Source organism: Acidovorax sp. LjRoot38, from assembly GCF_964252975.1.
Classification (GTDB): domain Bacteria; phylum Pseudomonadota; class Gammaproteobacteria; order Burkholderiales; family Burkholderiaceae_C; genus Acidovorax; species Acidovorax facilis.
The window spans coordinates 56,813-170,856 of record NZ_CAXUPT020000002.1 but is presented as its reverse complement, the minus strand read 5'-3'; the positions used below and the strand labels follow the sequence as shown (position 1 = coordinate 170,856).

Sequence of the window (114,044 nt, the reverse complement as noted above, 5' to 3'; positions counted from 1 at the left end):
GTGGACCGCGCCATGCAGATCTTCGGTGCCATGGGCCTGTCGCCCGACACGCCGCTGGCGGCGTTCTGGACCTGGGGCCGCGCGCTGCGGCTGATGGATGGGCCCGACGAGGTGCACCTGCGCACCGTGGCGCGGCACGAGCTGCGTCAGGCGCGCGAGCAGCTCGGCACCTTGGCTGCCTACTTCACCACCCCGGAGCAGATGCGCGCGCCGCCACGGCTGAGTGCCTGAGCACCTGCACCGGCCAGGCTGCGGGAGTCAGGAGGACGCGGCCGAGGCCCGCGCGGCGCGCGGGCCGGAGGGCGCCACCACAACGCGGTTGCGCCCCAGCGACTTGGCGGTGTACAGCGCCTGGTCGGCGCGCTCCAGCGTCTGCTCCACCATGTCGCCGGGCAGGTGCAGTGCCAGGCCAGCCGATACCGTCATGCGCAGCACGCCGGCAGCGTGCGGAATCTCCATCGCGGCCACGGCCTGGCGCACGCGCTCCAGCAGGTCGCGGGCATCGTCCATCTGGGTGTCGGACAGCAGCAGCACAAACTCTTCGCCACCCCAGCGGGCCAGCACATCGGTGTCGCGCACGCTGGCCCGCACGATGCCCGCAAAGGCCTGCAGCGCCCGGTCGCCCGTGGCGTGGCCATGGGTGTCGTTGACGCGCTTGAAGTGGTCAATGTCCAGCTGGGCCAGCAGCAGGGGGCGGCCGTTGCGCAGGTTGCGGCGGCGTTCCAGCTCCATCAGGTCCTGCATGGCGCGGCGGTTGGGCAGGGCGGTCAGCTCGTCGCGGGTGGCCAGATCGCGGTTGACGGCGAGCGCCTGGGCCAGCGCCTCGCGCTGCTCCTGCAGCCGCGCGCGGATGCGCTGGATGCGCAGGTTCAGCGCAATGCTGCCCCCCAGCACGATCAGCACCATGAGCGCATAGGCGGTATCCAGGTAGCCAAACGGGCTGGCGTTAAAACGCGTGGTGGCCGCCACCGCACAGCCGAAGGCCAGCAGTGCATACACGCCGATGCCGATCACCTCGGCCACGGTCAGGCCAAAGGTGCCAAAGAACAGGATCATGGCCAGCACCGCGGGCACCACGCCCCGCGCGTCGCCCGCCAGCACATAAGCCACGGCGCCGCTGGTGATGGTCCAGACCATCTGGGGCACGGTGAGTGAGGGGTCGCTGAGCCGCGCGGTCTCGCCCGAACGGATGAACGCGGTCATCACCACCATCCCGCCGACCGAGATGGCGGCCCACCATTGCACGGCAACGGCGTTCACTGCGCTGCTCGCCGTTGCCACCATCAGCATGACGCCCGCACTGCTGGTCATGAGCACCAGCGCGAGCAACGCCATGGCCACCAGCGTGCGCCGCCGACGGTCGGTGGAGAGAACCACATCCCGAACGCGTTGCCAGCGGGAAGGTGTGCGCAAGGTGGGTGCTCCTGCCAGGGCGGTCGGGGGGCGTGTGGATGGATGGGGCTGCGCTGCGGCGTGCAACGGGGCCTGGCCGTGCGGTTTTCATTCTAGGAGGGTCATCGCCCGGCGTACAGCCCTGCCCAGGCGCGGCCTGGGGTTTCGCCGAAGGGCCCTGACCCCGTTAAGGATGTCCTGCATAACCCTCGCGAGTCGGTGGTAGTGCGGATCGGGATGGGGCGCAAGGCGTCTTTTGGCAGCCAATAGCCGGGCTATTGGCAAGAAAAGCAACGCAGCGGACCGCCCGAGACCGCGCTATCACAGACCGCAGGGAGTTATGCAGGTCATCCTTAAAGAAGGGTGAGTGCCGCCAAGGCGGCCAGCGGTGCGGTCTCGGCGCGCAGCACACGGGGGCCCAGCGTGACCGGGGCAAAGCTGTGTTGCAGTGCCAGGTCTTCCTCGGTGCTGGAGAGCCCGCCTTCGGGGCCGGAGAGAAACACCACGGGCCCGGCCTGGCCCGCCGCCGTGTGCAGCGGCGCCGTGCCCGCGCGCAGCGACAGCAGCAGGCGCTGCACGGTGGTGGCCTGGGCCTGGGCGCGCACCCAGCCTGCCAGGTCCACGGCGTTGTGCACCACGGGCACGCGGTTGCGGCCGCACTGCTCGCAGGCGGCCACGGCCACGGCCTGCCAGTGGGCGATTTTTTTCTCGGCCCGCTCGCCTTTGAGCTTGAGCACGCTGCGCTCGGCCACCAGGGGCGTGATGCTCGCCACGCCCAGCTCGGTGGCTTTCTCCACCAGCCAGTCCATGCGTTCGTTGGCGGTGATACCGGCCAGCAGGTGCACGGCGCGCGGGGCTTCTCGTTCGGTGACATGGTGGGCGCCCACCACCACGCGCACATCGCTGCGGCCCATCTTCAGTACGGTGGCGTCGAATTCGCCGCCCGGGTCGCCCTCGGCTTGCCCGCCGTGGAACAGCGTGATGGTGTCGCCCGGCTGCAGGCGCAGCACCTGCACGTGGCGCGCAGCGCCGGGGGGAAGGTCTAGCTCGGCACCGGGGGCCAGAAGGGCCGGGCAATGGAAACGGGGCATTTGCTACTTAATTTATAGCTGCTTGCGCTTGATAGATAAGCGCTAGAGCCTAATTTTATTCTGTTTTACTGCGTGCGCCCAGTCGCGCCGCTACATCCGGCCGTAGGCAAAGCCCACCACCGGCTCGGTACCTTCGATCTGGTCGAGCATCTTGAGCAGCGGCCCCAGCTGCCGGTAGCGGTTGGCCGTGGCGCGGATGTAGGCCATGAAACGCGGCGCATCAGCCAGATACTTGGGCTTGCCGTCGCGCAGGGTCAGGCGCGCAAAGATGCCGGCGACCTTGAGGTGGCGCTGCAGGCCCATCCATTCCACCGCACGGTAGAACTCGCCGAAGTCATCGCCCCAGCCGCTGGCGCTGCGGGCCCCCAGCAGTCCGGCCTTGCGCGCCTTCTCCCAGTAACGCACCGTAATGTCGATGACAAATTCCTCTTCCCAGCTGATGAACGCATCGCGCAGCAGGCTGGCAATGTCGTAGGTGATAGGGCCGTAGACGGCGTCCTGGAAGTCCAGCACCCCCAGGGGCGTGCCCTGTTCGGTGGGGGCCATCAGGTTCCGGGTCATGAAATCGCGGTGCACATAGACCTGGGGGGCGGCCAGATTGTGGGCCACGATGGCATCGAAGGCGCTGGCCAGCGTGGCCTGCTGCTTGTCGTCCAGCGTGACGCTGCGGTGCCTGGCCAGGTACCAGTCGGGGAACAGCGCCAGTTCGCGGCGCAGCAGCGCCTCGTCATAGGCCGGCAGCACGCCGGGCTGGGAGGCTTTTTGCCAGTCCAGCAGCACATCGGTGGCCTGCTGGTACCAGGCGTAGGCGTCCTGCGGCTTTTCGGGGTTCAGCAGCTCGATCAGCGTCTGGTGGCCCAGGTCGGACAGCAGCATGAAGCCGGTCGGTTCATCGAACTCAAGGATCTCGGGCACGTTCAAACCGGCGGCGGCCATCAGGCCCTGCACCTGCACGAAGGGCTTGCAGTTTTCCTTGTCGGGCGGTGCGTCCATCACGATGCGGCTGGCACCCGTGGTGCTGTCGATGCGCAGGTAACGGCGGAAGCTGGCATCGGCAGAGGCGGGGCGCAGCGTGGCGGGCAGTAGCTGGTGCGGGCTCACCAGGGGCGCCAGCCAGGCCTCGAAGGCTGTCTGGCGGGCCGCGTCGGGCCAGGCGACGGTGGAAGTTGCGGGGGTTGCCACGGCCGTGCCCGGGGGCGGGCAGGCGGGAGAAGGGGAAGATGGGTGGCTCATGGATAATCCGATTTTACAAACCCGCTCCCCCCAGGCTCTGAGGTGGGCGGGTTCCTCCTTCTTTGATCCGCCCCTGCCCACCGCCCCACGTGCCACGCTGCAAGCCCCCCACCGTGCAGACATCCTCCCTCCGGCCCCGGCCCGCCAAGGCGAAGCCCGAGCGGCTGCGCGCTCCCGTACCCCGGGCCCTGGCTTATGGCGTGGCGCTGGCCTGGTGCGGTCTGCCGCTCTCCGTGCTGGCGCAGGCGTCTGACGCCGCCCCGCCTGCCAGCGCCTGGGATGCGCCCCCTGCGCTGCGCACCTCGCCCCTGCTTCAGGAAAAGATTCCCGAGGCGGTCCGGCCCCAGCTCCCCGTTTTTGTGACGGGGGACCGGATCAGCGGCCAGACCGACCTGAACGCCGTCATCGAAGGCAATGCCGAATTGCGCCGGGGCGACACCGTGATCCGTGCCGACCGCCTGGACTACAACGTGCCCGAAGACCTGGCCAAGGCCAACGGCAAGGTGCGCATCAACCGCGCGGGCAACGTGTACGAAGGCACGGCGCTGGAGCTGCGGGTGGATGCCTTTGAGGGTTTCTTCAGCGACGCCCGCTACCAATTTTTGGCCACCCAGGCGCACGGCGATGCCACGCGCGTGGATTTCATCGACCGCGACCGTGCCGTGGTGCACAACGCCACCTACACCACCTGCGAGCGCGGCAATGAAGAAAGCTGGCAGCCCGACTGGGTGCTGCGCGCCGCCACCATTCGCATCGACAACGAGGAAGAGGTCGGCACCGCCGAAGACGCGGTGCTGGAGTTCAAGGGCGTCTCTGTGCTGCCCATTCCGTACATCACCTTCCCGCTGTCGGACAAGCGCAAGTCCGGCCTGCTGCCGCCCACCATCGGGCTGGACAGCCGCGACGGGGTGGCGTACATCCAGCCCTACTACTGGAACATCGCACCCAACCGCGACGCCACGCTGCGCGCGGCACTCATGACCAAGCGCGGCGCCAACCTGGGGGGCGAGTTCCGCTACTTGGAGCCCACTTACACCGGCCAGATCAGTGCCGATGTGATGCCCACCGACCGCCTGCGCGACCGCATGCGCTGGAGTTTTTCGGGCCAGCACCAGGGCGGCTTTGACACGCCGATGGGCGGGCTGGGGCTCAATCTGAACGTCAACCGCGTGAGCGACGACAACTACTGGCGCGACTTTGGCCGGGCTTCCGACCTGCTGCGCCAGCGCCTGCTGCCGGGCGACGCCACGCTGTCGTGGGCGCGCAATGACATGTCCGCCAGTGTGCGCACCCTCAAGTGGCAGACCTTGCAGGACGTGACCTCGCCCATCGTGCCGCCGTATGACCGGCTGCCCCAGTTGCAGTGGCGCTATGCACCGTCGCAGCTGGGTGGCGGGCTCGATGCCAGCGTGGAGCTGGACACCACCCGCTTCCAGGCCGCCCGCGAGCTGACAGGCCAGCCCAATGCCAACCGCAGCTATGCGATGGCGCAGATCAGCCGGCCTTTTCTGGCGCCCGGTGGCTTCGTGACCCCGCGCCTGCAATTGCACGCCACGCAGTACCAGTTTGACTCGGCGCTGTCCAACGGGCAGCGTTCAGCCAACCGCACTCTGCCCACCTTCAGCCTGGACAGCGGGCTGGTGTTCGAACGCGATGCCGCCTACTTTGGCCGCGCCTTTTTGCAGACGCTGGAGCCGCGCGCGTTCTACACCTACACGCCTTACCGTGACCAGAGCATGCTGCCCGTGTACGACACGGCGGCCAATGATTTCAACTTCGCCACCATCTACACCGAGAACGCTTTCGGGGGTAACGACCGGCTGGCCGACAACAACCTGCTCACCTTGGGCGTGACCACCCGGCTGCTGGACCCGAACACGGGCGCCGAGGCCGCACGCTTTGGCATTGCCCAGCGGCTGCGGTTCTCGGACCAGAAGGTCACCTTGCCCGGCGGTACCCCCGTGAGCGAGCGCCTGTCAGACCTGCTGCTGGGCGCGGGTATCAGCTGGACGCCCGAGTGGGGCTTTGACTCCACCGTGCAGTACAACCCCAAGACGGGGCGCTCCATCCGCTCGACCATCGGCGCGCGCTACAGCCCCGGCAATTACCGCACCGTGAGCGCGGCCTACCGCCTGCAGCGTGGCACCAGCGAGCAGATCGACATCGGCTGGCAGTGGCCGCTGAACGACCTGTGGGGCGACAAGGGCAAAGACCTGGGCGCAGGCCGTGGCCAGGGCGGCGGGCGCTGGTACAGCGTAGGCCGCCTGAACTACAGCCTGCAGGACCGCAAGCTGGTGGACACCGTGGTCGGCCTGGAGTACGACAGCTGCTGCTGGATTGGCCGTGTGGTGCTGGAGCGCCTGCAAAGCAGCGTGACCACCTCCAACACCCGCCTGCTGTTCCAGATCGAGTTCGTCGGCTTCTCGCGCCTGAGCCTGGGCTCCAGCCCCCTGGACACCTTCAAGCAGAATGTGCCGCGTTACCAGAACCTGCGCGAGCAGGTCACAACGCCCAGCCGTTTCAGCAACTACGACTAACGCCCAACGCTCCTACGCTTAACGCCATGAATCACCGTGTCATTGCACTGGCCATTGCCACCCTGGCTTCCCTGCTCTCCCAGGGCGCCCTGGCCCAAGGACTGCGCCCTTCCGGCGCACCGTCGGGCAAAGGGCTGACGGCGCGCCCGGCGGCCGCACCATCGATCACGCTGCCTGCAGAAACGGCGAGTGGCAGCAGCAGCTCGGCACCCCGGCAGGCGGATTTCATTGTCGCCGTGGTCAATTCCGAGCCCGTGACCAACAACGAGGTCCGCGCGCGCCTGGCCCGCGCCGAAGCCCAGCTGGCCCAGCAAGGGGGTGCCATGCCGCCCCGGGAGCTGCTGGCGCGCGAGGTGCTGGAGCGCATCATCCTGGAGCGCGCACAGCTGCAGCAAGCCAAGGAATCGGGCCTCAAGGTGGATGACTACGCCGTGTCGCAGGCCGAACAGGGCGTGGCCCGCCAGAACAACATGTCGGTCGATGACCTCTACCGCCGCCTGGCGCGGGACGGCATGGGCAAGGAGCGCTTCCGCGAGGAATTGCGCAACCAGTTGCTGCTGCAGCGCCTGCGCGAGCGCGAGGTGGAGGCGCGCGTGAAAGTCACCGACCTGGACATCGACCAGTACCTGCGCGAGCAGCAAAAGGGCAACGACGTCGCTTCGATGGAGATCAACCTGGGCCATGTGCTGGTGCTGGTGCCCGAGAACGCGAGCCCCGTGCAGGTGGCGGAGCGCCAGGCACGCGCCCAGCGCGCGGCCGACAAGGTGCGCGCGGGGGAAGACTTTGCGGCCGTGGCCCGCGAGTTTTCGGATGCGCCCGAGGGACAGCGCGCGGGCGGCCAACTGGGCCTGCGCCCGGCCGACCGGTATCCCGAGCTGTTTGTGAACTCTACGCTGGGCCTGCCCGTGGGCAGCATCGTCGGGCCCGTGCGCTCGCCAGCGGGCTTCCACGTGCTCAAGGTGATCGAGCGTGTCACGGCTGGTGTGCCCACCACGGTGGTGCAAAACCATGCCCGCCACATCCTGCTGCGCACGGGGCCGCAACTTTCCGAAAGCGCCGCCGCCGCTCGCCTGGCCGACTACCGCCGCCGTGTGCAGATGGGGCAGGCCGATTTTGCGGCGCTGGCCCGTGAGCACTCGCAGGACGGTAGCTCCAAGGAAGGTGGCGACCTGGGCTGGGCCACCCCCGGCCGCTATGTGCCTGAGTTCGAGCAGGCCCTGAACGCCCTCAAGCCCGGCGACATCAGCGAACCCGTGGTTTCGCGTTTCGGCGTGCACCTGATCCAGCTGCTGGAGCGCCGCGAGGCCAAGCTCACCCAGCGCGAGCAGCGCGACATGGCGCGCGACACCGTGCGCGAGAAGAAACTGGACGAGGCCTACGCCACCTGGGCGCAGGAGCTGCGCGGACGCGCGTATGTCGAATACCGCGACCCACCGCAATGACCGACCGATGATCAGACAGGTAAGCACGCGTTGAAACACATCCCCCGCAAGCGCTTCGGACAGCATTTTCTGTCCGACAAGGGCATCATCGAAGATATCGTGCAGGCCATTGCGCCCCAGCCAGGCCAGCCCATGGTTGAGATCGGTCCGGGCCTCGCGGCGCTGACCCAGCCCCTGGTCGAGCGCTTGGGGCGCCTCACGGTCATCGAGCTGGACCGCGATCTGGCCTTGCGCCTGCGGCTGCACGGCCAGCTGGAAGTGATCGAGTCCGACGTGCTCAAGGTGGACTTCACCGCGCTGGCACTGGCCATGCGCGAGAAAGCCGCGTTGCCCAGCCTCAAGCTGCGCGTGGTGGGCAACCTGCCCTACAACATCTCTACGCCCATCCTGTTTCACCTGCTGGACCATGTGCAGGTGATTGAAGACCAGCACTTCATGCTGCAAAAGGAAGTGATCGACCGCATGGTGGCCAAGCCCGCCACCAGCGACTATGGGCGCCTGTCAGTCATGCTGCAGTGGCGCTACGCCATGGAAAACGTGCTGTTCGTGCCGCCTGAGAGCTTTGACCCACCCCCACGCGTGGACAGCGCCGTGGTCCGCATGGTGCCGCACGCAGAGCCTGCGCCTTTGTCGGTGCCCCTGCTGGAAGAACTGGTGCAGGTCGCCTTCAGCCAGCGCCGCAAGCTGCTGCGCCACACCCTGGGCCGCTGGCTCGAAGCGCGCCAGTTCGCCGGCACCTTCGACACCCAGCGCCGCGCCGAGGAAGTGCCGGTGAGCGAGTTTGTCGCTCTGGCGCAGGAATGCTCATAAATCAATAGCTGCTAGCGCTTGATGCATAAGCGCTAGTGCCTGATTTGGCTGCAAAGCGTCAACAACTGGCGCGCCCCAGGCGAGAGATGCCAAGCAAGGGCCGCCCCGCAGCGAGGGCATCGTCCACCTTCCCGAATTGCGCAGCAATTCGAGAGAAGGGGGAAGGCGCAAAGCGCCTCAGGGGGATGTCTCTGTTACGCCGCGCTCAGCCAGTAACCCGCGTTGAAAGGGCTGCTCATGCGCAGCGCCATCGGGGAGACATCGACAAGCTTGTCGGTCGGCATTTTTTCGGCGGAATCCGTGCCGATTTCAATGCCCTCGACACCTTGTTGGGTGCCGGTAGCCTCGTTCGCCCGTTCTGCTTGGCTGGTGGATGCAGAACGGGCTACAGAAAAGAATAGAAACACCGGAACGGTATCTTGCGGTCGCCCCAGTAGTCGGCGGCGTCGCGGAAGATATCGAGCAGTTGTTCACGCGCTTCCTTGTCGAACTTGCCCGTGGCGGGGATCTGCTCCAGCACCACTATGAAACCAGGCTGCGGGCCCGATTTATGCAAGGGATCCGTCATGCAGTCGTACAACGCATCAAAGTTCTTGCCGAAGTGCGACGGGAAGGTGAATTGCCCGGCAATCAGGTCCAGCACATCCTGCTTGGACTGCGCATGGGCCAGGTTGGCGTACAAGAAATGGTGACCCATGGAGGTGGCCGCATCCTGCAGGTCCTGCACGCGGAAAGCGCGAATGGACTGCACGATGTTGGTGCGCACGCCACGCAGTGGCGTTTCCAGGTCTTTACGAAGTGGCGTCTGCATCTCCGCTACTCTTTCTTTTTAAAGTCCACAAACTTCTGGCATTTCGCAGGGCTGCGGGATGCAGCCTGCGGGTGGGGGATTCAAGGGGGCGCGCTTACCGCTGCCAGCGTATCTCTGGCCTGCGTGCAGCGCAACGGGGGTCACTCGACGATCTCGCGAAAACTGGCGTAGTGATCGCTGGTGTAGTAGCAGGCGTCCGGAACCCGGGGCTTGCCGCCACACACAATGCGCCGGGCTCCCCGGTTGCGCGATCCTGGTGTTCTGACGGTGTACTCACGGTAGTAGCCCCGCTTGTGGGCGGGCAACAGCCGCTCGCGATTGCCAAAAACTGTTCCGTCCTTGTCATACGGAAAGGGCCCTCCTTCACGGATCAGCGCATACGTCGCCCGCCCTTGGGGCGGCAACTCGGCCAATGCGATAGGGGGGATGGAGCCGTCGGTGGACGGGGAGTTCCGGGCATGCCCCGCTACCGGGGACAACACGAACGCAACACCCAAAACACACAAAAACCCTGCTTTGCGCGCCCGGGTGGCTACAGCCTTCAGCATCAACGAACCTTTCAGAAACTACGGGTTAACCCGAAATTTCGAGCCGCTAGTGTCGCTCAACGGCCCCCAAAAAGCAAGCGTCTGCACAAAGATTGGGCAGACGCTGAAGGGAAAAACAAGCTCTTTAAGTTAGCGCTTGCTATCAATTTTTGGCTTATCTTGACACGTTGGCATCGGCCACGGTAAGTGCTGTCATGTTCACAATGCGGCGCACGGTGGCGCTGGGCGTCAGGATGTGGACCGGCTTGGCCGCGCCCAGCAGCACGGGGCCGATGGCGATGCCGCCGCCTGCGGCGGTCTTGAGCAGGTTGTAGGCGATGTTGGCTGCGTCGATGTTGGGGAACACCAGCAGGTTGGCGTCACCCGTCAGTTCGCTGCTGGGCATGAGGGCCGCACGGGCCTTGCCGTCCAGCGCCACGTCGCCATGCATTTCACCGTCCACTTCCAGCCAGGGGGCTTGCTGGCGCAGCAGTTCGAGCGTCTGGCGCATTTTGACGGCGCTGGGGTGGTTGCTGGTGCCGAAGTTGGAGTGAGACAGCAGCGCGGCCTTGGGCTTGACGCCAAAGCGCATCATTTCCTCGGCAGCCAGGGCGGTGATCTCGGCCAGCTCCTGGGGGGTCGGGTCGTAGTTGACGTGGGTGTCCACCAGGAACACCTGGCGCCCGGGCAGCATGAGTCCGTTCATGCAGGCGTATACCGGCACATCCTGCGCCGTGCTGTCGGCGCCGCCCGCGTGTTTGCCGATCACCTGGTCGATATAGAGCAGGTGGTTGGCCGTGGTGCCCCAGGTGCCGCAGATCAGGCCGTCCACCTCGCCCTTGTGCAGCATCATGGCGCCGATGAGCGTGAGGCGCCGGCGCATTTCGATCTTGGCGACCTGCTGGGTGATGCCCTTGCGCTCGGTCATGCGGTGGTAGGTCTGCCAGAAGTCGCGGTAGCGGTGGTCGAAGTCGGTGTTGACCACGTCGTAGTCCACGCCTTCTTTCAGGCGCAGGCCAAACTTTTCGATGCGCTGGGCAATGATGGCGGGGCGGCCGATCAGCGTGGGGCGGGCCACCTTCTCGTCCACCACGATCTGCGCGGCGCGCAGCACGCGTTCTTCCTCACCCTCGGCGTAGGCCACGCGCTTTTTGGCGGCGGTGCGTGCTGCGTCGAAGATGGGTTTCATCGTCGTGCCGGAGGCATAGACAAAGGTCTGCAGCCGGTCGCGGTATGCGTCCATGTCGGCGATGGGGCGCTGGGCTACGCCGCTGTCCATGGCGGCCTGGGCCACGGCCGGCGCAATTTTCATCATCAGGCGCGGGTCGAACGGCTTGGGAATCAGGTATTCGGGGCCGAACGACAGCTTCTCGCCCACATAGGCGGCGGCCACCACTTCGCTCTGCTCGGCCTGGGCCAGCTCGGCAATCGCGTGGACGGCGGCAATCTCCATCTCATCGGTGATGGTGGTGGCGCCGCAGTCCAGCGCGCCACGGAAGATGTACGGGAAGCACAGGACGTTGTTGACCTGGTTCGGGTAGTCCGAACGCCCCGTGGCCATGATGATGTCGCTGCGCACGCTGTGCGCCAGCTCGGGCGTGATTTCGGGGTTGGGGTTGGCCAGCGCGAAGATCACCGGGCGCTCGGCCATGGTGGCCACCATCTCGGGCTTGAGCACATTGCCCGCCGACAGGCCCAGGAACACGTCCGCGCCCACCATCACCTCGGCCAGCTTGCGCGCGTCGGTCTTTTGCATGAACTGGCGCTTGTCGTCGTCCATCAGCTCTTCACGGCCTTCATAGACCACGCCTGCCAGGTCGGTGACGAACACGTTCTTGCGCTGCACGCCCACCTTGAGCAGCAGGTTCAGGCAGGCCAGCGCCGCTGCACCCGCGCCGCTGGTGACCAGCTTCACCTCCTCGATCTTCTTGCCCGCCACCTTCAGCGCATTCACGATGGCGGCCGCCACCGTGATGGCCGTGCCGTGCTGGTCGTCGTGGAAGACCGGGATCTTCATGCGCTTGCGCAGCTCGCGCTCCACGTAGAAGCAGTCGGGGGCCTTGATGTCTTCGAGGTTGATGGCGCCGAAGGTCGGCTCCAGCGCGGCGATCACTTCCACCAGCTTCTGGGGGTCTTTTTCGTCGATCTCGATGTCGAACACATCCACGCCGGCGAATTTCTTGAACAGAACGCCCTTGCCTTCCATCACCGGCTTGGAGGCCAGCGCACCGATGTCGCCCAGGCCCAGCACGGCGGTGCCGTTGGTGATGACAGCCACCAGGTTGCCGCGCGAGGTGTAGCGGAAGGCATTGGCCGGGTCCTTGACGATTTCTTCGCAAGGTGCGGCCACACCGGGCGAGTAGGCCAGCGCCAGGTCATGCTGGTTGACCATCTGCTTGGTGGCGGCAATGGCGATCTTACCGGGCTTGGGAAACTCGTGGTACTCGAGAGCGGCACGGCGCAACTGGGCGCGCTTGTCGGAATCGTTGTTGTTCTGGGCCGTGGTGTTTTCGGGCATTCAATTGTCTCCAGCTTGGGGTGTCAATGCCACGCCGGTTCAAGCAGGTCCGGCGCAGGTTGTCAGCTTTCGTAAGGGTGGGCGATTGTAGGCCGCGTTCGGTAAAAACCCTAGTAAGCGAATCTGCTTACATGGGAAATTCAGCTTTGCCGTCTGGGTTGGAATGCGGCGGATCGCTCCAGCGCGAGGTGCAACCCTTATGCAACCGCTGCCGAAGTGGTCTGGACCTCCGCTTCGAGCCCGTCCAGCCTGGGCTTCAAGCTGCTAAACCGTGGGCTTCACCACAATCGTTCCTAGCCAGGGCTGTTTTGCAGTCAGCGCAGTCCATGGCCGAGATACGGAAAAAAGACCGCTGAAATGGACTGCAGCGGTCCTTCTGTCATCGACGGTTTCCAGTTCGTTTCCAGCTCCAGCGGGCAACAGATCGAAGCGGGCGCTATCGTTAGCGGTGCTTCCCATGGGGGCAAGCTGTTAGCCAAACAGCGCCTCATAGCGGGCGATGTTCGGCGAGCGCGTATCCGGCATGCTCGGCACCAGCATCCACTGCACACTTCCCAATTGCGGGTGGCTCAGGGTGTACGTTGCCTGAGAAAGCCTTGGAACATCTGGTCCATGAAATAGCAGTGTGAACGGTGTCCGAAATTGCTCTGGCAAATGGCCGCGCGCCCGTTCGGTAGCTTCTACCAAAACCAGCTCCACAGGGCCATGCTCTGTCAGTGCGACGAAGGGACTGCCCACCAGGGTGTTGACGGATTCAAAAGTGGTGCTCATCGATGGCGTGTGTTGAGGGATCACAAAAGGGTTGGATACAGGCCATTGAGTTGCCAGAATGGGCTGGTATCCACGACCCACTCAACATCCTACAGCCGAGAATCCACTGTGTATTTGCTATCTGAACCATTCGCCCTGCGTGAGAGGGCCGACGACGATCAGCCTTTTCTGCTGGAACTCTATCTATCTACCCGCGATGACCTCCAGCAGGCCATCCCCGACCTCGCGATGCTCCAGCAGTTGATAGCCATGCAGTTCAATGCACAGGAGACCGGCTACCGCCACCAGTTCCCCTTGGCCCGCCAGTTGGTACTGCTGCGTTCCGGCCAGCCAATAGGGCGCATGGTGGTAGACGCCTCACCCGAACAATTGCGTCTGGTGGATATCGCCATTGCGCCGCCAGCTCGCCGCAGCGGCGCTGCAATGGCTGCGTTGGCTGCGCTGCAGCGCCATGCAGCAGCGCAGGGCCTGCCACTGTGTCTGGCGGTAGGGCGATACAACGGTCCAGCGCAGTGTCTGTATCAAAAATGCGGATTCACTTCCGTGACCGAAGACGATCTGTTCGTACAGATGATCTGGAGAAGCACTTCGCAGTGAGACCTGCCAGCGCAATCGCCCCGTTGTTGAAGCCATCTTCGACGGGGGAAATGAAGTGTGCCTGACCGCGTAGCGCTTGCAGGCAACGCCATCCGTGGGGCGGTTCCTGCATCCACAACGGGGACACACTGCAAGTAGATCACGGTGCCGGGGGCCGCAGAACAAGCTGCGGCGCTTGCTGGCCACCTGGCTGCAGACAATCCATGCCCCAGACCAGGTGCCCCAGCGTAGTTATGCGACAGCCGCATAGCTGCCCACGCCGCACGCAGCGCTGCTTGCGCGAGACCGTCCAACGATCTCAGTTGCGCGATGGGAAGATGCCTTCCATGCAAATGATGTAGTTGAGGCCCAGATACGGCTGCATGTTGGACACCATGGCTGTGGTCGTCACGGGGGCGGCCAACGGCTGGCCGCCGGTATTGGCGCCCACCGTCACCGCACCTGTACCACCAATGGCGGTGCTGACGCCGCCCAGGTTGACAGGACCCGTTGCGGTCGGTGAGTAGATGGACGCGCTGCTCGGGCCACTCGGCGATGCGCTGAGGAAAGAGCCATTGGCGGGAGTCGTGCTGGTGCCCGTGGTGCCCGTGGACGCCTGCAAATGCGTTGTGCCCGTGAGCCCTGCGGGGTCGAAGGTGGCCGGGTGCGTGTGCGGTGGCAGATTCGAGGCATTGAGTGTCACCGTCACCGAGCCCGTGCCAATCACAGTGTTGTTGTTGGTACCCGCCTTCTCGCCTTGTGCAATGGGGGTCAATCCTGGTCCAGGGGCTTGTGATCCGACGGGGACCCTGCCTCGCAAATCCGGCAGGCCGAAGGTGTTCACGCCATCCCCCCCGTACGTGGTTCCCAGCAAGGCGAACATGGCTGAGTTTTGCTGAATAGGAACCGTCTGTCCGTTGCAGAACGCCCAGCCGCGCGGCGCGTAGTTGAAACCGACCGGCATGATCATCCCCATAAATGCGTCCATGAGTTCTCCTCCATTAGTGAGTGATAGGCTCAGGAATACTATGACGGCAACACGGGAGCGGTCAACGAAAATGCTGCAAGAGGCATTTCACACACGCGAACGCACTCCCCGGCCCGTCACCCCATCGGAGGGACTTTGAACAGGCCCTGAGCGTGCGCGGCGCTCTATCGGCTGCTCGGAAAGCTGAACACCGCGCCCTCGCGCACACCGGCGCTGGGCCAGCGCTGGGTGATGGTCTTGCGCTTGGTGTAGAAGCGCACGGCGTCGGGGCCGTAGGCGTGCAGGTCGCCAAACAACGAACGCTTCCAGCCGCCGAACGAGTGGTAAGCCACCGGCACGGGCAGGGGCACGTTCACGCCCACCATGCCCACCTGGATGTGGTCGGTGAAGTAGCGGGCGGCCTCGCCGTCGCGCGTGAAGATGCAGGTGCCGTTGCCGTATTCGTGGTCGTTGATGAGCTGCATGGCTTCCTGCAGCGTATTCACGCGCACCACACCGAGCACGGGGCCGAAGATCTCTTCCTGGTAGATCTTCATGCCGGGCTTGACGTTGTCGAACAGGCACGCGCCCAGGAAGTAGCCTTCCTCATGGCCCGCAACCTTCACGCCGCGGCCATCGACCACCAGCGTGGCACCCTCTGCCACACCCTGGTCGACATAGCCCTTCACCTTCTCGAAGTGCGGCTTGGTCACCAGCGGGCCCATGTCGTTGCTGTTGTCGGTGCCGGGGCCGACCTTCATCTTGGCGATCTCGGTCTTCAGGCCCGCGATCACGGCGTCACCCACGGCGTCGCCCACGGCCACCAGCAGCGGGATGGCCATGCAGCGCTCGCCGCACGATCCGTAGGCCGCGCCCATCAAGGCACTCACGGCGTTGTCCACGTCCGCGTCGGGCATGAGCACCGCGTGGTTCTTGGCGCCGCCCAGGGCCTGCACGCGCTTGCCGTGTTTGCCGCCTTCGCTGTAGATGTATTCGGCAATCGGCGTGGAGCCGACAAAGCTCACGGCCTTCACGCGCGGGTCCTGCAGCAGCGTATCGACGGCCAGCTTGTCGCCGTTGACCACGTTCAGCACGCCGGGCGGCAGGCCCGCTTCCAGCGCCAGCTGGGCGATGAACAGCGTGGAGGATGGATCGCGCTCGGAGGGCTTGAGCACAAAGGTGTTGCCACACGCCACGGCCATGGGCCACATCCACAGCGGCACCATGGCCGGGAAGTTGAAGGGTGTGATGCCTGCGGTGACGCCCAGCGCCTGGAACTCACTCCACGAGTCGATGCTGGGGCCCACGTTGCGGCTGTGCTCGCCCTTGAGCAGCTCGGGCGCGTAGCTGGCGTATTCCACATTTTCGATGCCGCGCTGCAGCTCGCCATGTGCATCGGCCAGCACCTTGCCGTGTTCGGCGGTGATCAGGGCGGCGATCTTGTCGGCGTTTTCTTCGAGCAGGACTTTCAGCTTGCTCATCACACGGGCGCGTTTCAGGGGCGGCGTGTTGCGCCAGGCCGGGAAGGCGGCTTCGGCCGAAGCAATGGCGGCCTCCACAGTAGCCTTGCTGGCCAGCGCCACGCTGGTGGTCGACTGGCCCGTGGCGGGGTTGAACACCGGCTGCGTGCGCGCCGTGTCCGCAACGATCTTGCCGTCGATCAGGTGGCCGACGGTGGTGGTGACGTTCTTGTCGTGGTTCATGGCAAAAATATGGGTAAAAAGTGCTGCTAGCGCTTATCTAGAAAGCGCTAGCAGCTATTGAATCAGGAGTATTCCCGCTGGCGGATGAAACGGCGCGCGCCAGGCCAGCGGCCGCCGTGCAAGGGCCGGGGGTGTGTCATCACGCCGTTTCAGCCAGGGCATCGCCCAGTGCGTTGATCAGGCGGTCGATTTCGGCCTTCTCGCTGATGAAGGGCGGCGCCAGCTGGATGGTGTCGCCACCGTAGCGCACATAAAAGCCCTTCTTCCAGCAGTTCATCGCAATTTCATAGGGGCGGCGGGCCGGCTCGCCCGGCAGCGCGGCAATGGTGAAGCCAGCAGCCAGCCCAAAGTTGCGGATGTCAGCCACATGCTTGGCGCCCTTCAAGCTGTGCACGGCTTGCTCGAAGTACGGCGCCAGCGCGTTCACGCGTCCGATCATGTCTTCCTTCTGCAGGATGTCGAGCGCCGCAATGCCCGCCGCGCAGGCCACAGGGTGGGCCGAGTACGTGTAGCCGTGCGCGAACTCCAGCATGTACTCCGGGCCGCCCGCCGCCATGAAGGTGTCGTAGATTTCCTTGGTGGCCACCACGCCGCCCAGCGGTTGCGCGCCATTGGTCACCTGCTTGGCAAAGTTCAGGATGTCGGGCGTCACGCCGAAGGCTTCGGCCCCGGTCCAGGCGCCGCTGCGGCCAAAGCCGCTGATCACTTCATCAAAAATCAGCAGGATGTTGTTCTGCGTGCAGATCTCGCGCAGGCGCTGCAGGTAGCCCACGGGCGGGATCACCACGCCGGCCGAGCCCGAGAAAGGTTCCACGATCACGGCGGCAATGTTCGATGCGTCGTGCAGCGCAATCACGTCCAGCAGGCGGTCGGCCAGCTCTTTGCCGGTAGGCGGCATGCCTTTGTGGAACGAGCCAGCGGGCGGCTGGGTGTGGGGCAGGTGGTCGGCTTCGATGCCCTGGCCGAACATCTTGCGGTTGGCAACAATGCCGCCCACCGAGATGCCACCGAAGTTCACGCCGTGGTAGCCCTTTTCGCGGCCGATCAGGCGGGTTTTGCTCGCCTGGCCCTTGTTGCGCCAGTAAGCGCGCGCCATCTTCAGCGAGGTGTCGGCCGACTCGGAGCCCGAGCCGGTGAAGAACACATAGTCCAGGCCCGCAGGCGTCAGTTCCTTGACCCGGTTGGCCAGCTCGAACGACAGGGGGTGGCCGAACTGGAAGGCGGGCGCGTAGTCCAGCTTCATCGCCTGCTTGCCAATGGCCTCGGCGATCTCGCGGCGACCATGGCCCAGGCCCGCACACCACAGGCCCGAGAGGCCATCAAAAATCTTGCGACCGTCCGCGTCGGTGTAGTAGGCGCCGCTGCCCTCCACGATCATGCGCGGGTTGGCCTTGAACTGACGGTTGGCCGTGTAGGGCATCCAGTGCGCGTCCAGCCATTCGGCGTCCATGCGGGGGCCTTCGGCACCAGCGGCGGGTTTTTCGATGTTGACGAAGCTCATGGGGTTCTCCAGTGCAAAGGCGGCGACAAAAGGCGGGCAACCCCAGCGGTCTGGGGCTTGACGTAGGGCATTGTTGCGCTGCCTGTTAATCTCTCCAATACTCCAATATCAATGTTTACTTGACGGTTTATGCAAGTAAAAACACCTCCACCCCACCCTTCCCCCAAACACCGCGCCGTACTGGGCCAGCTCAGCGACATGGACCTGCGCCTCTTGCAGGTCTTCAAGAGCGTGGTCGAGTGCGGCGGCATGTCGGCCGCCGAACTGGAGCTGAACATCGGCACCAGCACCGTCAGCCGCCACATGAAAGACCTGGAAACCCGCCTGGGCCTCACCTTGTGCCGCCGGGGCCGGGCCGGTTTTGCCCTCACGGCCGAGGGGCAGCGCGTGTACGACGAGACCCTGCGCCTGCTGTCGGCCGTGGACGCCTTTCGCAGCAGCATCGACGACATCCACCGCCGCATGGGCGGGCGGCTGGAGGTGGCGGTGTTCGACAAGACCGCCAGCAACCCGGCCGCGCACATCGGCGATGCGATTGCGCTCTTTGCCAGCCAAGCGCCCGAAGTCAGCCTACAGATGCACGTGGCGTCCATCCCGGCCATCGAGCGCGGGCTGATCGACGGCAGCTTCCACGTTGGCATCATCCCGGCGCACCGCACGTCGCAAAGCCTGGTCTATGCCGACCTGTTCGCCGAAACCATGCTGCTGTACTGCGGCGCGCGCCACCCGCTGTACGGCACCGACCATGCTGCGCTCACCTGGGAATCCCTGCGCGCCTACCAGTTTGCGGGCCTGGGCTACCACTCGCCCAACATGGAGCTGAGCCACAGCACCCGCCTGCCGCGCAAGGCCACCGGGTTCGACCAGGAGTCGATTGCCACGCTGATCCTCTCAGGCCGCTACCTGGGTTTTCTGCCCGACCACTACGCCGAAGGCTTCGAGCGCCAGGGGCTCATGCAGGCCGTTCTGCCCGCGCAGTTCCACTACCGCTGCCAGTTTGTGAGCGTGCTGCGCAAGTCGCCGCAACCGCCGAGGGCGGCGCAGGCGTTTGCACAATGCCTACTGGAGGCCCATGGTTGATGACTTGCCCGCAGCGCGGCGCAGGCAGACAATGCCAACTCTTTGGCGCTTTTGAGCGGGACACACCATGGCAACCATTTCTTCGATTGGCAGTTCCGGCCTGCAGGCCGCGCAGTTGCGGCTGGATGCCTCGGCCAACAACGTGGCCAACATGAACACCCCCAACTACCGCCGCCAGGTGGTGGCGCAGGAAGAGGCCGCCGACAGCGCTGGCGTGCGCGCCACCGTGCAGCGCCAGCAAGAGGCCGAGGGCGTGGCGCTGGAGAAGGAGGCGGTCGAGCAGATGTCGGCCACCTACGCCTTCAAGGCCAATCTGCAGACCATCAAGGCACAAGACGAAATGATGGGTTCGCTGCTGGACGTAAAGGCCTGAGTCGTTTCTCCCGCGCTCCCCACAATGCCCCGCCAGCCGGGGCATTGTTGTTTTCAGCGCCAGCGCTTGAGTGGCCTCGGGCGACATCAGCTGGCTACAGCCAGCCCGGCCAGCCGGTGAACGAGCCAGCGTTGAAAGGCCAAGCCGGTAGCGGTGCGGCTGCGCAAGGGAATGCTGTACATGGGGGCTCCTTCGTACGGGTGGTTCAGACGTTGGTTCAAACGGCCTGCAAGGCGGCTGGGCTGGGTGCCTGTCTGGCGTCGTCAGCGCCGCGCCGAGCAGCCCGGTCCCACGCCTTTTCATGGAAGAAGAACGCGACCGCCTGCACCGTGGGCTCCAGCAGGCTCAGCGTGAGCGAGGCCCATAGGTTGCCCGTGACGGCATAGGCCACCAGGGCGGCCACGCAGATGTGGATCACGTAGTAGCTGCCAGTTTTCATCAGCATGGTTTTGTTCTGGCGGGCAGCGCGGCGGATGTGGGACATGGCGGACTCCTTTTCACTTCTTCATCAGGGCCTGCGGTGGTGTGCAGGGATGTTGAAATGGTAGTAATTCTCAATAGCGTTGGCTAATTGATCATCACTAAGCTGGAGATAGCCACTATCAAGCGGCCATGCATCCCGGTCGGGCGGCGCCATGCCAACCAAACTGGTTCAGCGCGTGAACCAGTTCACCGATGGGGCTCAAAAAAAGCCGCTCCGCGCCATGCCCCCGTTGCTATGATGGCCGCTCTTTTCAACCCCCCTTTTGCTTTGGGAGCACACATGGCCCTCATGGACTTCATCAAGAAACAGTTCATTGACATCATTCAATGGACCGAAGAGGGGGACGGCACGCTGGCCTGGCGCTTCCCCATGGCGGGCATGGAAATCCAGAACGGCGGCACGCTGGTGGTGCGCGAGTCGCAGATGGCCATCTTCGTGAACGAAGGCCAGGTGGCCGACGTGTTTGGTCCCGGCACCTACAAGCTCACCACGCAGACGCTGCCGGTGCTCACGTACCTGAAGAACTGGGACAAGCTCTTCGAGTCCCCCTTCAAGAGCGATGTGTACTTCTTCAGCACGCGCCAGCAGATCGACCAGAAGTGGGGCACGCCCCAGCCCATCACGATCCGCGACAAGGACTTCGGCGCCGTGCGCCTGCGCGCGTTCGGCAACTACGCCTTCCGCATTGCCGACCCCAAGGCTTTCCACACCGAAATCTCGGGCACGCGCGAGTCGTATCCCGTGGCCGACCTGGAAGGCCAGCTGCGCGGCCTGGTGCTGCAGAACATCAGCAACGCCATTGCGGGCAGCGGCCTGCCGTTCCTCGACCTGGCGGCCAACCAGGTGAAGTTTGCGGAGGCGATGGTCAAGGAACTGGCGCCCATCTTTGCCAAGCTGGGCATCTTGATCGAATCTCTCACGGTGCAGAACGTCTCGCTGCCCGAAGAGCTGCAAAAGATCCTCGACCAGAAGATCGGCATGGGCATGGTCGGCAACGACATGGCCAAGTTCATGCAGTACCAGACCGCGCAGGCGATCCCGAAGTTCGCTGAAGCCAGTGGCGGTGGTGGCGGCATTGCGGGCGATGCGATGGGCCTGGGCGCGGGTGTGGCGCTGGGCCAGGTGCTGGCGCAGAACCTGCAGCAGGGCCTGCAGACCCCGGTGGCACCCGCTGCTGCTGCGGCAGCGCAGGCCGCTGCGGCCCCGGTGGGCGTCAAGCCCGAAGAGGTCATGGCAACGCTGGAGAAGCTGGGCGAACTCAAGTCCAAGGGCATCCTCACGCAGGAAGAGTTCGACGCCAAGAAGGCTGAGCTGCTCAAGAAGCTGGTCTGAACCCGGTTGCTATCATAAATATAGCTGCTTGCGCTGGAGGGATAAGCGCTAGAGGCCAAAAAGGCCTCAAAGCCGTGTAGCGCGGCGCAGGCAGCAGCCCCACGATGGCCACCGACCCCACACAGCGTTACTACCGCGCGCCCTGCCCGGGCTGCGGCGCGCCGGTTGAATTCCGCAGCGCGCAGTCCACGCACGCCGTCTGCGGCTACTGCCAGAGCACCGTTGTGCGCAGCGGCGACGTGCTCACGCGCCTGGGCAAGATGGCCGAGCTGTTCGACGACCACAGCCCCCTGCAGCTCATGGCCAGCGGGCGCATCCAGCTCGACGGCAAGGATGTGCCCTTCACCCTGGTGGGTCGCCTGCAATACAAAGGCGATGCAGGGGTCTGGACCGAATGGGCCGCCTTCCTGAACGATGGCACGTTGGCGACGCTGGGCGAGGACAACGGTGCCTATGTCTTCACGCGCCCCATCGACCCCGGCCGCGAAATGCCTGCGCCCGAGCGCTTTCGCATCGGCACCACCACCGCCATCAACGGCAAGCCCTACAGCGTGGCCTACACCGGCCAGGCATCGCTGATCTCCGCCCAGGGCGAACTGCCCAAGCTGCCCCCGCTGGGCCAGCCCTTTGGCATGGTCGAGCTGCGCAGCGCCGACGGTGAAGTGGTCAGCATCGACTACGGCCACACCCCGCCCAACGTGGAGCGCGGCAAGTCGGTACTGCTGGAAGACCTGCAGCTCCAGGGCCTCAAGGACGAATCCGCCAAGGACGAAAAAGGCCGCCAGTTCAACTGCCCGCACTGCGGCGCGCCCGTGCAGGTGAAGCTGGCGGGCACCAAAAGCATCACCTGCGGTTCCTGCGCCAGCATCATCAGCCTCGATAGCGGCGTGGGCGGCGAACTGCGCTCGGCCGAGCAGGACGAGCCCGTGCAGCCCCTCATTCCGCTGGGCAGCAAGGGCCAGCTGCAGGGTGTGCACTGGCAGGTGGTGGGTTTTCAGCACCGCATGGGCGTGGAGCCGGGCGACGACGAGCACTTTGGCTGGAGCGAATACCTGCTCTACAACCAGAAGCGCGGGTTTGCCTTCCTGGTCGATTCCGAAGAAGGCTGGAGCATGGTGCGCCCCACCACCGGTGCGCCGCAGCTCTCGTCCAACGGCCGCACCGCCACCTACATGGGCACCAAGTACGAGCTCAAGTACACCTACGAGGCCGAAACCACCTACGTGCTGGGCGAGTTCTACTGGCAGGTCACGCGGGGCCAGAAAACCAGCAACCGCGACTTTGCGAGCGCGAAGGGCCTGCTGTCGCTGGAGCAGACGCCGAACGAAGTCACCTGGTCCGCCGGTGACAAGCTGGCCAGCGACACCGTGGCCAAGGCCTTCAAGCTCGAAGACAAGGCCGATGTACTGCAGCGCGACGACCCTGGCCCCTTCACCGCCAAGTCGGGCCTGGGCTGCGGCACCATCATCCTGATTGCGATCATCATCATCATCCTGCTGATCATCCTGAGCAATTGTTCGGGGTCGTCGGGCAGCGGCTACCGCAGCTCGGGCGGCTCGTTCGGCGGATACTCGTCCGGCGGAAGCCACAAGTAGGCGGGCGCTCCAAGGCGCCTGCCTGCAGACAGATCCATGAGCCCCGTCTTCACCACCCCACCACCCCCCACACACCACCGTTTCAAGGAGTTCACACCATGATGGGAATCGAATGGCTCCGGCCCGCAGCCTTCCTCGGGTCCATGCTGTACGCGCTGATTGGCGTGGTCATTTTCTGGCTGTGTTTTGTCATCGTGGACAAGATCACGCCCTACGACCTGTGGCGCGAGATCGTCGAGAAACAAAACAAGGCCCTGGCCATGGTGGTGGCGGCGATGTGCCTGGGGATCAGCATCATCGTGGCGGCGGCCATTCACTGACGCACCTTGCCTGAAACGGCGCGCGCCCCTGCGGCGCGCCGGTACCTGCCTTGCAATCCGACCTGACTTCTCCTGCCTCGCCGTCCGAGGCACCGGGCGCCACCGCCGGCCCCCGCCCCATCGAAATCGCCCTGCTCATCAGCGTGTTCGTAGTGGCCGCCTGCGGCCTGCTGTACGAGCTGGCTGCGGGCGCGCTGGCGTCGTATGTGCTGGGCGATTCGGTGCTGCAGTTTTCCACCATCATCGGCACCTACCTGTTTGCCATGGGCGTGGGCTCGTGGCTGTCGCGGTACTTCGAGCGGCAACTGCCCGCGCACTTCTTGCGCATCGAATTGCTGGTGGCGCTGATTGGCGGAGCCTTGCCAGCCACGCTGTTCCTGGCCAATGCGTACACGCCCGGCGCTTTCCGGTTTCTGCTGTACGGCATGGTGTTGATGGTGGGCACGCTGGTGGGGCTGGAGATTCCGCTGGTGATGCGCATCTTGAAGCGCAACGTGGCGCTCAAGGACCTGGTCTCGCAGGTGCTCACGTTTGACTACCTGGGCGCGCTGGCGGTGTCGATGGCGTTTCCGCTGCTCTTGGTGCCGCACCTCGGGCTCATCCGCACGGGGCTGCTGTTTGGCGTGATGAATGCGGCCGTCGCATTGTGGGCGGTGTGGCTGTTTCGGCACGAGTTGCGGCGCCTGAAGGCGCACCTGGCGGCCTGCGTGATGGTGCTGGGCATCTTGCTGGCCGCGCTGGCGGGGGCCGAGCAGATCACCAGCGTGGCCGAAGACAAGTTCTACCAGGACCGCATCGTCTTCAGCACTGCGTCGCCCTACCAGCGCATCGTGGTCACACAGGGCCGCCTGGGGCACCGGCTGTACCTCAACGGCAACCTGCAGTTTGCGCAGGCCGACGAATACCGTTACCACGAGGCGCTGGTGCATCCCGCCATGGCCGCCCATGGCGCGCCCAAGAAGGTCGCGGTGCTGGGCGGCGGCGACGGCATGGCCGTGCGCGAGATCCTCAAGTACCCCTCGGTGGAATCCGTGACGCTGGTGGAGCTGGACCCGGCCATGACGAAGATCTTCAGCGAGAACCCACGCCTTGCGCAGCTCAACGGCCACGCGCTGCAGAACCCCAAGGTGAAGATCGTCAACACCGATGCATTTGGCTGGCTGCAGGATGGGTCGGACACGTTTGATGTCATCGTGGTGGACTTTCCCGATCCCACCAATTTCTCCATCGGCAAGCTCTACACCAACAGCTTTTACGCGCTGCTGGACAAGCGCCTGGCCGCCAGCGGCTACGCGGTGGTGCAGACCACCTCCCCGCTGGTCGCGCGCAAAAGCTACTGGACGGTGGCGCAGACCATCGAATCCATCGGCCTGCAGACGGCGCCCTACCACGCGCATGTGCCCAGCTTTGGCGAATGGGGTTTCATCATCGCCAGCCGCAGGCCCTGGCGCCTGCCGGAGGCACTGCCAGCCGATTTGCGGTTCTTGGGTGCCGACACGCTGCCGCTGTTGTTCGACTTTCCGCTCGACATGGCGCGCGTGCCGGCCGAGGTGAACCGGCTGTCGAACCAGGCGCTGGTGCACACGTACGAACGCGAATGGGGAAAACATTGAGAAGCCCCCCTGAGCCGCTTCGCGCCATCCCCCCGCTCTCGCAGCGCTGCGCGCAGCGGGCAGGGGGACGCCCCCAGCGCGGCGGGGCGGCCCGTGCGCGGGGGCCGCTGGTCTGGGCCGCGCCGGTCGCAAGCGGCGCAGGCGTTGCGTACACCCGGAGACACTGACGCCATGCAACGTCGCCATTTCCTAGCCACCGCCGCCGCCTCGACTGCCGCCGCAGTGCTCCTGCCGGGTTGCGACAAGGCCCCTCGCGTCTTGGAAGGCGGCTTCACCGGCATCGACATGGCGCGTGGCCACCAGCTGCGCGACCTGCTCAAGACCGGCACCTTGCCCGCCCCCAGCGTAGTCCGCCGTGCCCAGGTCATCATCGCGGGCGGTGGCGTGGCGGGGCTCGCTGCGGCGCGGTCGCTGCGGCTGGCGGGGGTGGAGGACTTTGCGCTGCTGGAGCTGGAAGACGGTGCTGGCGGCAACAGCCGGGGCGGGGCCGTGAGCGGCATTGCCTGCCCGCTGGGCGCGCACTACCTGCCCGTGCCCGGCGACGATGCGCGCGAGGTGCAGGATCTGCTGGAAGAGCTGGGCCTGCGCCGCCGCGTGGCTGGCCGCTGGCAGTACGACGAACGCCACCTGTGCCACAGCCCGCAGGAGCGCCTGTTTTTTGACGGCGAGTGGCAAGAAGGCCTGCTGCCCGTGCACGGTGTTAGCGAAGCCACGCTGGCGCAATACCGCCGCTTTGCACAGGCGGTGGAGCGAGAGGCGAAGGCCGCGCGGTTTTCCATGCCTGCGCTCAAGCTGTTGGGGCCAAAAAATCCTCTAGCGCCCGCCCATCAAGCGCTGGATGCCATGACTTTCAGTGTTTGGCTGGCGCAAGAGGGCCTGGATGACGAGCACCTGCTCTGGTACCTGAACTACTGCTGCCGCGACGACTACGGCGCGGGCGTCGCGCGCGTGTCGGCCTGGGCGGGCATCCACTACTTTGCCAGCCGCCACGGCTTTCACGCGCCCGGCGAGTTGGTGGATGAGGCGCGCGAAAGCGTGCTCACCTGGCCCGAAGGCAATGGCTGGATCACCCAGCGCCTGGCCGAACCGCTTGCCAACACTGTGAATGGGGGCGGCCAGCTGCGCACCGCCACCAGTGTGCTGCGCATCACCGAAACCCGCCACGGCGTGGAGGTGGACGCCTTCAACCATGCCACCGACAGCGTGGAGCGGTGGCAGGCGCCGCGCTGCGTCGTGGCGCTGCCCGTGTTCGTGGCGGCGCGGGTGGTGCACAACCCGCCCGCTTTTTTGACCGGCGCAGCGCAGCGCCTGCAGTCGGCCCCCTGGCTGGTGGCCAACATCCACATCGACAGCCCGCTCACCGACCGCCCCGGCGCTGCCCCCGCGTGGGACAACGTGCTCTACGCCGACCCCACCGCCGGTGGCCTGGGGTACGTGAACGCTGGGCACCAGCGGCTGGACACGGGCGCCGCGCTGGCCGGGCCCACCGTGCTCACCTACTACCAGGCGCTGGGCGATGTGCAGGGCGGCCGCCAGCAGCTGGCCACCCAGCCCTGGCAACCGTGGGCCGAGGCCGCGCTGGCCACCCTGGCCGTGCCCCACCCCGACCTGCGCCAGCGCGCCACACGCGTGGACATCACGCGCTACGGCCACGCCATGGCCATCCCGGTGCCGGGTACGCAGCAGTTTTTAAGCCAAATTGGCCTCCAGCGTTTATCAGGTAAGCGCAAACAGCTATCAAATGGTGAGCAATCGCCCTGGATTCCCACCCCCACCACGGCGCGGCTCGCGTTTGCGCACAGCGACTGGTCGGGCTATTCGGTGTTTGAAGAGGCCTTCACGCGCGGGCACGGTGCCGGGCTGGTGGCGGCAGGCTGAACCCCGATGGCGGGCCCCGAAGTGCACATCGACGTGGCGCGGCAGCAGCTCCACCTGATGCTGGACGGGGCCATCCTGCGCACCTACCCGGTATCCACCGCCCTGAACGGCGTGGGCGAACACAACGGCAGCGGCTGCACTCCCCGCGGTCTGCACCGCGTGCGCGCCAAGGTGGGCGCGGGCTGTGCGCCTGGCACGGTCTTTGTGGGGCGGCGCGCCACGGGCGAGGTGTATGCCCCCGAGCTGGCTGCAGCACACCCTGGCCGCGACTGGATCCTGAGCCGTATCCTCTGGCTCACCGGCTGTGAGCCCGGCGTGAACCGGGGCGGCGCGGTGGACACGCTGCGCCGCTTCATCTACCTGCACGGCTGCCCCGATGGCCTGCCCATGGGCGTACCCGCCTCGCACGGCTGCGTGCGCATGACCAACGCCGATGTGATCGACCTGTTTGACCGGGTGGCCGTGGGCACGCGGGTGTGTATCCACAGCACCCAGACCCCCAGGCTCATGGAGGGCGCAGCACCATGACGGACAAGGCCCACCCCGGCAGCCCGCCGCCTTCGCTCGACCGGCGCTTTCTCGTGTTCCTGGGCCCCTTGGTGCTCACCAACATCCTGCAGGCGCTCACCGGCACGGTGAACCACATCTACGTGGGACGGCTGCTGGGTGCGGGCTCGCTGGCGGCGGTGGCCTCGTTCATGCCGCTGTTCCTGCTGCTCAGCGCCTTCATCTTCGGGCTGGGCAATGGGTCGTCCATCCTGGTGGGCCAGGCCTTTGGCGCGCGCAACCACGCGCGGCTGCATGCCGTGGCGGGCACCACGCTGTGCGCCGGGGTGCTGCTGGGCCTGGTGCTGGCCGCCCTGGGGCTGTTGGCCGTGCGGCCTCTGATGCTGCTGCTGGGCACGCCGGCCGACGTGCTGCCCCAGGCGGTGGCCTATGCGCGGGGGATGATGGTGCTGTTCCCCGTGCTGTTCACCTCCATGCTCACGGCGGCGCTGCTGCGTGGCACGGGCGACACCGTCACGCCGCTGCGCGCGCTGGTGGTGTCGCTGTCGGTCACGCTGGTGTGCGCGCCGCTGTTCATCCGGGGCGTGCCTGCCCTCGGGCTGCCTGCGCTGGGCATCCTGGGTGGCGTGGCCGCGCTGCTGCTGGCCACGCTGTGCTCGCTGGGCTACACGGCCTGGCACCTGCGGCGCCGCGCGCATGTGCTGGCCCCCACGCGGGCGCTGGCCGCGCATCTGCGGCTGGACGCTGCCTTGCTGCGCACCCTGGTGCGGCTGGGCGTGCCCACGGGCCTGTTCTTCATCACCGGCTCGCTGGCCGACCTGGGCCTGCTCAGCCTGGTCAACGCGCATGGCTCGGCAGCCACGGCGGCGTGGGGGGCAGCCAGCCAGGTGATGTCGTATGTGCTGTTCCCGGCGATGGCCGTGGCCATTGCGTCGTCGGTGTTTGCGGCGCAGGCCATTGGTGGGGGCCACGGGCAGCAGCTGGCGGCCGTCACGCGCACCGGCATGCGCATGAACCTGCTCCTCACCGGCGGCCTGGCCCTGCTGATGTTTGGCGCTGCGCCCTGGGTGGTGGGCCTGTTTGTGGCCGACGCCCGCGTGATCGACATCGCCGCACGCGTGCTTCCCATCACGGTGTGGGGCGCGGTGTTTTTTGGATGGGCCAGCGTGTATTCCAGTGTGATGCGTGCCAGCGGCACGGTGCTGGCACCCACGCTCATTTCACTGGGGTGCCTGGCCTGCCTCATCGTGCCGCTGGGCTGGCTGCTGGGGCGCCAGTTTGGGCTGGTGGCCACCTGGGTGGCCTACCCTGCCACGTACCTGTGCGCCCTGGTGCTGCAGGGGCTGTATTTCCACGGGGTATGGCGGCGCCAGGCATTGCAGCGGCTGGTGTGATGCGCCAGCAATTTGCACCAAAAAATGGACCTGTCGCTTATCCATCAAGCGCAATGAGCTATGAAAATAATAGCGTGTTGCGCACAACCGTCGCCTGCGTTTCAGCCGCGCCGCATGTCCAGCCACAGACCCGCACACAGCGCCACGCCCACCGCAAACAGCATCCAGGTCCGCGAAACCGCGTAGGGGTAGAACATGAGCGCCACGCCCCACCAGCGGGTGCGTGGCTGCTGCGCTCTTTTGCCGTGCCAGTAAGCCGCCATGCCGATCAGGCCAAACACGATGGCGCCTGCGATGTAGGCGGGGCTGGGCAGTTCCAGTCCGAGGGATTGCAATGCAGAAAGGGTGTCCATAGGGAATAGGGGCTGTCCAGCGTTGTGGGTGGGGAATGGTGGGGGAGCGCAAGGCGAGTGTGACTCTCGACCCTGGCAAAAGGTCCGTGTCCATTGGCTGCATGCCGGGGCATATCCTGGTGCCTGCCTTTCATGGTGGCGTCACAAGGGCGCGGCATCGTGCGGGTTTTGGCTTTATTCCCCATGAACATGTTCCGACTCTCCTTCATCGCCGCCAGTGCAGCCCTGCTGTGCGCCGCCTCTTCTGCAGCCCTGGCCCAGCAGGCCTACCCCGCCACGCTGACCGGCCACGCGGTGCTGCCCGCCCTGACGATGATTGCCGCCCCCAAGGACGCGCCACACGACCTGCAGGTGGCGGGCAAGTTCACCACACCCCGCCGGGTGGACGCCGTGGGCAGCGTGATGGGCCAGTCGGGCGGCCGCGACACCGGCGTGTCGCTGCCGTTCCAGGGCCAGCCCATCCAGGGCCACTCGGGCATCAAGCGCATGGCCGATGGGTCGTTCTGGATCCTGACCGACAACGGCGCGGGCTCCAAGGCCAACTCGCCCGACTTCATGCTGCACCTGAGCCACTACACCGTGGATTTCAAAAGCGGCCAGTTCAATCGCCACAAGACCATCTTCCTGCACGACCCGGACAAGAAGATCCCGTTTCGCATCACGCACGAAGGCACCGACAAGCGCTACCTGACCGGTGCCGACTTCGACCCCGAGAGCTTCCAGTTCGCCGGTGGCGCGCTGTGGATTGGCGATGAGTTCGGCCCTTTCCTCATCAAGGCCGACCTGAATGGCAAGGTGCTCGGCGTTTTCGAGACCCAGGTGGACGGCAAGACCGTGCGATCGCCCGATGCGCCCGGCGTGCTCATGCCCGGCGCGCCTGATGCCAAGCCCACTGCGTTTGTGGTCAAGCGCTCCAAGGGCTACGAAGGCATGGCCGCCAGCAAGGATGGCAGCAAGCTCTACGCCCTGCTGGAAGGCGCGCTGTGGAACGACGACGCCAAGGCGTATGAAAACGTTGGCGGCAAGCAGTACCTGCGCGTGCTGGAGTTCGACGTGAAGACCGAGCAATGGACGGGCCGCCACTGGAAGTACGTGCTGGAGGCCAACCACCACGCGATTGGCGACTTCAACATGATCGACGGCACGACCGGTTTGATCATCGAGCGCGACAACGGCGAAGGCACGGCCGACAAGGCCTGCCCCGAAGGCCAGAAGCGCACGGATTGCTTCCACGACCTGGCCAAGTTCAAGCGCGTCTACAAGGTGGAGATGAGCGACGCCAACGTGGGCGGCGAGATCCGCAAGGTGGGCTACATCGACCTCATGAACATCCAGGACCCGCAGCGCCTGGCCAAGAAGCCGCTGAACAACGGTGTGTTGACCTTCCCGTTCTTCACCATCGAGAACGTGGACATCGTGGACGGCACGCACATCGTGGTGGGCAACGACAACAACCTGCCCTTCAGCAGCAGCCGCGATCCGAACAAGGCGGATGACAACGAGCTGGTGCTGCTGGAGGTGGGCGGGCTACTGCAAGCCAAGTAACCCGGCGCCAGCGCGCGGTGGGGGCCGGGTGGCAAAATTCCCGGTTCCCCTTCCAACGCTCCACAAGCCGCGCCACCATGTTCACAGGCATCGTCCAAGCCACGGCAGGCATTGCCGCCATCCACGACCGCGCAGGGCTGCGCACGTTCACGCTCGATTTCCCCGAGGGCTTCTGCCAGGACCTGGCCATTGGCGCCAGCGTGGCCACCGACGGCGTGTGCCTCACGGTCACCGAGATCCTGTCGCCCACGCGGGCCAACTTCGACGTGATGCTGCAGAGCCTGAACATCACCACGCTGGGCAGCTACGGCCAGGGCGACCGCGTGAACGTGGAGCGCGCGGCCAAGGACGGTGCCGAGATTGGCGGCCACCCGCTGTCGGGCCATGTGGACTTCACCGGCACGCTCATCGAGCGGCGCGAGTTCGACAACAACCTGGTGTGGCGCGTGGCCGTGCCCGAGGCGTTTCGCCGCTACATCTTTGCCAAGGGCTACATCGCCATCCACGGGGCCAGCCTGACGGTGGCCGAGGTGAACCGGCAGGAGGGCTGGTTCGAGATCTGGATGATTCCCGAAACACGCCGTGCCACGGTGTTTGAAGCCAAGAAGGTAGGCGACCGCCTGAATATCGAGATCGAGCGCAGCACCCAGGTCGTGGTGGACACCGTCCGCGAGGCCGTGCAGGAAAGCCTGGGCCGCCTGCAACCGGTGCTGGAGGCGTTGTTGAAAGAAAAGGGCTTGTCGCTCGACGACTTCGTGCAGGCGCCCGTGCTGCCGCACTGATTGAACCAAGCTCACTCATGTCCGTGGTGGTGCGCCCGCTGGCGCTGAGCGATCTGGCCGACCTGCTGGCCGTGCAGCTGGCCTGCTATGGCGAGGGGTTTGTGGAAAGTGGCGAGGTGTTTGCCCGCCGCCTCGCCAGCCCCGCCAATTGCTCGGTGGTGCTGGAGCGCGGCGGCACGGTGTGCGCCTACCTGGCGGCCTACCGCAGCGTGCGCGGCAAGGTCACCCCGCTGCACGGCGACTTTGAGGCCGTGGCCCTACACGACACGCTGTACCTGCACGACATGGCCGTGCTCCCTGCCCATGCGGGGCAAGGCCTGGCCCACGCGTTGCTGCAGCCCCTGTGGGCGCAGGCCCGTGCAGAAGGGCTGCGGCACAGCGCGCTGGTCTCGGTGCAGGGCTCGCAGGCCTACTGGGAGCGGCAGGGCTACGCGCTGCACCCCTTGCCGGACGCCGCCCAGCAGGCCCGCCTGGCCAGCTACGGCGAAGGCGCTGTGTACATGGCGCGCACGCTGTAGGCTTGGCGTCACCGCCCCTCGTCATAATGCGCGCCATGCCCCACCGCTGGAAACCCAACGTCACCGTGGCCGCCCTCATTGAGCGCGATGGCCGCTTTCTGCTGGTCGAGGAAGAAACCACCGACGGCCTCAAGCTCAACAACCCTGCCGGCCACCTGGACCCGGGCGAATCGCCCATCCAGGCCTGCGCCCGCGAGGTGCTGGAAGAAACCGCGCACGACTTCGAGCCCACGGCGCTGATCGGCGTGTACCTCAACCGCTTCACCAAGACGCGCACGGGCGACGACATCACCTACATGCGCTTTGCGTTTGCGGGCTCGCTGGGCACGCACCACGACTGGCGCACGCTCGACACCGGCATCGTGCGCACGCTGTGGCTCACGGCCGATGAGATCCGCGCCTGCCCCGAGCGCCATCGCAGCCCCCTGCTGCTGCGCTGCCTGGAGGACTACCTGGCGGGCCAGCGGTTTCCGCTGACGCTGGTGCACACCGACATTTCGGTGACCGAACCTTCTGCGCAATAGCGCCGAGGCACCACGCAAAAAAGTTTTTGGACTGCATGTAACCCGCAGCGTGCGGGGGACGAATTACCAGGCAGAGAGCGCGGCACGGTGCAGCGCGATCTAACCACCTGATTACTCATCCCTTAACGCCTACGGAGTTACCCGCCATGCTGTCCACGAACACCAAGACCACTGCATCTTTCGCCCTGTCTGCCGCGCTGCTGGCACTGGCATCCAGCAGCTTTGCAGCCGACGCGCCCAAGGGCTCCAAAGGCGCCGCCATCGGCGCCAACGACAAGGTGCACTGCTACAACGTGCACGACTGCAAGGGCAATAGCGACTGCTCCACGGCCGAGCACAGCTGCAAGGGCCAGAACGCTTGCAAGGGTCACGGCTTCAAGGCCAAGACCGCGGCCCAGTGCCTGATGGAGAAGGGCACCATCGGCGACATCAAGGGATAAGGCAACAAGCCCCCCTGAGGCGCTGCGCGCCATCCCCCCAGGGGGACACCGCCAGCGCGGCGGGGCGGCCCTTGCGCGGCGGTGCTGGCATCAGGGCGTGCCAGTCTCGGCGATCATGCCCAGTGCCCGCACTTTGATACCTTGATTTCGCCATGGCACATGACCTCATCGCTACGCGCGGCACAGGCTTTGGCCTGGGACTGCGCACGCAGCACTACGCCGATTTCCTCGCGCGCAAGCAGCCGCTCGACTGGCTGGAAATCATCACCGACAACTACCTCATCGACGGTGGAAAACCTCTGGCGGTGATCGATGCCATCCGGCGCGACTACCCCGTGGCCATGCATGGCGTGGCGATGTCCATCGGTGCGTCGCAGGGTGTGGATGTGCCTTATCTGCAGCGCGTGAAGGCGCTGGCTGACCGCATCGAGCCGCTGTGGGTGTCCGACCACCTGTGCTGGACGGGCCCTGGCCCCGAGCAGTTGCACGACCTGTACCCGCTGCCCTACACCGACGAATCTGCACGGCATGTGATCGCACAGATCCGTCGCGCACAGGATGTGCTCGGACGCAGGCTGGTGCTGGAGAACGTGTCGAGCTATATCCGCTACCGGCATGACAGCGCGAGCGAGTGGCAGTTTCTGGCTCACATTGCGCAAGAGGCCGACTGCCTGTTGCTGGTGGATGTGAACAACATCTACGTGAGCAGCGTGAACCATGGATTCGACCCACTGACCTATCTGCATGCCCTGCCCGCGCACCGGGTGCAGCAAATTCACCTGGCTGGGCACAGCGACAACGGCGACCACATCATCGACACGCACGACCACCCGGTGGCGCAGCCGGTGTGGGACCTGTACGCACAGGCCTGCCAGCGTTTTGGCGCTGTGGCCGCGATGATCGAGCGCGACGACCACATCCCGCCGCTGGCCGAGCTGCTGGATGAAATGGCCATCGCCCGGCGCGTTGCCGCGGAGCATGTGGCCCCACCCGAGCCTGTCGCGATCACCTCCATCACCCTGGCCCCCACGGCAGACCTGACTGGGTTGGCTGCGGTGCAGCGCCACTTTGCCGACCGCGTGCTGGCGAATGCGCTGCCGCCCGAAATGCCCGAAGACCTCATCACAGGTCGCCTGCCCATCTACCACCATGCCTACCGCGCCCGGCTGGCCGAGGTGCTGGCCGACACCTATGCCAAGACTTGCCTCTACATGGGGTCAGACACCTTCGAGGCCCATGCGCGCGACTACGCCGTGGCCCATCCGCCGCGCACGCGCAGCCTGAACCGCTATGGCGAAGGCCTGGTGGGCACGCTGCGCGCGGCGTACCCCGACAACCCTGAGCTGCATGAACTGGCCCAGCTCGACTGGGATCTGCGCACCCGCTTTGACAGTGCCGATATGCCGACCTTGGAGACTGCAGCAGCTCAGGCGTCGGACACCTGGACCACCCGCCCTGGTGTACTGCACCCCAGCGCCTTGCTGCGCGCGATCATGACGAACGTTGTGGGGGTGTGGAACGCCATCCATACCGACGACGACGTGCCCGAGGCCGTGGCCCTGCCTGCACCGGCCACGCTGCTGGTCTGGCGCAAAGGCCACCAGCCGCACTTTCGCACGCTCGACGCGGCCGAGGCCGCCTGGGTGCAAGCGCTGCACGCCGGTGCCTCGGTGCACGACGCCTGCGCGGCGCTGCTGGGCAGCGGCCTGTGGCAAGGCGACCCCACCGTGCTCGGCGGCTGGCTTGCGCAGTTGCTGAATGATGGGCTGGTGCGAGCGGATGGGCCAGTTGAAGGCGATGTTCCAACGTACTGATGGCTTGCCCACATGCGCACGAGGTCGGGGATATGTTTCGCCCATTCCGCACGGATGGGGAGTGGGCACTATTGATCCACGGAGATCTTGTGGGTCTTCACGATGTTCTTGTAAAAACCGATGCGCTGCTGAATCTCCTTGCGAAACTCTGCGGGCTTCACGGTATCAGGCAGCATAGCGCCGCGGTCATTCCATGCCCTTTGCGTTTGCGGATCACGCAACACGGTACGCATCGCTTCGTAGAGCTGCGCAACGATGGATTCCGGCGTTTTTGCAGGTGCGGCAAGACCTGTCCAGGAAGTCAGGTTCAGCTCCGGCAACTTCAGCTCGTCGAAGGTCGGGACATCCGGCAGCTGGGGAGCGCGGATTGGCGATGCCACCGCCAGCGCGCGCAGGCGACCGTTCTGAGCCATGCTGAGGTTGGAGGACAGGTTGTTCCAGGTCATGTGCACCTGGCCCGCCTGCAGGTCGGTCAGCGCGGGGCCAGCGCCCCTGTATGGGATGTGGGTGATGGACAGCCCCAGCTTGGCCTTGAGCAGCTCCATGCTCAGGTACGCCAGCGAGCCATTGCCCGAGGAGGCGTAGTTCAGCTTGCCTGGGTTCTCCTTCACGTATTTCACGAACTCGGCGAAGTTCTTCACGGGCAGGCCGGGGGTGATCAAGAGCACATTGGCCAGGCGATCAATCAGCGTGATGGGGGCAAAGTCATTGACCGCGTCGTAGGGCAGGCTGGGCGACAGGGCGGGGTTGATCACATGCGTGGTCTGCGAGGTGACGATCAGCGTGTAGCCATCGGGCTGGGCCTTGGCCACCTGCGTGGTGCCGATGGTGCCGCCAGCGCCCCCTTTGTTTTCCACAATCACGGGCTGCCCCAGCACTCGGCCCAGCCTGTCGGCTATCGCCCGGCCGGAGTTGTCTACGGCGCCTCCGGGCGGAAACGGCACCACCAGCGTGATCGGACGTGTGGGATAGCGGTCGGGCGCCTGGGCCAGTGCCGGCAGGGCAATGGCGCTCGTCACGGCGCTGGTCGATGCGATAAAACGGCGGCGGTTCATGGGGGTGGGCATGGTGGGTCCTCTTGGTTGAAATCAGGCGTTGTCCAGGCAAGCGCTGCGGATATGGGCGGCCATCTCGTGCAGCAGGTCGGTGATGTCCGCGCGCACGCGGTTGGCGTGTGGCAGCGGCTCCCGCGTCTGCTCGTTCAGGTAGATGGCCCGGTTGATCTCGATCTGCAGGCTTTCATGACCCCGCGAAGGCGCCCCGAACCGGCGCAGCAGCTCCTGGCCTGCATAGGGGTCGTTGATGGCCACACAGTAGCCGCGGCGGCGGAAAGCTTCGGCCACGCGCTGGGTGAATGCGCTGCTGCAGCTGCGACCGTTCAGGTCGCCCAGCACCACGTCGGCCAGCGGGCCGGGCGCCACGCGGCCCAGCCGCTCGTAGGCATTGCTGGGCATGGAATGCAAATTCAGGTGCCAACGCGGGCCACGCTGGGCGGCGGCCTCCAGTGCCTGCGCCAGCGCATGCTGGTATGGGCGCCAGTAGTGGGTGATGCGGTGCGCAACCTCCTGGGCCGACAGGCGGCGCGCGTAGATGGGCTGGTGCGTGGGGGTGTGGCTGGGAACCAGCCCCATGCCCAGCTCCAGGGTGCGGGCGGTAGGGGCGGTATTGCCGGGCCAGGCATCGGCCAGCATGGTGGGGTCGATGTCGTGCTCATGGCGGTTCGGGTCGATGTAGCTGCGCGCAAAGGTGGCGTGCACCAGCGTGCCGCCCACACGCGGCACGGCGTCCCACAGCCAGTGCACATGGGTGTCTTCGCACTTGCGCAGATCGGCGGTGGAGACAGCATAGCCAAAGTCGGGCGGATAGTCGGTGCCGCTGTGCGGAGAGTCGCAGACCAAGGGGATGGCGGCATCGGTGGCGGGCAGGAGCACCTGGACGGGCGTGGCGGGAAGAAGGGCTTCGGGTAGCTGCATGGGTCTCGGGGATCAAGGTGGGGCAGATGGGCGAAGCGTAGGGAGCCAGGTGCCTGCGGGCAAACGACAATTTGATCTGCGCTGATAACCGGATGTAATCACCACCATGCAGTTCAAGTCCCCCTCGCTGCCCGAGTTGCACGCCTTTCTTGCGGTCTGCCAGCTGGGCAGTTTTCGACAGGCGGCGGGTGTGCTGTTCGTGACCCAGGCGGCTGTCAGCCGGGCAGTGCAGCGGCTGGAGCAGCGGCTGGAATGCACGCTGCTGGACCGCTCCGGCCCCCGGGTGCTACCCACGGCGCGGGGCCGCGAATTCCAGCAATTGGTGGAGGCCCATGTGGCAGGCCTGGAGACCGCCGTGAGCCGGTTCGGGGTGCGTGCATCGAAGCGCCGGCTGCGGGTCAGCGTAGTACCCACCCTGGCCACCCGCTGGCTGGTCCCACGGCTGGGCCAGTTCCACGCGCTGCACCCGGACATCGAGATCGAGCTGCGGCCGTTCCACCACGATGAGAGCTTCACGCGCGACGACGTGGACCTGTGGGTCAATGTGAAGCGCCCCGGGCGCGCTTGGCCGCGCGGCATCCGTGCACGCTACCTGACGGGGCGAGAGATCGTGCCCGCTTGCACCCCCGCGCTGGCAGCCAAGCTGCGCCAACCGCGTGATCTGCTCAAGGCAACGCTGCTGCAGCACATCAACTTTCCCGGCAATTGGGCGCTGTGGCTGCAAAAGGCCGCAGGGATAGACGTAGCCCCCGTACTGGGCCCGGGGTTTGATCTGGGCAACAACCTGATCGTTGCAGCCTGTGCGGGCATGGGGGTCACGGTGATCCAGCCCATGCTGATCGAAGCCGAACTGGCGTCGGGCCAGCTGGTGTTGCCCTTCAGCCCGGCCGTGAACACGGACCGGGGCTATTACCTGTGCAGCCGTGCAGCACTGGCCGAGAACGAAGCGGTCGCGCAGTTCACACGCTGGCTGCTGGGTGAGGCCCAGGCCAGCAGCGAACGGGCCGGCTTTTCAGCACGCGGCAGCGCGGCGCGCAAGGAGATGGCCTGACCTGCATGGGGCGGCGGGGCACCGCTTTCCCGCAGAGGCCAGCTCAGTCCGCCGTGAGCTTGCGCTCCTTGATGATGGCAGCCCACTGGGTCGACTCCTTCTTCATGAAGGTGGTGAGTTCGGCGCGTGAGCTGGGCTGGGGCGTCAGGCCGTGCTTGTTCAGTGCGTCCTTCACGGCCGGGTCGTTGAGCACCTTGACGATCTCCTGGTTCCAGCGCTCCAGCAGCGGCACCGGCGTTTTGCCCGGCGCCACAAACGCATACCAGTTGAGCGCCTCAAAGCCCGGAAAGCCCGATTCCGCCACGGTGGGGATATTGGGCAGATAGGCTGGCCGCGTGAGACCCGTGGTGGCCAGCGGGATCAGCCTGCCCGTTTCGATGTGCGGCAGGGCCGTGGGTGGGGCTGCAAAGTAGGAGGTGATGCGCTCGCCCAGCAAATCCTGCAAGGCGGGTGCCCCACCTTTGTAGGGCACGTGGGTCATGTCGATGCCCGCCCGCTGGTTGAACAGCTCGCCCGCCAGGTGCGATGCCGAGCCCGCGCCCGTGGAGGCAAAGTCAACGCTGCCAGGCTTCTTTTTGGACAGCTGCACAAACTCTGCCAGCGTCTTTGCGCCTGCAGCCTTGTGCACGACCAGCACGTTGGGGAAGTTCACGCCGCCTGAGATCGCCGCCAGGTCCTTGAACGGGTCGTAGGTGAGTTTCATCAAGTGCGGCGCAATGGTGAGCGGGCCCACCGAACCGAACAGCAGCACCGTGCCGTCGGGTGCCGCATTGGCCACGAACTGGTGCGCGATATTGCCGCCGGCGCCACCTTTGTTGTCCACCACCACCGACTGGCCGATGTTCTCACCCAGCTTCTTGGCAATCAGTCGCGCCGCCGCGTCGGCTGCACCGCCCGCGGCAAAGCCCACGACGAGCGTGACGGGCTTCTTGGGCGGAAAGTCTTGCGCAGCAGCGCCGAACGCCAGGGGGGCGGTTGCCAGTGCCAGGGCACAGTGCAGCAGGGTGCGTTTTTTCATGGGTGTCTCCTTCATCGTGGGTGGTGTATGGATCGTTGGCTCAGTCGGCGCTCAAACCGATGGGGTGGGGCTGGCGCTTTTCCACCGCGTGGCGCAGCAGCGAAGCGGTGCGGAAAATGCCGTGCGCAAACTTGCCGTAGGGCATGGTGGCGAACAGCGCCATCACCGCGCCCAAGTGCAGGCACAGCAGCAGCGGCAGGGCAGCGCTTCCGCGTGCCCCCCACAGCGCCAGGCCGCTGGTGGCGGTGAGGAACAGCAGGGCGATGAAGGCGCGGTCCATGGGCTTTTGCGCGGCGTCGCCGTGTTGTGGGTGGCGGCGCAGGTTCAGCCGCCACAGGCCGGCCGTGCCAATCGCCAGGCTGATGCCGCCCACGCCGCCCAGCAGCTTCGGCAAACTGGGCAGGTCGTACGGTGCAGGCAAGGCCAGCAGGTAGTGGTACAGCGTGGCCACGCTGGTGGCCGCAAAACACAGCATGAATCCGTAGAACGTGAGGTGGTGCATGCGCCTGCGCGACAAGGTGTAGGCGTCGTCCTCGTTGTGGCAACCGTCGCCATGGCCGCCGTCCAGGTACTTGAGGCGCAGCACGGCATCGGTGGCCTCGGCCGTGGCGGGCGCGCTCAGCGGCGCGCCGCTGGTGGCAGGTGTGATATCGCGCCAGAAGCGGCGCACGCCCAGGCCCAGCGCCAGCACGGCGAACAGGAACACCGGCGCGAACAGGCCCACCAGCAGGTTGTGCGGGAAGATGCCGTAGAAGCCGCCCACGGGCGCGTGCCACAGCGCCGCCAGCCCTTGCCCGTGCAGCGCCACGGCCAGCAGCAGGAACAGCGTGAGCCCGGCCACCAGCGCCAGCGCCAACGTGAGGCCGTTGCGCTGGTAGAGCTGGCCCAGAGCGGGTGGCCAGGCGTAGTCGGCGTAGGTCTGGCCACGCACCTGGGCCATGGCCTGCGGAATGTTCACCGCAAATTCGTGCGGCGGTGCGTACTGGCAGGCGTGCAAGCAGGCGCCGCAGTTGTGGCACAGGTTGGCAATGAAATGGATATCGGCCTTGCCAAATTCCAGCCGCCGTGTCATGGCCGGGAACACGGCGCAAAAGCCTTCGCAGTAGCGGCAGGCATTGCAGATCTGCAGCTGGCGCGCCACCTCGGTTTCGGGGGCCGACAGCACAATGCCGCCATTCGCGAGCGCTTTAGCGTCACGCGCCAGGGCTTCAAGCGTTTGCATCGTTTACTCCTGTTTTTATAGCTGTTTGCGCTTGTGGGATGTGCGCTGGGGCCTGTTTTGATGCCAATGCCGCCTGCGTGCCTGCAATGCGGCCAAACGCGGTGCCAATGCTCATGCCGACCCCGGCGGTGTAGCCTTTGCCCAGCACGTTGCCGGCCATCATTTCGCCCGCCACAAACAGGTTGGGGCTGGGCACGCTGCCAAAGCGCACGGCAGCGGTGTCGTCGGTGTGCAGGCCCAGGTAGGTGAAGGTGACGCCGGGCTTGAGCGCATAGCCATAGAACGGCCCGGTGTCGATGGGCCGGGCCCAGTGCGTCTTGGCGGGTGTCACGCCTTCGGTGTGGCAGTCGTCCAGCGTGGTGTGGTCGAACTGGCCCACGCGGCAGGCGGCGTTGTAGGCATCGAGCGTGTGGGTGAACGTGTCCACGGGCAGGCCAAGCTTCTGCGCCAGCTCGGGCAGGGTGTCGGCTTTCACGCCCGGGAACACGGGCGGCATGAAGCGGCCGATGGCCTTGCTGTCGATGATGGAGTAGCCGATCTGCCCCGGCTGCTGCGCCACCAGGCGGCCCCAGATGGCATAGCGCTTGGGCCAGAAGTCCTCGCCCTCGTCGTAGAAGCGCTCGCCATTGCGGTTGACCACCACGCCCAGCGACACGCAGTCGATGCGGGTGCAGATGCCGCCGTCGTACAGCGGCGCGCGGGCGTCGATGGCCACCATGTGTGCCTGCATGGGGTCGCCAATGCGGTCGGCGCCGTGGTCGTCGAGCAGGTGCTTGAGCAGCACCCCCTTGTTGTAGGCCGTGCCACGGATCAGGAAGTTGTCGGCCGGCCACTCGCCGCGCTCGTTCTGGCCCCAGGCCTCACGCAGCCATTCGCGGTTCGATTCAAATCCGCCGGCGGCCAGCACGCAACTCTTGGCGGTAATGCGCTCGCCGCTCGCCAGGCGGGCAGCGACGAAGCGGCGGCCGTCCATCTCGATGCGGTCCACGGGCGCTTCGTAGCGGATCTGCACGCCCAGTTGCTCCGCGCTGCGGTAGTACGCATTGACCAGCGCCTTGCCGCCACCCATGAAGAACGCATTGGTGCGCGCCACATGCAGCGTGCCGGCCAGCGCGGGCTGAAAGTGCACGCCGTGGCGGCGCATCCAGGGCCGGCAGGTGCTCGACGCGCGGATCACCAGGCGCGCCAGATGTTCGTTGGTGAGGCCGCCCGTCACTTTGAGCAGGTCTTGCCAGAACTCTTCCTCGGGGTAGGCATCGACCAGCACGTCCTGCGGCGCATCGTGCATGCAGCGCAGGTTGCGCGTGTGGGCCGAGTTGCCGCCGCGCCAGGCGCGCGGGGCGGATTCGAGCAGCAGCACGCTGGCGCCCGCCTCGCGTGCCATCAGGGCGGCGCACAAGGCGGCATTGCCGCCACCGATGACCAGCACATCGGCCACAGCATCGCCGCTCATGGCCGGTGGCTCCAGGCGGTGCGCTGTGTGCGGGGGAATGAAGAAGGGGGTGTGGGGCCCATGGGGTGTCTCCTGGCGCGGTCGCCGTGTCGTTCATCGGGGTGATGGCGACTGTAGGGAGACACAGGCCCGCCGTGCAGCGGGTTCAGGTCATGGGGGTATCACGGATCGTGATGGCTGCGGCGTGGCCACTCAGGCGCTGGCGTCCTGCCCACCGATCCATGTCGTGCCAAACCACTGGCCGCTCGTCACCAATTCACGCACGCAGTCCGTCAGCACCACCCGCGCGGCCAGGGCGGCGGGTGAGAGTTCTTCGTCGGGCAGGCTACACAGCAGGTTGACGCGGCGCGCGGGCGCGTCGGTGAGGCGTGCGCACTGAAAACGCTCGGCCGCATCGGGGTAGCGGCCCATGGCGGCCCAGGGCTGCACGGTGGAGCCCAGGCCCGCGTCCACGGCGGCCATCACCATGGCGAGCGAGTCCACCTCCAGCACCACGTGCGGTGCCACGCGGTCGCGGGCAAAGGCGGTGTCCAGCGTGCTGCGCAGACCGTGCGGGCCGGTGGGCAGGATCAGCGGCTCTTGCACCAGCTCGGCGACGGTGATGGTTTCCGGCAGCTGCCGGCCATGGGGGTTGCCGGTGCCCTCCCCTCGGTCACGGGCGCAGATGAGGAACAGGTCCTCCTCCAGCAGCGGCGCCATGCCCCAGCGGCGCGCGCCCGTGGCCTGTTGCGCCTGGTGCAGGCGGGTGTCGAACAGCACGGCCAGGTCCAGCTCGCGCGCATGCAGCATGGCCGTGAGGTGTCCCGACATGCTCTCCACCATGTGCAGCCGCACGTCCGGGTAGCGTGTGCGCATGGCCTGCATCAATGGCAGGCCCAGCACGCCCGAGGTGGTGGGCGCCAACCCTACGGTGACGGTGCCCGACAGCCGCGCCTGCTGCGCCGCGCGCACGGCCTGGTCGGCATGGCGCAGGGTGAGCTGCGCCTCGCGAAAGAACGCCAGCCCTGCTTCGGTGGGCGTCACGCCGCGCGGCGTGCGCTGCAGCAGGCGCGTGGCCAGCTCGCTCTCCAGCCGCGTGATCTGCTGGCTGAGCGCGGACTGCACCACGTCCAGGTCCAGCGCAGCGCGGCTCATGGAGCCTTGCTCCACCACACGTACGAAATAGCGCAGTTGTCTCAGTTCCATCGGGGGCCTCGGGGTCCCTCGATGGTCGCACAAGACGGCTTGGCGCCAGCATTGGAGTGAAAACAGCAGGAAGCGTTAGTGCAATATGTCTGAGTAGCTATCATTTTGATAGTTTCAAGCGCTCAAACCTCATGCGGCAACAACGCCGACAGCGCCTCGCGCATCCAGCGCGCAATCAGCTGCTGGCGCTCGCGCGGCATGCGGTCCACGGTCGATGCCACACTGATCGCCGCCACGGGTTCGCCCGCCGCGTTGCGCACGGCCATACCAGCCGCCAGCACGCCCTGCGTGGCATGGTTGCCCACCACCGACCAGCCGCGCTCGCGCGTGGCGCGCACCAGGATCTGCAGGCGCTCGGGCGTCATGCCGCCGTAGCGCGGCAGCTCCTGCGCGTTGGCGTCGATGCAGGCCTGCACCTCGGCACCGGGCAGCGCCGCCAGCAGCGCCAGGCCCGCCGCGCCCACGCCCAGCGGCTGGCGCGTGCCCACCTGGATCACCAGGATCTGCACCGGGTGCGTTCCCACATGGCGTGCAATGCAGTGCGACGTGGGGCCTTCGCGCACGATGGCAAAGGCTGCGTCACCACAGGCGCGGCTCACGCGCTCCAGCACAGGCGCCAGGCGCACGGCCAGGTTGGGCTGGCCCGGGGGCTCGGCCAGGGCGGCCAGGCGCGGGCCCGCCACGTAACGAAAGCGCCCACGCTGCGCCACGTAGCCGCTCTCCATCAGCGTGGCGAGCAGCCGGTACACGGGGGCCCGCTCCAGCGCGGCGGCGCGGCACAGGTCCACCACGCGCGCACCATCGCGGCCGTGGGCCAGCACGGCGTCCAGCACCTGCAGGCCGCGGCGCAGCGTGCGGCTGCCGGGGTCTTCGACCGGCTCGTCGGGGGTGTGTGTACTCACACGTTCGTCCGGCAGCCGGACGTTTGAATTCGCAGGTCGGGAGGGCATGGGAAAGAATTTGTTCGTCAACGCAACCAGTGCGCAGTGTGCCGCAGGGCACCCAGCAGGGCGCCACGACGGCATTTTTCCAAGAACCACCGGAGACAGACACCATGAGCCCACACACCCCCGCCGCGCTGGGTCAGCGCAAAGCTTCGCCATCCCGGCCACGCCGTGCCCTGCTGGCGCTGGCGGCCACCCTGGCCTGCGGCGCTGCCATGCCACTGCAGGCCCAGCCCAATGCGTCCGGCTGGCCCACCAAGCCGGTCAAGCTGGTGGTGGGCTATGCGGCGGGCGGTGCCACGGACGTGATTGCGCGCCTGGTGGCCGTCAAGCTCGGCGACCAGCTGGGCCAGCCCGTGGTGGTGGACAACCGCGCCGGTGCCAACAGCAACGTGGGCGCCGAGGCCGTGGCGCGCGCGCCGGCCGATGGCTACACGCTATACGTCTACACCATCGCCAACACCATCAACGCCACGCTGTACCCCAAGCTGGGCTATGACCCGGTCAAGGACTTCGAGCCCATCGGCGTGATCGCCAAGATTCCGAACATCCTGGTGGTCAACCCCAAGCTGCCCATCAAGAACCTGGCCGACTACGTGCGTTACGCCAAGGAGTCCAAGGACGGCATCACGTTTGCATCCTCGGGTAGCGGCTCGTCCATCCACCTCTCGGGCGAGATGTTCAAGATGCAGTCCAAGCTCAAGATGCTGCATGTGCCCTACCGGGGCAGCGCACCCGCCGTCACTGACCTGCTGGGCGGCCAGGTGGACTCGATGTTCGACAACACGCCTTCGGCCCTGCCGCACGTGCAGGCGGGCAAGCTGCGCGCCATTGCCATCACCAGCGCCCAGCGCTCGCCCCTGCTGCCGGACGTGCCCACGCTGGCCGAGTCGGGCTACGCGGGCTTTGACGTGCAGTCGTGGTTTGGCCTGGCCGCACCGGCGGGCACGCCGCGCGCCGTGATCGAGCAGGTCAACGCAGCCCTGAACAAGGTGCTGGCCCAGCCCGAGGTGCGCACGCGCCTGCAGGAGCTGGCCGCTACGCCCGACGGCGGCACCCCCGACAAGATGCGCCAGTTTGCCGCCGCCGAGATCAAGCGCTGGCGTGAAGTGGTGAAAGAGTCCGGCGCATCGGCCGAGTGACAGATCACCCATACAACCTCACCTCTTTCATGTTCCCCATCGACTTCTTCTGGCGGGCCGCTCAACGCTGGCCTGACCGCATTGCCATCGACGCGCCCGAGGGCGCCATCCGTTACGACGCGCTGGCCGCCCGCGTAGCCGCGCTCGCGGCGGGCTTCACCGCGATCGACCCCACGCCCCAAAGCCGCGTGGGCATCTGCGCGGGCAACAGCGCCGACCACATCGCCGCGCTGCTGGCCGTGCTGGCCTGCGGCAAGGTGTGGGTGCCGCTCAACCCCAAGAGCACGCGGCCCGAGATCCGCCGCATCATCGACGCGACCGAGCCCACCCTGCTGGTGCTGGACGCCGCGTGCGCTGACCTGCTCGAAGGCGCGCCCGGCACCCGCGTGCTGACCGGAGCGCAGGCCGCCGAGGGCGCCGCCACGCTGGCCAGCCTGGCCGCTGCGCACGCTGGCGCACCCGGCCCGCAGCTGGACCTGCCGGACGACGCCACCCAGGCCATCAAGTTCACCGGCGGCACCACGGGCGCGCCCAAGGGCGTGATGCAGCCCTACCGCGCATGGATGGCCAACATCACCAATCAGATCCATGCCTGGGGCTTTGACGAGCACGAGCGCTACATCGTGGCCGCGCCCATCACGCACGGCACCTCCACATACATCCTGCCCATCCTGGCGCAGGGCGGCTGCCATGTGGTGCTGGCGGGTGCGGGCGCCGAAGCGGTGCGCACGGCCTTCCGCGAGCGCGGCGGCACCGTGTGCTTCATGCCGCCCACGCTGGTCTACATGCTGATGGCGCTGCCCGGCGCGTCGCGCGCGGACTTTCCGCGCCTGCGCCGGCTCATCTACGGCGGTGCCCCTATGCCGCCCGACAAGATCCGCCAGGTGCGCGAGTTCTTCGGCCCGGTGCTGGGCACCACCTACGGCCAGACCGAGGCGCCGCAGATCCTCACCGTGCTGTGCCCCGAGGATTTCGAGGACGAGCGCAATCTGGCCTCGGTGGGCCGCACCACCTGGTTCAGCGACGTGGCCATCATGGCGCCCGATGGCCGCCCGCTGCCTCCGGGCGAAGTGGGCGAGGTGGTGGCGCGCGGCGACCTGCTGATGACCGGCTACTGGCGCCTGCCCGAGAAGACGGCCGAGACCCTGGTGAACGGCTGGCTGCACACCGGCGACCGGGGCCTGATCGACGAGCGGGGGTTTCTCTACCTCAAGGACCGGCTCAAGGACATGGTGATCACCGGCGGCTTCAACGTCTACCCCGTGGACGTGGAGAACGCGCTGGGCCAGCATCCTGCGGTGCACGAATGCACCGTGTTCGGACTGCCCGACGACAAATGGGGCGAGACCGTGCAGGCCGCCGTGCAGTTGCGTGCAGGCGAAGCGGCGAGCGAGGCCGAGCTGATCGCCTTTGTGCGCGAACGCCTGGGCCCGGTGCAGACCCCCAAGCGCATCCACTTTCACGAGAGCCTGCCGCGCTCGCCCGTGGGCAAGGTGCTCAAGTCTGCCGTGCGCGATGCGGCACTGGACAAGCTGGCCGGTACGGCCACTGTCTGAACGAAGGAACCCATTTCATGACCCACCCTGCTTCCAAGAACCCCGTCACCCGCCTGTGCACCCACACCCTCACCAGCCTGCATTACCGCGATGCGGACCTGGTCGAGGACCTGATGGGGAAGAAGACCTTCACTGAGGTGATGCTGATGCAGATCCTGGGCCGCACCCCGCGCGGCGTGGACCTGCGCATCACCGACGTGGTGCTCATCGTGCTCATGGAGCATGGCCTCACGCCCAGCGCCATTGCCACGCGGCTCATCTACATGAGCGCGCCCGAGAACCTGCAGGGCGCCGTGAGCGCGGGCCTGCTGGCCGTGGGCAGCTCCTTTGTGGGCACCATGGAGAACTGCTCGGGCCTGCTCGACCGCATCGCAGCGGCGCAAGACCCTGAGGCGGAAGCGCTCGCCATTGCGCGCCACTACAAGGGCCTCAAATCCCCTGTGCCCGGCTTTGGCCACCACCTGCACAAACCGGTAGACCCGCGCGCCTACAAACTGCTGGAGATGGGCCGTGCCGAGCCGGAGCTGCAGGGCGACAAGATCCGCGCGCTGGAGACGCTGTCCAAGGCCGTGGATGAAGTGGCTGGCCGCCCCATCACCATCAACGCCACGGGCGCAGTGGCCGCGCTGCTGGGCGAGATCGGCGTGCCCACGGCCGTGATGCGCGGCTTTGCGGTGATCTCGCGCGCGGCCGGGCTGGTGGCGCACATCGTGGAAGAGCAGCAAAGCCCCTCGGGCCGCTTCATCTGGGACACGGTGGAGCACGCCATACCCTTTGTCGGCGGCAGTGCCGGCCAGGGCACGGACGCATGAGCGCGCAGCCAGCCCATTCACCTGCCCTGCCGCTCGATTTGTCAGGCCGCGTCGTCTTTGTGGCCGGGGGCGGGTCTGCCGGCCCGGGCTGGAGCATTGGCCGCGCCGCCTGCGTGACCTACGCGCGCCTGGGTGCCAGCGTGTGTGTGGCGGATCGCGACGCAGCCTCGGCCGAAGAAACCACGGCGCTCATCCACGCCGAGGGCGGAACGGCCGCCACCCTGGTGGGCGACGTGGCGGACGCGGCCGATGTGCAGCGCCTGTTTGCCGAGGCGCGCGAGCGCTTTGGCGGCGCCATCGACGTGCTGCACCACAACGTGGGCATCGGCAAGACCGGCGGCCCGCTGGAGACGAGCGTTGAAGACTTCGACCGCATCCATTCGGTCAACGTGAAAAGCCTGCTGCTGGCCTGCCAGCAGGTGCTGCCCGCCATGGTGGAGCGCGGGCGGGGTTCCATCATTGCGATCTCGTCCATCGCGGGCATGCGCTACCTCGGCTACCCGCACCTGGCCTATGGCGTGACCAAGGCGGCCGTCACCCACTTCACACGCATGGTGGCGCAGCAGTACGCGGGCCAGGGCGTGCGCGCCAACACGGTGGTGCCCGGGCTCATCGACACGCCGCGCATTGCCACCACGGTGGCGAAGATGTTCTCGGACACCAGCCTCGACGAGGCCCGCGCCGCGCGCGCCCGGCAGGTGCCCATGGGCCGCATGGGCACGGCGTGGGATGTGGCGCATGCCTGCGCCTTCCTCGCCAGCGATGCCGCCGCCTACGTGACCGGCACCGAGCTGGTGGTGGACGGGGGCATCACCGGCAAGTTCGTGTAAGGCAGGTTCAGAACGTATGCACCACACCGGCGGAGATGCCGGTGGCCGTGGCCTTGTTCGCCGCGCCCTGGAAGCCGTTGCGCCAGCGGGTGTTGTCCAGCTCGGCATACACCTTGGTGCGGCGCGAGAGCTTGTACTCGGCAAACGCCACCAGGCGGCCGTAGCCGTCGTCGGCGGCGCCCGTGCGGGTGCGGTCCACCTTGTAGTAGGCAGCCGTCAGATCGAACAGGGGCGTGACGGACCAGGTCGCGCCTGCCGAGAACACGCGCTGCACCGTGTGTTTGCCGACCGCTGTCTCGGCCTCGCTGCGTGCCGCGTTGGCCGCCAGTCGCACGGTGTTCCATTGGTAGGCCGCGCCCAGGGTGGCTCCGTCCAGGGGGCGCTGGTTCGTGTCCTTGAAGGTCTGGAATGCGCCCGACAGTGTGACGCCGCTGGCCGCATAGGCCATGCCGACCCCGCGCGACGACAGGGCCGATGTCTTTCCAGCCACTTCACCTGTGCCCAACATCGCCCGTGCGGTGAGGCCGCCAAATCGCGCTGTGTACTTAATCGCGTTGTCCAGCCGGTACGAGCCTGATGTGGACCCCGCACTGCCGAACTCGATGCCCAGGCCATGCTGGCTGAGCGCGGCCACGCCGATGCTGGGGTTGAAGCTGGCAAAGCGCATGCCCAGCGGGTCCACGGGCGAGATGGCATCCGCCAGTGTGGTGGTCTGGCGGCCCAGGGCCAGCGTGCCCCATCCGCCCTCCAGACCGACCCAGGATGCGCGATCAAAGGTCTTGCTGGCATTGGCAGAAGCGCCGGTGTCGGCGTTCAGTCCGCTCTCGAACTGGAACAGCGCCTTGGCACCGCCCCCCAGGTCTTCGCTGCCGCGAAGCCCCCAGCGGCTGGTGGTGTGTATGCCGCTACCCAGGCTGTGCGACGAACCGGGGGCTGCCGCATTGGCCGCCGTGAGGCCGCTGCCGTGGCGCAGCCCCAGGTCCACGGTTCCATACAGCGTGACGCCGTTGGTTTGTGCCGCGACGCAGCTGCTGGCCAGCGCGGCACAAAGCGCACCGATGTTGCCTGTTCTTTTTCTCATAGATGTCTCCTGCCTGATTGAAATCTGAAACGGGTGCGAGGGTATTTCTGGGGGCTCAATCGGGGGTGAGCTGGGCTTTGTGCACGACGCCCTTCCACTTGGCGATCTCCTGGCGTACGGTCAGGGCCAATTGCTCGGGCGTGCTGGGGTCCACCACGGCGCCTTGTTCTTCAATGCGCCGTGCCACGTCCTTGTCCGCCAGGGCGGTGTTGAGCGCTTTGTTGAGCTGATCGACGACGGGCTTGGGCGTTTTGCCGGGCGCAAACAGGGCATACCACTGCGTGATCTCGACGCCTTTCACGCCCGCCTCTTCCAGCGTGGGCACATCGGGCAACAGCGATGAACGCTTGGGGCCTGCCAGCGCCAGGGCGCGTAGCTTGCCGTTCTTGACGTGGGGGTAGGCTGAGAACAGGCTGGGGAACATGACCTGGGTCTGCCCGGCCATGGTGTCATTCATCGCGGGCGCGGCACCCCGGTAGGGGACGTGGGCCATTTGCGCACCGCTTTCCAGCTTGAAGATTTCGGCGGAGAAGTGCGGGGCTGTGCCGTTGCCGGCCGAGGCGTAGTTGAAGTCCTGGGGCTTGGCTTTGGTCAACGCCACCAGCTCGCCCACCGACTTGGCTGGCACCTTGGGGTGAACCACCATGAGCGTGGGCGAGTAGCTCACCATGCCAATGGGCTCGAACTGCGTGATGGGGTCGTAGCGCAGCTTTTGCAGCGCAGGGCTCATGCCGTGGGTGCCGATGTAGCCAAAAAGAATCGTGTGACCATCGGGCGCCGCGCGGGCCACAAACTCCGCCGCAATGGCACCGTTGGCGCCCGCCTTGTTCTCCACAATGACCTGTTGCCCCAGCAGGGTGGACAGCTTGAGCGCCACCACGCGCGCCATGCCGTCGTTGCCACCGCCAGCGGCGGTCGGCACCACGAGCGTGATGGGCTTGTCGGGATAGGCCGCATGTGCCAGGGAGGGGATCATTTGCACAGCGGCAGCGAGGGCCGCCGCGGTGAGCAGGGTGCGGCGTGCGCGCGATGGCGCAGAGTGTTGGCGAATCATTTTTTGTCTCCTGTCATCCAAAGGGTTGGGGTGTGAAATCAGTGGGTGAATGCGTTTTCTGAAACGAACAGCGTGCCCTCCAGAATTTTTCGCGCCGTGCGAACCAGCGCGGCCTGCACCAGCTTGAATTGGCCGTCCACTTCGGTGAGTTCCACGTCTACATGAATGCGGCCGGCGGGGTGCAGCACTTCCACACGGCGTGTGCCTGCAATGGCGTGCTGCAGGGAGTCGGTGATCACCGTGCCTGGCAGCACGTGGGCAGCAGCCACGCCAATCGCACCGGTCACGGCGTGTGAGCGGTGGCAGCGGTGGGGTGTGAAATAGCGCGAGACGACGCTGCCCGGTTGATCGCCCGCAGACACGATCACGGGCTTGGGCAGCACGCTGTTCGATACGTCGCCCATGCCCATGCGCAGACCGGCTTCGCACCGCAACGCTTCCAGCCTGGAAAGCAGCTCGGCATTGGCATCCAGCTCTGCAGGGCTCTCGTTGCCGCACAGGCCGAGGTCCGCTGCCCGCACGAGCACCATCACCTGGGCGGCATCGATACAGGTGACCTGCAGGCCGTGGATGGTGTCGATGCGCTGGCCGGTCGGGAAAATCTGGCCCGTGACGGCGCCCCAGGCGTCCAGGAAGTTCATCAGCACCGGTGCCGCAGTGCCCTGCACGCCGTCAATATGCACATCGCCGTCGTAGTGCACCCGTCCGCCAGCGGTACACACCTGCACATCAATGCGTGAACGGGTGTTGACGTTGTAGACCCGTACCGTGGTGGTGTTTCCATGGCCGGAAGCGGGCACCAGCCCCTGCTCGATGGCAAAAGGCCCCACGCCCGCCAGCATGTTGCCGCAGTTGGGCCGCGTGTCCACCCGGGCCTCTTCCACACTGACCTGGGCGAAGAGGTAGTCCACATCGCAGTCGGCATGTACCGACCTGGAAACGATCGCCACCTTGCTGGTCAGCGAGTTTCCTCCGCCCAGGCCGTCAATCTGCAATTCATGCGGCGAGCCCAGCGCGGCGATCAGGGTGCGGTCGCGCGCCGCAGGGTCTTGCGGCAGCCAGTCGGCCAGGAAGAACGGCCCCCGGGAAGTGCCGCCACGCATCAGAACGCAAGGAAGGTTGTAGCTCATGGGTCGGCATGGTGCGACGCTTCATCTGTTCTGTGAATTGCATTGTTGACAATGATTGATGCATGCAGCGCAATAGGCTATGAGCTCTTGTACATGGTGAAATCACGTTCGTGAATTGCAATGTTCTGATCGTTTGATGCGTGCTGCGCAACAGCGAAACGTCTTGAAAGCCCATGCCCATGAACAACAAATTCGATCTTGCTGACATTCAGGCCTTTGCCGCGGTGGCTGAGTTGCAGAGCTTTCGTGCTGCGGCCGAGGCGATCCACTTGTCGCAGCCTGCCTTCAGCCGTCGCATCGACAAGCTCGAAGAAGCCCTGGGCGTGCGCCTGCTTGACCGCACCACCCGCCGTGTCACGCTCACGGCCGTGGGCCGTGACTTCGCGCGCAAGACCCGCGTGTGGCTGGATGACCTGGACGGCATGCTCATGGGCCTGGGCGACGTGGCCGCGCGCCGCATGGGCGAGGTGACGATTGCCTGCGTGCCGTCGGCCGTGTATTACTTTTTGCCGCAGGTGGTCAAGCGCTACCACGAGCGGTTTCCGAAAATCCGCGTCAAGGTGCACGACGCCAGCGCCAACGAGGTGCTGGTGGCCGTGGCGCAGGGCGATGCCGACTTTGGCCTCAATTTCATCGGCAGCCAGGAGGCCGAGATCGAGTTCAAGCCCGTGCTGGCCGAGCGCTTCGTAGCCGCCTGCCGGCGCGACCATGTGCTGGCGCGGCGCAAGAAGGTCACCTGGGCAGAGCTGGGCCAGCACGACTTCATGTCGGTGGGCAAGACCTCGGGAAACCGTCTGTTGATGGACCTGGCGCTGGCCAACGTGCCCGACCGCCCCCAGTGCCTGTACGAGGCCAAGCACGTGACCACGCTGCTCGGCCTGGTGGAGGCGGGCCTGGGCGTGGCTGCTGTGCCCAGCCTGGCCATGCCGGGCAAGGACCATCCCACACTGGTGAGCATTCCGCTGATCGAACCCGTGGTGACGCGCCAGATGGGGCTGATCAAACGCAGGGGCAAATCGCTGTCGCCCGCTGCGCAGCAGCTCTATGACCTGCTGGTGGCTACGCGTTCTGTGCGCCCACGCAGTGCTGCCACGGCGCAAAAAATACAATCGGGGCAATGACTGCCAATACCAAACCGCCCAAACAACGTGTTGTCGTGGGCCTTTCGGGCGGAGTGGACTCTGCCGTGACCGCCCACCTGCTGAAGCAACAGGGCCACGAAGTCGTCGGCATCTTCATGAAGAACTGGGAAGATGACGACGACAGCGAATACTGCTCGTCCAACATCGACTTCGTGGACGCCGCCGCCGTGGCTGATGTGATCGGCATCGAGATCGAACACGTCAACTTCGCAGCCGACTACAAGGACCGTGTGTTTGCCGAGTTCTTGCGTGAGTACCAGGCGGGCCGCACGCCCAACCCAGACGTGTTGTGCAACGCCGAGATCAAGTTCAAGGCTTTTCTGGACCACGCCATGCGCCTGGGCGCGGAGAAGATCGCCACGGGGCACTACGCCCGCGTGCGTCAGAACCCATCCTCCGGCCTGTTCGAGCTGCTCAAGGGGCTGGATCCCTCCAAGGACCAGAGCTACTTTCTGCACCGCCTGAACCAGGCGCAGCTGTCCAAGACGCTGTTCCCGGTGGGCGAGTTGCACAAGACCGAGGTGCGCCGGATCGCCGAGGAGATTGGCCTGCCCAATGCCAAGAAGAAGGATTCCACGGGCATCTGCTTCATTGGCGAGCGGCCGTTCCGCGAGTTCCTGAACCGTTACATCAGCCATGAGCCCGGCCCCATCCTGGACGACCGGGGCCGCAAGCTGGGCCAGCATGTGGGCTTGTCGTTCTACACCTTGGGCCAGCGCCAGGGCCTGGGCATCGGCGGAATCAAGGAGAAGGGCGCACAGCGTGGCGGCGGCGAGCATGCGCCCTGGTTTGTGGCCCGCAAGGACCTGGCCAGGAACACGCTGCGCGTGGTGCAGGGGCACGACCACCCCTGGCTGCTCTCCTCCGCCCTGGAGGCGCAAGATGCCAGCTGGACGTCCGGCCACCCCCCTGTGCCGGGGAACTATGCCGCCAAGACCCGCTACCGGCAGCAGGACGCCGCGTGCACCGTCGTCAGCGCGGACGGCGCGGGTTTTCAGCTGCGTTTCCCGCAGGCGCAGTGGGCGGTGACGCCGGGACAGAGTGCGGTCTTGTACGACGGGGAGGTCTGCCTCGGGGGCGGGGTCATTTTTGGTGCGACAGACTGAAACATCTGGGGAACATTCGCCCTCTAGCCGATTGTGGTGCACCCCCACAAATGGGGTTTTCTAATTAATTAAGACTATGGATTGAATAATCCAAATAGTAAATAATTAATTCTTGTGGCGTGACACCCACAAACTTCTACGTAGTTACCGCCAGTTGAACTAAGTTGACCTTTGGTTCGTCGCCACAAGCGTCATTTGTCACGGCGTGGCTTCTAGAATTCCCGAAAACGCTGTTTGAAACCACATGTATCAAAAAATGCACGTGGTAAACCCTTAGTTCATCTTGCTGACGGCCGTCAAAAACGGGCCCGAAGCTTGCTCGTGCTTGCACCATGTCTCAAATTGTTTCCATGCCTTCGAGCCCCGACATCGCCGCGCACCTGGTCCGGCAGCAGTGTTCGGTGCAATGGCGAGGGTTTTTCCAGGCTCTTGCAGCGGAATTTGTCGCGGCCCTGCCACCGGAAGACCTTCGCGCGCTGATGTTCCGGGTGGGCGCGCGGTTTGCGGCAGACCATCCTTTGCCAGCGTGTGCCACTGTGGAAGACCTGCAGCGCAGCATGACGGCGGTCTGGACGAGCATCGACTGGGGCTGGGTCGATTTGACGCAGGAAGTTGCGCAGTTGAACATCCACCACAGCCTCTCGCCCGTATCTGCTGCATTCGGGCCGGACCACGTGCATTGGTCGGGTGGTTTCCTCGAAGGGGTCTACCAAAGCTGGTTCGACCAAGCGGGTGCCGGGCAACTCAAGGTGGTGCAGTGCGCACCTGCAGATGCCTGGGGGTGTGTACACCTTCAGCTGTCGCGCTGAGCACCGGGTTTCGGATCTATATGTTGCGGCATTGGCGGTGACCCATGAAACACTCAGACGACATCGTGAACCTCTTTCAGCAGTTTGGGGCCAAGGCAGACCCCTACCATGAGCTGGCCCGCAAGCAGGAGCACCAACTCTCCAACGAGCGCTGGCCCCTTGTCTCCGCCGTGCGCAATGCCGTGGCCGATGATGTGCCCTCGGTAGACCGAAGCGCCGGTACCGCTGCGGCGCCGCTTCCCCAGCAGGCTCAGGCTTCCGTTTCGGCGCGACCAGAGCCCGTTGTGGCAGTGCAGCGCACTGCACCCGTCGCCGCCGAGTTGCCCCGCCCGGTGGCCGCGCCCGCAGCAGTAGCGGCAGACCGTCTGCCGCCAGCGGCTGCGCTGGCCTCGCGTTCCCCCCTGGCGGGTCTTGCGGGCCTGCGTGGACAGGCTGCGCCGACTGTTGCTGAAGAGCAGGCCGTGCACCAGGAGTCCTTGCCGGTGGACCTCCCATCGGTTTTTGCGCGTCTGGCGGGTGCTCCCGTGGCCGCCGGCGCTGCGCCAGCGCCCGCCTGGCAGCCTCGCAAGGGCCACCTATGAAAGTGATTGCCATCGTTTCTGCCAAAGGTGGCGTGGGCAAGACGACCCTGACTGCCAACCTGGCCACCGCACTGCAGCGCGAAGGTGTTGCGACGTTGCTGGTGGTGGACATGGACCCCCAGAATGCGCTGGGCTTGCATTTCGGCGCCGATCCCCGTTCTCTGGCCGGCGTATCCCGCGCCAGCCTGGCAGGCGAAGACTGGGGCTCGGTCTGCGTGCAAAGCCCATCGGGTGTGCATGTGCTGCCCTATGGCGTGGTGAACGAGTCTGACCGCGTGGCTTTCGAGCGGCACCTGGACGCACACCCGAACTGGCTGGAGCAGCAATTGCAGGGCCTGGAACTGCCGGAGGATGCCGTGGTGCTGATCGACACGCCGCCGGGTCCTTCTGTTTATATGCAGCAGGCGCTGTCGGCCGCCCAGGTGGTGGTGGTGGTCAGCCTGCCCGATGCGGCATCTTATGCGGCGCTGGCCCTGATGCAGCGGCTGGTGCACACCTATTGCACACCGCGCCCTGATTTTTCCGAAACGCTGTACGTGCTCAATCAGGTGGACGGCGCGCGCCAGTTGTCCAAAGACATCACGCGTGTGATGCAGGACAACCTGGGTGAGCGTCTGGTGGGCGTGGTCCATGAAGACCAGGCGGTGCGCGAGGCGCTCGCCTACGACCAGAGCGTGCTGGAGTATGACCCCCAAGGCCAGGCGGCCGATGACCTGCGCAAGTGCGCGCGCGTCCTTGCGCAGCGCCTGCGACTGCCACTGGCTGGAGCCGCGCAATGAGTATCGACCAACGCCCGCAGGCCGACGAGGTAGCTGACGCCGATTCCCACAGTCCCCAGGCACACTGGCGCACCGTGGTGCATGCCATCACCGGGTGGGATCTGTGGCAGCACCCCGTAGCGCGTGTCGCGGCTGTGGTGTTCAGTGCCTTGCTGATGGGGTTGGTCATCAGCGTACCGCTGGATCTCCAGGGGCAGATTCTCTTTTCGGTGGGTTCGTTTGGTGCGGCCTTGCTGCTGAGCAGGACCCCCGGCCGCCTGTCCACGCTGGCAATGATCGTGCTGTCGATCTCGGCCTCGTCGCGTTACATCTACTGGCGTTTTACCGACACCATCGGCTTTACCAACTGGCTGGATGCGGCATTCGGCTATGGCCTGGTGCTGGCAGAGCTGTATGCCTTTGCGGTGCTGCTCATTGGCTACTTCCAGACGGCGTGGCCCCTGCAGCGCCGCCCGGTTCCCATGCCCCAGGACATCAGCACCTGGCCCAGCGTGGATGTGTTCATTCCGACCTACAACGAGCCGCTTGAAGTGGTGCGCCAGACGGTGTTCTCGGCCATGAGCCTGGACTGGCCCGCCGATCGCCTGCACGTGTATGTGCTCGACGACGGCCGCCGTCCCGAGTTCCGTGAGTTCTGCGAAGAGCTGGGCGTGGGCTACCTGATCCGCGACAACAACCACCACGCCAAGGCGGGCAACATCAACGCGGCGCTCAAAGTCACGAGTTCCGAATACATCGCCATCTTTGACTGCGACCACATCCCCACGCGTTCCTTCCTGCAGGTCTGCATGGGCTGGTTCTTCAAGGACACCAACCTGGTCATGCTGCAGACGCCGCACGTGTTCTTCTCACCCGATCCGTTTGAGCGCAACCTGGACACGTTCCACCGGATGCCCAACGAGGGCGAGTTGTTCTACGGCATCGTCCAGGACGGCAACGACCTCTGGAACGCGTCGTTCTTCTGCGGTTCTTGCGCCATCATCCGCCGCAAGGAGTTGCTGGAAGTGGGTGGCATTGCGGTAGAAACCGTGACCGAGGACGCCCACACGGCGCTCAAGCTCAGCCGCCTGGGCTACAACACGGCTTACCTCGAAGTGCCTCAGGCTGCGGGCCTGGCCACCGAGAGCCTTTCCGGCCACGTAGGCCAGCGCATTCGCTGGGCGCGGGGCATGGCGCAGATCGCGCGCACCGACAACCCGCTCTTTGGCAAGGGTCTCAAGTTCGGCCAGCGGCTGTGCTACCTGAATGCGATGCTGCATTTCTTCTACGGACTGCCGCGCCTGGTGTTTCTGACTGCACCGCTGGCCTACCTGTTCTTCGGGGCCCACGTGTTCCAAGCCACGGCGCTGATGATCACCGCCTATGCGCTGCCCCACCTGGCCCACGCCAGCGTGACCAACTCCCGCATCCAGGGGCGCTTTCGCCACTCGTTCTGGAATGAGGTGTACGAGTCAGTGCTGGCCTGGTACATCATGCGCCCGGTGATCGTTGCCTTCATCAACCCCAAGCTGGGCAAGTTCAACGTGACGGCCAAGGGGGGCGTGATCGAGAAAGCCTATTTCGACTGGACCATTGCACGGCCTTATGTGGTGCTGTTGGTGATCAATCTGGTGGGTTTTGCGGTGGGGATCTGGAAGCTGTTCTCCTCCGCAGGCGACGAAACCACCACGCTGGTCATCAACATGGTCTGGACCACCTACAACGTCATCCTGCTGGGCGCCAGTGTGGCGGTGGCCAGCGAGACGCGCCAGATCCGTGGCACACCGCGCGTGGCGGCTGCCCTGCCCGCTGTCATCCGCTTTGATAACGGCCGCACGCTGGTTTGCAAGACCGAAGATTTCTCGCAGCACGGGCTGGGCCTGTCCGTTCCGGCGGACAGCGACATTCCCATGGGCAGCCGCCTTTCCGTGTCGCTGTTCAGGTCCGACGAAGAAGGTGTTTTTCCGGCCGTTGTCACGTTCAGTGGCAAGGGGCGTCTGGGCGTGAAGTTCGACAACCTCAGTCTGCGCCAGCAGGCCGAACTGGCATCGCTGACCTTTGCACGGGCGGATGCCTGGATTGCCACTTGGGGCACGGGCCAGCGCGACAAGCCGCTGCGCTCGCTCTGGAGCGTGATTGCGATTGGAGTGCGCGGCATGGGACAACTGACCGTCTCCGCCGTCAAGTCCCTCAAGCCCCGTTAAGCCTTTCCCTGTTTCCAAAGACTCGACACCATGATTCCCAAAAGACATCCGACAGCGCGGCTGCCGCGCAAGCGCATGCTGCCTGCCATGCTGGCCTTGGTACTGACAGGGACGGCCGTGCCCGTATCCCAACTTGCTGCGGCCCCTGCACCAGCGGGCTTGGCTGGGGCGGAAATGCTGGCTGCGGCGCAACCGACCGAGAGTGGAGTGCGTGTACACCGCACCAGTTTCAAGGATCTGGGGGCCCTGTTTCCGCTGCAATTGCGGGGTGTGGACGGCACCAGCGGTGTGGCGTTCAGCGTGCGCAACGACGAAGTGGTCACAGGCGCGCGACTGAAGCTGAACTACTCCTACTCGCCCGCCCTGCTCCCCAACCTGTCCCATATCAAGGTGCTGGTGAACGAGCAGGTGGCCGCCACCATTCCGGTGACCACGCAGCAGGCGGGCGAAAACCTGCAGCGCGAGATCGTCATCCCGCCGCGCCTCATCACCGAGTTCAACCGGCTCAACCTGCAGCTCATCGGCCACTACACGATGGAGTGCGAAGACCCGCTGCACTCCAGCCTGTGGGCCAACGTCGGCAACGACAGCGTGCTGGAACTGACGGTGGCGCCCGTGGCCCAGACGAACGATCTGGCGCTGCTGCCGCAGCCTTTCTTTGATCGCCGGGATGTGCGCCCGCTGGAGCTGCCGATGGTGTTCGGCGCAGTGCCCAACACGGGCACCTTGCAGGCCGCAGGCACGATGTCATCCTGGTTTGGCGCGCTGGCGGGTTTCCGGGGAGCGAGGTTCCCGTCACTGGTGGGTGAACTCCCCGCGCGCGGCAACGCGGTGGTGATGGTCGCTGGCAAGGCGCAAGCGCCCGCCGGGCTGACCCTGCCAGACATCCAGGGCCCCACCGTGGCCGTGGTGAGCCACCCGGCAGACCGTCATGGCAAGCTGCTGCTGGTCATGGGGCGGGACGAGGCCGAGCTTGGCGTTGCCGCCAAGGCACTGGCCATCGGTTCCTCGGCCCTGTCCGGCCCGCTGGCACGGATCACCGAGGTCACGGAACTCAAGCCCCGCAAGCCGTACGACGCGCCCAACTGGCTGTCCAATGACCGGCCCGTGAAATTTGGTGAACTGGTCGAGGCCGATGCACTCAACGTGTCCGGTTACTCGCCAGACCTGATCCGCCTGAACTTCTTCCTGCCGCCCGACCTGTTCGCATGGCGCCAGAAGGGCATCCCGGTGGACCTGCGGTATCGCTATACCCCGCGCCCGAACCCGGACAAGTCCACCCTCAACATCAATGTGAACCAGCAGTTCCTGCGTTCGTTGCCCCTGCACGCAGTGAATCATGAAGAACCCGGCGCTTTGGACCGCCTGCTGACCAAGGTGGTGCCCAAGGGCGAGATGGCGCCGGAGCGCGAGACTTTCCACATCCCGCTGTTCAAGCTGCCCGCCCAGTCGCAGCTGCAGATGCATTACTACTATGACGTGGTCAAGCAGGGCGCCTGCAAGGACGTGCCACTCGACAACGTCCGGGGCTCTGTAGAGGCCGATTCGACCATCGACATCTCCGGTTTTCCGCATTTCATCGCCATGCCGGATCTGGCGGCCTTTGGCAATGCAGGGTTCCCGTTCACACGCATGGCAGACCTTTCTGAATCTGCGGTGGTGATGCCGGACAAGCCGGGTGCGCAGGAGTACGCGGCCTATCTGGGCCTGATGGGTGTCATGGGGCGCGTCACGGGATACCCTGCTCTGGGCGTGACCGTGGCGCAGGCCCAGCAGGTGGAGCGGTTTGCCGACAAGGACCTGCTGGTCATTGCCTCCGGCGGCAACCAGCCCCTGCTCAAGCAATGGGCCAGTTCCATTCCGGCCCTCCTGCAGGGCGAAACCAAGAGTTTCCAGATGTCGGATTTCGCCAACCGCCTGCTGCGCTGGTGGGGCTTTGGCGAGGACTCCAGCGTGCACGCACGGCGCAGCCAGGTTGCGTTTTCCAGCGACAGCACCGATGCTCTGGTGGCAGGTTTTGAATCGCCTTTGCGCGGTGGCCGCAGTGTGGTGCTGGTTGCCAGCAACCAGCCTGCAGGTCTGTCGCAAGTGATGGATGCACTGCTGGATGCCGAAATGCTCAAACACGTGCAGGGCAGCACCACGGTCATCCGGGGCAAGCAGGTGGACAGCCTGGTGGCCGAGAAAAACTACCATGTGGGTCAGTTGGGCCCCTTGCTGTATACCCAGTGGTTTCTTTCGCGCAACCCGCTGTTGCTGATTGTCCTGGGCGTGTCGGCGGCGGTGCTGATAGCGATCATCATGTACCTGTCGCTGAGAGCGCGCGCACGGGCCCGGCTGAAGCAAAAAGGCTGAGGCGGTGCAAAGCACGCCCGGCTGTTTCTGAATCACGCAACACATTCCCGGCACCTCGGTGGCCGGGAGCCTCGCAGGGAGAAGGAAGGCATGTCCTCCAAACGTCGTCGTCATCAAACACTTGCCATGGGGCTGCTGGCCTCGCTGATGGCCCCCGTTGCCTGGGCGCAGACCGGGGCCGAGCAGACCCTGCTGGACCAGGGGCAGTACTGGCAGGAGCGCGGCGACACGGAACGCGCGGGTGAAGCATGGCAGAAGCTGTTGCGCATCAACCCCCAGAACGCCCAGGCCCTCTATGGGATGGCGTTGGTGGAGCTCAACGCCCGCCGCCCCGAGGGCGCCCAGCGCTACCTGAACCAGTTGCAGGCAGCCCATCCGCGCAGCCCGCTGGTCAGCCGGTTGCAGGAATCCATCCGCACGGGCCGCAGCGCACCCCAGATCGAAACTGCGCGCCAGCAGGCCCGCAGCGGGCAGGCCAGCCAGGCCTTGAGCACCTACCAGGCGGCACTGGGAGACCGCCCCCCCACCGGGCCCCTGGCGCTGGAGTACTACCAGACGCTGGGCGCCACAGCAGGCGGCTGGGACGAGGCCCGCCGGGGTCTGAACCGCCTGGCGCAGGAATCGCCCGAAGACCCGCAGATTGCGCTGGCCCTGGCGCAACACCTGACCTACCGCGAATCCACACGCCGCGAAGGCATCGCCCAGCTGGCGCGGCTGGCCGGGCGCCCCGATGTGGGCAAGGCGGCGACGGAAAGCTGGCGCAAGGCACTGGCCTGGACGGGCAATCGTTCGGCCGACATCCCGCTGTACCAGGAATTCCTGCGCGCCAATCCCGGAGACACGGCCGTGCAGACGCGCCTGGTGCAGGCCCAGAACCTGCAAAAACAGTCCCAGGCAGCTTCCGTCCGGACGGCCGACCCGCTGCGCCAGCGGACGACAGCAGGGTTCCAGGCCCTGGACGATGGCGAGCTGGATGCTGCAGAGGCCGCATTTCTGAACGTGCTCGAATCCCGTCCCACCGACGGCGATGCGCTGGGTGGCCTGGGCATTCTGCGTTTGCGCCAGGAACGGTTTGCCGACGCGCGCGGGCTGCTGGAGCGGGCCTCGCGTGCGGGCTCGGCCAGCCGCTGGAAACAGTCGCTCGACAGTGCCACCTACTGGAGCCTGGTCGAGCAGGCCACCTCCGAACGCGAACGCGGCGAGACAGCGGCAGCGCGGCGTTCGCTGGAGCAGGCTGTGCGGCTGAATCCGGCCGAAGTCACGGCCGAAACCGACCTGGCAGACCTGTTGGTCGAAGATGGCCAGTACGACGCCGCCGAGGCGGCCTACCGCCGTGTGCTCGCGCGCCAGGCCGACAACCCCGACGCGGTGCGGGGACTCGTGGGCGTGCTGGCGCAGAACAACAAGGCGGCCGAAGCCCTGGCGCTGGTGGAAAAGCTGTCACCCTCGCAGCAAGAAAAGGTGGGAGCCCTGGGGCGCCTGCGTGCTGCGCAGGCATTGGGCCAGGCCCGCGCAGCGACGGAGCGTGGCGATACCGCCGCCGCCCGCGCAGCGCTGGAAGATGCCCTGCTGAACGATCCGGCCAGCCCCTGGGTGCGGCTGGACCTTGCCCGCCTGTACCTGCGCATGGGCGCGGTGGCCGAGGCGCGGGGCGTGATGGACGGACTGCTGCTGTCCAACCCCAACATGCCCGAGGCCCTGTATGCCAGCGCCCTGCTCGCCTCGGAAGCCGGCGACTGGCCCAACGCCCTGGCCCTGCTGGACCGCGTTCCAGAAAAGCACCGCACCCGTGACATCGCCGCGCTGCAAAAGCGGGTGTGGGTGCATGTGCAGGCATCGGCTGCGTCGGCGTTGGCGGCCGAAGGTCGCCAGACGGAAGCCCTGGCCACCCTGGCCCAGGCCGAGTCCTTTGCCACCCAAGACCCCGAATTGCTGGGCGCCATGGCCTTGGCCTACGCGGACGCTGGCGATCCGCAGCGCGCGCTCGGCATGGTGCGCCAGGTGCTGGCGCGCACCCCCCGGCCCGATGTCGGCCTGCGCCTGCAGTACGCAGCCACCTTGCTCAAGACCCAGCAGGATGTGGAACTGGCGGGCATCCTGCGGCAGCTGCAGACGGCCCCGATGAATGACCGCGAGCGCAAGAGTTTCAGCGACATCCGCCGCGCCTACATCGTGCGCCAGGCCGATGGCCTGCGCGAGGCGGGCGACCTGGTCGCGGCCTACGACACGCTCGTTCCCTTGCTGGCCGAGCAGCCCGACGAGCCCCTGGCCATGGCGGCACTGGCCCGCATGTACGCGGCCAACAACGACTATGCCCAGGCGCAGGCGCTGTATGCGCGGTTGCTGGAAAAGTCTCCCAATGACGTGCCCCTCATCCTGCAGACCGCAGCCATGGCCACGGGCGCCAAGGACTACGGCTATGCGGAGTCGCTGCTGTCCGTGGCGCTGGCGCGCGCGCCGCGTGATCCCGAAGTGCTGACGGCCGCTGGTCGGTTGTACCGGGCGCAGGGCAAGAATTCCAAGGCCACCGAGTTCTTCACGGCTGCCGTTGCTGCCGAAAACGCGCAGCGCGATGCCGTGCTGGCCGCCAGTGGCGTGGCGGCGGGGCCTGCACGTTCGGGCAATCCATTTGCCCAGCGCGCGGCATTGCAGCAGCGTGCCGGGGGCGGCCTGTCAGTGCCTGGTGCCGCAGCCGTCGCACGTTCGCCGGTGGGCTACACCCCCCAGCAGTACGCGCCCCAGCCAGTAGCGCGCAGCAACAACGCACCTGCAGGCCTCTACATTCCCGACCCGGCCGGTGCAAGCCGCTTTGGCACGGCACCGCAGGCCTATGCGCAGGCCGCTCCCATGACGCCCGCCAGTTACTACCCCGAGGCGTCCAGCCCGGTGGCGGCGGCTGACACGGCGGCTTCGACCAGCGCCGCGCGGCGCAACGCTGCGGCACTGCCTTCTTCGACCCCACGGTCGGTGGGTGCCTCTGCGGCGGCGCCGGCCATGGCACCTGTGTACGTGCCGCCAGCACAACCCATGCAGCCGATGGGCGCTCCGGCCCCGGCTGCGGCGGGCTACTACACGCCTGCACAGGCCTACGGTGGTGGGTATGCGGGCGGCGCCCAGTCCTTGCCTGCGCAACGCGCAATGCCTGCTCCTGCAGCACCTTCTGCCTGGTCCACGGCGGGCCTGGGCAACGTGCCCGACCCCACGCGGCCCCGCACGGCCCGCGACGAGCTGCGCGAAGTGCAGCAAAGCCAGATTTCTTCGTTCTCCGTGGGCGCAGTTGCGCGCGCACGGCAGGGCGAGGCAGGCATGAGCCAGCTTTCCGAGATCGAAGCGCCCGTGCAGCTCAAGATGAGCGTGGGTGACGGTCACCTGCTGCTGGGCGTAACGCCCACGGGCGCCAGCGCAGGTTCGCCCGGCTCTCCCTACGGCACCATCAGCCGCTTTGGTGGTGGCCCGGTCACGGCCCTGGCCATGCCCGAACGCGGTGCTGGCTCGCAAAGCGACAGCGGCGTCGGCCTGAGCGTAGGCTATGAAAGCGGAGGCTTCCGGGCAGACATCGGCAGCACGCCGCTGGGCTTCGGCCAGTCCGATGTGACGGCAGGCGCGAGATACCGCACAGCCCTCACCGACGACCTGACCGTGGCCGTGGACCTCTCGCGCCGCCCGGTGACCGACAGCCTGCTGTCGTTTGCCGGTGTCCGTGATGCCCGGACCGGCGACCGCTGGGGTGGCGTGTCCGCTTCGGGGGGCCGCGTTGATCTGACCTGGGACGATGGTGAACTGGGGATCTATGGGTACGGTTCGCTGCATGGCCTGACCGGTACCCGCGTGCGCAGCAATGCGCGGGCCGAGCTGGGTGGCGGGATGTACTGGCATGTGCACCGCACATCGAACGCCGACCTCACGGCGGGCCTGAGCTTTACGGGGCTGTCGTACCAGCGCAACCTGCGCTACTTCACGGTGGGCCACGGTGGCTATTTCAGTCCCCAGCAGTTCGTGTCCTTTGGCATTCCGGTCGAATGGGCGCAGCGCAATGGCCGCCTGTCGTACCAACTCAAGGGCTCGGTAGGCGTGCAGTATTTCAAGGAGGATGCGGCGCCGTACTTCCCCAACAGCCCATCGCGGCAAGTCTCGGCAGTCCAGGCAGCCGCCGACGCGTTGGCCTTTGGCGAAACGGGCGCCACGGCCATCTACCCCGGCCAGTCCCGCACGGGCCTGGGCTACAACCTGGGTGCGGCCATGGAATACCAGATGCATCCGCAGGTGTTCGTGGGTGGGCACCTGTCGCTCAACAACGCACGCAACTACCGCGAGTTCGCGGGTGGCCTGTATGTGCGCTATGCCTTCCAGCCCTACAACGGCCTGCAGGCGTTTCCGGTCAACCCGCTGCGGTCACCGTATAGCTACTGAACTTTTCCAGGGCGCTCACCCGCTCTCTGCAAGCCACAAAAAGGCCCGTCGCACTTCACGTGCGACGGGCCTTTTTTTATGGGCAATCCGCTTGTGGTGGGAGCGCTGTCTGCGTGCCACATGGCGCCTGCGCGGGGTGAAGGCGCTGTAAGCCCAGGCCCCTGGGCCGATCACAGATCACAGGGGCACCGCAGTGATTGCCCGATTGCAGCGCCCCCCGCCTAGCGCGAGGGGTGCTCCCTGCTGTTACGGCGTGGTCTGCTTGGCGCCCACAAACACGGTGTGGGCACGTGTGCCAGCCACGGACAACCCGGCAGTCAGAATGCGCAGGCCAATGACCTTGCCATTCGCATCGAACTGTGCCGATGCCGAGCCGGACTGCGGCGGGCCCGAGGACAGGCCGCAGGTGATGGGTGCGTTGGGGCTGTTGAGGTAGCCGAATGCCTCGACGCGGTACAGGTTCAGACCACTGCCCAGTTCGCCCAGGAGCTTGCCCGCCACTTCACAGCCGCTGGTGGTCAGGCCCGTGATGGCGCCATCGGCAAACACCGTCAGCGTTGTGGTGTCGCCACCAAAACCCGTGCCAGCCATCTTGTAGGTACCAACGATCAGAGCCGCGTTGGGCACCTTGCCGGAGGGCAGGGCGTACAGCGGGTCGGGCGTCACGCTGAAGCGGGTGGGGAAACCGCCTGGCTGCGTTGGGTAGCTGAAGCTGCCGCTGAACAGGCCGGCGGTGCTGGTGCCATCGCCACTTTGGAGCGTGCCGTCGATCAGCACGGACTCGTTGTAGGCGCCCGTATTGGCCAGCAGGCGGTTGAAGAACACGCCATCGTTGGCCGTCACAAAACGGTTGTTCGTGACGTTGTTCTCGTAGCGGATAAGGCGGCCATACAGCGCGTTGTGGTCCAGGCTGCTGTTGGTGTAGAAGAACAGGCCGCCGTCCGGCAGCACGCTGCCCCAGACGGTCGTATCGCCAATCACGCCTGCAGGCAGCGTGAAGGAGCCCTGCCAGTTGCCCGCCACCGACAACGGCGTGGTGGAAGGCGGCACTGTGATGCGGGGGTCGGCAATGCCGTTGAGGGTGAAGGTGTTGTTCGGGCCCGTCGCATTGCGCGTGAACACCCAGATGCCGTTGGGCACCCCTGCCGCATCAAAACGCAGCACGGCGATGCCGGATTGCTGCGTGCCGCTGGCCTCGCAGGAGGTGGTGTCGCCCGAGAGATTGAGCGTCATCGAATACAGCGGGGAGTCTGCGGCGCGTGGCGTGGCCGTGCCCGTGACCAGACAGCCGCCGATGCGGCCCGAGAGCTGGCCCTGTGGGGTGACGGTGAGCACCCATCCGCCGCCAAACAGGCCGGTGCCCCGGTAGGTGCCCTCGACCAGGCTCGCGCGTGCGGGGTGGAAGTTCAGGCTGCTGTACGAGAGCTTGATCGGCACCACCGCGCCGGACGCAGCGGCCGTCTGCACCGGGTCGGAGTAATTGCCACTGATGCCGTCGGTGCGGCCGATCTTGCCGCTGTTCGATGCCGTGCCACGCAGCGTCAGGCCCGTGGCAAATTTGCCGTCCTGGACCGAGTAGTACGTGACGCCAGTGGCCAGCACTGCCGTGACGTTGACATTCAGGCGCCCGTAAAACGCATCAAAGCCCGCTGCGCCCGGGGCCTCGCGTGCCATGTAGAACTCGCCCCCGGTGCCCAGCGGGCCGGGATCGATGTAGCCCACCACCTGCCGCTGCGCAGCGCCGGTGCCCACCGTGCCCTCCCACACGCCGCCGGGGTATTGCTGTACGCCAGGGGCGGGGCCCACGTCTTCGCCGTCGGACGAGCCGCCGCCGCAACTGGCGAGCAGGGCCGCACAGGTCAAGGATAGCCAGAAGTATTTGCGCATGATGGACAGAAAGAGGATCAGTGGGTAATGGGGAGTCGTCGAGATGCCGCCGTGGCGCGCGAGGCGTTATCAACGGGCCAGCGAGCGCGCACTGGTGCATGCTGGCTGTCTTGCTGTTTCTAATTGTGCCAGCAGCGGGCGCAAGGGACGACAGGAAAATGGCATGCCGGAGTTGGGCGGCGGGCTGTGGGGCTGCGGTGCGCCCACGGGGAATGCGAGCTCGGATGTCGGCTGGGCCACGCCTGTCAGGTGCACCGGAATGCATTTGCGATCAGTTGCTATCAATAATATAGCTATTACCGCTTGTTCATCAAGCGCTAGAGCCTGATTTTCTTGGATTTAGCCTGCTGCAAAGAAAAGGGCCGACCCCTTTGCAGGAGCCGGCCCTTGCCACAGCACGGGGCTTCGAGGATGGCGGCTCAGTCGTCGTTGGTCGCCAGGCTGATCAGGATGCGCAGCACGTACCAGAGCATCAGCGCGATCGATGCAAACAGGTGCAGCGCAGCGCCCGCAGGGCGGTCGGCGGGGTAGTCGTGGATGATGCGCGAAGTGTCGTACAGCACGCAGGCGCCGGCAAACAGCACCATGATCCCCGAGAACCAGATGCCCAGCTTGAAGCCAAAGATGGCGCCGGCAATGATGGTGCCCAGGGCCACCAGGCCGCCCACCTTCAGAATGCCCCCCAGGAACGAGAAGTTGGTCTTGGTGGTGAACGCCGTCCAGGTGAGCGCGCCCACCAGCAGCAGCGTGATGAAGGCCGCAGCGCCAATGGCACCGGGGGCCACGATCTGGGCGATGCCGAACATCGGCGCGAAGATCAGGCCTTCGGCCAGCACATACAGGCCCAGGCCCATCAGCTGTGTTTGCGAGCTCTCTGCGTTGTCGGCCATGTACGAGGCCAGCCAGCCCACCAGCATGAACGCGCCCATGACGCCCAGCCACAGGAACTTGTTGCCGCTGGCCAGCAGCATCTTGGCCGCTGTGCCGGAAAATCCGGTCGCCATCAGGACGGCGGAAAGCACCACGAAGGCCAGCATGGCCACACCGAGGTGCTTGTAGGTAGCAACGATGAAATCGCGCCGTTCAAACGGTGCGCCTTCCGGCGTCGAAGGGGTCAGGACATTGGGATTCATGGCGTATTCCTCGCTCTGTGTGTTGGTTGTGAAATCACGGGAGGGGCGCACCAGGCGCCTCCTCCCTCCCTCTCTGTGAAAAATTCTCAGGCCGCGCTGAGTTGCTGGCTGGAGTCCGCTGCACGCAGCCTGCGGTTGGACCACACACCGGCGGCGCCGATCAGCGTCAGCAGGATCGCGAAAATCCAGGTGCCAGCGCCGCTGAAGGACCTGGCGGAGGACGCTGCCTCGGCCTGCAGGCGCTGCCTGGTGGTCTCATAGCTGATCACGGGCTTGCCATCGACCGCCACTTCGTACACCAGGTCGTTGTCGCTCTTGTCCACCAAAGCGGTGATCTTTTCGTCGATCAGGTTGCCCACCAGTTCCTGGGGTGTGCTGTAGTCGATGCGCAGCTTGCGGGCCTCGGCGCCTGCGCCATCGGGCTGGACGCTGATTTCGTAGAACTGCTTGGTAGCGCGGCGCTTGCGCTTGACGGTGACCTCCGAAGCCTGCGTCACCGTGCCTGTCACGGTCTGCAGGCTTTCCCGCGCTGCGTAGGCATGGTCGCCATCGGCCTTCCAGCCGCTGTACAGCGACAGGCCGATCAGGCCAGGCCCGGCCAGTAGCAGCAGCCACGCGTAACCGGTGATGAAAATCAAAATCTTGCGAACAAAGCCTGGCATGGCTATCCCTCTCTTGTGCTGTTGAATGTTGTTGTGACTAACCAGAATTTGCTGGCGGCACCGCAGGCCAGCCGCCAACAAGCGCCCGATGATCTTCGAGTTGGGCGCAACCGGTGTAAGAAAGTGTTGGCGCCGTTGTCCCCGTGCCGCACTGGACAAACTGAGGGGGTGGGGAGGGCGCTGGCCGTTGTAGAAGAAGCGCCGCGTGCCGCTGCCTCAGCCTCTCAGCGCTTCTTGACCATCATGCGGGCGCAAAAAAAGGCCCGCAGCGTGTGTGCTGCGGGCCTTTTTACAAAACTGGAAAGCGCGGCTTTTAGAACGGGATGTCGTCATCCATGTCGTCAAACCCCGAAGCTGCGCGGGGTGGCTGTGCCACGGGCGCAGGCGCAGGGCGCTGGGCAGGGGCCGCCATGGGGCGTGGTGGGGGCGCGGCGCGGCGGGGGGCCTGGTCGTAGCCGCCGCCCTGGTCGCCACCGCCGTAGCCGCCATCGTCGTATCCGCCGCCTTGCTGGCCACCACCCTGGCCGCCGCCCATGCCCTGGCGGCTGCCCAGCATCTGCATCTGGTCAGCACGGATTTCGGTGCTGTACTTTTCCACGCCGCTCTGGTCAGTCCACTTGCGGGTGCGCAGGCTGCCTTCCACGTACACCTGCGAGCCCTTGCGCAGGTACTGGCCAGCGATCTCGGCGAGGCGGCCGTTGAAGACCACGCGGTGCCACTCGGTGGCTTCCTTCATTTCGCCAGACTGCTTGTCTTTCCACTTGTCGGTGGTGGCAATCGTCACGTTGGCCACCTGATCGCCACTGGGGAAAGTGCGCATTTCAGGGTCGCGGCCCAGGTTGCCGACGATGATGACTTTGTTTACTGATGCCATGGTGCTGTTTTTGCCTTAAAGGGATGAAAGAAGCGCCGGATTTGGAGAAGGATTCCGGGCGCCAAACGCGCCATTGTGCCGCAACCGGCTCGCAATGGAAGCTCTGGCGGCATGGCTCGATCCACCACTCAGTGGCCGCCGCGCCCCACGGGCCGCAGGGGCCAGGTCAGTACCAGCCACAGGGCCGTGAGCACGGTGGTGGCGGCAAACAGGCCCGGCGCGCCGGCCCATTTCACCAAGGCGCCGCCCAGCGCGCCGCCCGCAAACAGGCCCAGCGATTGCAGCGTGTTGTAGCTGCCCAGCGCCGCGCCGCGCAGCTGCGGCGGCGCCATGCGCGACACCAGGCTGGGCTGGCTGGCCTCCAGCGCGTTGAATCCGCAGAAAAACACAAACAGCAACGGCCCCAGCACCCACAGTGTGGGTGTGCTGCCGCTGCCCGCCAGCAGGCCCAGGCCTGCCTGCACCAGCAGCACCAGTGCGATGGCACCCAGCAGGGCGGCGCGCAGGCGGCCCGCGCGCTCCAGCGCAAAGAGCCCGCCCATGGCCGCAAACGAGAGCACCACCGCAGGCAGGTAGACCTGCCAGTGGTGGTCTTTGGAAAGGCCCGCCTGCACCAGCATGGCCGGCACGGCCACCCACATGGACAACTGCACGGTGTGCAGCACAAACACCCCCAGGTTCAGGCGCAGCAGGTCGGGGTGGGCCCACACATCGGACAGGCGGCCCCGGGGCGCATTCTGGTGCTGCGCGGTTTCTGCAGGCACCCACCAAATCACCACCGCCACGCCTGCCAGCGCCAGGGCGCAGGTCAGCCCGAACAAGCCCGCCAGCCCGATGTGGGCCGCCAGCACCGGTGCGGCCACCAGCGCGACGGCAAACATCAGTCCGATGCTGCCGCCCACCAGCGCCATGGCCTTGGTGCGCACGGCGTCGCGGGTCTGGTCGGCCAGCAGGGCGGTCACGGCGGCCGATACGGCCCCGGCGCCTTGCAGCGCGCGGCCCATCAGCAGTCCCGTGAGCGAATCGGCCAGCGCGGCCAGCAGGCTACCCGCTGCAAACACCAAAAGACCCAGCACGATCACGCGCTTGCGCCCAAACCGGTCGGATGCCATGCCCAGCGGCAACTGCAGCACGGCTTGCGTCAGGCCGTAGATGCCCATGGCAAGCCCCACCAGGGCGGGGTCATCCCCACCGGGGTACTTGCGGGCCTCGAGGGCAAACACGGGCAACACCAGGAACAGGCCCAGCATACGCAGCGCAAAGATCAGCGCCAGGCTGAGGCTGGAGCGGCGCTCCTGCGGGGTCATGGCGTTGCCGGAAGGCGATGGCGACAGGGGCGGTGGGGCAGCGCCCGCAAGTGAAGAAGGAGAATCCGGCACGGTGGTGCCCTATGGGGCAGGTAAAGCAGGGATTTTCGCCCATTGGGCAGGAGTTGTGATTCGCGTGGGCATGTGCGGGGCGTGGCACGGCTCCCAAGGCATGGCTGACCGGCCCAAAGGCTCACAGCAAAGCGCAGATCCGCTGCACGCATTCCTGGGGCGTGAGCTGGGCTGTGGGCAGCACCAGCTCGGCGGCCAGCGGTGGTTCGTAGGGCGAATCAATACCGGTGAACTGGCGCAACTCGCCCGTGCGGGCCTTGCGGTACAGGCCTTTGGGGTCGCGCTCTTCGGCGAGTGCCAGCGGCACATCGACAAACACTTCCAGGAAGTCGCCCGGGGCAAACAGTTCCCGGGCCGCCTGACGTTCCGCACGAAAGGGCGAAATGAAAGCCACCACCACGATCACGCCCGCGTCCACAAACAGGCGGGCCACTTGTGCGACACGCCGGATGTTCTCTGCCCGGTCCGCGTCCGAAAACCCCAGATCACGGTTCAGCCCCTGGCGGATGTTGTCGCCGTCCAGGATGTAGGTGCGTTTGCCCTGGCGATTCAGTTCCCGCTCCAGCGCATTGGCAATGGTCGATTTGCCCGCACCCGACAGGCCGGTGAGCCAGACCACCCGGCCGGGGTGGCCTCCCAGCTGCTCGCGCTCCGCACGGGTCACGGTCAGCGCCTGGGCATGGACATGGGGGAGGTGGGGTGGTGTGGGGTCGGTCACTTTGGCGTTGGCAAATGAATGTGGCGTGCAATGGTACTGGCATGGCAGTAGCTGCAACACAGGGCATGGGGCTTGACCTATCATGGTCGGTTTCCCTGCTGTTTCCCCACTCCGTGACCGACTCCCATTCCCCCACCGATGCCCAAGCTGCCGACAGCAGCGGTCTTTACCTCGCCCGCGCCCTGCGTGAGCAGCGCATCAGCATCCGGGGGGCGCGCACGCACAACCTCAAGAACATCGACCTCGACATCCCGCGCAACCAGCTGGTGGTGATCACCGGGCTGTCGGGCTCGGGCAAGTCCAGCCTGGCGTTCGACACGCTGTATGCCGAGGGCCAGCGGCGCTATGTGGAGAGCCTGTCGGCCTATGCGCGGCAGTTTCTGGGGCGGCTGGACAAGCCCGATGTCGACCTGATCGAAGGCCTTTCGCCCGCGATTTCCATCGAGCAGAAGGCCACCAGCCACAACCCGCGCTCCACCGTGGGCACGGTGACCGAGATCCACGACTACCTGCGTCTGCTGTACGCCCGCGCTGGCACGCCGTATTGCCCCGACCACAACCTGCCGCTGGCCGCGCAAACGGTGAGCCAGATGGTGGATGCCGTGCTGGCCCTGCCCCAAGACACCAAGCTCATGCTGCTGGCCCCCGTGGCGCGCGAGAAAAAAGGCGAGTTCACCGAGCTGTTCGCGCAGATGCAGGCGCTGGGCTACGTCCGCTTTCGGGTGGATGGCCAGATTTACGAGCACGAGAACCTGCCCGCGCTCAAGAAAACCGAGAAGCACAACATCGACGTGGTGATCGACCGCATCAAGGTGCGGGCCGACCTGCAGCAGCGCCTGGCCGAGAGCATCGAGGCGGTGCTGCGCGTGGGCGGGCACGAGGGCAATGGCCGCGTGCTGGCGTTGGAGATGGACACGGGGCAAGAGCACCTGTTCAGCAGCAAGTTCGCCTGCCCCGTCTGCAGCTATTCGCTGCCGGAGCTGGAGCCGCGCCTGTTCTCGTTCAATTCGCCCATGGGCGCGTGCCCGGCGTGCGACGGCATCGGCCAGCGCGATGTGTTCGACCCCGCGCGTGTGGTGGCCTTCCCCACGCTGAGCCTGGCCAGCGGCGCCATCAAGGGCTGGGACCGGCGCAACGGCTACTACTTTGCGATGCTCGAGAGCCTGGCCAAGCACTACGCGTTTGACATCGAGGCGCCGTTTGAATCGCTGCCCGCACCGGTGCAGCACGCCATCCTGCACGGCTCGGGCGAGGAAGAAATCGCCTTCAGCTACATCATGGACAGCGGTGCCTCCAAGGGCAAGGTGTATGCCAAGAAGCACCCGTTCGAGGGCATCATCCCCAACATGTCGCGGCGCTACCGCGAGACCGATTCGGTGGTGGTGCGCGAGGACCTCGCGCGCTTTCGCAGCACCCAGCCCTGCCCCGAATGCCACGGCACTCGCCTGCGCCGCGAAGCCCGCCACGTGCGGCTGGGCGAGGGCGAGCAGGCCCGCGCCATCTTTGAAGTGAGCCACGCCACACTGAACACCGCCCACACCTGGTTCAACGACCTGAAGCTCACGGGCGCCAAGGCCGAGATCGCCGACAAGGTGGTGCGCGAGATCGCCACGCGCCTGCAGTTCCTGAACGACGTGGGCCTGAGCTACCTGAGCCTGGACCGCAGCGCCGAGACCCTCTCCGGGGGCGAGGCGCAGCGCATCCGCCTGGCCTCGCAAATTGGATCGGGCCTGACGGGCGTGATGTATGTGCTGGACGAGCCCAGCATCGGCCTGCATCAGCGCGACAACGACCGCCTGATCGCCACGCTCAAACACCTGCGCGACATTGGCAACAGCGTGATCGTGGTCGAGCACGACGAAGACATGATGCGCGCCGCCGACCATGTGATCGACATGGGCCCCGGCGCGGGTGTGCACGGCGGGCGCGTGATGGCGCAGGGCACGTACGACGAAGTGCGTGGCAACACGCAGTCGCTCACGGGCCAGTACCTGTCGGGCGTGCGCTCGATTGCCGTGCCCCAGCGCCGCACGCCCTGGCTGCCGGTGCTGGAGCAGACTGCTCCCGTGGTCGAGGCCAAGGCCAAGTCGCGCTTTCCGCAAACCGAGGCCAGCAAACGCCGCGCCGAACGCATGGCCGAACACCACGCACGCCAGGGCGCCCTGCAGGCGCTGCGGGTGGCAGGCGCCACGGGCAACAACCTGAAGGGTGTGACGGTGGACTTCCCCGTGGGGCTGCTCACCTGCGTGACGGGCGTGTCGGGCTCGGGCAAAAGCACGCTGGTCAACGACACGCTGTACGCCGCCGTGGCCCGCCAGCTGTACCGCGCGCACGAAGAACCGGCCGCGCACGACGAGATCGTGGGCATCGAGTACTTCGACAAGGTCATCAACGTCGACCAGAGCCCCATTGGCCGCACGCCGCGCAGCAACCCCGCCACCTACACCGGCCTGTTCACCCCCATCCGCGAGCTGATGGCCGAGGTCAATACCGCCAAGGAGCGCGGCTATGGCCCCGGGCGCTTCAGCTTCAACGTGGCCGGAGGCCGCTGCGAGGCCTGCCAGGGCGACGGTGTGGTGAAGGTGGAGATGCACTTCTTGCCCGACGTGTACGTGCCCTGCGACATCTGCCACGGCCAGCGCTACAACCGCGAGACGCTGGAAGTGCTGTGGAAGGGCAAGAACATCGCGCAGATCCTGGAATTGACGGTGGAAGACGCCGCCGCCTTCTTCAAGGACGTTCCAACAATAGCGCGCAAGCTGCAGACGCTGCTGGATGTGGGCCTGTCGTACATCCGCCTGGGCCAGGCGGCCACCACGCTCTCCGGTGGCGAGGCGCAGCGCGTGAAGCTGGCGCAGGAGCTGAGCAAGCGCGACACCGGCCGCACGCTCTACATCCTGGACGAGCCCACCACCGGCCTGCACTTTGCCGACATTGATCTCTTGCTCAAGGTGCTGCACCAGCTGCGCGACGCGGGCAACACCATCGTCATCATCGAGCACAACCTCGACGTGATCAAAACCGCCGATTGGCTCATCGACATGGGGCCGGAGGGTGGTGCGGGCGGTGGCACCGTGGTGGGCGTGGGCACGCCCGAGGAGCTGGCGGCCAACCCGGCCAGCCATACGGGGCGGTATCTGGTGCCCTACCTGCGGGCAAAAAAATGAATGAAAGTGACTGCTAGCGCTTATCTATAAAGCGCTAGCAGCTCTTAATTCGGTAGCAAATTGCCGCTGCATCACTGCAGCCGCCGGGCCACCTCAGCGTCCAGCGATCCCATGAAGGCCTCCACCGCGCGGGTGTAATCGCTGTCCAGGCCCAGTTGGGCGTTGATTTCGCCATGGTCCAGGTCCTGCGGCAACACCTCGGCGCGGCCGCCCTGGTTGCGCACATGGCGGGCCATGGCATCGGATTGCTGGCAGGGGTCGTCCGCACGCTGGGCCGAGCACACCATTTGCATGGGCGGGGCGCCTACCGTCCACTGGTGGAAGGGCGACATGGCCACCCAATAAGCCGGGTCAGTGCCAAATGCGTCGTCGTACAGCGGCAGGTGCGGGGCGCGCATGCGGGCGGGCACGTTCATCATGGCGCTGTCGAGTGACACCGCGCCCAGCCACGGCCAGGCGCCATCGCGCAGTGCCTGCGGGGCGCGGGCATTGAGCAGGGCCACCAGGTGGGCACCGGCCGAGTGGCCCATGAGGATGAAACGGCTCGGGTCCCCGCCCCAGGTGCCAGCGCGCTGCTGCGCGGCCATGAGGGCGGCCTGCACATCGCGCTCCTGCACGGCCACGGGGGCGTCGGGCAGCATGCGGTAATTGATGGAGATGAGGATGAAGCCCTTGGGCACCCAGCGGTTCACCTTCTCCTGCACCACGCGGCCCATGGCCTTGTCGCCATGCCGCCAGCCGCCGCCATGCACCATGAAGATGACGGGCGCGCGCACCGCGCTGGCCACCAGGCTGTTGGTACCGGTGGTGGGGCTGGTGGGCACATACACATCCATGCGCTGTGCAGGGTCGGTGCCGTAGGGCACATCGGCGATGCGCTGCACGCCTGCCGACAGGGCTGCCGATGCGGCGGCGGCCTGCTTTTGTGCGATGAGGGCGCGCAGGCGGCCACCGTTGTGCGCGGTGGTCTGGGCCTGCACGCTGGCGGTGGCCAGCGTGAGCGCGGCGAGGGTGGTGAAGGTGAGGATGCGGCGCAGGGACATGGCAAGGCTCCTGAGTTCAGAGGGCGGCAATCGATGGCTGGGTCCAGACGGTGTTAAGGCCGCGTCGGACAAGCCATGGCCGTGCCGCTCGCGTCATAGCAGGTGGCGCTGCGGCTCAAGCCGCTGTCCTTGCTGTAGCTGCTTTGTGTCTGCACGCTGTTGCCGGTGGCCGCACTGGTGGCGGTGGTGCTGCGGGCCTGCTCCACGCTGCCGTCGGCATTGCGGCTCGCCCCGCCGCTGCTGTGCAGACTGCCCTGGGCATTTTGGGCGGACACCGTGCCGCTGTGGCTGGCACTGCCGTCTGCACTGCGGGTGGTGCTGCCCTGGCGTGCGGCCACCCCGCCCTGCGCGCCCACGGCGGCGCCGCGGCGGGTGACGCTGCCGTTGCCCTGCCCATCGGTGGTGGCGGTGCGGCCGCGCAGCACCGCGCCGTTCGGGCCGCTGCGGGCCACGCCGGTGTGGGTGGTGGTACTGCCATCGGCGTTGTGTTCCACGCTCCGGCGGGTGCGGGCCTGCGCTTCGGTGGGGGCGGCCAGCGCCAGCACGGCGCTCAGCCCCAGGGTGGCGAGGGCGGGTAGCACAAGCACACCCGCTGCCAGCGCGGGGCGGTGCAGCAGGTCGTTGTCAGCGGGGTGGGGCAGCAAAGGCATGGTGGTCGACTCCTTGGGGTTTGCCTTGGGGTTTGGCATGGCCGTACTGTGGGTCCCGGGTGTGAGCCATTGATGGCAGTAATCCGCCGATGTATGACAAACCATGACAAACGACCGCGGCTCCGTCATGCCTTGTCATGGCTGGGGGTGCATGGCCCGCCGTACCGTCCAAGTAGCGCCTACCATTGCCACCACGCCGCCTTCACTTGCCACGTTGCTCCCTGCCCATGACCGACCCCCTGGCCAAAATCCTGGTCGCCGATGACGAGCCCGACCTGCGTGCCCTGCTGCAGCGCTACCTCAGCGACCAGGGCTACACCGTGCGCACGGTCGATGGCGCGGGCCCGCTGGATGTGCTGCTGCAGCGCGAGCGCTTTGATGTGCTGGTGCTCGACGTGATGATGCCGGGCGAGGACGGCCTGGCCATCTGCCGCCGCCTGCGTGCGCAGGGCGAGACCATTCCCATCCTCATGCTCACCGCACGCGGCGACCCGGTGGACCGCATCATCGGCCTGGAGATGGGCGCCGACGACTACCTGCCCAAGCCCTTCAACCCGCGCGAGCTGCTGGCCCGCATCCAGGCCATGGTGCGCCGCCAGCGCGTGCTGGGCGCCCACACCGGGCCGCGCCAGGCGGGCGGGCGCATCGTGTTTGGCGCGTTCACGCTGTGGCTGGATGAGCGCCGGCTGGAGCGCAACGATGGTCGCGACGACAACCACAGTCAGGGTGCCCAGGACGTGCCCCTGACCACCGGCGAATTCGCACTGCTGCAGGCGCTGGCCCAGCAGCCGCACCGTCCACTGGGGCGCGACCGGCTGATCGCGCTGGCCTACGGCCCCGACCACACCGCCACCGACCGCAGCATCGACGTGCAGGTGATGCGCCTGCGCAAGCTCATCGAGGCCGACCCGGCCCAGCCGCGCCACATCCGCACCGTGTGGGGGGTGGGCTATGTGTTTGTGCCCGATGGCGCTGCGCCGGGTGGAGGGCGCCAGCCATGATGGCCTTCGCAACCAGCCGCCGCTGGGGGCTCTGGCCGCGCAGCCTGCTGGGGCGCAACCTGCTGCTGATGGCTGCGCTCATCGTGCTGGGGCAGCTGGTGGCGGCGGTGCTGGTGCGGCAGATGATCTTCAAGCCCCGTGTGGCGCAGGTGGCCGATGGCGTGGCGCGCAACGTGACTGCGCTGCGGGCCGGGCTGCAGGCGCTGCCTCCGGCGCAGCGCGTGGCGTTTGTGGAGGCGTTCAACCGGCAGGCCGCGCAGGCCACACCGCCCGCTCTGCCAGAAAGCGCAGCGCGGCGCGGTCTGCTGTCGCCCTTGGAGCGGCAGTTTGTGCAGGCGGTGTCGCGCCGCCTGGGGGCGGGCGATGCTGAAACACAACCCCCGCAACCTGTGTGGCGCCGCGACAGCACCGGCGTGCTGGCCTTGCGCATGGTGCACGAGGGCACTGACTACTGGCTCAACCTCCCCAGCGTATTCCCCACCCGTGAGTTCACCGGCGCCTGGCTGGCCGCCACGCTGGCCAGCATGCTGCTGGCGCTGCTGGGCGCGTGGTGGCTGCAGCGCCACATCAACCGCCCGCTGGTGCAGGTGGTGGGCGCGGCGCAGCAACTGGCGCAAGGCCAGTCGCCCGCAACCCTGCCGGATGATGGGCCCGAAGAAATCGCCACCGTGGCGCGCAGCTTCAACCAGATGGCACAGAGCCTGACCACCGCCGACCACGAGCGCGCCCTGATGCTGGCCGGTGTGTCGCACGACCTGCGCACGCCGCTGACCAAGCTGCGCCTGGGGGTGGAGATTGCCGGCGCGCAGGTCGATGCGCCGCTGGCGGCCAGCATGGCGCGCAGCATCGACGAGATGGATGGCATCGTGGGCCAGTTCCTGCAGTTCGCACGCAGCGGTGAGGCCGAGGCGCCTACCACCGCATCGCTCAACGACCTGGCCCAGGCCGTGGCCGAGGCGCAGGCCGACCACGGCCGCGCGCTGGTGCTGGAACTGGGGCCCCTGCCCGACGTGCCCGTGCGCCCCCAGGCCCTGCGCCGCGCGCTGGACAACCTGGTGGAAAACGCCTGGCGCCACGGTGCGCCGCCGGTGGTGCTGCGCACGGGGGCAGACGCCACCCAGGTATGGCTGGAGGTGCAGGACCAGGGCCCCGGCATCACCGCCGAAGAGATCGACCGCATGCGCCAGCCTTTTGCACGTGGCGGCGGCACGGCGCGTGCGGGCGCACCGGGGGCCGGGCTCGGTCTGGCGATTGCCGAGCGCGTGGCGCGCGCCCAGGGGGGTGCGCTGGAGTTGCACAGCGCCCCCGGCCAGGGGCTGCGCGCGCGGCTGGTGCTACCGCAGACGGGGCCGGGTGGTGAGCCTGCGACGGCGTGAACGGATGCGCAACGGTGGAGCGAGCGGGCTGCCCGGTCCATCCACCGCTCCGCGCAGCGCCGCGGAGCCACGGGGGCGCAGAATTTGAGTAAAAATGGCCGCTAGCGCCTGTTGGATAAGCGCTGATAGCTATTAAATTCGTAGCGAATTTGTGGGGCGTGGTGCCCTGTGCTGGCCCTGGCCCTGGCCTTCGTCCCCCAGACGGAACACCGACACCACCTGCACCAGGTCTTCGGCCTGGTTCTGCAGGCTGCTGGCGGCGGCGGCCATTTCCTCGACCAGGGCGGCGTTTTGCTGCGTGACCTGGTCCATCTGCGTCACGGCCTCGCCCACTTGGGCCACGCCCAGCGATTGTTCGTGGCTGGCCGCGCTGATCTCGCCCACGATGTCGGTCACGCGGCGGATGGACGCCACCACCTCGGTCATGGTGCTGCCCGCGCGGTCCACCAGGGCCGTGCCTTGTTCCACGCGCTCCACGCTGGCGCTGATGAGAGCCTTGATCTCGCGCGCGGCCTCGGCACTGCGTCCGGCCAGGCTGCGCACTTCGCTGGCCACCACCGCAAAGCCCCGGCCCTGCTCGCCCGCGCGGGCGGCTTCCACGGCCGCGTTGAGCGCGAGGATGTTGGTCTGGAAGGCGATGGAATCGATCACGCCGATGATGTCCGAGATCTTCTGCGACGCGGCGTTGATGCCCTGCATGGTGTTGACCACCTGCGCCACGACCTCGCCGCCCTGGGTGGCCACGGTGCTCGCGCTCGCGGCCAGCTGGCTGGCCTGCTGGGCGCTGTCGGCGTTCTGGCGCACGGTGGCGTTGAGCTGCTCCATCGAGGCGGCGGTTTCTTCGAGCGCACTGGCCTGGCTTTCGGTGCGGGCCGAGAGGTCGGTATTGCCCTGGGCAATCTGCACGCTGGCCGTGGCCACGTTTTCAGAACCGTTGCGCACCTGGCGGACCACCTGCGTGAGCTGGCTGCGCATCTGCTGCAGCGCTTGCAGCAGCTGGCCGACTTCGTTGGTGCCGTGGGCCAGCGGGGCGCCGCTCAGGTCACCCTGCGCCACGGCGCGTGACAGCGCCACGGCCTGCGACAGCGGCACCGTCATCGAGCGCACAAACACCAGCGCCATGCCGCTGGTGGCCGAGAGCGTGACGACCAGCGCCAGAGCCACCCACAGCAGCCCCCGCTGCAGGTCGGACACCCGGGCCTGCAGCGCCTGGTCCAGGCTGGCCATGGACAGGTTGTTGAGCGCGTTCAGCGCTTCGATGGTGCGGGTGAAGGCGTCGAAATAGTCCTTGGAAGGCAGCTGGAGTTCGCTGGCGTTGATCACATCGCGCTCGGCCATCTGCAGCGATTGCTGGATCTGACTCTGCACGGCCTGCGCGCTGCTGCCCAGGGCGCGTTGGAGATCGGGGTTGCCTTGCAGGGCGCGGTCCAGCCCCCGGAAGGTGTCGGCCTGCAGCTCGGCCACACGCTGCTGCAGCACCAGCAATTGGCCCTTGCCCTGGGGCGTCAGCTCGCGTTTACCCAGCGCGCTGGCGCCTTGCGCGCGCAGCATGCCCAGCTTTTCGCCCAGCATGGGCGCCTGCACCAGCGAGGCCTGGATCAGCGCGTGCGTGTCGGCGTCGGGGTCGATCTGCAGGCCATAGGCATGCAGCAACGATTCGTTGAGCTGCAGCAGCGACGCGATGAGCTGCGTGTGCTGCGCCGTGCTCTGGGCCTGCTCGATGCTGCGTGCGGCCACGGCCTGCTCCAGCGTGCGCCAGGTCTGCTGGGCCTGGGTCCAGGCGGCCATCTGGGCGGCGGGCACCTTGGCGGCCGCAAAGCGGGTGGTGGCATCGTCCAGCGCCGCGTTGACGGCATCGCGCGCAGCGGGGCGGCGTGCTGCCAGGGTTTCGTCGCCGCCCAGCATGCCCACCGACAGGCCCCGGTGCACCTGCATCTGCTGCACGAGGCGGGTGAGTGCCTGCGCAGGGACCATGCCCTGCGCCTCGTGGCGCGCATGGCCAATGGCGTGCAGCGCATCGCGCACCGTCAGGTAGGTGGGCAGCGCACTCATCATGAGCCCGAGTGTCCCCAGGATGAGGAATTTTTCGAGCAGGTTCAAGCGGTGAAGAAGGGACATGGCAGTAGGCGCACGGTGGGTGTGTGCGCAAAAGGGTAGACCTCAGGGGGCGGGGTGTCGGCACCCGCCGACTGGGATGCGGCCCTCCATCAGGCCGCGCGGGATGTAACGCAATGTAGGGGGCTGTTTTGAGTAGGGTTTTGACTCAGGTCAATTTCCGCCGACCTGCGGGGCGTCTTTGGAGGCATGGAGGCGGGGCGGCGGCAGAGGGCGCGCTGGAGAATAATGGCCCCAACATCCGCCCCTTGGAGCACCTGGCATGCAATCGATCACCCTGCGCTTCCTGGCGTCTCAAAGCACCCTGCCCCAGGCCGGCCGTGTGCCCGGTGGCACCGTGCTGCGCTGGGTGGACGAGGCCGGGTTTGCCTGCGCCTGCGCCTGGGCCAAGGGGCCGTGCATCACCGAGTTTGTGGGCGGCGCGCATTTTGTGCACCCCATTCGCCCGGGGGATCTGGTGGAGGTGCATGCGCGCCTGGCGTCCACCACCGACACCGCCATGCACCTGGCCGTGGAGGTGCGCAGCGGTGGCATCCATGGCGAGCCGCTGCGAGAGGTGCTGCACTGTGTGGCGGTCTACACCGCCGTGGATGCCGACGAGCAGCCCCGTGCCATCGACAAATGGAGCCCCGAAACCCCCGGCGACATGGCGCTGGCCCAGCGGGTGAAGGCACACATCGACGCTGCGCGGGCAGCGCAGTGACGGCGCCTGTATCCGGCCCTCCAGGCCCGGTAGGTGGCCCGCTGCGTGCGCGCGACCTGCTGGCCGCCCTGGTGGTGGTGGTCCTGTGGGGCGTCAACTTCGTTGCGATGAAATGGGGGCTGCGCAGCTTCAGCCCCTTCCAGCTGGGCGCCGCGCGCTACCTGTGTGCCGCCTTGCCGCTGGTGCTGCTGGTGCGCCCGCCGCGCATGCACTGGCGCTGGGTGCTGTTGTTCGGGCTGTTCCAGGGCGTGGGGCAGTTCGGTTTTCTGTTTGTCGGGCTCAAGGTGGGCATGACGGCCGGGCTGGCCAGTGTGCTGCTGCAGACGCAGGTGTTCTTCACCGCGCTGTTCGGCTTTGCGCTGCTGCGCGAGCGGCCGGGGTTGCCCTTGCGGTGGGGCATGGTGCTGGCCGCGCTGGGGCTGGTGTGTTTTGCGATGAACTACGTGGGGCCGGGCTCCGGGGTGGGTGTGGCGGCGGCCACCACGCTGGCCGGTTTGTTGCTGACGCTGTGCGGCGCTGCCATGTGGGCCTCGTCCAACATCGTGGCGCGCCTGGCGCAGCAGCAAAGCCCGGGGTTTGATCCGCTGGCGTTTGTGATCTGGAGCAGCCTGGTGCCGGTGCTGCCTTTTGTGGCGCTGTCTGCCGTGTTCGACCCTGACGCCGCACGCTGGCTGCAGTGGCAAACGCTGGCGGATGTGCCCTTGCTGTCGTGGGCGGCTGTGGCCTACCTGGGCTGGGCGGCCACCATTGTTGGCTACGCGCTGTGGACCAACCTGCTGCAGCGCTACCCTGCCAACCGCGTGGCGCCCTTCAGCCTGGCGGTGCCGGTGGTGGGGCTTACCGCAGGCTGGCTGCTGCTGGACGAGGGTGTGGCGCCCTGGCAGTGGGCGGGGATTGTGCTGGTGGTGGCAGCTCTGGCCTGTGTGGTGTTGGGGCCAAAAATACAAGCAAAAATGGCCTCTAGCGCTTGATGGATAAGCGCTAACAGCTATTAAATTTATAGTATTTGAAGGGGAAGAGGCGGAGGCTCCTGCCACCCACCGCCTCTGCAGTGCGCCTGTTGCGCCGCTACTGAGCTGTTGCTAAGCGCTTACAGCGCCCTGCGCCGCGCGAACCGCACCACCGTCACGCCAGCCCTCGCCTGGCGCACCGACGGCATCACCAGCACGCAGTTGTCATACGGCGTGGTCACCGGCACACCGTCGTTGTCGCCGATCACGGTGCCAGCCTTTTCAAACAGCTCCAGCCCCGTGTAGGGCGCCACAAAGCGGAAGGCGCTGCTGGTGGCCACCACGGGGCCGGTCACCTCCAGCGCCCACTGGCGGGGCGCATCGGGCAGGCGCCAGCCGGGCAGTTGCTGCGCCAGGGCGTCGGCGCTCAGGGCGCCGGACTGTTCGATGAAGCGCACGCACTGGTCCTGCGCCACGACGCGGCTGGCCGGGTCGCCATGGAAGCCACATTCAATGAGCAGCGAACGGGTGCTGTTGCCGTTGTGGTCCTCCAGCGCGCCAAACCGGCCGTAGTCGCGCATGCGCACGCCGTCCTTGTGGCCCGCATCCACCACGATGTGCTCGGGCGAGCGCATGGCCCGCGCCAGCTCCAGGTTGCGCGGCTGGATGCCGGTGAGCAGCAGTGGGGCCGAGGGCTCGTGCATCGAGTGGATGTCGAGCAGCCAGTCCGCCTGCGCCACAAACGGGCGCAGCGCGGCGGCGCGGCGGCGCTCGTTGGTATCGGCTGCGTTGATGCGCTCCTCCAGCCATTGGCGGTTGAGGTCTTCGTCGGTGAAGCGCGAGGCGTCGTGGTTGCTCGCGTCAAACCGGTCGAACGCATCGAGGTTGCAGAACGCCAGCGTGAGCGTGCCCTGCTGCGGCCGCACGCCCGCTTCGAGCAGGCCCTTCAAGGCCCAGGCGCCGCACAGCTCGTTGCCATGCACCAGCGCGCTGACCATCACGTGGCGGCCGGGTTCGCCCGAGTCGAAATGCCAGACGCCTTCGGTGCCGGTGTTGCCAACGCGCCAGGCGGTGATGTCGGGCGCGGGCAGCTCGAAGGCCAGCGGTGGAACGGCCGTGTTTTGGGGGGCGGTGCTGCTGCTCATTCTTCGATCTTGGCGAATTCCACAATCTTCTTGTACTTGGCGACTTCGGCCGCCAGGAACTGGTCGATGTTGACCGTGGTCGCAGCCACGGTGGAGCCGCTGGCTTCCATCTTCTTCTTGAAATCGGGCGACTGCAGGGTGTCGTTCAGCGCCTTCTTCACCTTGTCGAACACCGGCTTGGGCAGGTTGGCCGGGCCCATCAGCGCAAACCACACGCCAATGTCCACGTTCTTGTACTGCGGGGTTTCGGCCAGGGCCGGGATGTCCGGTGTGGCGGCGGAGCGTTTGGCTTCGGTGGTGCCCAGGGCGATCACCTTTCCGCTCTTAATGTGTGGCAGGCCGCTGGAGAGCACGAACACGCCATATTCCAGGTTGTTGCCCATGAGGTCGTTGGTGAGCGGCGCGACGCCCCGGTAAGGGATGTGCGTCATGAAGAGCTTGCCCTGCTCCTTGACCATCTCGCCCGCCAGGTGCAGCGAGGTGCCCACGCCTGAACTGCCGTAGCTGAACTTGCCCGGGTTCTTGGACACCTTCTGCGTGAACTCGGCCAGGTTCTTCACGCCCGCGCCGGTGGATGCCACCAGCACCAGCGGTTGCGAGGCGATGAGGCCGATGGCGGTGAAGTCCTTCACGTCGTACTTCACCTTCTTGGTCACCAGCTTGTTGATGGCAATCTCGTTGCTGGCGCCCACCAAAAAGGTGTAGCCGTCGGGTGCGCTGCTCGCCACCTTCTGTGCACCAATCGCGCCGCCTGCGCCACCGATGTTTTCAATCACCACCGGTACGCCCAGCTTGGCACTCAGCTCCAGGGCCACGTTGCGGCCGGTCAGGTCGGTGCTGCCGCCGGGTGGGTAGCCCACCACAATGGTGATGGGTTTGGAGGGATAGGCATCCTGTGCGAACGCTGGGGCCGCCAGGAGGGCCATGCCACACAGCAAGGCGGTGCGGCGCAGGGAGGGAGTGTTTTGCATGCGGGGCTCCAGTGAAGTTCTTGTGGGTGGAGCCATTGTGAAAAGGCGGGCACACGTCTGTGGTGCTGAAATGGCACTGAGGTGTGCCAAATGGGTTCTGCCCCCTCGGGCAAACCCTGGGATGTCAACGCTGTGCCAGGGCTTTCCAGAGCGCTTCGGCCACGGGGCCGAGTCGGCGTTTGGGTCGGTACAGGCGCACGTCGAAACGCACTTCCATGCGCGCATCGCCCGCAGGCGCGAGCCGTTTGGCCTGGCAATCGGCGTGCACCATGGACCAGGGCAGCCACGCCACGCCCAGGCCTTTTTGCACGTATTCGTAGTGCGCGTCGGCCGAGTCGCACTCCACCACCCGCTGCAGCCGGGGCGCATGCGGGTTCTGGGACAGATGGTCTTCCACCAGCCGCCCCAGCGCGAGCTGGGGGGCATAGGCCAGGTAGGGCACGGGCAGGTGGTCTTGCCCGAAGCGGTGCAGCGCCTGCCCTTGTGCCGTCGCTCGCGAAATGGGCACCAGCCGGTCGGACGCCACCGTGACATGCATGAACTGGCGCGCATCCAGCCGTATCGCCAGCGCCGGGTGGTGGTACACGAGCGAGAAGTCGGCTTCACCCCTTTCCAGCAGCGCCACGGTGTCTGCCAGAGCGCGGGTGCGTATGCACAGCTCGGCGTTTTGCAAAATGGGCTGCAGCCGCACCAGCCAGTCGGCCACCACCGTGCGTGCCAGCGTGCGGCCGGTGGCCAGCGTCACGGTGCGGGCCTGCCGCCCGGCCAGGCTCTGCAGCTCCTCATGCGACTGCGCCAAGCTGCGCGCCATGTGGCCCGCAGTTTCCAGAAAGCTCTGCCCGGCAGGCGTCAGGGTGACGGGGCCGCCACCGCGCTCCACCAGCGGCGTACCCGCCCAGGCCTCCAGCGCGCGGATGCGGCGGCCAAAGGCGGGGTGCGTGACATGCCGCAGCTCGGCTGCCCGCGTGTAGCTGCGCTCCTGCGCCAGCACGATGAAGTCTTCGAGCCACTTGAGCTGCATGGGTGTGATCCGGGTGCAGCTGGGGCGCGAAGGTTGTCGGAGCTGAAAGTGGGGTGTCAGCGCGCGCGGGCTGCTTCGAGCACCGCGCGGGTGCGCTGGGCCTCGGTGCGCGCCGCCGCTGCAAAGTCGTCGCCCTTGGATGCGTACAGGATGGATCGCGACGAGTTCACGATGATCGGCCCGCCATCGCGCAGCCCGGCGCGCACGGTGGCAGCGGCGTCGCCACCCTGGGCGCCCACGCCAGGGATCAGCAGCGGCAGTGTGGGCGCAATGGCACGCACGCGCTCGATCTCCTGTGGGTAGGTGGCACCCACCACCAAGCCCAGCTGGCCGTTCTTGTTCCAGGGGCCTTGCGCCAGCCGTGCCACATGCTCATACATGAGCGGCTGGCCCTCGACACTGGCCAGGCGCTGGGTCTGCAGGTCGTCGCCGCCCGGGTTGGAGGTGCGGCACAGCAAAAAGGCGCCCTTGCCGTGGTAGGCCAGGTAGGGCTCGATGGAGTCGAAGCCCATGAAGGGCGACAGCGTGACCGCATCGGCACCGTAGCGCTCGAAGGCCTCCTTGGCGTACTGCTCGGCCGTGGAGCCAATGTCGCCGCGCTTGGCATCCAGGATCACCGGCACATGCGGCGCGTTGGCGCGCATGTGCTGCATCAGGCGTTCGAGCTGGTCTTCGGCGCTGTGGGCGGCAAAGTAGGCGATCTGTGGCTTGAAGGCACACACCAGATCGGCTGTGGCGTCCACGATGGCGGCGCAGAAGTCATAGATCTTGTGCGCATCGCCCTGCATTCCCGCAGGAAACCGCGTGGGCTCCGGGTCCAGGCCCACGCACAGCAGGGAGTTGTTTTGCGCCGTGGCGTCGCGCAGCATGTCGGTGAAGGTCATGGGGCCTGATTTTAGGTGGGGTGACAAGCACCGCCGCACGGTTTTCTACCCGCCGCTGCGGCGCAGAGGACTCCGGGGTGTGGTCACGAGCCCGCAGTGGGCAACAAAAAAGGCCGTCTCGACGGCCTTTTTTGGGGTGGTTCGGGAGTCCCCGTACGCAGGAGGAGCCCCTCTACCGAATTCGCATTCCCTCAGCGCGGTACCGCCAGCAGGCGCTGCACGTCGCGGTCGTTGGGCAGTGCGTAGTCGTGGCCGCGGATGATGCGGCTGTCTTCCGTGCGCACGAGCTTGAGGCTCACGTAGGTGAAATTGGCAGCGGCCGAGTAGGTACCCACCAGCACCAGCGAGGCATTGTGGCTGCGGGCGATATCCTTGATTTCGCGGGACAGCAGCAACTCGCCAGCACCTTCGCGCACGAACACGTCGCCGCGCAGCTTGATTTCCTTCACGTTGAAACCGCTGGCCGCCATGTGCGAGGCGTATTGCTCGGACAGCGTGCGGCCCAGAGGGGCCGAGCGGCTCAGGTCGTTCACGTTGACCACGGTGGCCACCAGGACGGGGCCGCTGCCTGCAGCGCTCAGGTCGAAACCGGCGGTCAGCTTGGCCACAGCATCGCGGCTGCTGGTCAGGAACTGGTTGTTGGCGGCTTCCTGGTAGGTCGGATCGGTGCGCGTGGGCGCGCCATTGTTGGCACAGCCGGCCAGCAAAGCTGCTGCGGCCAGCGCGGTCAGAAGTGCTGCGGTTTTCATTGCGAAACTACCTTCATATTGACGTTCTTGTAGTACGACGGACGCATGAACAGCGGCGTGTCCGCGTTCTCAAGGTAGTACACATCGGTCTTGCGGGCCACATACTGGCCGCCGCGTGTGACCGTGGTGGTCAGGATCAGCTCGGTGTTGGTGGGGCCACCCGAGTTGATGCTGGCGCCGTAGTCAGCCAGCGAGGTGGCACCCAGCGCGGCCAGCAGTTGCAGATCCAGGTGCTCGTGACGCAGGCCGTAGGCTGCCATCAGGCCCGCAGCGATCATCGTGAACTGGCCAGGAATGAAGTGGGGGCGGGGGCTGTTGTGACGAACCACCTGCGTGTTGTACGTCACGTTGAGTGCCTGGCCAGGATCCTGCAAAACAGGCGCACCGCTTTGCACGAGCTTGGTGATCAGGAAATCACGGAATGCCAGATCGAATGCGCTCGGGTTGGGGGGCAGTGCGACATGCAATTGCGTGCCAGGGGCCATGCCGGTCTTGTCGAGCGTGCTGAGGGTTTGCGCCACCACGTCGTTCGAGACCAGTTCCCAGTGGCCCGCCGAGCGGACCTTGGGTTGTACCGTCAGCTCAAAGTTCTCCGCCAGGGGAATGGGCGAACGATAAGCACATCCCGCCAAAGTAGCCACAGCGCCGGCCAATACCGCCAAGCTGACTGCCTTTGAAAATTTCATGATTCCCTCCTACGGACTTTGAGAGGCGGGGACATGAACAGATACATCCCACGCGATTGAAAAATAATTCTGGGCGCGATACTCAACAAAAACAAGAAAAAATTGAGGTAACTGCGCCCAGACACACGCAATTCGTTGTTTTTGGTCACAGATTGGCGTGCTTGCTTACGCGCGGCTGCATTTGCTTGTACCGGCGCGTGTAACAAATTTCAAACGATGGTAACGAAGCGTTTTTCAAGGATTTCGAACGCGGGCAGCGTCTTGCCTTCCAGCACTTCCAGAAAGGCGCCGCCGCCAGTGGAGATATAACCCACCTGTTTTTCGATGCCGTATTTGGCGATGGCCGCCAGGGTGTCGCCACCGCCAGCAATGCTGAACGCGGGGGATTCGGCGATGGCCTTGGCAATCTCGCGGGTGCCGTTTTCAAAGGCCGTGAATTCAAACACGCCCACCGGGCCGTTCCAGACAATGGTGCCTGCGGACTTGAGCTGGGTGGCCAGGCGGGCGGCGGTTTCGGGGCCGATGTCCAGGATCAGATCGTCCTCGGCCACGTCCTTGGCTGCCTTCACGGTCGCTGGGGCATCGGCGGCAAAGGCCTTGGCGGTGACCACATCGGTGGGGATCGGCACTTCGGCGCCGCGCGCTTTCATGGCGGCGATCACGGCGCGCGCTTCGTCCAGCAGGTCGGGTTCGGCCAGGCTTTTGCCGATGGGCAGGCCCGCAGCCAGCATGAAGGTGTTGGCAATGCCGCCGCCCACGATTAGCTGGTCCACCTTGTCGGCCAGGCTCTTCAAGATGGTGAGCTTGGTCGAGACCTTGGAGCCCGCCACGATGGCAGCCAGCGGGCGCTGGGGATGGGCCAGGGCCTTGGTCAGGGCGTCGATCTCGGCCGACAGCAGCGGGCCGGCGCAGGCAATCGGGGCAAATTGAGCGATGCCGTAGGTCGTGCCTTCGGCGCGGTGGGCGGTGCCAAAGGCATCGTTCACGAAGATGTCGCACAGCGCAGCCATCTTGCGGGCCAGGTCTTCCTTGTTCTTTTTCTCGCCCACGTTCAGGCGGCAGTTTTCCAGCAGCACGACCTGGCCAGGGGCAACGGTGACGCCGTCCACCCAGTTCGAGACCAGCGGAACATCGCGGCCCAGCAGCTCGGCCAGGCGTGCGGCCACGGGGGCCAGCGAGTCCTCGGGCTTGAATTCGCCTTCGGTCGGCCGGCCCAGGTGGCTGGTCACCATGACGGCCGCTCCGGCGTCCAGCGCCATGCGGATGCAGGGGATCGATGCGCGGATGCGGGTGTCTTCGGTGATGCGGCCAGCATCGTCCTGGGGAACGTTCAGGTCGGCACGGATGAAAACGCGCTGGCCTTGGGCCTTGCCTTGGGCGCACAGATCGGAAAAGCGGAGGATGTTCATGGCGGAGGGGTGGATTGAATCGGGCTCTTGAGGGCTGCCATTTTAGTGAGCGAAGCCCATGCGGCTCCCGCGCCCGTGCCAGTGCAACCGCGGAACTGGCTCTGCCAGGCCCCTGGCGTCGTCCCCCTGGGGGCTGAGGGGCAGCGGCTCCAAGCCTGCCTGCGCAGGCTTGGACTGCACCGAAGAGCCACCGCCTCTGGCGGCGGCACTGACGCACACGGCTCAGGAGGTGCTTCTCTACCAATTCCAGCCGATGTGCAGCGGCAGGTACACCACCATGCCCACCACGATGGTGCCCAGGATGCCGCGCCGCCAGAAGTAGTAGGCAGTGGCGCACAGGACGGCAGGGATGCGCGCGTCCATGAACGTGCCGATGAGTTCACCCTGGGTCATCAGGATCTCGGGCGCGATCACAGCGGTGAGGGCGGCCAGCGGTGCGTACTTGAGCCCGCGCTTGAGCCAGTCGGGCAGCGGCAGCTCGCGCTCGGGGATCATGAAGAACGAGCGCGACACCACCGTGATCACGGCCAGGCCGAAGATGGCGATGGCGGGTTCGATCCAGGACCAGTCGTTCATCATGGATGGCGCTCCTCGCGCAGTGGCACCACGTCGCCCGCCTCGACCTGCTCGCGTTCTTCAGGGGGCAGCACGCTGTCGGCGGGCAGCAGGACCAGTTCGGGCTTGTGGCGGCGGCGGTCCACTGCTTCCATCAAGAGGCCCGCAGCCACCGCTGCCGCAATGGCCACCAGGATGTTGAGCTTGAGCGGCAGTGCAAACGCGGCAATCGCAGCCGTGGCGGCGACCGCGGTGGCCAGCCAGGTGGCCCGGTCGAACAGCAACGACAGCAGCACGCCCAGCAACGCCAGCACGCCCGCAAACCCCAGGCCCCAGGACAGCGGCACGGCATTGGCCAGCAGAATGCCAGCGATGGACGGCACCTGCCAGGCCAGCCAGTTGGTGCTGGCCGCGCCCCAGAAATACGGCACCTGCTCGGGTTGGGGGCGCGGCTCCGGAAAACGCTTCATGAAGGCCACGTAGATGACATCGCCGCTGAAATAGCCCACCGCCAGGCGCTGGCGCAGCGGCAGGTGCGCGAAGTAGCTGCGCCACATGCTGCTGAAGATCACAAAACGCAGGTTCACACAGCTCGCCGTGAGCCAGACCACCCACAGCGGTGCGCCCACCGCCATCAAAGGGATGACCGCCAGCTGCGCGCTGCCGGCATACACCACCAGCGACATGAAGATGGCCATCCCCACGGACAACCCGCTCTTGACCATGACCACTCCGGTGACCAGGCCCCAGGCCCCGATGCCCACGGCCGTGCCCGCCATGTCGACGGCGGCCACGCGAAAGGAGGGGTGGCGCAGTGTGTTGCCGATGGCGGCCCGGCGGCTCATGCCGGTGTCGCGGCGGTAGTGGGCGCAGCGCCCAGCACCATGCCGGGCTGCAGGTCAAAGCCCCGCAAGAAATCGGCCGCTGCGAGCCGCTTGCCCCCCGCGCGCTGCAAGGTGGTCAGGCGCAGCGTGCCTTCGCCGCAGGTGACCGTCACTCCGTCGCCATTTACCGAAAAAATTTGGCCATATCGCTTATCTGTATTGGGTTTATTGCTATCAATTTCATAACTCCACACTTTGATCGTTTCCCCGGCGCATTCGGTGCTGGCCCCGGGGAACGGGTCAAACGCCCGAATACGCTGGCCGATCACCGTCGCGGGCAGCGACCAGTCGATGGTGCTCTCGGCCTTCTCGATCTTGTGGGCGTAGGTGATGCCCTCGGCGGGCTGGGGCACGGCCTTCAGCCCTCCACAGGCGGCCAGTTCCAGAGCCTCCACGATCATGCGGCCCCCGAGCGCGGCCAGCCGGTCGTGCAGGGTGGCGGTGGTGTCTGTGGGCGCAATGGCCAGCCGCTCCATCAGCAGCATGTCGCCGGTGTCCAGGCCAGCATCCATCTGCATGATGGTGACGCCGGTTTCTGCATCCCCGGCCTCGATGGCGCGATGGATGGGCGCGGCGCCGCGCCAGCGCGGCAGCAGGCTGGCGTGGATGTTCAGGCATCCCAAACGCGCCCCCACGCTTCCCGCTGCGCGTGGTTCGCTGCCCCCCGCGGGGGCCTTCGTGCCTTCGGGCGGCCGTGCGGCGCTCATGGAATCCAGCACCCACTGCGGCAGGATGAGGCCATAGGCGGCCACCACCATCACATCGGCCTGCGCAGCCACCAGCGCATCTCGCGCGGCGGCTGCATCGTCGGGGTATTTGCCGTCAAGGCGCAGGCTGCGGGGCTGCGCCACCGGGATGCCATGCTCCAGCGCGCATTGCTTGACGGGGGAGGCCTGCAGCTTCATGCCGCGCCCCGCGGGGCGGTCGGGCTGGGTCAGGACCAGGGGCACCGTGAACCCTGCGGCCAGCAGCCGCTCCAGTGCCACGCGGGCAAATTCGGGCGTGCCTGCAAAAATGACTCTCATGGGAAACCGTTGTCAGGAGGTAAGTACGCACTCAGTCGCGCGCGTTGTCAAAATGGGGAAGCTCGTCCGTGAACATCACCAGCCGAACCACGCCCTGGCGGTCCAGGTGGACGTGGGCAAGGCGCGGGTCGGAGTTCTGGCGGAAGCGGTAGGTCCAGATGTCGCCCTCGAACCGTGCCACACGCTCCACGCGCAAAGGCACGCCAAAGGTGCGCTGCACGTCGGCGGCGGTCCATACGCCCACGGGAAGGTTCTCGAAGCGCGCCTGCGTCAGCACCTGCTCGTTGCGCACCAGCCTGCCGCTGGCGTCGAAATCCAGGTTGTAGGCTGCAAACCCCGCGGGCAGCTCGGAGTACAGGAGCCGCTCGCCGCTTGGCAAAGGGAAGGAGGCGGTGGGCGGCCCGAGACGGGCAACCACCTCGGCGCGCAGCGCGCCGGTTTTTTCGCGGGCCGGCAGCGCACAGCCCGAAATTTGCACCGCCAGCACAAGAAGCGCCAGGCGCGCCAGCACTCCGCCACCCCTGCGGGTGCAGAGCGCCGGACCGGTCACTCGCGCGCCCCCCGCTGCTGCTTGACCATCTTGGTCTTGATGCGATTGCGCTTGAGTGGGGAGAGGTATTCCACAAACACCTTGCCCATGAGATGGTCCATCTCGTGCTGGATGCACACCGCCAGAAGGCCATCGGCCTCAATGACGCGGGACTGGCCCTGGGCGTCCAGTGCCCGCACATGCACAGCATCGAAGCGTTCAACGCCGTCGTAGATGCCGGGTACCGAGAGGCAACCTTCTTCGTTGAGGTGCTTTTCGGCACTGGTCCAGACCAGTTCGGGGTTGATGAGCACCAGCGGCTGGTTGCGTTCCTCAGAAACGTCGATGACCACCAGGCGCTCGTGCACGTCCACCTGGGTGGCGGCCAGGCCAATGCCATGGGCGTCGTACATGGTGGCCAGCATGTCGGAGACCAGCGTCCGGATGCGGTCGTCCACCGCCGCAATGGGGCGTGCAACCTTGTGAAGCCGGGGGTCCGGGTAACAGAGAATGGGAAGGATTGCCATGAAAGCTGCCAAGAGATGTCGCTATTTTCGCCACTTTTAAGGCCTGCTGCAGCGCCGCCAGCCAATAATCGTTGCCGAATCAAGGGCTTGAGCAGAGAATCTAAGAAGCTTTGTAACGTATTTGCCCGGCTGCGCGGTTGCTCCGTGCGTCGAGGTGCCAGCGAGGGGGCGTTTCCCAATGCATGAGAAAAGGAACAACATGACAGCATTCACCAGCGTGCGGCGGACCGCCCTGGGCGCGCTCACCATCATCGCTGGCGCTTTGCTGGTCGCACCGGCTCAGGCCCAGACCCCTCCCATCTCCAGCGGTCAGCGCGCCACGGCACAGCAAGTGTCGGAGCGTGGCATCCCGCTGTCCGAGCTGGCGCCTAATGCCCCGGACACCTATACGGTGCAGCGCGGCGACACGTTGTGGGGTATTTCGGGTCTGTACCTCAAGCGGCCCTGGCGCTGGCCCGAACTGTGGGGCATGAACCTCAAGGCCATTGCAAACCCACACCTGATTTATCCGGGCCAGACGCTTTACCTGGACAAGGATGGCAGCTACGCCCGCCTGCGGACGACACCCCCTGGCGTGTCGGATTCAGAGCCTCAGACGGTGCGCGTGTCGCCCCGCACCCGCAGCGACAGTCTGGCCAGCACGGCCCTCCCCACACTCAAGTCTCACCTGATCGAGCCCTTCCTCGTGGAGCCTCTGGTGGTGGATGCCGACGTGTTGCAACGGGCTCCCCGCATTGTGGCCACCACCGAAGATCGCGTGCTCATGGCCAGCGGCGACCGCGCCTATGTGCGCGGCGATGCATCCGCCCCCGTCCGTGCAGAACCTGGCGAGCCCCGTTTTTTCCGTGTTTTCCGCGATGCCGTGGCCATGAAGGATCCGGTGACGGGTGAAATCCTGGGGTACGAAGCACAGTACCTGGGCAAGGCCGAGCTGGTGCGTGGCGAGTCTTTTGAAGAGATTCCCAACGGCAAGGGCGGCTATGTCTCTGAATATGTGCCTGCCACTGTGGATCTGTCCGGCACCAAGGAAGAGATACGCGCAGGGGACCGCATCCTGCCAGCGCCTGCCCGGGTCTTCACCAGCTACACCCCACGAGCGCCCCACATCGATGTGGACGCGCGCATCGTCTCCATCTACGGCAGCTTCTCGGCAGCCTATGCCGCCCAGAACCAGGTGGTTGCGATCAACATGGGTTCGCAAGACGGCATTGAGCCAGGTCATGTCCTGTCGCTGCTGACCCAGGGCGACCGCATCAAGGATGTGACTGGCGAGGGGAAGACCATGATCAAGCTACCCAGCGAGAGCAACGGGACGGCCATGGTGTTCCGGACCTTCGATCGCGTCTCGTACGCGCTGCTGCTTGAAATCCGCAGCGGCGTGCGCGTGGGCGACCGCCTGATCAATCCTCAGGAATAACGGCGGACTGGCTGAAGCCGCACGGCTGCCTGTGGGTGGCGCGGTGGCGGGGCCGGCGTTGCCGTGGTTCTTCTATCAACTACCTCCGTGGACCGCGACGAGCTGGGCGCTTGGTTGCGCCTCACGCTTTCCCCGGGCGTGGGCAATGGCGCCGCGCGGCGCCTGCTGGCCCGTTTTGGGCTGCCGCAGGACATCTTCCGCCAACCCGAATCTGCCTTGCAGCACTGTGTGACCTTGGCCCAGGCCAAGGCGCTGTGTACCGTACCCAGCGGATGGGAGGCGTTGCTGGAGACCACCTGGCATTGGCTGGAGGGGGCAGATCCACAAGGACCTGCCCGTGCGGTGATCACATTGGGGGATGCCCGGTATCCCCAGTCGCTGCTGGACACCGAAGATCCCCCGCTGCTCATGTACCTGATGGGGGCGGCCCGGCTGGTGGCACAAAACCCGTTCCCGACCGGCCGGTGCCTGGCCGTGGTCGGAAGCCGCAACCCCACGGCACAGGGCGCGGACAACGCGCGGCTTTTTTCGCGCGCACTGCGGGGGGCGGGCTTCACCATCGTTTCGGGGCTCGCGCTGGGTGTGGATGCGGCAGCCCATGAAGGTGCGCTGGATGTGTCCTCCGACCCCTTTGCGGAGGCAACACCCGCCACCATTGCGGTGGTGGGCACCGGGTTGGATCGCGTCTACCCCCGCAAGAACCTTGACCTGGCCCACCGCATCGCAGCCCACGGGGTGTTGGTCAGCGAATACCCCCTGGGCACGCCACCGCTGGCCGCCAATTTCCCCAAGCGCAACCGCATCATCTCCGGCCTCTCTCAAGGCACTCTCGTGGTCGAGGCGGCGTTGGCATCTGGTTCGCTGATCACCGCCCGAATGGCGGCGGAACAGGGCCGAGAGGTATTTGCCATCCCCGGCTCCATTCACGCACCGCAATCGCGGGGTTGCCATGCGCTCATCCGCCAGGGCGCCAAGCTGGTGGAGTCCGCCCAAGACGTGCTGGAGGAGCTGCGCATGCCTCTGGCCCCGGAACGTACTGGCACAGCAGATTCCACCACTGCAGGGGCTTACGGCGAGAGCAGTACGGCCGCAGAAACCCGTGTGACGGAAAACCCCTTGTTGCAGGCGCTGGGTTTTGACCCCATGGGGGTGGATGCCCTGGTGGCCCGCACGGGCATGGATGCGGCGTCGCTGCAGGTGGAATTGCTGGAGCTGGAGTTGGATGGCCAGGTGGCGCGTCTGCCCGGCGGCCTGTACCAGCGGCTGGGCAGCGCCTGACGCTGGCGGTGACCTCTCGTTGCCCGGTGGCACAGGCATCGTCTTGATGCCCCTGAAACCGCGTCAGTCCAGCAGCCGCTCGGGGTTTGCGTCCAGCTTGGCCAGTGCATCGCGCGTGGCGCGCAAGGTCAGGCCTTCTTCGTCCTGGGCCACGAGCAAGCCCGCTTGCAAGTACGCAGCCAGCCTGCGCAGCTGGATCAGGTAGCTGCTGCCATCCACGGCTGCGAACAGGTGCAGCTGCTTGCGCTGGCTTTGCCACGCGTACTGCACCTGGGCCGATGCGCCGTTGTGGTCCAGTGTGTACCAGGTGCCAGGCTGCAATTCCTGGGCCCAGGCCACCATGGCGTCTTCCACCGGGGCGCCGTTGTCGGCGACCACGTGAATGGACGAAGCGTCGATACCCAGCATCATCTCGATGTTGTCGGCATTGAGCGGCATGTCGCCCAGCGTGGCGTCGCTAATAAAGTCCTCCAGATTGGCCAGGCGCTTGGCCATGGCGTCAATGTGGGCCTGCGGAATGGAGGCCGTCTTGGACAGGAAGGCATCGGCCAGGGTGTCGGTGAGGATCTTGATCTGGGCGTCCTGCGGCGCGCCGTTCACGCCCATGAGGGCCAGCCCCTGGCGCAGTCGCTGCAGCAAGCCAGGAAGATTCTGGATGACCTGCGCGCGGTCGCTGCGGTTGGGCTTGGCACTGGCGGCCCAGACGAGGTCGGCGGCTGTGCGCTTGAGCGAGATGGTGTCTGCGTGCTGGGGGCCGTCGCGCACGGCCGAGAGGGCCAGGACTTCGGCCCAGGTCTTGAACAGAAACTCGCGGATCTCGTCGCGCACCGGCATGTCGCGCAGCATGGTGCGCAGCTCGATGGTGTACTGGATCGCCAGCGTCTCCCTTTGTTCTACCTGTTGAGCCACCGTAACCAGGCGCGACGTAGCCTGCTTTTCGGTGAGGAACTTGGACAGGAACTTCTCGAACTCGTCGTAGACCAGCTGGAACACCCGGCGGCCGGTTTCAGGGTACTGCTCAATCACCTGTACCACGCGGCGGATTTCCGCCTCCAGTGCGCTGCCATTGATGCTGGTCGCATCAAAGCCCATTACGCAGGCGCCCATACGGTCGATCAGCTGGCGCGCTGGGTGGTTGAGGTTGCTGAAAAACTCTGGCTCGGCCAGTGCCACGCGCAGCACAGGCACCTGAAGTCGCGCAAACCACACGCGCACGGCTGGCGGGATGCGGTCCTCGGCCAGGATGCTCTGGAACATCAGGGCCACCACTTCGATGATGGCTTTTTCACCGGCCGTCGAGGCCTTTTTCTTGAGTTCGGTCGAGCGTTCGCGCACGGCACCTGCCAACTGGACCACGGCCGCAGGGCTGTAGTCTTCCATCAGGGTGGCGACACCGCTGTAGTACGTATCGGCGTGCACACGGTGGGCGGTCAGTGCATGGGCCAGCGCCGCAGACGCTGGTGGGGCATTGACCATGTCGAAGCCGGTGGCGGGCTGTGTGAGCAGCCTGCGCAGTTGCCCCATCACACCGTGGGCGCGCTGGCGGGCGCGTGCCAGCGGAGTCATGCCGGTGGCAAACGCAGTGGGCATTCCGTGCTGCGGGTAGCCCGGTGGGGGCATGCGGGACGGATGCTGGGGCATAGGCCGACCGCCTTGGGGGGGCACCATGCCCCCGCGCGCTGCCGCCATGGCATCCCGGGTCTGGGCCAGGGCCTGGGAGGCCAGGCCTCCGGCCCCGGAGTCATTGCTCCCACCGCTGCCGGTGATCGCCCCCCCTGCCGTGCGCCGCACGCGGGACTTCAGGTCCGCCTGTGGCGTCACACCCTGTTCCACATAGAACACGTTGACGGCCTGGTACTGTTTCTGGAGCAGGTTGGCCAACTCCCGCTGCAGCGGATCCACCACGGTCTGCAGGTCGGTGCGGGGCAGTCCGGCCTCCACCCACTGCTCGACCAGCAGCAGGCACACGGCTTCCGGACGGAGGATGTCGCTGCTGTCGAGTTCCTGGCCTTCCAGCGACTGGGTGCGCTGCCGCAGTGTGTCGAACTGCTGGCTCACCTGTTCGCTGACCGTCAGGGCCATGCGCGAAGCCAGGATCTTGTTTTCCACCACGTCGTCACTCAACAGTTCGAACTGGGGGTTTGCGCCATTGGCTGCCAGGGCACCCCGGGTGGTGCTGCTGTGGGGGGCCAACGCATCGCGCCAGGCCTTGCCGGTGCGATCTGTCCAGGCTGCGTGGTGCTGTTGGTACCGCATCCAGGCATCGCGGTGCGACTGCATTTCGCGCGCCGTGCCCGTCTGGGTCATCAGCGTTGTCAGGAGGTCCAGGACCGTCTTGTCCAGGTCCGGGAGCCCTGCACAGATGCCCTCTACGAACCGCTGGCGCGCCTGGCGGGCCAGGCGGCGCTGCGGAACGGAAGAGGGCGTGGGCTGCATGGGCAGATATTAGCGGGTCAGACGGTGGCTCCGGCATGGGGATCATTCGGATCCCCATCTTTTCTGACGGGCTTGACAAGGTCCTCGCGTTTTACGCCGAGCCACATGGCGATGGCGGCTGCCACGAACACGGACGAGTAGATGCCGAACAGGATGCCGATCGTCAGCGCCAGCGCAAAGTAGTGCAGGCTGGGGCCGCCAAAGAAGAACATCGACAGCACCATGGCCTCGGTCGATGCGTGGGTGATGATGGTGCGGCTCATCGTGCTCGTGATGGCGTGGTCGATCACCTCGTGCGTGCTCATCTTGCGGTACTTGCGGAAGGCCTCGCGGATCCGGTCGAAGATCACCACCGACTCGTTGACCGAGTATCCCAGCACGGCCAGCACAGCAGCCAGCACCGACAGAGAGAACTCCCACTGAAAGAACGCGAAGAAGCCCAGGATGATCACCACGTCATGCAGGTTGGCAATGATGGCTGCTACCCCGAACTTCCACTCGAAGCGGAAGGCCAGGTAGATCACGATGCCCACGACCACCATGGCCAGCGCCATGAGGCCGCCGTGCACCAGTTCCTCACCCACCTGCGGGCCGACGAACTCGGTGCGGCGCAGCGTGACCTCGGGGTCAGCGGCCTTGAGCGCGCCCAGCACCTGCTCGCTTTGCTGCGCGGATGTGACGCCCTTTTGCACGGGCAGCCGGATCATCACGTCGCGGGCGGTGCCGAAGTTTTGCACCTGCACGTCCGGATAGCCCAGGCCGGAAACCGTCTCGCGGACCTTGGCCAGTTCGGCGGGCTGGCTGTAGGCCACTTCCATGACCGTACCGCCGGTGAACTCCACCGACAGGTGCAGGCCGCGGGTCAGCAGGAAGAACACTGCGAGGGCAAAGGTGATGAAGGAGATCGCGTTGAAGATCAACGCGTGCTTCATGAAGGGGATATCTTTTTTGATGCGGAAGAATTCCATGGCCGTTGTCCTTTAGTTCGTCTTGGCCACGGCGGTGTCGGCATCTGGCTTCCAGACCGTACCGATCGACACGCTCTTGAGCTTCTTCTGGCGGCCGTACCACAGGTTCACCAGGCCCCGCGAGAAGAACACGGCCGAGAACATGCTGGTCAGGATGCCGATGCAATGCACCACGGCAAACCCGCGCACCGGGCCGGAGCCAAAGGCCAGCAGGGCCAGGCCTGCAATCAGCGTCGTCACGTTGGAGTCGAGAATCGTCGCCCAGGCACGCTCGTAGCCCGTATGGATGGCCGCCTGTGGCGATACACCCGAGCGCAGCTCCTCGCGGATGCGTTCATTGATCAGCACGTTCGAGTCAATGGCCACCCCAATCGCGAGGGCCATGGCGGCAATGCCCGGCAATGTGAGTGTGGCTTGCAGCATCGACAGAACCGCCACCAGCAGCAGCACGTTCACGCCCAGCGCAATGCTGGAGAACACGCCAAACAGCATGTAGTAGGCGCACATGAAGATGGCAATCGCGATCAGACCCCAGACCACGCTGTTGATGCCGCGCTCGATGTTGTCGGCGCCCAGGCTGGGGCCGATGGTGAATTCTTCGATGATTTCCATGGGCGCCGCCAGCGAACCGGCGCGCAGCAGCAGCGCGGTGTCGTTGGCTTCGGCCGTGGTCATGCGGCCCGAAATCTGCACGCGCCCGCCGCCGATTTCGGTGCGGATCACTGGCGCGGTCACCACTTCGCCCTTGCCTTTTTCAAACAGCACGATGGCCATGCGCTTGCCTACGTTCTCGCGCGTGATGTCCTTGAAGATGCGCGCACCCTTGGCGTCCAGCGTGAGGTTCACAGTGGGTTCCTGCGTCTGGCCGTCAAAGCCCGGCTGGGCATCGGTCAGGTTCTCGCCGGTCAATATCACCTGCTTCTTGACGATGACCGGCTGGCCGCTGCGTTCCAGATAGCGTTCCGAGCCGAACGGCACGGGGCCACGGCCAGTCTCGGCGGCGCGGGCTTCGGTGCCCTCGTCCACCAGGCGAACTTCCAGCGTGGCGGTGCGGCCCAGGATGTCCTTGGCCTTGGCCGTGTCCTGCACACCGGGAAGCTGCACCACGATGCGGTCCAGGCCCTGCTGCTGGATCACGGGTTCGGCCACGCCCAGTTCGTTGATCCGGTTGTGCAGCGTGACCATGTTCTGCTTGAGCGCCTGCTCCTGCACCTTGCGCGTGGCTTCGGGCTTGATGGCAACGCGCAGCTTGAATTCAGTGCCCTCGGGCGTGCTGGTGACCTGGAGGTCGGGGAACTGGTCCGCAATCAGGTTGCGGGCTGCAGTCATCGTGGCTTCGTCGCGTACCTTGATGTCGATGTTCTGCCCTTCGCGGCTGATGCCGCCGTGGCGGATGCTCTTGTCGCGCAGTGCGGTGCGGATGTCGCCTGCGTACGACTCGGCTTTTTTGGTCAAGGCCGCCTGCATGTCCACCTGCAGCATGAAGTGCACGCCGCCGCGCAGGTCCAGGCCCAGGTACATGGGGTTGGCGTGCAGGGATTTGAGCCAGACGGGCGAGCGGGACACCAGGTTCAGCGCCACGATGTACGAGGGATCGCTGGCGTCGGGCACCAGGGCCTTCTGGATCGCGTCCTTGGCCTTGAGCTGCGTGTCGGGCGCATCGAAACGCGCGCGCACCGAGTTGCCTTCCAGTTCCACGAAGTCTGGCGTGACGCCAGCCGCCTTGAGCGCCTCTTCCACCCGCTGCTGCACGGCGGTGTCCACCTTGACGGTGGCTTTGGCCGACGAAACCTGCACGGCAGGTGCCTCGCCGAAGAAATTGGGCAGGGTGTACAACACCCCCACCAGCAGCACGATCACCAGGATCGCGTACTTCCAGACCGGATAACGGTTCATGATCGCGCTCTTATCTCAGTATTTCAGGCGCTGTGTGCGCCGATCCCCTCATGCCAGCGGACACCGTGGAACTGGCGTTGCCAGGCCACGGGCGTCGTCCCCCTTCCCGCGCGCAGCGCGAGAGAAGGGGGAAGCGGCGCAGCCGCTCAGGGGGTTGATCCTCACTTCACCGAACCCTTGGGAAGCACCTGAACCACGGCGCTGCGCTGCAGCTGCACTTCCACGCCGCTGGCGATCTCGATGTGCAGGAAACCTTCGGACAGGCGTGTGACCTTGCCGACGATGCCGCCTGCGGTGGCCACTTCATCGCCCTTGGCAATGGCTTCGATCATGGCGCGGTGTTCCTTCTGGCGCTTCATCTGGGGGCGGATCATGACGAAGTACAGCACCACAAACATCAGCACCAGGGGCAGCATGCCCGTGAGCGTGGACATCATGTCGCCGCCGCCAGCGGCTGCTGCGGGTGCGGTTTGGGCAAAAGCGGAAGAAATAAACACGGACTGGACTCCACAACGGATGTTCAAAATTCACACAACCCGCCAGAGGCAAGCGCCAAAGCGCCTGTCAGGGCAGAACAGGGCATTGTATGCGGCGCCCCGCCTGTGTCCCCAGGAGGAAGACCCAAGGCGGCAGCGGGTGTTTGCCGCGCCAGGCGGCGCAGGGGATGGATTGACAGTTATTTGGGTAAAAATGGCTGCTAGCGCTTGATGGTTATGCATTTATAGCTCATCAATTAATAGCAAAAAGCCCGCGCCAGGCGCGGGCTCTCCGCCCCAAACGGCCGCTGCGGGCCGTGTGTCAGGCCGCTTGGCGCCGGGGCTCGGTCGCCTTGCCGCTGCGCCACTGGGCCATCAGGCCGTCCCATTTGGGGCGTGCCGCTTTCAGGTGGCGCTCCTTCACGTGGCCATAGCCCCGGATCTCTTCGGGGATGCGGGCGATCTCCACGGCCAGGGCCAGGTTGTCCGCATTCAGCGTGGCCAGCAGTTCGTCGATGCAGGCGCGGTATTCCACGATCAGCGCGCGCTCCATGCGGCGCTCCTCGGTCTTGCCGAACACGTCCAGCGCCGTGCCGCGCAGACCCTTCATCTTGGCCAGCAGGCCAAAAGCGCTGCGCATCCAGGGGCCGAAGGGCTGCTTGACGAGTTCGCCCTTGTCGTTCTTCTTGGCCGTCATGGGTGGTGCCAGGTGGTGCACCAGCTTGTAGTCGCCTTCGAACATGTTGGCGATCTTGTCCGTGAAAGCCTGGTCGGTGTGCAGGCGCGCCACTTCGTACTCGTCCTTGTACGCCATGAGCTTGAACAGGTAGCGGGCCACGGCTTCGCTCAGGCGGGTGCCGACGTCCAGCCGCGATTCGGTCGCCTTCACCTTCTCGACAAACGCGTGGTACTCGGCCGCGTAGGCCGTGTTCTGGTAGCCAGTGAGGAATTCGACACGCTTGGCGATCATCTCGGTCAGCGAGGGCTTCTTCACAAACTGGATCACCTGCGCAGCCTGGAACAGCGCCTGCACCGACGCCAGATCGTGCGCGCAGCGGCGGCCCCATTCAAACGCGGCCTTGTTGTTGTCCACCTGCACGCCGTTGAGTTCCATGGCGCGCATCAGCGAGGCGAAAGTCAGTGGCACGCGGCCCTTTTGCCAGGCATAGCCCAGCATCAGCGGGTTGGTGTAGATGCTGTCGCCCAGCAGCTGGGTGGCCACCTGCTCAGCGTCAAAGCTGCCCACACCGCCTGCGCCGACCGCCGCAGCAATCGCGCTGTCGCAATTGGCACCGGGGAACTGCCAGTCCGGGTTGGTCACGAAGGCCGCCGTGGGCGTGCCGTGCGTGTTCAGCGCCACGAAGGTGCGACCCGGTTGCATCACAGCCAGTGTGTACTTGTGCGCCGCCACGATGGAGTCGCAGCCGATTACCAGGTCCGCCTTGGCCGTATCGACCTTGGTGGTGTAGATGGCTTCGGGGCGGTTGGCGATCTGGATGTGGCTCCAGGTGGCGCCACCCTTTTGTGCCAGGCCGCCAGCGTCCTGCGTGATGACGCCCTTGCCATCCAGGTGCGCCGCCATGCCCAGCAGCGAGCCGATGGTGATCACGCCCGTGCCGCCCACGCCGCCGACCACGATGCCCCAGGCCGCTTCCGCCACCGGCAGCACGGGTTCAGGAATGGACGGCAGCGCCGACAGGTCGCCTTTCTTTTCCTTCTTGGGCTTCTTGAGCTTGCCGCCCTCCACCGTGACGAAACTGGGGCAGAAGCCGTTGACGCACGAGTAGTCCTTGTTGCAGGTGCTCTGGTTGATGCGGCGCTTGCGGCCAAATTCCGTCTCCACCGGCTCGACGGAGAGGCAGTTGGACTTGGTCGAGCAGTCGCCACAGCCCTCGCACACCAGCTCGTTGATGACCACGGTCTTGTCGGGCGTGGCCAGGGTGCCGCGCTTGCGGCGGCGGCGCTTCTCCGTCGCGCAGGTCTGGTCGTAGATGATGACCGTGCAGCCCTTGATCTCGCGGAACTGGCGCTGCAGCGTGTCGAGCTCGTCGCGGTGGTGCACCGTCACGCCATCGGCCAACGGTACGCCGTCGTACTTCTGCGGCTCGTCGGTCACGATGATGAGCTTGACCACGCCCTCGGACTTCAGGCTGTTCATGATCTGCAGCACCGAGTGGCCTTCAGGCCGCTCGCCCACCTGCTGGCCGCCGGTCATGGCCACGGCGTCGTTGTAGAGCACCTTGTAGGTGATGCTGGTGCCGGCCGCAATGCTCTGGCGGAGGGCCAGCAGCCCGCTGTGGAAGTAGGTACCGTCGCCCAGGTTGGCGAACACATGCTGGTCGGTGGTGAACGGCGCCTGGCCCACCCAGGTCACGCCCTCGCCGCCCATCTGCGTGAAGGTGCTGGTGTTGCGGTCGGGCATCCAGTTGGCCATGTAGTGGCAGCCAATGCCGGCCACGGCGCGCGAGCCCTCGGGCACGCGGGTGCTGGTGTTGTGCGGGCAGCCGCTGCAGAACCATGGGGCGCGTTCGCCCGTGTCCACCTTCAGCTCCGCCATGCCGCGCTCGCTGGCTTCGATGACGCTGATGCGTGCATCCATGCGCGCGATGATGTCGCCGGGCACGCCCAGCTTCTTCAGGCGCTTGGCAATCGCCTTGGCGATGATGGCGGGCGTGAGGTCGGCCTTGGCGCGCAGCAGCCAGTTCTGGCTGGGGTTGGGCATGCTCCATTCGCCACCCGTCGCATCGCCCTCGGGCTCGTCGAACTTGCCCAGCACATTGGGGCGCACGTCGGCGCGCCAGTTGTACAGCTCTTCTTTCAGCTGGTATTCGATGACCTGGCGCTTTTCTTCCACCACCAGGATCTCTTGCAGGCCTTGTGCAAAGTCGCGCGTGATGGTCGCTTCGAGCGGCCACACCACGTTGACCTTGTGCACGCGGATGCCCAGCTGGCGGCAGGTGTCGTCATCGAGGCCCAGGTCCACCAGCGCCTGGCGGGTGTCGTTGTAGGCCTTGCCGCTGGCAATGATGCCGAAGCGGTCGTTCTTGCCTTCGATGACGTTGTAGTTGAGCTTGTTGGCGCGGATGTACGCCAGGGCCGCGTACCACTTGTAATCCATCAGGCGCGCTTCCTGCTCCAGCGGCGCGTCGGGCCAGCGGATGTGCAGACCGCCGGGCGGCATCACGAAGTCCTCAGGCATCACGATCTTCACGCGGTCCGGGTCGATGTTGATGCTGCTCGAAGACTCCACCACCTCCTGGATGGTCTTCATGCCCGACCACACGCCCGAGAAACGGCTCATGGCAAAGGCGTGCAGGCCCATGTCCAGGATCTCTTGCACGCTGCTCGGGAAGAACACCGGCGTGCCGCAGGCCTTGAAGATGTGGTCGCTCTGGTGCGCGGCCGTGCTGCTCTTGCTGATGTGGTCGTCGCCCGCAATGGCGATCACGCCGCCATGCTTGGCGGTGCCCGCCATGTTGGCGTGCTTGAACACGTCCGAGCAGCGGTCCACGCCCGGGCCCTTGCCGTACCAAATGCCGAAGACGCCGTCGAACTTCTTGCTCTGCGGGTACAGGTCCAGCTGCTGCGTGCCCCAGACGGCCGTGGCGCCCAGCTCTTCGTTCACGCCGGGCTGGAAGACGATGTTGTTGGCCGCCAGGTGCTTCTTGGCCGCCCACAGCGCTTGGTCATACGTGCCCAGCGGGGAGCCCCGGTAGCCGCTGATGAATCCGGCGGTGTTCAGCCCGGCCACCGCATCGCGCTGGCGCTGCAGCATGGGCAGGCGCACCAGGGCCTGCACCCCGCTCATGAAGGCCCGGCCGTGGTCCAGGGAATACTTGTCGTCAAGCGTGACGGTTTCCAGCGCCTTGCGGACGGATTCTGGGAGTGGGGCATTCATGGCTATGTCTCCAATGGCTTTTTTGTGGGGTCCGCGCCTTGTGGGCCGGTGGGGGGCAGAGTCCATCCGCCCGTTTAGGGCCGCGACTCCAGTGTGGAGAGAAGTGTATGTCTGCGCCGCTGATATGTCTTTGCGTTCTGTGCCGTGTTTAGGCTATTCTGAGAAAGGATCTTTCTCATTGCAGCCATTTTGTGAACACTCTCGACAAATTCGATATCGCCATCCTCAACGAACTGCAGGCTGACGCCCGCCTGACGAACGCCGAGCTGGCCCAGCGCGTGGGCCTGTCGGCCGCGCCCTGCTGGCGCCGCGTGCGGGCGCTGGAAGAGCAAGGCTTCATCAAGGGCTACCGCGCCGAGATCGACCGGCACAAGATTGGCCTGGGGGTGCTGGCCTTTGTGCGGCTCGATGCCGACCGCAGCACGGGCAACCTCACGCGCAAGATGGAAGAGGCCATCCGCCAGATCCCCGAGGTCGTGTCGTGTCACTACATCAGCGGCACCGGCACCTTCGAACTGCAGGTGGTGGCGCGCGACCTGGACAGCTTTTCGCAGTTCGCGCGCGACGTGCTGCTGAACCTGCCCAATGTGAAAGACATGCACACCAGCTTCTCGCTGGGCGAGGTGAAGGCCAGCGGGGCGCTGCCGCTCACGCACCTGGCGCGGGTCAAAGGGTAATTGCTATTAAATCAATAGCTGTTAGGGCTTGATGGACGCGCGGAAAGGCCTGTTTTGGCTTCAAATCCGTGCAGTGCAAGCCCTCGCCCCGGGGCGAGGGGCTCGATGTGGCCGGGCGTCCTGCAAGGTAACAAGGCGTTAGGGCGTGGTTCCTGCGCGGGGTGTGCTGTATAAGCCTGCGGAACCACAGCGGGGCTGCCAAGCTGCCGCACGCACCCTCTCCGCCACGCGCCTGCAAGGCCCTGCACCTCGTGTCCCTGACCGGGGTGTTGGTTCGCAAGGTGGCTGCGCGAGCGGTTGCCGGTGGATCTACCAATACAACGGCTCCTTTCGCGCACAGCCCCAGGGCCTGCCGACCGGAGCCCAAAAAGAGGGCGAGGGCGGCATGATCATCTGGGGCATTTTCTGGGGCGCGGTGCTGGGCTCGTGGTTCGGCGGCTACGGCGACTTCGGGCCGTTTGTGGGCGGCATTCTGGGCTTTTTCGCCGGGCTGTCGTTGCGCTGGGCGATCCGCTCGGCCATCCGCATCGAGCTGCAGGCGCACGCTACCAAGGCCACCGCCCAGCCCACGCGGGCACCGCAGGCGGCTGCGGTTGCCGAAGACCGGTCTGAGGCGGCGGCGCCCGTGCCGCAAGGGCCCGTGCCACACGCACCCCCTCCACCACCCACCCCCAGCGACGATCCTCGGGATGCGGACGACGTTTTTTGGGCCAGCGAACTCACGCCCCAAGGCCTGCCGCGTATCCCTTCGTCGGCCCCGGCGTCGGCCCCGGTGGTCGCCCGCGCGGACGCGCCCGCCGAGCCCCGCAAGACAACAACCCAGCCCGCCCCACCCAACCCCGTCGAGCTGGCCGTGCTCGCGGCCAAGAACTGGCTCCTGGGCGGCAACACCATCGTGCGCGTGGGCCTGGTGATCCTTTTCATCGGCCTGTCTTTCCTCGCACGCTACGCCGCCTCGGCCGGGCTGCTGCCGGTCGAGTTCCGCCTGGCAGCGGTTGCCGCGGTAGGTATTGCGCTGCTGGGGGTGGGGTTCCGCAAGCGCACCGACAAGCCCGGCTTTGCGCTGGCCCTGCAGGGCGGCGGCGTGGCGGTGATGTACCTCACCGTGTTTGCGGCCTTCCGGCTCTATGGGCTGTTGCCGCCGCTCTGGGCCTTCGGGTTGATGATCGCGGTCTGCGCGGCCAGCTGCGCGCTGGCGCTGCTGCAGGATTCGCGCGCGCTCGCGGTGGCGGCGTTCGCCGGGGGCTTTGCGGCGCCCATCCTGCTGTCCACCGGCCAGGGCAGCCACGTGGGCCTGTTCAGCTACTACACCCTGCTCAACCTGGCGATTCTCTTCATCGCCCACCAGCGCTCCTGGCGCGTGCTCAACGTGGTGGGTTTTGTCGCCACCTTTGGCGTGGCCACGGCCTGGGGGGCGCTCAAGTATGTGCCCGCTCACTACGCCAGCACGCAACCCTTCCTCGCGGGCTTTGTGCTGATCTACCTCGCCACCGCCATCCTCTATGCGCGCAACACGCCCACGAAGCTGGGCAAGACGGTGGACAGCATGCTGGTCTTCGGCACGCCGCTGGTGGGTTTTGGGCTGCAGGCCGGGCTGGTGCAGCCGTTTGAGCTGGGCGCGGCCTTCTCGGCGCTGGCCTTTGCTGCGCTCTACCTGCTGACCGCGACCGTGCTGGTGCGCCGCGCGCAAGCCAGCTGGCGCCTGCTCACCGAATGTTTCATCGCCATCGGCGTGGGCTTTGCCACGCTGGCCGTGCCGCTCGCGCTGGATGCGCAGTGGACCTCGGCGGTGTGGGCGCTCGAAGGCGCGGGCGCCTTCTGGGTCGGCATGCGCCAGGCGCGCTGGATGCCGCGGGCCTTTGGCCTGGTGCTGCAGGTCGTCGCCATGCTGGCGTTCATGAGCGGTGTGGACGGCGGGGGCCTGCAGGTCTCGCCCCTGCCGCTGGCCAACCCGGCCTTCCTGGGTGCGATGCTGATTGCGCTGCCCGCGCTGCTGCTGGCCTGGTGGCTGCGCCAGCCGCTGTCACACAGCGGTTCGGCCTGGGCCCAGGGCTATGCCAGGGTGGAGGTGCTGCTGCCCAATCCGGCCTACCTCTACGGCTTTGTCTTCTGGTGCCTGGCCTGGTGGCTGGAGATCACGCGGCGCGTGCCTAGCCTGGAGGCGGGCCAGTGGCCCGTGCCGGTGTTCTCGGACCGCGTTGCCGAACTGCTGGGCATGTTGGCCGTGGTGCTGAGCGCCGCGCTGTCGATGGTGCTTGGCCTGCGCACGCGCTGGGCCGTGGCCACCTGGCCTGCGCGCGCCACCATCGGCGTGCTGGCGCTGGGGTTCGTGGCGCAGGTGGTGGACGGCCACCGCGTGCTGAACACGCCCGCCTGGGCCGTGTGGCCCATTGTGCTGGCGCTGCATGGGTGGATGCTGCGGCAGACCGATCGCTGGCAGGCGGCGGACGCTGAGGGCCCGTCCGCCCAAAGCGCGCCGCGCTTCGGCTGGTTCCACGCCGCCACGGCCTGGCTGGTGACCTTGCTGCTGGCCGACTGCCTGTGGTCCGGCATCGGCAAGGCCGAGCTGTGGCGCACCTCGTGGGCCGGTGTGGTCCTGCTGGTCAGCGCGATTGCGGTGCTGATGCTGCTCGCGCTCTGGGCAGGCCGTGGCAACCAGCCTGCGGCACGCGCGGCGCTGCCCTGGCCGCTGAACCCCCATGCCGAGGCCTACTACTGGCTGGCCGCCCTGCCCCTGGCGGTGCTGGTGTTCGGGGGCGCGCTGCTGGCCGCCGTGCATTCGTCCGGACACACGGCGCCGCTGCCCTACATCCCGCTGCTCAACCCCACCGACCTGACCCTGGCGCTCGCGCTGGGCGGCCTGGTGTTCTGGCGGCGCGTGCTGCTCGCAGCGCTGCCGCCCCCGGCCCGCTCGGGCGGGCTCACCGGGCGCCATGCGCTGGTGGCCTTGGCGCTGCTCGCGTTCATCGTGATCAACACCGTGTGGCTGCGGGTGGCCCACCACTTCTTTGGCGTACGCTGGGATGCCTCGGCGCTGTTCAACAGCTTTGTGGTGCAGACCGGCTACGCTATCCTGTGGACGCTGCTGGCGCTCAGCATGATGGTGCTGGCACACCGCTGCGTGCAGCGGCCGCTGTGGCTGGTGGGCGCGGGCCTGCTGGGCGTGGTGGTGGTCAAGCTGCTGCTGATCGATCTGTCCAACGCGGGGGGGGCCGAACGCATCATTGCCTTCATCGCCGTGGGTGTGCTGATGCTGGTGGTGGGCTACTTTGCGCCGCTGCCGCCCAAGGCTGCGGCCCCTGCGGAGCCTGCTGCGCCACCGCCATCGCAACCAGAAACACTGCCATGAAGAAGCCTGTCGCCCTGAACCTGCCCCTGGTGCTGGCCGCAGCCGCCTTGTCCCTGTGCGCCGGCGTGGCCCAGGCGGCGGCCGATGCCAACAGCCCTGCGGCCTACGCCATCCGCGTTCCTGTCACGCTCGCGGCCGATGCGCCGCTGCAGCGCGTGGTGCTGCCCGCCGAGGTGCTGGTGCGCCTGCAAAGCCCGGGCTATGCCGATGTGCGCCTCTTCAACGGCGCGGGCCAGCCCGTGCCGATGGCCCTGGCCGGTGTGGCGGCGGCCAGCGCGCCCGAGGAATTGGTGACCTTGCCCGCGTATCCCATCCTGGGCGCCGCCAGCACGGGCACGGCCGGGCTGGAGGGGCTGTCGCTGCGCATCGAGGAGCGCCAGGGCCAGCGTGTGGTGCAGATCGACACGGCCGCCACGACCACCACGGCAGGCCCTGCCACCCCGCAGGCCGTGCGCGGCGCGCTGCTCGACGCGCGCAATGTGCAGCTGCCCGTGGCCCGCATGGCTCTGGACGTGGATCTGCCTGCGGGCCAACCCGTGACGTTCCGGGTGCAGGCCAGCAAGGACCTCAAACATTGGCAGCCACTGGCCGAGACCGTGCTCTACCGTGCCGACGCGGCAGCGGCGCCCACGGCACCAGGCCGCCTGGGCAACGAGCAGATCGACCTGCAGCGCGCCGACCTGAAGGGCCACTACCTGCGCGTGACCTGGGGCGACGCCGCCGTGACCCTGCGCGGCGCCACGCTGGCCACCTCGCGCAGCACGGGCCCGCGCGAGCGCGTCAGCGCCAGCATGGCCACGCCCGCCCTGGCCAACCCGCGCGAGCTGGTGTTTGCGCTGCCGTTTGCCACACCGGTCGCCGCGCTCGCCATCACGCCGCCCGGCAGCAATGTGCTGATTCCGGTGCGCGTGCTGGGCCGCAACCACCGCGAGCAGCCCTGGTCGCCACTGGCCAGTGCCGTGGTCTACAAGATGGCAACCGGCGGCAAGGAACAGGCCAGCGGGCCCGTGGAGCTGGGCGGCATCTCAGTGCGCGAGATCAAGATCGAAGCCGACCCCAAGACCCCCGGTTTTGCTGCCGCGCCCGCTTTGGCGCTGCAGTTCGAGCCCGCGCAGCTGGTGTTCCTGGCCAGCGGACAGGGGCCCTTCACGCTGGCGGCAGGGCTGCCCGGGGCCACGGCTGCGGCCAGCGCCTTCCTGCCCCTGGCCAGCCTGGTGCCGGGCTACCAGCCCGCGCAGGAGAACCAACTGCCCGTGGCGCTGGCCGATGTGGCACGGGCTGACATCACCGGCGGCCAGCCCGCAGACGGCGCGCAGGTGCCCGCTGCGGCGGCCAGCGGCGGCATCTCCACGCGCAGCGCCGTGTTGTGGGGCGTGCTGCTGGCGGGCGTGGCGGCACTCGGGCTCATGGCCTGGCTGCTGCTGCGGCAAACCAAACAGGCGGGCCACCAGGCCCCTGCTGCGCCGACCGATGCGGCGTGACGAGACGCGCGGGACATGCCTGCAGTCGGCTATTTAGCGCGGAACCACCACAGCCGCGCCAACCGTCGCACAATGCGCAGACATGCCGCCATTGCCGTCCCACGAAAGCACGCGCAGCGTTGCGCCCCCGCCCTCCCCTGATGCCCCGGACCTGAGCCCGGGCGCCCCGCCGCAGAGCGATGCGGCTGCAGACCGTGCCGCGCGTGCGGATCTGGCGCATGGCACCGAAGAGTCCGTCGCCGCCCAGTTTGGGGACAGCGCGGCGCTGAACCAGGCGGCTTCGCTCTCACCGTTTGCGCCCTTGTCGGTGCCTGTGTTCCGCATGCTCTGGCTCACCTGGGTGGCGGCCAACACCTGCATGTGGATGAACGACGTGGCGGCCGCCTGGCTCATGACCACGCTCACCACCTCGCCCGTGCTGGTGGCGCTGGTGCAGACCGCTTCCACGCTGCCCGTGTTCCTGCTGGGCCTGCCCAGCGGTGCGCTGGCCGACATCCTGGACCGGCGCCGTTACTTCATCGCCACGCAGTTTTGGGTCGCGGCCGTGGCGCTGGTGCTGTGTGTGGCCATCCTGGCCGGAGGCATGACGGCGCCGCTGCTGCTGGCGCTCACCTTTGCCAACGGCATCGGCCTGGCCATGCGCTGGCCGGTGTTTGCGGCCATCGTGCCGGAGCTGGTCAGCCGCCCGCAGCTGCCCGCCGCACTGGCGCTCAACGGCGTTGCCATGAACGCCTCGCGCATCATCGGCCCGCTGCTGGCGGGCGCCATCATCGCCAGCGCGGGCAGCGCCTGGGTGTTTGTGCTCAACGCTGTGCTGTCCATCCTCTCGGGCCTGGTCATCATGCGCTGGAAGCGGGTGCACACACCCAGCCCGCTGGGCCGCGAGCGTCTGACCAGCGCCATGCGCGTGGGCCTGCAGTTCGTGCGCCAGTCGCCGCGCATGCGGGCCGTGCTGTGGCGCATCTCCATCTTCTTTCTGCACGCCACCGCGCTGCTGGCCCTGCTGCCGCTGCTGGCCAAGGGGCTCGAAGGCGGCGGCGCGGGCACCTTCACGCTGCTGCTGGCCAGCATGGGCGCGGGCGCCATCATGGCGGCCATGTTCTTGCCGCGCCTGCGCCAGGCCATGGCGCGCGATGTGCTGGTGATACGCGGCACGGCGCTGCAGGCCGCCGCCACGGGCGTGATGGCCGTGGCGCCCAATGTGTACGTGGCCGTGCCCGCGATGTTCGTGGCTGGCATGGCGTGGATCACCACGGCCAACTCGCTGTCGGTGTCTGCCCAGCTCGCGCTGCCCAACTGGGTGCGCGCGCGTGGCATGTCCATCTACCAGATGGCCATCATGGGCTCCACCGCGCTGGGCGCCGCCGTGTGGGGCCAGGTGGCCACGCTCACCGATGTGCATGTGAGCCTGGGCATTGCCGCCGCCACCGGCGTGGTGGCCATGCTGCTGGTGCAGCGCCTGGTGGCCGACCGCAGCATGGAGGAAGACCTGAGCCCCTCGCGCGCCTTCAAGGCGCCCGTGGCCGACACACCGCCGGGATCAGGGCACCTGGTGGTCACCATCGAATACTTCATCGACCCCGCCCGCGCCGCTGAATTTCGCGCCGTGATGCAGGAAAGCCGCAGGAGCCGTCTGCGCCAGGGCGCCCTGGGCTGGCAGCTGCTGCACGACATCAGCCAGCCCGCGCGGTATGTGGAGCGCATCGAGGACGAGTCTTGGACGGAGCACCTGCGCCGCTTTGACCGCGTGACCGCCTCGGATGTGGCGCTGCGGGACCGCAAGCTGGCGTTTCATGTGGGCGATGCGCCGCCCCGGGTGACGCGCTGGGCGGTGGAGCAATGAGGGGCCTCCCCGGGTAGCTATAAATCACCCGCGCATGCCGCTGGTGCAGACAATGCGGTAGCCCGAAAAAAAGGGAACACACGATGGTGTTCCCTTTCAATAGGAGCGTGCAACGCCCCGAAGCCAATGAGCGGCTGTTGGATCAGTCGGGCGAACCGGCCCAGATATCGGAACGCAAGCCCGTATCTGCACCCACGGTAGCAGACTTCGCGCTCGTCGCCTTTGCCGTGACGTCGGTCACGGAGACGGAGACCGGGCGCAGCGCATCGCCGCCGGAAACTTCACGCGAAGTCACACAAAACCAATCGCCTGGCATCGCCAAGATCACTGTGCCAGCATCACTTTCGCGCCCTGGATTGCGGCCCAGCCATCCTGCAGTATTTATCCGGACGGGTTTACCGCTAGCGTCGATAGATGTGGAATTCCAGTCGTCGTTGCTTCCGGTGGAGTTGTCGCTGAATCGGATCACCAGCGTGGGGTTGGAGTCGACAGCCTTGCCTTCTGCCAGGACGACGAACACTTTGCTGCCGTCCGGCAACGTCTTCCCACCTACGCCCACAATCGTGCACGCTGCTGTCGGCGTGTTCTGCGATTGCACTGCGTTCGTGCTGATATTGAGCAGTTCAGCATGCGCACCAGCAGCCATCACCAAACCCAAGCTCATCCCCAAAACGCTCTTCAAAATACCGTGTCGCATGCTGCGATCCTCTCATTGTTAATAACAAACACGATCTGTGCTGGGGCACAGACCTCCTCCCTGTCTTCGGCGCTGGAACAGAACAACTGCCATCGCCATGACGCCACCATGGCACCGCAAGGAAGCCCACGCCGACGCAGGCCTGGCAGGTTCGGCGCCCCTGCACTCCGCTGTCAAAAGCGGCGGCTTTGTGCCATCCGTGTGCTTCGCGCGGTTCTTGGCCGGCGAAGTGTTACGGCGGCGATAGGCCCTTGGTCGCCCAGTGAGCCACTACCTGCCGAAGACGAGCGCAGATTCTCAAGGGCCAATCTGGTATTGGTGCCGTTGACTTTGTAGTCTTCTGTAAATGCACCCTGCCCGCAGGAATGGCTGTTTACAGGTGGTCTTGCAACGTCTGCACGTGGGGCGATGCGGGTGGCTTAGTGGCTTCGTTTCTCGAGTGCCTCTTACAACGCGTCACAAAAACTCCATCGGTTTCACCATCCTGCTCCGGGGCATGTGGGGCTGGCCATTGCTGCATGGCATCAGCCAGTCCGTTCGGTTTTTGGAACGCATCCGCGAGGAAGCCCGGACGGAACACCTGCTGTGCTTTATCGGGTGATGGCTGTATGACGTGGCGCAGCGGGGCCACACGCTGGGGCTTTATGGGGGATGCGCCGCCGAGGGGGACAAGGTGGGCGTTGGCGGCCGTGGGCTGGGTTTTGTGCGATTTGAGATGTTTTTGGTCGCTAGCGCTTGTGGGGTAAGCGCTATAAGCTATAAATTTTGCAGCATTGTGGCTTGCCTCACCCGGCCCCTCGGGCTGAACGCTCCCGGCCTGTGCGACTCGGATTGAAAATCCCGGCCCATGACCTTTATTTTTCAGATGCTCTACCAACTGCATCCGCTGCTTCCACTCGCGTATTTGATCGTGCTGGGGAACGGGGTTCTTGCCCCCGCTATCTATTGCGCCGCGCGCGGTATCCCGTATGACATCACGAAGATCTGGTCGTTGGCCAAGCACGGCCAGGTCGGCGCGAGATATACCGTGATCTCGTGGGCCGCATTTGCCGCAGCGTCGGTCTTGGTTCTCGTTCTGTATGGGGTGAGATGAACCTATGAATCTCCTCGCGCGCTCCCGCCTGCTGCTTTCTTTCCTGTGTATCGTCCCCTGCGTCCACGCCGCCTCCGACCCAGCCCTGCTCGGCTGCTGGCGCGCCGCCAAAATCGTGCTGACTACCCCCGATGGCGAAAAGGCCGAAGACACTTCCGGCCGCTGCACCCTGCAGTTCAAGGAAGATCAGTTCGAATCGACCTGCAAGACCGCCAGCGGGACGGCCACTACCACGTACCGTTACC

At 66.3% G+C, this 114,044-nt stretch carries 95 protein-coding genes and 1 pseudogene (2 of these 96 running past the window's edge); 46 read left to right on the top strand and 50 right to left on the bottom strand.

Translation table 11 applies throughout. The features are described 5' to 3' along the window. Window positions 1–231, top strand: the final stretch of a protein-coding gene (locus ACSQ22_RS03310; RefSeq protein WP_436129419.1) for an acyl-CoA dehydrogenase family protein. 1,059 nt of this gene lie to the left of the window's left edge; only the last 231 of its 1,290 coding nucleotides appear in the window; its start codon lies beyond the left edge, outside the window; the stop codon is at window positions 229–231. 27 nt (window positions 232–258) lie between these two features. On the opposite strand, the gene ACSQ22_RS03305 is transcribed toward ACSQ22_RS03310, so the two are convergent. The 3 genes from ACSQ22_RS03305 to ACSQ22_RS03295 form a co-directional block, all read right to left on the bottom strand. Continuing rightward, a complete protein-coding gene (locus tag ACSQ22_RS03305; protein WP_436129418.1) occupies window positions 259–1,413 on the bottom strand; it encodes a diguanylate cyclase in 1,155 nt (384 codons plus the stop codon). 332 nt (window positions 1,414–1,745) lie between these two features. Continuing rightward, the gene (locus ACSQ22_RS03300) at window positions 1,746–2,483 is read right to left on the bottom strand and encodes a 16S rRNA (uracil(1498)-N(3))-methyltransferase (RefSeq protein ID WP_436129417.1); all 738 of its coding nucleotides are present in this window, start codon (window positions 2,481–2,483) and stop codon (window positions 1,746–1,748) included. A gap of 90 nt (window positions 2,484–2,573) precedes the next feature. Then, a complete protein-coding gene (locus tag ACSQ22_RS03295; RefSeq protein ID WP_436129416.1) occupies window positions 2,574–3,716 on the bottom strand; it encodes an aminoglycoside phosphotransferase family protein in 1,143 nt (380 codons plus the stop codon). Between the two features lie 164 nt (window positions 3,717–3,880). On the opposite strand from ACSQ22_RS03295, the gene ACSQ22_RS03290 reads away from it, so the two are divergent. Genes ACSQ22_RS03290 through rsmA form a run of 3 tightly spaced genes read left to right on the top strand, consistent with a single transcriptional unit; the run spans window position 3,881 to window position 8,505 of the window. Continuing rightward, on the top strand, window positions 3,881–6,253 hold the full coding sequence (locus ACSQ22_RS03290; RefSeq protein ID WP_436129637.1) for an LPS-assembly protein LptD: 2,373 nt from the start codon (window positions 3,881–3,883) through the stop codon (window positions 6,251–6,253). 26 nt (window positions 6,254–6,279) lie between these two features. After that, window positions 6,280–7,695, top strand: a complete 1,416-nt coding sequence (locus tag ACSQ22_RS03285; protein ID WP_436129415.1) for a peptidylprolyl isomerase — start codon at window positions 6,280–6,282, stop codon at window positions 7,693–7,695. A 30-nt stretch (window positions 7,696–7,725) separates the two neighbouring features. Further along, on the top strand, window positions 7,726–8,505 hold the full coding sequence (gene rsmA / locus ACSQ22_RS03280; protein ID WP_436129414.1) for a 16S rRNA (adenine(1518)-N(6)/adenine(1519)-N(6))-dimethyltransferase RsmA: 780 nt from the start codon (window positions 7,726–7,728) through the stop codon (window positions 8,503–8,505). Between the two features lie 194 nt (window positions 8,506–8,699). On the opposite strand, the gene ACSQ22_RS03275 is transcribed toward rsmA, so the two are convergent. The 5 genes from ACSQ22_RS03275 to ACSQ22_RS03255 all read right to left on the bottom strand — a co-directional run bounded on the left by ACSQ22_RS03275 (window position 8,700) and on the right by ACSQ22_RS03255 (window position 13,132). Beyond that, window positions 8,700–8,912 (bottom strand): hypothetical protein, encoded by a 213-nt coding sequence (locus tag ACSQ22_RS03275; protein WP_147433275.1) that lies wholly within the window; start codon window positions 8,910–8,912, stop codon window positions 8,700–8,702. After that, complete coding sequence (locus tag ACSQ22_RS03270; protein WP_010464776.1) at window positions 8,891–9,316, bottom strand: barstar family protein; 426 nt, start codon at window positions 9,314–9,316, stop codon at window positions 8,891–8,893. Before ACSQ22_RS03270 ends, ACSQ22_RS03275 begins: the two co-directional genes overlap by 22 nt. A gap of 140 nt (window positions 9,317–9,456) precedes the next feature. Further along, window positions 9,457–9,864: a ribonuclease domain-containing protein gene (locus ACSQ22_RS03265; protein ID WP_055398013.1), complete on the bottom strand. Its 408-nt coding sequence runs from the start codon at window positions 9,862–9,864 to the stop codon at window positions 9,457–9,459. A 154-nt stretch (window positions 9,865–10,018) separates the two neighbouring features. Further along, a complete protein-coding gene (locus tag ACSQ22_RS03260; RefSeq protein WP_121421673.1) occupies window positions 10,019–12,361 on the bottom strand; it encodes an NADP-dependent malic enzyme in 2,343 nt (780 codons plus the stop codon). A 471-nt stretch (window positions 12,362–12,832) separates the two neighbouring features. Continuing rightward, window positions 12,833–13,132, bottom strand: coding sequence for a DUF6916 family protein (locus ACSQ22_RS03255; protein ID WP_158603284.1), 300 nt, complete (start codon window positions 13,130–13,132; stop codon window positions 12,833–12,835). A gap of 45 nt (window positions 13,133–13,177) precedes the next feature. Between ACSQ22_RS03255 and ACSQ22_RS03250 the strand changes: the two genes are divergently transcribed. Continuing rightward, window positions 13,178–13,729 (top strand): GNAT family N-acetyltransferase, encoded by a 552-nt coding sequence (locus ACSQ22_RS03250; RefSeq protein ID WP_436129413.1) that lies wholly within the window; start codon window positions 13,178–13,180, stop codon window positions 13,727–13,729. A gap of 298 nt (window positions 13,730–14,027) precedes the next feature. Here ACSQ22_RS03250 and ACSQ22_RS03245 read toward each other — a convergent pair whose 3' ends face one another. The 3 genes from ACSQ22_RS03245 to ACSQ22_RS03235 all read right to left on the bottom strand — a co-directional run bounded on the left by ACSQ22_RS03245 (window position 14,028) and on the right by ACSQ22_RS03235 (window position 17,879). Beyond that, window positions 14,028–14,696, bottom strand: coding sequence for a phage tail protein (locus ACSQ22_RS03245; protein ID WP_436129412.1), 669 nt, complete (start codon window positions 14,694–14,696; stop codon window positions 14,028–14,030). Between the two features lie 164 nt (window positions 14,697–14,860). After that, entirely contained in the window at window positions 14,861–16,378 is a 1,518-nt protein-coding gene (locus ACSQ22_RS03240; RefSeq protein ID WP_436129411.1) for a CoA-acylating methylmalonate-semialdehyde dehydrogenase, read from the bottom strand. 139 nt (window positions 16,379–16,517) lie between these two features. Beyond that, complete coding sequence (locus ACSQ22_RS03235) at window positions 16,518–17,879, bottom strand: aspartate aminotransferase family protein (RefSeq protein ID WP_055398024.1); 1,362 nt, start codon at window positions 17,877–17,879, stop codon at window positions 16,518–16,520. Between the two features lie 129 nt (window positions 17,880–18,008). On the opposite strand from ACSQ22_RS03235, the gene ACSQ22_RS03230 reads away from it, so the two are divergent. Further along, window positions 18,009–18,959, top strand: coding sequence for a LysR family transcriptional regulator (locus ACSQ22_RS03230; RefSeq protein ID WP_055398026.1), 951 nt, complete (start codon window positions 18,009–18,011; stop codon window positions 18,957–18,959). A gap of 67 nt (window positions 18,960–19,026) precedes the next feature. Beyond that, the gene (locus ACSQ22_RS03225; RefSeq protein WP_055398029.1) at window positions 19,027–19,332 is read left to right on the top strand and encodes a flagellar basal body protein; all 306 of its coding nucleotides are present in this window, start codon (window positions 19,027–19,029) and stop codon (window positions 19,330–19,332) included. Between the two features lie 217 nt (window positions 19,333–19,549). Here the strand turns inward: ACSQ22_RS03225 and ACSQ22_RS03220 are convergent, their stop codons facing one another. Next, the gene (locus tag ACSQ22_RS03220) at window positions 19,550–19,816 is read right to left on the bottom strand and encodes a DUF2061 domain-containing protein (RefSeq protein ID WP_121508120.1); all 267 of its coding nucleotides are present in this window, start codon (window positions 19,814–19,816) and stop codon (window positions 19,550–19,552) included. Between the two features lie 279 nt (window positions 19,817–20,095). On the opposite strand from ACSQ22_RS03220, the gene ACSQ22_RS03215 reads away from it, so the two are divergent. From ACSQ22_RS03215 to ACSQ22_RS03185, 7 genes are all read left to right on the top strand, one after another. Then, window positions 20,096–21,148 carry an SPFH domain-containing protein gene (locus ACSQ22_RS03215; RefSeq protein WP_436129410.1) on the top strand — a complete coding sequence of 351 codons (1,053 nt, stop codon included), beginning with the start codon at window positions 20,096–20,098 and terminating at the stop codon, window positions 21,146–21,148. 104 nt (window positions 21,149–21,252) lie between these two features. Then, window positions 21,253–22,743, top strand: coding sequence for a DUF4178 domain-containing protein (locus ACSQ22_RS03210; RefSeq protein WP_055398036.1), 1,491 nt, complete (start codon window positions 21,253–21,255; stop codon window positions 22,741–22,743). 98 nt (window positions 22,744–22,841) lie between these two features. Further along, window positions 22,842–23,063 (top strand): DUF350 domain-containing protein, encoded by a 222-nt coding sequence (locus ACSQ22_RS03205; RefSeq protein ID WP_055398038.1) that lies wholly within the window; start codon window positions 22,842–22,844, stop codon window positions 23,061–23,063. A 50-nt stretch (window positions 23,064–23,113) separates the two neighbouring features. Next, window positions 23,114–24,676 carry a polyamine aminopropyltransferase gene (locus ACSQ22_RS03200; RefSeq protein WP_306555544.1) on the top strand — a complete coding sequence of 521 codons (1,563 nt, stop codon included), beginning with the start codon at window positions 23,114–23,116 and terminating at the stop codon, window positions 24,674–24,676. Window positions 24,677–24,847: 171 nt separating this feature from the next. Continuing rightward, entirely contained in the window at window positions 24,848–26,554 is a 1,707-nt protein-coding gene (locus tag ACSQ22_RS03195; RefSeq protein ID WP_436129409.1) for an NAD(P)-binding protein, read from the top strand. A gap of 6 nt (window positions 26,555–26,560) precedes the next feature. Beyond that, window positions 26,561–27,082, top strand: coding sequence for a L,D-transpeptidase family protein (locus ACSQ22_RS03190; protein ID WP_436129408.1), 522 nt, complete (start codon window positions 26,561–26,563; stop codon window positions 27,080–27,082). After that, window positions 27,079–28,455: an MATE family efflux transporter gene (locus tag ACSQ22_RS03185; protein ID WP_436129407.1), complete on the top strand. Its 1,377-nt coding sequence runs from the start codon at window positions 27,079–27,081 to the stop codon at window positions 28,453–28,455. The genes ACSQ22_RS03190 and ACSQ22_RS03185 overlap by 4 nt, the downstream gene beginning before the upstream one ends. Before the next feature lie 101 nt (window positions 28,456–28,556). Here the strand turns inward: ACSQ22_RS03185 and ACSQ22_RS03180 are convergent, their stop codons facing one another. Then, window positions 28,557–28,808 carry a hypothetical protein gene (locus ACSQ22_RS03180; RefSeq protein ID WP_436129406.1) on the bottom strand — a complete coding sequence of 84 codons (252 nt, stop codon included), beginning with the start codon at window positions 28,806–28,808 and terminating at the stop codon, window positions 28,557–28,559. A 189-nt stretch (window positions 28,809–28,997) separates the two neighbouring features. Here ACSQ22_RS03180 and ACSQ22_RS03175 point away from each other — a divergent pair, with 189 nt between their 5' ends. The 6 genes from ACSQ22_RS03175 to bufB all read left to right on the top strand — a co-directional run bounded on the left by ACSQ22_RS03175 (window position 28,998) and on the right by bufB (window position 34,431). Then, window positions 28,998–30,353: an esterase-like activity of phytase family protein gene (locus ACSQ22_RS03175; RefSeq protein ID WP_436129636.1), complete on the top strand. Its 1,356-nt coding sequence runs from the start codon at window positions 28,998–29,000 to the stop codon at window positions 30,351–30,353. Window positions 30,354–30,430: 77 nt separating this feature from the next. After that, the gene (locus ACSQ22_RS03170; RefSeq protein WP_218300792.1) at window positions 30,431–31,135 is read left to right on the top strand and encodes a riboflavin synthase subunit alpha; all 705 of its coding nucleotides are present in this window, start codon (window positions 30,431–30,433) and stop codon (window positions 31,133–31,135) included. Window positions 31,136–31,152: 17 nt separating this feature from the next. Then, complete coding sequence (locus ACSQ22_RS03165; RefSeq protein ID WP_436129405.1) at window positions 31,153–31,653, top strand: GNAT family N-acetyltransferase; 501 nt, start codon at window positions 31,153–31,155, stop codon at window positions 31,651–31,653. A 35-nt stretch (window positions 31,654–31,688) separates the two neighbouring features. After that, window positions 31,689–32,177 (top strand): NUDIX hydrolase, encoded by a 489-nt coding sequence (locus ACSQ22_RS03160; RefSeq protein WP_121422951.1) that lies wholly within the window; start codon window positions 31,689–31,691, stop codon window positions 32,175–32,177. A 146-nt stretch (window positions 32,178–32,323) separates the two neighbouring features. Continuing rightward, a complete protein-coding gene (bufA2, locus tag ACSQ22_RS03155) occupies window positions 32,324–32,617 on the top strand; it encodes a BufA2 family periplasmic bufferin-type metallophore (protein ID WP_121421663.1) in 294 nt (97 codons plus the stop codon). Between the two features lie 152 nt (window positions 32,618–32,769). Next, window positions 32,770–34,431 (top strand): MNIO family bufferin maturase, encoded by a 1,662-nt coding sequence (bufB, locus tag ACSQ22_RS03150; protein WP_436129404.1) that lies wholly within the window; start codon window positions 32,770–32,772, stop codon window positions 34,429–34,431. Window positions 34,432–34,499: 68 nt separating this feature from the next. Here bufB and ACSQ22_RS03145 read toward each other — a convergent pair whose 3' ends face one another. Both ACSQ22_RS03145 and ACSQ22_RS03140 read right to left on the bottom strand, forming a co-directional pair. Further along, window positions 34,500–35,498 (bottom strand): Bug family tripartite tricarboxylate transporter substrate binding protein, encoded by a 999-nt coding sequence (locus ACSQ22_RS03145; RefSeq protein ID WP_121421661.1) that lies wholly within the window; start codon window positions 35,496–35,498, stop codon window positions 34,500–34,502. Window positions 35,499–35,519: 21 nt separating this feature from the next. Further along, entirely contained in the window at window positions 35,520–36,404 is an 885-nt protein-coding gene (locus tag ACSQ22_RS03140; protein ID WP_436129403.1) for an N-formylglutamate amidohydrolase, read from the bottom strand. A 106-nt stretch (window positions 36,405–36,510) separates the two neighbouring features. Between ACSQ22_RS03140 and ACSQ22_RS03135 the strand changes: the two genes are divergently transcribed. Then, window positions 36,511–37,455, top strand: coding sequence for a LysR substrate-binding domain-containing protein (locus tag ACSQ22_RS03135; protein WP_436129402.1), 945 nt, complete (start codon window positions 36,511–36,513; stop codon window positions 37,453–37,455). 43 nt (window positions 37,456–37,498) lie between these two features. Here the strand turns inward: ACSQ22_RS03135 and ACSQ22_RS03130 are convergent, their stop codons facing one another. The 5 genes from ACSQ22_RS03130 to ACSQ22_RS03110 all read right to left on the bottom strand — a co-directional run bounded on the left by ACSQ22_RS03130 (window position 37,499) and on the right by ACSQ22_RS03110 (window position 43,283). Next, entirely contained in the window at window positions 37,499–38,473 is a 975-nt protein-coding gene (locus ACSQ22_RS03130; RefSeq protein WP_436129401.1) for a Bug family tripartite tricarboxylate transporter substrate binding protein, read from the bottom strand. A gap of 40 nt (window positions 38,474–38,513) precedes the next feature. After that, the gene (gene tcuB / locus ACSQ22_RS03125; protein ID WP_436129400.1) at window positions 38,514–39,695 is read right to left on the bottom strand and encodes a tricarballylate utilization 4Fe-4S protein TcuB; all 1,182 of its coding nucleotides are present in this window, start codon (window positions 39,693–39,695) and stop codon (window positions 38,514–38,516) included. After that, window positions 39,682–41,148, bottom strand: coding sequence for an FAD-dependent tricarballylate dehydrogenase TcuA (tcuA, locus tag ACSQ22_RS03120; RefSeq protein ID WP_436129399.1), 1,467 nt, complete (start codon window positions 41,146–41,148; stop codon window positions 39,682–39,684). The genes tcuB and tcuA overlap by 14 nt, the downstream gene beginning before the upstream one ends. 192 nt (window positions 41,149–41,340) lie before the next feature. Continuing rightward, window positions 41,341–42,333: a LysR family transcriptional regulator gene (locus ACSQ22_RS03115; RefSeq protein ID WP_436129398.1), complete on the bottom strand. Its 993-nt coding sequence runs from the start codon at window positions 42,331–42,333 to the stop codon at window positions 41,341–41,343. Window positions 42,334–42,455: 122 nt separating this feature from the next. Beyond that, window positions 42,456–43,283 (bottom strand): IclR family transcriptional regulator, encoded by an 828-nt coding sequence (locus tag ACSQ22_RS03110; protein WP_436129397.1) that lies wholly within the window; start codon window positions 43,281–43,283, stop codon window positions 42,456–42,458. A 104-nt stretch (window positions 43,284–43,387) separates the two neighbouring features. Between ACSQ22_RS03110 and ACSQ22_RS03105 the strand changes: the two genes are divergently transcribed. Genes ACSQ22_RS03105 through ACSQ22_RS03090 form a run of 4 tightly spaced genes read left to right on the top strand, consistent with a single transcriptional unit; the run spans window position 43,388 to window position 47,617 of the window. Further along, window positions 43,388–44,419, top strand: coding sequence for a tripartite tricarboxylate transporter substrate binding protein (locus ACSQ22_RS03105; RefSeq protein ID WP_436129396.1), 1,032 nt, complete (start codon window positions 43,388–43,390; stop codon window positions 44,417–44,419). Between the two features lie 29 nt (window positions 44,420–44,448). Beyond that, window positions 44,449–45,975 carry a class I adenylate-forming enzyme family protein gene (locus ACSQ22_RS03100; RefSeq protein WP_436129395.1) on the top strand — a complete coding sequence of 509 codons (1,527 nt, stop codon included), beginning with the start codon at window positions 44,449–44,451 and terminating at the stop codon, window positions 45,973–45,975. Between the two features lie 17 nt (window positions 45,976–45,992). Next, window positions 45,993–46,787 (top strand): citryl-CoA lyase, encoded by a 795-nt coding sequence (locus ACSQ22_RS03095; RefSeq protein WP_436129394.1) that lies wholly within the window; start codon window positions 45,993–45,995, stop codon window positions 46,785–46,787. Beyond that, a complete protein-coding gene (locus tag ACSQ22_RS03090) occupies window positions 46,784–47,617 on the top strand; it encodes an SDR family NAD(P)-dependent oxidoreductase (RefSeq protein WP_436129393.1) in 834 nt (277 codons plus the stop codon). Before ACSQ22_RS03095 ends, ACSQ22_RS03090 begins: the two co-directional genes overlap by 4 nt. A 7-nt stretch (window positions 47,618–47,624) precedes the next feature. Here ACSQ22_RS03090 and ACSQ22_RS03085 read toward each other — a convergent pair whose 3' ends face one another. From ACSQ22_RS03085 to ACSQ22_RS03075, 3 genes and pseudogenes are all read right to left on the bottom strand, one after another. Then, on the bottom strand, window positions 47,625–48,698 hold the full coding sequence (locus ACSQ22_RS03085) for a porin (protein ID WP_436129392.1): 1,074 nt from the start codon (window positions 48,696–48,698) through the stop codon (window positions 47,625–47,627). Window positions 48,699–48,753: 55 nt separating this feature from the next. Continuing rightward, complete coding sequence (locus ACSQ22_RS03080; RefSeq protein WP_436129391.1) at window positions 48,754–49,752, bottom strand: Bug family tripartite tricarboxylate transporter substrate binding protein; 999 nt, start codon at window positions 49,750–49,752, stop codon at window positions 48,754–48,756. Between the two features lie 41 nt (window positions 49,753–49,793). Beyond that, window positions 49,794–50,882, bottom strand: a pseudogene (locus ACSQ22_RS03075) (4-oxalomesaconate tautomerase); the annotation flags it as partial. 179 nt (window positions 50,883–51,061) lie between these two features. Between ACSQ22_RS03075 and ACSQ22_RS03070 the strand changes: the two are divergent. The 8 genes from ACSQ22_RS03070 to ACSQ22_RS03035 all read left to right on the top strand — a co-directional run bounded on the left by ACSQ22_RS03070 (window position 51,062) and on the right by ACSQ22_RS03035 (window position 64,247). Further along, entirely contained in the window at window positions 51,062–52,003 is a 942-nt protein-coding gene (locus ACSQ22_RS03070) for a LysR family transcriptional regulator (RefSeq protein WP_055398073.1), read from the top strand. After that, complete coding sequence (gene mnmA / locus ACSQ22_RS03065) at window positions 52,000–53,130, top strand: tRNA 2-thiouridine(34) synthase MnmA (protein WP_055398068.1); 1,131 nt, start codon at window positions 52,000–52,002, stop codon at window positions 53,128–53,130. Before ACSQ22_RS03070 ends, mnmA begins: the two co-directional genes overlap by 4 nt. A 332-nt stretch (window positions 53,131–53,462) precedes the next feature. Then, the gene (gene bcsD / locus ACSQ22_RS03060; protein ID WP_233559526.1) at window positions 53,463–53,939 is read left to right on the top strand and encodes a cellulose biosynthesis protein BcsD; all 477 of its coding nucleotides are present in this window, start codon (window positions 53,463–53,465) and stop codon (window positions 53,937–53,939) included. 44 nt (window positions 53,940–53,983) lie between these two features. Continuing rightward, window positions 53,984–54,520 (top strand): cellulose biosynthesis protein BcsP, encoded by a 537-nt coding sequence (gene bcsP, locus ACSQ22_RS03055; RefSeq protein ID WP_121508143.1) that lies wholly within the window; start codon window positions 53,984–53,986, stop codon window positions 54,518–54,520. Next, window positions 54,517–55,299 carry a cellulose biosynthesis protein BcsQ gene (gene bcsQ / locus ACSQ22_RS03050; protein ID WP_055400301.1) on the top strand — a complete coding sequence of 261 codons (783 nt, stop codon included), beginning with the start codon at window positions 54,517–54,519 and terminating at the stop codon, window positions 55,297–55,299. The genes bcsP and bcsQ overlap by 4 nt, the downstream gene beginning before the upstream one ends. Next, complete coding sequence (bcsA, locus tag ACSQ22_RS03045) at window positions 55,296–57,482, top strand: UDP-forming cellulose synthase catalytic subunit (protein WP_055400303.1); 2,187 nt, start codon at window positions 55,296–55,298, stop codon at window positions 57,480–57,482. The genes bcsQ and bcsA overlap by 4 nt, the downstream gene beginning before the upstream one ends. A gap of 30 nt (window positions 57,483–57,512) precedes the next feature. Then, window positions 57,513–59,837 (top strand): cellulose biosynthesis cyclic di-GMP-binding regulatory protein BcsB, encoded by a 2,325-nt coding sequence (bcsB, locus tag ACSQ22_RS03040; protein WP_436129390.1) that lies wholly within the window; start codon window positions 57,513–57,515, stop codon window positions 59,835–59,837. A gap of 90 nt (window positions 59,838–59,927) precedes the next feature. Further along, entirely contained in the window at window positions 59,928–64,247 is a 4,320-nt protein-coding gene (locus ACSQ22_RS03035; protein ID WP_436129389.1) for a cellulose synthase subunit BcsC-related outer membrane protein, read from the top strand. Window positions 64,248–64,493: 246 nt separating this feature from the next. Here ACSQ22_RS03035 and ACSQ22_RS03030 read toward each other — a convergent pair whose 3' ends face one another. The 6 genes from ACSQ22_RS03030 to cysC form a co-directional block, all read right to left on the bottom strand. After that, on the bottom strand, window positions 64,494–66,134 hold the full coding sequence (locus ACSQ22_RS03030; protein WP_436129388.1) for a hypothetical protein: 1,641 nt from the start codon (window positions 66,132–66,134) through the stop codon (window positions 64,494–64,496). A 419-nt stretch (window positions 66,135–66,553) separates the two neighbouring features. Then, on the bottom strand, window positions 66,554–67,267 hold the full coding sequence (locus ACSQ22_RS03025; RefSeq protein ID WP_436129387.1) for a Bax inhibitor-1/YccA family protein: 714 nt from the start codon (window positions 67,265–67,267) through the stop codon (window positions 66,554–66,556). A gap of 86 nt (window positions 67,268–67,353) precedes the next feature. Continuing rightward, window positions 67,354–67,929, bottom strand: coding sequence for a hypothetical protein (locus ACSQ22_RS03020; protein ID WP_431151245.1), 576 nt, complete (start codon window positions 67,927–67,929; stop codon window positions 67,354–67,356). A 313-nt stretch (window positions 67,930–68,242) separates the two neighbouring features. After that, window positions 68,243–68,803, bottom strand: a complete 561-nt coding sequence (gene ssb / locus ACSQ22_RS03015) for a single-stranded DNA-binding protein (RefSeq protein WP_055400317.1) — start codon at window positions 68,801–68,803, stop codon at window positions 68,243–68,245. A gap of 128 nt (window positions 68,804–68,931) precedes the next feature. Continuing rightward, window positions 68,932–70,110: an MFS transporter gene (locus ACSQ22_RS03010; protein ID WP_218300959.1), complete on the bottom strand. Its 1,179-nt coding sequence runs from the start codon at window positions 70,108–70,110 to the stop codon at window positions 68,932–68,934. A 193-nt stretch (window positions 70,111–70,303) separates the two neighbouring features. Next, window positions 70,304–70,900, bottom strand: coding sequence for an adenylyl-sulfate kinase (cysC, locus tag ACSQ22_RS03005; protein ID WP_436129386.1), 597 nt, complete (start codon window positions 70,898–70,900; stop codon window positions 70,304–70,306). A gap of 113 nt (window positions 70,901–71,013) precedes the next feature. On the opposite strand from cysC, the gene uvrA reads away from it, so the two are divergent. Beyond that, complete coding sequence (gene uvrA / locus ACSQ22_RS03000) at window positions 71,014–74,067, top strand: excinuclease ABC subunit UvrA (protein WP_436129385.1); 3,054 nt, start codon at window positions 71,014–71,016, stop codon at window positions 74,065–74,067. Between the two features lie 71 nt (window positions 74,068–74,138). Here the strand turns inward: uvrA and ACSQ22_RS02995 are convergent, their stop codons facing one another. Both ACSQ22_RS02995 and ACSQ22_RS02990 read right to left on the bottom strand, forming a co-directional pair. After that, on the bottom strand, window positions 74,139–75,110 hold the full coding sequence (locus ACSQ22_RS02995) for an alpha/beta hydrolase (RefSeq protein ID WP_436129384.1): 972 nt from the start codon (window positions 75,108–75,110) through the stop codon (window positions 74,139–74,141). Between the two features lie 53 nt (window positions 75,111–75,163). Then, entirely contained in the window at window positions 75,164–75,760 is a 597-nt protein-coding gene (locus tag ACSQ22_RS02990) for a hypothetical protein (protein WP_436129383.1), read from the bottom strand. A 227-nt stretch (window positions 75,761–75,987) separates the two neighbouring features. Here ACSQ22_RS02990 and ACSQ22_RS02985 point away from each other — a divergent pair, with 227 nt between their 5' ends. Then, window positions 75,988–76,761 carry a response regulator gene (locus ACSQ22_RS02985; RefSeq protein WP_436129382.1) on the top strand — a complete coding sequence of 258 codons (774 nt, stop codon included), beginning with the start codon at window positions 75,988–75,990 and terminating at the stop codon, window positions 76,759–76,761. Then, window positions 76,758–78,137: an ATP-binding protein gene (locus ACSQ22_RS02980; protein WP_436129381.1), complete on the top strand. Its 1,380-nt coding sequence runs from the start codon at window positions 76,758–76,760 to the stop codon at window positions 78,135–78,137. Before ACSQ22_RS02985 ends, ACSQ22_RS02980 begins: the two co-directional genes overlap by 4 nt. A gap of 132 nt (window positions 78,138–78,269) precedes the next feature. Here ACSQ22_RS02980 and ACSQ22_RS02975 read toward each other — a convergent pair whose 3' ends face one another. Further along, window positions 78,270–80,255, bottom strand: a complete 1,986-nt coding sequence (locus ACSQ22_RS02975; RefSeq protein ID WP_436129380.1) for a methyl-accepting chemotaxis protein — start codon at window positions 80,253–80,255, stop codon at window positions 78,270–78,272. 259 nt (window positions 80,256–80,514) lie between these two features. On the opposite strand from ACSQ22_RS02975, the gene ACSQ22_RS02970 reads away from it, so the two are divergent. Next, window positions 80,515–80,955, top strand: a complete 441-nt coding sequence (locus ACSQ22_RS02970; RefSeq protein ID WP_436129379.1) for an acyl-CoA thioesterase — start codon at window positions 80,515–80,517, stop codon at window positions 80,953–80,955. Beyond that, window positions 80,952–81,926 (top strand): EamA family transporter, encoded by a 975-nt coding sequence (locus ACSQ22_RS02965; protein WP_228897157.1) that lies wholly within the window; start codon window positions 80,952–80,954, stop codon window positions 81,924–81,926. The genes ACSQ22_RS02970 and ACSQ22_RS02965 overlap by 4 nt, the downstream gene beginning before the upstream one ends. 119 nt (window positions 81,927–82,045) lie before the next feature. On the opposite strand, the gene ACSQ22_RS02960 is transcribed toward ACSQ22_RS02965, so the two are convergent. The 12 genes from ACSQ22_RS02960 to def all read right to left on the bottom strand — a co-directional run bounded on the left by ACSQ22_RS02960 (window position 82,046) and on the right by def (window position 92,290). Further along, entirely contained in the window at window positions 82,046–83,050 is a 1,005-nt protein-coding gene (locus ACSQ22_RS02960; RefSeq protein ID WP_436129378.1) for a succinylglutamate desuccinylase, read from the bottom strand. Continuing rightward, window positions 83,047–84,021 carry a Bug family tripartite tricarboxylate transporter substrate binding protein gene (locus tag ACSQ22_RS02955; protein WP_055400334.1) on the bottom strand — a complete coding sequence of 325 codons (975 nt, stop codon included), beginning with the start codon at window positions 84,019–84,021 and terminating at the stop codon, window positions 83,047–83,049. Before ACSQ22_RS02955 ends, ACSQ22_RS02960 begins: the two co-directional genes overlap by 4 nt. A 124-nt stretch (window positions 84,022–84,145) precedes the next feature. After that, on the bottom strand, window positions 84,146–85,042 hold the full coding sequence (locus tag ACSQ22_RS02950) for a LysR family transcriptional regulator (protein ID WP_218300819.1): 897 nt from the start codon (window positions 85,040–85,042) through the stop codon (window positions 84,146–84,148). A 56-nt stretch (window positions 85,043–85,098) separates the two neighbouring features. Continuing rightward, complete coding sequence (pyrF, locus tag ACSQ22_RS02945) at window positions 85,099–85,926, bottom strand: orotidine-5'-phosphate decarboxylase (protein WP_121508156.1); 828 nt, start codon at window positions 85,924–85,926, stop codon at window positions 85,099–85,101. A gap of 191 nt (window positions 85,927–86,117) precedes the next feature. Beyond that, a complete protein-coding gene (locus ACSQ22_RS02940) occupies window positions 86,118–86,675 on the bottom strand; it encodes a FlgO family outer membrane protein (RefSeq protein WP_055400340.1) in 558 nt (185 codons plus the stop codon). Next, the gene (locus ACSQ22_RS02935; protein WP_055400342.1) at window positions 86,672–87,361 is read right to left on the bottom strand and encodes a hypothetical protein; all 690 of its coding nucleotides are present in this window, start codon (window positions 87,359–87,361) and stop codon (window positions 86,672–86,674) included. Before ACSQ22_RS02935 ends, ACSQ22_RS02940 begins: the two co-directional genes overlap by 4 nt. Window positions 87,362–87,570: 209 nt before the next feature. Further along, a complete protein-coding gene (locus ACSQ22_RS02930; RefSeq protein WP_436129377.1) occupies window positions 87,571–88,770 on the bottom strand; it encodes a phosphoglycerate kinase in 1,200 nt (399 codons plus the stop codon). Between the two features lie 237 nt (window positions 88,771–89,007). Next, a complete protein-coding gene (locus tag ACSQ22_RS02925; protein WP_121421627.1) occupies window positions 89,008–89,346 on the bottom strand; it encodes an AzlD domain-containing protein in 339 nt (112 codons plus the stop codon). Continuing rightward, window positions 89,346–90,170, bottom strand: a complete 825-nt coding sequence (locus tag ACSQ22_RS02920) for an AzlC family ABC transporter permease (protein WP_436129376.1) — start codon at window positions 90,168–90,170, stop codon at window positions 89,346–89,348. The genes ACSQ22_RS02925 and ACSQ22_RS02920 overlap by 1 nt, the downstream gene beginning before the upstream one ends. Further along, window positions 90,167–91,234, bottom strand: a complete 1,068-nt coding sequence (locus ACSQ22_RS02915) for a methionyl-tRNA formyltransferase (protein WP_436129375.1) — start codon at window positions 91,232–91,234, stop codon at window positions 90,167–90,169. Before ACSQ22_RS02915 ends, ACSQ22_RS02920 begins: the two co-directional genes overlap by 4 nt. Before the next feature lie 31 nt (window positions 91,235–91,265). Continuing rightward, window positions 91,266–91,745, bottom strand: a complete 480-nt coding sequence (locus tag ACSQ22_RS02910; RefSeq protein ID WP_436129374.1) for a hypothetical protein — start codon at window positions 91,743–91,745, stop codon at window positions 91,266–91,268. Between the two features lie 35 nt (window positions 91,746–91,780). Further along, window positions 91,781–92,290 (bottom strand): peptide deformylase, encoded by a 510-nt coding sequence (gene def / locus ACSQ22_RS02905; protein WP_121421624.1) that lies wholly within the window; start codon window positions 92,288–92,290, stop codon window positions 91,781–91,783. Between the two features lie 199 nt (window positions 92,291–92,489). Here def and ACSQ22_RS02900 point away from each other — a divergent pair, with 199 nt between their 5' ends. Next, window positions 92,490–93,707, top strand: a complete 1,218-nt coding sequence (locus tag ACSQ22_RS02900; RefSeq protein ID WP_218300823.1) for a LysM peptidoglycan-binding domain-containing protein — start codon at window positions 92,490–92,492, stop codon at window positions 93,705–93,707. Window positions 93,708–93,794: 87 nt separating this feature from the next. Beyond that, the gene (gene dprA, locus ACSQ22_RS02895; protein WP_436129373.1) at window positions 93,795–94,985 is read left to right on the top strand and encodes a DNA-processing protein DprA; all 1,191 of its coding nucleotides are present in this window, start codon (window positions 93,795–93,797) and stop codon (window positions 94,983–94,985) included. Between the two features lie 63 nt (window positions 94,986–95,048). Here the strand turns inward: dprA and ACSQ22_RS02890 are convergent, their stop codons facing one another. From ACSQ22_RS02890 to ACSQ22_RS02870, 5 genes are all read right to left on the bottom strand, one after another. Next, a complete protein-coding gene (locus tag ACSQ22_RS02890) occupies window positions 95,049–97,421 on the bottom strand; it encodes a DUF1631 domain-containing protein (protein ID WP_121508163.1) in 2,373 nt (790 codons plus the stop codon). Between the two features lie 17 nt (window positions 97,422–97,438). Continuing rightward, entirely contained in the window at window positions 97,439–98,389 is a 951-nt protein-coding gene (gene secF, locus ACSQ22_RS02885; RefSeq protein ID WP_121421621.1) for a protein translocase subunit SecF, read from the bottom strand. Between the two features lie 12 nt (window positions 98,390–98,401). Then, window positions 98,402–100,285 (bottom strand): protein translocase subunit SecD, encoded by a 1,884-nt coding sequence (gene secD / locus ACSQ22_RS02880; protein WP_436129372.1) that lies wholly within the window; start codon window positions 100,283–100,285, stop codon window positions 98,402–98,404. A 161-nt stretch (window positions 100,286–100,446) separates the two neighbouring features. Then, entirely contained in the window at window positions 100,447–100,782 is a 336-nt protein-coding gene (gene yajC, locus ACSQ22_RS02875) for a preprotein translocase subunit YajC (RefSeq protein WP_055400362.1), read from the bottom strand. 301 nt (window positions 100,783–101,083) lie between these two features. After that, window positions 101,084–104,659 (bottom strand): indolepyruvate ferredoxin oxidoreductase family protein, encoded by a 3,576-nt coding sequence (locus ACSQ22_RS02870; protein ID WP_436129371.1) that lies wholly within the window; start codon window positions 104,657–104,659, stop codon window positions 101,084–101,086. A 191-nt stretch (window positions 104,660–104,850) separates the two neighbouring features. Here ACSQ22_RS02870 and ACSQ22_RS02865 point away from each other — a divergent pair, with 191 nt between their 5' ends. From ACSQ22_RS02865 to ACSQ22_RS02850, 4 genes are all read left to right on the top strand, one after another. Further along, a complete protein-coding gene (locus tag ACSQ22_RS02865) occupies window positions 104,851–105,336 on the top strand; it encodes an Lrp/AsnC family transcriptional regulator (RefSeq protein WP_094289647.1) in 486 nt (161 codons plus the stop codon). Between the two features lie 385 nt (window positions 105,337–105,721). Beyond that, the gene (locus tag ACSQ22_RS02860) at window positions 105,722–108,685 is read left to right on the top strand and encodes a DUF2339 domain-containing protein (protein ID WP_436129370.1); all 2,964 of its coding nucleotides are present in this window, start codon (window positions 105,722–105,724) and stop codon (window positions 108,683–108,685) included. Continuing rightward, window positions 108,682–110,166, top strand: coding sequence for a DUF3999 domain-containing protein (locus ACSQ22_RS02855; RefSeq protein WP_436129369.1), 1,485 nt, complete (start codon window positions 108,682–108,684; stop codon window positions 110,164–110,166). The genes ACSQ22_RS02860 and ACSQ22_RS02855 overlap by 4 nt, the downstream gene beginning before the upstream one ends. 82 nt (window positions 110,167–110,248) lie before the next feature. Beyond that, window positions 110,249–112,009, top strand: coding sequence for an MFS transporter (locus tag ACSQ22_RS02850; protein WP_436129368.1), 1,761 nt, complete (start codon window positions 110,249–110,251; stop codon window positions 112,007–112,009). 142 nt (window positions 112,010–112,151) lie between these two features. Here ACSQ22_RS02850 and ACSQ22_RS02845 read toward each other — a convergent pair whose 3' ends face one another. Continuing rightward, window positions 112,152–112,706 carry a hypothetical protein gene (locus tag ACSQ22_RS02845; RefSeq protein WP_436129367.1) on the bottom strand — a complete coding sequence of 185 codons (555 nt, stop codon included), beginning with the start codon at window positions 112,704–112,706 and terminating at the stop codon, window positions 112,152–112,154. 847 nt (window positions 112,707–113,553) lie between these two features. Between ACSQ22_RS02845 and ACSQ22_RS02840 the strand changes: the two genes are divergently transcribed. Both ACSQ22_RS02840 and ACSQ22_RS02835 read left to right on the top strand, forming a co-directional pair. Further along, window positions 113,554–113,799, top strand: a complete 246-nt coding sequence (locus tag ACSQ22_RS02840) for a hypothetical protein (protein ID WP_436129366.1) — start codon at window positions 113,554–113,556, stop codon at window positions 113,797–113,799. Between the two features lie 115 nt (window positions 113,800–113,914). After that, window positions 113,915–114,044, top strand: partial view of a hypothetical protein gene (locus ACSQ22_RS02835; protein WP_436129365.1) — the start only. It continues 203 nt past the right edge of the window; the window shows 130 of its 333 coding nt (coding positions 1–130); the start codon lies at window positions 113,915–113,917; its stop codon lies beyond the right edge, outside the window.

Bases quoted from the DNA above. Each gene is read 5' to 3' on its own strand.
- ACSQ22_RS02935 (WP_055400342.1), bottom strand. From the start codon at position 87,361: ATGAAATTTTCAAAGGCAGTCAGCTTGGCGGTATTGGCCGGCGCTGTG.
- ACSQ22_RS02900 (WP_218300823.1), top strand. From the start codon at position 92,490: ATGACAGCATTCACCAGCGTGCGGCGGACCGCCCTGGGCGCGCTCACC.
- ACSQ22_RS03010 (WP_218300959.1), bottom strand. From the start codon at position 70,110: ATGACCCCGCAGGAGCGCCGCTCCAGCCTCAGCCTGGCGCTGATCTTT.
- ACSQ22_RS03115 (WP_436129398.1), bottom strand. From the start codon at position 42,333: ATGGAACTGAGACAACTGCGCTATTTCGTACGTGTGGTGGAGCAAGGC.
- ACSQ22_RS02860 (WP_436129370.1), top strand. From the start codon at position 105,722: ATGATCATCTGGGGCATTTTCTGGGGCGCGGTGCTGGGCTCGTGGTTC.
- ACSQ22_RS02890 (WP_121508163.1), bottom strand. From the start codon at position 97,421: ATGCAGCCCACGCCCTCTTCCGTTCCGCAGCGCCGCCTGGCCCGCCAG.
- ACSQ22_RS03260 (WP_121421673.1), bottom strand. From the start codon at position 12,361: ATGCCCGAAAACACCACGGCCCAGAACAACAACGATTCCGACAAGCGC.
- def (WP_121421624.1), bottom strand. From the start codon at position 92,290: ATGGCAATCCTTCCCATTCTCTGTTACCCGGACCCCCGGCTTCACAAG.
- ACSQ22_RS02955 (WP_055400334.1), bottom strand. From the start codon at position 84,021: ATGCAAAACACTCCCTCCCTGCGCCGCACCGCCTTGCTGTGTGGCATG.
- ACSQ22_RS02925 (WP_121421627.1), bottom strand. From the start codon at position 89,346: ATGAACGACTGGTCCTGGATCGAACCCGCCATCGCCATCTTCGGCCTG.
- ACSQ22_RS03130 (WP_436129401.1), bottom strand. From the start codon at position 38,473: ATGAAAAAACGCACCCTGCTGCACTGTGCCCTGGCACTGGCAACCGCC.
- ACSQ22_RS03070 (WP_055398073.1), top strand. From the start codon at position 51,062: ATGAACAACAAATTCGATCTTGCTGACATTCAGGCCTTTGCCGCGGTG.
- ACSQ22_RS03215 (WP_436129410.1), top strand. From the start codon at position 20,096: ATGGCCCTCATGGACTTCATCAAGAAACAGTTCATTGACATCATTCAA.
- bufB (WP_436129404.1), top strand. From the start codon at position 32,770: ATGGCACATGACCTCATCGCTACGCGCGGCACAGGCTTTGGCCTGGGA.
- ACSQ22_RS02915 (WP_436129375.1), bottom strand. From the start codon at position 91,234: ATGAGAGTCATTTTTGCAGGCACGCCCGAATTTGCCCGCGTGGCACTG.
- ACSQ22_RS03225 (WP_055398029.1), top strand. From the start codon at position 19,027: ATGGCAACCATTTCTTCGATTGGCAGTTCCGGCCTGCAGGCCGCGCAG.
- ACSQ22_RS03190 (WP_436129408.1), top strand. From the start codon at position 26,561: ATGGCGGGCCCCGAAGTGCACATCGACGTGGCGCGGCAGCAGCTCCAC.
- ACSQ22_RS03220 (WP_121508120.1), bottom strand. From the start codon at position 19,816: ATGTCCCACATCCGCCGCGCTGCCCGCCAGAACAAAACCATGCTGATG.
- ACSQ22_RS02975 (WP_436129380.1), bottom strand. From the start codon at position 80,255: ATGTCCCTTCTTCACCGCTTGAACCTGCTCGAAAAATTCCTCATCCTG.
- bcsA (WP_055400303.1), top strand. From the start codon at position 55,296: ATGAGTATCGACCAACGCCCGCAGGCCGACGAGGTAGCTGACGCCGAT.
- ACSQ22_RS03185 (WP_436129407.1), top strand. From the start codon at position 27,079: ATGACGGACAAGGCCCACCCCGGCAGCCCGCCGCCTTCGCTCGACCGG.
- ACSQ22_RS02930 (WP_436129377.1), bottom strand. From the start codon at position 88,770: ATGAACATCCTCCGCTTTTCCGATCTGTGCGCCCAAGGCAAGGCCCAA.
- pyrF (WP_121508156.1), bottom strand. From the start codon at position 85,926: ATGACCTTCACCGACATGCTGCGCGACGCCACGGCGCAAAACAACTCC.
- ACSQ22_RS03085 (WP_436129392.1), bottom strand. From the start codon at position 48,698: ATGAGAAAAAGAACAGGCAACATCGGTGCGCTTTGTGCCGCGCTGGCC.
- ssb (WP_055400317.1), bottom strand. From the start codon at position 68,803: ATGGCATCAGTAAACAAAGTCATCATCGTCGGCAACCTGGGCCGCGAC.
- bcsB (WP_436129390.1), top strand. From the start codon at position 57,513: ATGATTCCCAAAAGACATCCGACAGCGCGGCTGCCGCGCAAGCGCATG.
- ACSQ22_RS03240 (WP_436129411.1), bottom strand. From the start codon at position 16,378: ATGAACCACGACAAGAACGTCACCACCACCGTCGGCCACCTGATCGAC.
- ACSQ22_RS03195 (WP_436129409.1), top strand. From the start codon at position 24,848: ATGCAACGTCGCCATTTCCTAGCCACCGCCGCCGCCTCGACTGCCGCC.
- ACSQ22_RS02995 (WP_436129384.1), bottom strand. From the start codon at position 75,110: ATGTCCCTGCGCCGCATCCTCACCTTCACCACCCTCGCCGCGCTCACG.
- ACSQ22_RS03160 (WP_121422951.1), top strand. From the start codon at position 31,689: ATGCCCCACCGCTGGAAACCCAACGTCACCGTGGCCGCCCTCATTGAG.
- ACSQ22_RS03035 (WP_436129389.1), top strand. From the start codon at position 59,928: ATGTCCTCCAAACGTCGTCGTCATCAAACACTTGCCATGGGGCTGCTG.
- secF (WP_121421621.1), bottom strand. From the start codon at position 98,389: ATGGAATTCTTCCGCATCAAAAAAGATATCCCCTTCATGAAGCACGCG.
- ACSQ22_RS03145 (WP_121421661.1), bottom strand. From the start codon at position 35,498: ATGCCCACCCCCATGAACCGCCGCCGTTTTATCGCATCGACCAGCGCC.
- bcsD (WP_233559526.1), top strand. From the start codon at position 53,463: ATGTCTCAAATTGTTTCCATGCCTTCGAGCCCCGACATCGCCGCGCAC.
- ACSQ22_RS03175 (WP_436129636.1), top strand. From the start codon at position 28,998: ATGTTCCGACTCTCCTTCATCGCCGCCAGTGCAGCCCTGCTGTGCGCC.
- ACSQ22_RS03025 (WP_436129387.1), bottom strand. From the start codon at position 67,267: ATGAATCCCAATGTCCTGACCCCTTCGACGCCGGAAGGCGCACCGTTT.
- ACSQ22_RS03135 (WP_436129402.1), top strand. From the start codon at position 36,511: ATGCAGTTCAAGTCCCCCTCGCTGCCCGAGTTGCACGCCTTTCTTGCG.
- ACSQ22_RS03265 (WP_055398013.1), bottom strand. From the start codon at position 9,864: ATGCTGAAGGCTGTAGCCACCCGGGCGCGCAAAGCAGGGTTTTTGTGT.
- ACSQ22_RS03100 (WP_436129395.1), top strand. From the start codon at position 44,449: ATGTTCCCCATCGACTTCTTCTGGCGGGCCGCTCAACGCTGGCCTGAC.
- ACSQ22_RS02970 (WP_436129379.1), top strand. From the start codon at position 80,515: ATGCAATCGATCACCCTGCGCTTCCTGGCGTCTCAAAGCACCCTGCCC.
- ACSQ22_RS03270 (WP_010464776.1), bottom strand. From the start codon at position 9,316: ATGCAGACGCCACTTCGTAAAGACCTGGAAACGCCACTGCGTGGCGTG.
- ACSQ22_RS03235 (WP_055398024.1), bottom strand. From the start codon at position 17,879: ATGAGCTTCGTCAACATCGAAAAACCCGCCGCTGGTGCCGAAGGCCCC.
- ACSQ22_RS02850 (WP_436129368.1), top strand. From the start codon at position 110,249: ATGCCGCCATTGCCGTCCCACGAAAGCACGCGCAGCGTTGCGCCCCCG.
- ACSQ22_RS03080 (WP_436129391.1), bottom strand. From the start codon at position 49,752: ATGATTCGCCAACACTCTGCGCCATCGCGCGCACGCCGCACCCTGCTC.
- ACSQ22_RS03140 (WP_436129403.1), bottom strand. From the start codon at position 36,404: ATGCAGCTACCCGAAGCCCTTCTTCCCGCCACGCCCGTCCAGGTGCTC.
- ACSQ22_RS03170 (WP_218300792.1), top strand. From the start codon at position 30,431: ATGTTCACAGGCATCGTCCAAGCCACGGCAGGCATTGCCGCCATCCAC.
- ACSQ22_RS03030 (WP_436129388.1), bottom strand. From the start codon at position 66,134: ATGCGCAAATACTTCTGGCTATCCTTGACCTGTGCGGCCCTGCTCGCC.
- ACSQ22_RS03295 (WP_436129416.1), bottom strand. From the start codon at position 3,716: ATGAGCCACCCATCTTCCCCTTCTCCCGCCTGCCCGCCCCCGGGCACG.
- ACSQ22_RS02845 (WP_436129367.1), bottom strand. From the start codon at position 112,706: ATGCGACACGGTATTTTGAAGAGCGTTTTGGGGATGAGCTTGGGTTTG.
- ACSQ22_RS03095 (WP_436129394.1), top strand. From the start codon at position 45,993: ATGACCCACCCTGCTTCCAAGAACCCCGTCACCCGCCTGTGCACCCAC.
- tcuA (WP_436129399.1), bottom strand. From the start codon at position 41,148: ATGAGCGGCGATGCTGTGGCCGATGTGCTGGTCATCGGTGGCGGCAAT.
- ACSQ22_RS02950 (WP_218300819.1), bottom strand. From the start codon at position 85,042: ATGCAGCTCAAGTGGCTCGAAGACTTCATCGTGCTGGCGCAGGAGCGC.
- ACSQ22_RS03230 (WP_055398026.1), top strand. From the start codon at position 18,009: ATGCAAGTAAAAACACCTCCACCCCACCCTTCCCCCAAACACCGCGCC.
- ACSQ22_RS03300 (WP_436129417.1), bottom strand. From the start codon at position 2,483: ATGCCCCGTTTCCATTGCCCGGCCCTTCTGGCCCCCGGTGCCGAGCTA.
- ACSQ22_RS02870 (WP_436129371.1), bottom strand. From the start codon at position 104,659: ATGAATGCCCCACTCCCAGAATCCGTCCGCAAGGCGCTGGAAACCGTC.
- ACSQ22_RS03285 (WP_436129415.1), top strand. From the start codon at position 6,280: ATGAATCACCGTGTCATTGCACTGGCCATTGCCACCCTGGCTTCCCTG.
- ACSQ22_RS03245 (WP_436129412.1), bottom strand. From the start codon at position 14,696: ATGGACGCATTTATGGGGATGATCATGCCGGTCGGTTTCAACTACGCG.
- secD (WP_436129372.1), bottom strand. From the start codon at position 100,285: ATGAACCGTTATCCGGTCTGGAAGTACGCGATCCTGGTGATCGTGCTG.
- ACSQ22_RS03110 (WP_436129397.1), bottom strand. From the start codon at position 43,283: ATGCCCTCCCGACCTGCGAATTCAAACGTCCGGCTGCCGGACGAACGT.
- ACSQ22_RS03165 (WP_436129405.1), top strand. From the start codon at position 31,153: ATGTCCGTGGTGGTGCGCCCGCTGGCGCTGAGCGATCTGGCCGACCTG.
- mnmA (WP_055398068.1), top strand. From the start codon at position 52,000: ATGACTGCCAATACCAAACCGCCCAAACAACGTGTTGTCGTGGGCCTT.
- ACSQ22_RS02960 (WP_436129378.1), bottom strand. From the start codon at position 83,050: ATGAGCAGCAGCACCGCCCCCCAAAACACGGCCGTTCCACCGCTGGCC.
- ACSQ22_RS02990 (WP_436129383.1), bottom strand. From the start codon at position 75,760: ATGCCTTTGCTGCCCCACCCCGCTGACAACGACCTGCTGCACCGCCCC.
- bcsP (WP_121508143.1), top strand. From the start codon at position 53,984: ATGAAACACTCAGACGACATCGTGAACCTCTTTCAGCAGTTTGGGGCC.
- bufA2 (WP_121421663.1), top strand. From the start codon at position 32,324: ATGCTGTCCACGAACACCAAGACCACTGCATCTTTCGCCCTGTCTGCC.
- ACSQ22_RS03020 (WP_431151245.1), bottom strand. From the start codon at position 67,929: ATGCCAGGCTTTGTTCGCAAGATTTTGATTTTCATCACCGGTTACGCG.
- ACSQ22_RS03090 (WP_436129393.1), top strand. From the start codon at position 46,784: ATGAGCGCGCAGCCAGCCCATTCACCTGCCCTGCCGCTCGATTTGTCA.
- ACSQ22_RS02920 (WP_436129376.1), bottom strand. From the start codon at position 90,170: ATGAGCCGCCGGGCCGCCATCGGCAACACACTGCGCCACCCCTCCTTT.
- ACSQ22_RS02840 (WP_436129366.1), top strand. From the start codon at position 113,554: ATGACCTTTATTTTTCAGATGCTCTACCAACTGCATCCGCTGCTTCCA.
- ACSQ22_RS02980 (WP_436129381.1), top strand. From the start codon at position 76,758: ATGATGGCCTTCGCAACCAGCCGCCGCTGGGGGCTCTGGCCGCGCAGC.
- bcsQ (WP_055400301.1), top strand. From the start codon at position 54,517: ATGAAAGTGATTGCCATCGTTTCTGCCAAAGGTGGCGTGGGCAAGACG.
- tcuB (WP_436129400.1), bottom strand. From the start codon at position 39,695: ATGCAAACGCTTGAAGCCCTGGCGCGTGACGCTAAAGCGCTCGCGAAT.
- ACSQ22_RS03180 (WP_436129406.1), bottom strand. From the start codon at position 28,808: ATGGACACCCTTTCTGCATTGCAATCCCTCGGACTGGAACTGCCCAGC.
- ACSQ22_RS02855 (WP_436129369.1), top strand. From the start codon at position 108,682: ATGAAGAAGCCTGTCGCCCTGAACCTGCCCCTGGTGCTGGCCGCAGCC.
- ACSQ22_RS03210 (WP_055398036.1), top strand. From the start codon at position 21,253: ATGGCCACCGACCCCACACAGCGTTACTACCGCGCGCCCTGCCCGGGC.
- ACSQ22_RS03205 (WP_055398038.1), top strand. From the start codon at position 22,842: ATGATGGGAATCGAATGGCTCCGGCCCGCAGCCTTCCTCGGGTCCATG.
- ACSQ22_RS03105 (WP_436129396.1), top strand. From the start codon at position 43,388: ATGAGCCCACACACCCCCGCCGCGCTGGGTCAGCGCAAAGCTTCGCCA.
- ACSQ22_RS02985 (WP_436129382.1), top strand. From the start codon at position 75,988: ATGACCGACCCCCTGGCCAAAATCCTGGTCGCCGATGACGAGCCCGAC.
- ACSQ22_RS03255 (WP_158603284.1), bottom strand. From the start codon at position 13,132: ATGAGCACCACTTTTGAATCCGTCAACACCCTGGTGGGCAGTCCCTTC.
- ACSQ22_RS02940 (WP_055400340.1), bottom strand. From the start codon at position 86,675: ATGAAAACCGCAGCACTTCTGACCGCGCTGGCCGCAGCAGCTTTGCTG.